Below are 115,343 nucleotides of genomic sequence, written 5' to 3'. Positions count from 1 at the left end.
AAAGCCTTTCGTGGTTTTTACGTTCACAGCCACGGCGCGGTGCCGTGGCATTGATACCCATGATAGGTGAGAATGTGAATATCGCAACAAAATGGTTGAGAAAACCGGCTCCGGCAGGGGTACCGCAGCAGGAACGCGGCGACGGGACTAGATTGGGTCGAGTGCCCACGTGGCCCTCGAGAGGACATCGCCCTTACCCCCTAGAGAAAGTGCTAGCACTATGGGATTTCTATTTTCACGCACCCCGGAGATGGTGAGCGAGGCCCAGGCGCTGCGCGGCGGTTCTACCCCCGTGCTGGAGCACCCTCAGTCCCACGCGGTTCTCGGCACTCCGATCACCGGACCGTGGAAGCCGGAGCAGCGGCGCCTCATCATTGGCATGGGATGCTTCTGGGGCGCGGAGAAACTGCTGTGGCAGCTCGACGGGGTGGACTCCACCTCCGTGGGCTATGCCGGAGGGTTCACTCCCAATCCGACCTACCGCGAGGTATGCACGGGCCGGACGGGCCACACCGAGGTGGTGGAGGTGGTCTACGATCCCGCGCGGATCAGCGCTCGGGAGATTATTAGCGCCACCCTTGAGGCCCACGATCCCACCCAGGGCTATCGCCAAGGCAATGATGTGGGCACCCAATATCGCTCCGCCTACTTTGTGGATTCCGCCGAGGATGAGCAGCTCGTGCGCGAGCTTCTCGCCGCCTATGGGCCGAAGCTGGCCGCGGCCGGGTTTGGTCCCGTCACCACCGAGGTGGCCCAGCTCAGCGATACCCCCGCGGGTGTCTACTATTTGGCCGAGGATTATCACCAGCAGTATCTGCACAAAAACCCCGAGGGCTATTGCCCCGTCCACTCCACGGGGGTGGCCTGCGGCTAGCGCGCCGGGTGGGTCGGAGCCAGCGGCAGGGGCAGCCCGCCGCGGCGACAGCTCAGTACCCCCACCAGCAGGATCGCCACACCGGCGATGGTCGCCCCGATGACCCATCCGGCGAGCACATCGGTGCTCCAATGGTGGGCGAGAAATACTCGGGAGATGCCCATGCACAGCGCATATCCCAGCGCGGCCAGCCAGACGAGGATGCGAACAACGCGCCCGCGCACCGCATGGCCGCCAAAGTAGGCGAGCACGAGAGCAAGAACGGTTGCGTTGAGCGTGTGCCCCGAGGGGAAAGAATATGAGGACTCGAAGGGCGGCACTGCGAAGGCGTAATCGGGCCGGGTGCGCCCCACCAGTGTCTTGATGATGGTGGTGGTGCTCGTCGACAGTGCCGCTGCTAGGGCGAGGGTGAGCACGGGAGTCCAGCTGCGCAGCACCGCAGTGAGCAGAAACGCGAGTGCTGTGGCCACGGGCAGGCTCAGGGCGGTCGTGCCGACATTGCTAAAAGCGGTGACCGCCGCGTCGAGCGTCGGGGAGCGGTGATCCAGCCCCCACTGAAGATATGTTGTGTCGATTGAGCTAAGCACCCATAAAGGCTACTACGGGCGCGTTCCGCCGAGAACGTGAGTGCGCAACAGCTCCAGTAGGTCGGCGGGGTCGGCGACATGCACGGCGTCGAGGCCGGCGGCGCGGGCGGCACGCACATCGTTGTTGTAGTTATCGCCGATCATCACCGCGCGTTCTGCCGGTGTCCCAAGCAGCGCCAGCGCCTCCCGATAGGCCTGCGGATCGGGTTTGGCGCAGCTGAGTTCCGCAGTGGGGATGAGGCTTATCGACGCCGACTCGAGGCCGGTGACAGCGAGCTTGCCCGCCTGCATGTCGCGGGCGCCATTCGTAAAAATGGCCACCGTTGCTCCAGTGTTCGCGGCGAGGGCCAAGGCTGCAGCCGCATCGGGGAAAGCGCGCCAGCCTTCACGATAGAAGGAGGCGAATACCTCGAAACGCCGGCGCGACTCCTCTTCACTGAGCGGGGTAGCAAAGAAGCGGGCCATGCGGTTGAGGCGCTGCTGGGCATGGGTGATCTCGCCTCGTTCGAAGCGGGAGAACTCCTCGTTTTCGATCTGGAACCACCGCTCGATGAGGGCGTGTTCTGAGCCTTCCATGGCGTAGTGCTGGATCAGGCGGGTGGCGGCGTGGCGGGCGGCAGAGTCGTGATCGACGAGCGTGCCGTCGAGGTCAAAGAGGATGGCGTCATAGCGGGGCATAGTGTCTCAGTATAGAAGCTGTGGGGTTTCCCACTTTCAGCGGAAAAAGGCTGCCAAATACTGGCAAAAACAAAAACAAACGGGCACAATGGGCAGCTGAAAGCGAAAAACCAAACATCGCAAGGGATGAAACAATGAAGGATATTGTTGGCAACAAGGTTGTGCTCATCGGCGCCGGTGACGTGGGAGTGGCCTATGCCTACGCTCTGGTGAACCAGGGCACGGTGGACCACCTGGCCATCATCGACATCGATGAGAAGAAGCTCGCCGGCAACGTCATGGACCTTAACCACGGCGTCGTCTGGGCCAGCTCCCGCACTCGTGTCAGCAAGGGCACCTACGCCGACTGCGAAGACGCCGCCATGGTGGTCATCTGCGCCGGCGCCGCCCAGAAGCCCGGCGAGACCCGGTTGCAGCTGGTGGACAAGAACATGAAGATCATGAAGTCCATCGTGGACGAAGTGATGGCCAACAACTTCGACGGCATCATGGTGGTCGCCTCCAACCCGGTGGACGTGCTTTCCTATGCCGCATGGAAGTACTCCGGCCTGCCGTGGCAGCGCGTGATCGGCTCCGGCACCGTGCTGGATTCCGCCCGCTTCCGCTACATGCTCGGTGAACTCTACGACTGCTCGCCCACCTCCATCCACGCCTACATTGTGGGCGAGCACGGCGACAGCGAGCTGCCGGTGCTCTCCTCCGCCACCATCGCTGGTGTGTCCATGCGAATGAAGCTGGCCAAGGAGCCAGGTCTGGAAGAGCGTCTGGAAAAGATTTTCGAAGACACCCGCGATGCCGCCTATCGCATCATCGACGCCAAGGGCTCCACCTCCTATGGCATCGGCATGGGACTGGCCCGCATCACCCGCGCGGTGCTGCAAAACCAGGATGTGGCCCTGCCTGTCTCCGCCCTGCTCCAAGGCGAGTACGGCCAAGAAGACATCTACATCGGCACCCCTGCGATCGTGAACCGCAACGGCATCAACCGTGTGGTCGAGCTCGAGCTCAACGAGCACGAGATGGAGCGCTTCACCAAGTCTGCTGATGCACTGCGCGAGGTACAGCAGAACTTCTTCTAAATAGAGAGCGCTTGCTCGCCTTATCACCACCGGCCTGTCTCGCACCTGAACTGGGTACACGGGGCACGGCCGGTGCTCTGCGTCTACGCCCCGTATCCTAAAACTGGCGACAAGATCCGCCACTCGGGCACTGGGCGATACTGATACAGGAGGCAGCGAGAAAATGTATGTGATCGCGCACCGCGGCGCATCCGCCGACTATCCGGAGCTCACCGCAACAGCCTTCACCGAGGCGTTTGTGCAGGGCGCGGACGGGGTGGAATGCGATATCCGTCTGGCCCGCTGCGGTGAGCTGGTATGTATCCACGATCCCATCGTGGATCGTGTCTCTGATGGCAGCGGCCGAGTATCCACCCAGACGGTAGAGCAGCTACGCCGGTACAACTTCGGCACTGCGGCGGCCCCCTCCGGGCCCTGTACCCTCAACGAACTGCTTGACATCATGGAGGATCACCCCGGAAAGCACCTCTTTATAGAGAGCAAACACCCCATGCGCTATGGCCGGATGCTGGAGGAAGAATTGGTGAAAACACTCCGCTACCGCCGCCTAGAAGCAGACCCCTATATCCACGTGATCTCCTTTTCCGGATCCGCGATCAACCGCATGCAGCAATTGGCACCGGAGCTTGACCGGATCTACCTGCGCAACGATCCCAACGCCTGGTATCACCGCATTCGCGAGCAGACGATTCACCCCGCCTCGGTTGGTCTCGCTATGCGGAAAGCCCGCGAACACATCAACAATGGCACCCTGCCGCCGGCGAGCTATGTGTGGACCGTGGACAACCCCGAGGAGATGGCCGTGTGCCGCGACAATGGCGTGCAGTGGTTGGCCACCAATGTGCCCGCTCTGGCTCGCGAGGTCGTAGACCGCGGGCCGCAGGCGTAACACCCACTGGGGAGCAGACAACTGGCGCACCGGGGCGAACGGGTATGTTTGTGCCATGGGCAAAAAGAAGAAGAATCGTGAGAATCTGCCTGAGGGCATGAGCCGCAAGCAGGCCAAACTCGCCGCACGTGCCGCTGAGCGCGCCGCGTTGATGGGCGAAACCCGCCCCTTCGAGGGACTCGCTGCCGAGCCGCAGCTGGTGGCACTGCAGGAGTTCATCCCCTCCGCATACGCCAAGGTGGACGTCGCTGGAACTGATCGCGAGGTCTACATCTGTACCGTGCTGCCGGGAGCCGTCGCTGCTTTGGTGCGCGACGAGGAAGCCGGCGGCGAGGCGTTTGTGGCGATGCAAACCCAGCACCGCACCAAGACCCAGGGCAAGGATTTGGCCTATGCCCTTAATTGGGTCATCAACGCCGCCCCCGGCGCTACCTTGGCGCCCGGCAACCAGGATGGTTCCCAGCCGGAGCTGAGCGCACTGCTGAGCGCAGATGCCGAGCTCGACGTGCAGGCCTTCGATACCTTCACCTGGTGGGTACCAGAGGGGCAGACCGGCGATGAACAGACCGCACGCATGCTGCAGATGGCCAATGACACCATCATTCCCTCCCAGGAAGTACACGCAGACGTACCCGGTGCTCTGTGGTGGGTGGATCCCGGCGAGAAGGCCCACATCCGTTGGGTGCGCCAGGATGATGAGGACAAGCTGCTCGCTGCCCTTGCCCGCATCGCGGCGGCCGGCAAACTGCACCTTGGCGAGGACACCAAGTTCGCTGGTGCTTTCCGCACGCACGGTCTCACCGTTCCGGTCTTCGATCTCGATCCCACGATCACTCCGGAGGAGTGCGTGCCGGCCGTGGAGGAGCTCAATTCCTTGATCTCGGCAGAGCTGAGCAATGATGCGCAGCTGAACGCCGAGGAGCGTAAGGCCCTCAACAACATCAAGTCGCGGCAGCTCACTATCCGCTAATTCGCGCGATATTCATGGCTGTACTGGCCAGCTGGGGATCACTCCCAGCTGGCCTTTTCTACTATTCGGGGCCCGGTGGTGAATGTGGCCAGGCTTGGCGGCGTATTTTCGCGCCCGCCGATTGTGTCGCCGCCGTGGATGTATTGGGTACCGGGTTTTCGGGGGCCTCGGCGGTTGCCGAGCCGACCACTCCGGTCTCGGGGTGGCGGGCAGCGTGCTCCTTTATGGGATGTTGCTTGGTGTCATCGTTGTCGCTGTGGTGCTCGGGGCAGCGCAGCGTGAGATTTAATATGTCGGTGGGGCCGCCATCATTCCACGAGGTGATGTGGTGGATATCGCAGCGACTCACCGGCTCCGAGCACCCTGGGTGAGAGCACACGAGCTCGGAGGCGAATAGCGCGAGGCGCTGGTAGATATTCGCCAACCTGGTGGTTCTTCGCAGATCCAGCACCTGGCCGGTGCGGGGATCGTGGACGCACACGAAGCCGTATTTGGCTTGGGCGAGCGAGAGTACGTCGCTGACAGTGAGCTCATTGCCGGTGTTGGTGGGAAAGAGCATCCCGGCGGCGGCGAGATCAGTGTCATCGAAGTCCTTGGCCGATACCGAGAACACCATGCTGGCCGCGCCGATGCCGCCGCAGTCGAGGGCGGCGTCGAGTGCATCCGCGTAGCGTTGCTGCACGGTGCGCGGGTCATCTTTGTCGACGGTGCGCTCGACGAAAGGCTCTAGCCATGCCCGCAGCTTGGCGGTGATGCGCTCGGGCAGATAACCGAAGACGCGGCTGCCGCCGTCGTTATCTGCCTCGGTGATGGTGAAAGCGCGGTTGCGTTCGGCGCGGGCTGGTTCGGGGCTGAGCTCGCTATTGGCGTGGGTAACCAGGTGCTTAACATAAGCCCTAGTGTCATCGCAGCTAGCGTTGTGGGCATAGTCCACGGCTTTCTGGCGCAGTGTTTCGCGTAGTAGCGCGCTGCCGGTGCGCAGCCCGAGCAGGGCTTTATCTATCGCGGTGCGGGTATCGCCGGAGATCCGGTAGTCGCACAGCTGCCTGCGGGTGCGGCCGCGCAGCATCTCCGCGGCGCCGCGGTTGATATCGTTCTGCTCCTCAGTCAGCGTCTCATCCGGCTCATCCTTGAGCTTTCCGTAGAGGCAGCGGGCCTGTCCGATGGTGGAGTTGGCGCGAGAATTAGACCAGCCGAGACGTTCCTTGAGAATACGGCGTGGCTTGGAGGTGCCCGCCACGTCCATGAGGTCTTCCGTGCTGGCGAGGTGTGCGATAAGCACATCGAGGTGCGCCTTGAGCGACATATGCTCCTCGAGTCGTGCCAGCTGTGGGAGAGTAGCCCCCAGAGAGGTGAACCCGCCGGTATCGACGTCGTAGAGCGCCACGAGCTGGGCGAGATCCTCGCCGATGCGGTCAACAATCTGCTGTACCTGGTCGCTAGCGATCATGGGGGCCTCCTTCCTGAATGAGCGTGTGCGGCACACACTAAAACAGGACAGACCATGCCCGCTGCGCGGGCTGTGCATAACTCGCGACCGATGAAGGGTTATGCACAGCAGAGCTAGCGAAGGGAGCTAAAGAGTTGCTCCGCCTGGGTTTCATCCCACAGCACAACCGAGCCGACATCCACATAGTCGATGCCGCCCACGGGGGCGACCTCGGTGTTGAAACCGCCGGCCATGTGCAGCGCCGCCCACAAAAGATCCCAGGTGTGGTCGCTCGAGTCCACTGTGAGCGAACCCGCTACCCCGTTGACCAGCGGGATAGACCGGAAGGGGTTGAGGAAGGTGGTGGGGGAGGCCACCTTCTTGGCGAGGGCACCGAGGAACTGCCGCTGGCGGGCCGCGCGGTCAATATCTCCCTGTGCAGTGGATCGGGTGCGCACAAAGCTCAACGCCTGGGCACCATCGAATTTCTGGCAGCCGGGTTCCATGTGGAAGTTGATCACGTCATCGTGGATGGGCTCATCCACGCAGAGCTCCACCCCGCCCACGGCGTCGACAGCGTGGGCGAAGCCGCCAAAGCCGACTTCGGCGTAGTGATCGATCTTCAGCCCCGTGCTCTGCTCGACGGTCTCGATGAGCAGCGGCGGACCACCGAAGGAAAAGGCAGCATTGATCTTGTTCATGCCATAGCCCGGAATCTCCACATAGCTATCGCGCGGGAGCGACAGCAGCGTGGGCTTGCCGAAGAGGGGCACGTGCAAGATCATGATCGTGTCGGTGCGGTTGCCTCCCACATCCCCGCCGGTCATCAGCTCGTGGTTCTGCTCTGGAGTGAGACCCTCGCGGGAATCGGAGCCCACCAGCAGCCAGTTCGAGCCGCTGGTATTACTGATCTGCTGGGCAGGCATGGCCTCGACCCGCTCGAATTTGGTGTCGGCCCACAACATGCCCACCACCGCGATGGTGACGATGATCGCCAGCGCCCAGCGGAACATGGAGAAACAGCCCATGCGGGGCCGGCGCATGCCCCGCCACGGGGCGCGGCGCCGGGGCGCAGCGGCAGGCTGCGGTTGCAGCGGCTGCTGCGGTGCAGGGCGCACCGGCTCCGGCACTGGGGCGTAGTACTGGCGGGGACGCTGCTGTACCGAGCGTGCCGCCTCGGGGTGCTCGCGATAGTAGGCCTGGCGCTGCTCCTCATAGCTGGGCTGGCGGTGCCGTCCCAAGGATTCTTCGCTGCGCCGGTGGCGCTGCGGCCGGTAGTCCGATGCCCGATGCTCGGGCTGGGGCCGGTTGATTGAGCGATCACGGCGCGGTTCGCGCCGCGGCTCTCGGCGAGGCTCCCGCCGAGGCTCACGCCGCGACTGCGGCTCGCGAGAAGACTGAGGATTGCGTCGAGAAACGGGCGAGTCCCCCGCACGGGGCGATTGAGGGCGCCGCCTGACGGGACGACCGTAGTGATCGCGCAGAATACGGCCGTCTTTGTCTCTCGCGAAATCGTCCATGTCTGGATACTCTAATGCCTAAGACAATCCAAGCCTCGATACATCAAGGAATTGGTAGCCCAAAAAAGCCACGGTGTCGATGAAAAAGTGGGCGAACACCAGTGGCCACACCCGCCGGAACTTCCAGTAGAAAGCGGCGAAGACCACGCCCATCACAATATTGCCCGCCCCAGCGCTGAGCCCCTGATACAGGTGATAGGAGCCGCGCAGCACCGCAGAGGCGCTAATGATGGCCACCGGCGCCCAGCGCAGCTGCGCCAGCCGGGTACTCAGCCACCACACCACCACGGTCTCCTCGGCGAAGGCGTTAGCGAAGCCCCATAGCAGCAGGATCAGTCCTGCCCACAGCCCTGAGTCATAGGCGGATACCACCACTTCTTTGGTCCAGCCGGCGTGCAAGGCCAGCACGTACAGCCCGAGCCCCGGAATACCAATCAGTGCGGCCAAGACGGCCCCGCTCAGTCCATCGCGCGGGCGCGGACGCTGCAGAAAGATACGGTCGCGAGCGAGCAGGTACACCACCAGTAAGCCCCAGCCGCAGAGCACGGCGGCCGATATCAGCTGCAGCCCCAGATCCAGCCACGGCACCGAGGACTGTGGGGCGTTGAGCGTGGTGCTTTGTTTATTGAGCGCCTCGGGCGCGAGCAACGCATCGGTCAGTCGCAGGGCGGAGCGTAGCCCCGAGGCACCGAAGGTGATGAGAAGAACCACCAGGATTTCCGCCAGAATCATGCCTCTTTTCCTTTCGGCGCGCCCGCAGCTTCGAGCTGTTCGGCCACCCCGAGCAGCTCGGCGGCACCGGCGTGGATGCAGCCCAGGTGGAGTCCCACTGGCGGGCGACCGGGCAGGGCCCAGGGCACAGAGATGGCGGCGCGGCCGGTGATATTGAAGAGACTGCCCCACGGGGTCCAGCGTGTCTGTTCGTCGAAATCGTCTTGGGGCTCTAGGGAGCTGAAGGTGCCGATCGGCGGGGGATCATAGGCCAAGGTGGGGGTGAGCAGCAGCTCGCAGGGCCAGGCGTAGCGCACATGTCGGTCGAGAGCAGCGAGGGTACGCAGTGCCTCTTCGAGCGCTCCTGGGGCGAGGCCGCGGCCGCGTTCGCGCATGTACTCCACGATCGGGGAGGCGGGGCCAGGAATGCGGCTCGACTTGTGCCACATCAGGGTTTGGAAGGCGGCGAAGGGCTCCGGGCCGTAGGCGGGGTCCACGGGGATGATCTCGTGCCCATGGGCGCGGAGCGTGGTGGTGGCGTCGGCAAGCGCAGACAGCATGATCGGATCGACCTCCCCGTCGCCGTGCAGCGGGGCGCGGAGCACAGCAATGCGCAGGCGGCGGGAGTGTGGGCGAAAGCCGTGGAGAGCAGCGGCGCGGCGCACACTGGTGGTGAGGAAGCCTTGGGCGGTGAGCCGGCCCTCGCCGGGAGTGTGCGGTGGTTTGAAGCCCACCAGCCCGCACGCCGCGGCGGGCACTCGGATGGAGCCGCCCCCATCGGAGGCGTGGGCGACCTCGACGATGCCGCGCGCCACCAGTGCTGCCGCGCCGCCGGAGGAACCACCGGGAGTGCGCCCAGGCCACAGCGGGTTGCGGATGGGGTCCTGGCCGACGGGCTCGGTATAGGCGGTCATCCCCATCTCCGAGGTAGCGCTCTTGCCGGCGATGGTGGCGCCCTGATTCAGCAGCCACTCATTGACATGATCATGGCTGCGCGGAATATGGCGGCGATGTATCGAACCATAACTCGTGGGCATGCCCGCCACATCGGAGAGATCTTTGACGAAGAGCACCATGCCGTCGAGGCGGCCATGCCCGGTAGGGGCCACGGGCTGGGTGGTGGCATCGTGCACCACCCCGTGCTCGGCGGGGGTGAGCGCCGCCAGCTCGCGGTGAATGCGGGCGAGCTGGGTGTCGATTGACGGGGCGGGATGCGGCATGAATGTTGATGGTAGACCGCTACTGGCGGCGGGGGAAAGGTAGCCCGTGTTTGTGTGCCAGCGAGCCGCTACACTCAAAGATCATGAGTACTACGGTGGCTTTTCTCGGTCCGCGCGGCACGTTCACGGAGATGGCGATGCAGGCATTCGCCGCGCGCGGCTGCTTTGACGCAGACGATGTGACGGGGCTGCCGGTGTCCTCGCCGGCGGAGGCTCTCGATGCGGTCGTCCAGGGCTGGGCTGACTATGCCTGCGTGGCCATCGAAAACTCGGTGGATGGGGCCGTGACTCCCACCTTCGATGCCCTGGCCGCCGCCGAGGGAGTACAGATTTATCACGAGTTCGCTCTCGATATCTCCTTCGCATTCATGCGGGGCGACGCCGCGCCTACGTCCGCCCCGCCGCGGTTGAGCACTCATCCTGTGGCGTGGCAGCAGGTGAAACTCTCGGCGCAGCGTCTGCTGGGCGAGGTTGAATTCATTCCCGCCTCCTCCAATGCCGCCGCGGCGGAAGCCGTGGCTCGCGGCGAGGCCGACTACGCAGCCGCCCCGGAAGCCGCCGCCGATCTGTGGGGCTTGCAGGTGATAGCCAGCGATGTGGCCGATGTGCCGGGCGCGCGCACCCAGTTCGTGGTGGTGGGCCCGGCAGGCGTACCGACTCCGCGGACGGGAAATGATCGCACCTCCGTGGTGTTCACCTTGCCAAATGTGCCCGGCAGCCTAGTGGGGGCGCTGACGGAGTTCTCGCTTCGCGGCGTGGACCTCACCCGCATCGAGTCCCGTCCCACCCGCACTGGGCTGGGCACCTACCGCTTCCACGCCGATCTGGTGGGGCATATCGACGACGCCATCGTGGCCGAAGCGCTGCGGGCGTTGCACATGCGCTGCGAGTCCTTGCACTATCTCGGCTCGTGGCCACATAATTCCGCCCCGCCGGAGCAACCCAGCAACACCCCTGAACGTGACGCCGCCACTGCGTGGGTGGCCCGAATGAAAGAAGGTCAGCGATGAGTGCCACCTCCCGCCAAGGTCGAATTATCTTGGCTCGCCACGGCGAGACCTACGCCAATAAAAACCGCGTGCTCGATACCTTCCCGCCGGGAGCCGAGCTCACCGAGCGGGGCCAGCAGCAGGCCTATGCGCTGGGTGACAAGCTCGTCGAGTTTAGTGGGGAGCACCTTGGGCAGATCTATTGCGGGCTGGCGATCCGAGCCCAGCAAACCGCGATGCGCGCCGCCGAACGCTTCCGCGAAGGCAGTGGCCGCGAGCTGGGCCGAGTGCTGATACGCGAAGGAGTCCACGAGATCAGTGCCGGCAACCTCGAGGGCAGCACGGATCCCGAGGATGCCGCGCTCTACCTCGACTATTTCTACCGTCGTCTCTGCGGCGAGCAGGCGGCGCTGCCAGGAGGGGAGTCGCTGCGCGCTATCCTTATCCGCTATCTGCCGGTGCTGGCTGAGATGCTCAATGAGCACGTGGATGCCGGCCGCGATGCGGTACTGGTCAATCACGGCGCTATCAGCCGCACGGTCGCCAGCCATGCTTGTGGGCTGGAGCCGGAGTTTGCACGGGATCACCGCCTCGAGAATTGCGGACTGATTGTGCTGGAACCACGCGGACAGCTCTTCGGCGGCTGGACCCTGACCCATTGGTCAGATACTCCGGTGGGGGAGCTCGGCGCGGCCTAAAACACCGAGCGCTGGCACCAAGGGGGGTTTAGCCCCAGCCGAGTTCGTGCAGCCGAGCGTCGTCAATGCCGAAATAGTGCGCGATTTCGTGTATCACGGTGATCCGCACCTGTTCGACGAGCTCACTTTCGCTCGCGCAATAATCCTTGAGGGATTCGCGGTAGATGGTGATGGTGTCCGGTAAAAAACCGCTGAATTCATTGGTGCGGTCGGGCAGGGCCACACCCTCGTAGAGCCCGAGGATGCCCGGGGATCGGGGATTGCGGTCCTCGATCTGGATCACCACGTTGGTGAGATGGCTCAAGAGCTTCTCGGGGACGAGGTCAAGGCCCTCGTCCACGAGTTCTTCGAAGCGTTCATCGCTGATGGCAACCATGGGGACGTCCTTAGCGGGGAAGGTCCTCGCGCAGCGGATTGCGCTCTGGCTGCGGCGGTGGGGCCGCTCCGTCGATGGTGAAGGGCCCAGTGGCGGTGCCCTTCAGGGTGGAGAAGCCGCCATCCTCGCGGGCCTTGATCAACGAGCAGTTCACGGATTTTGAACCGCCCTGCCATGCATCGGAGGAGAGGGTGGTCCAGAAAGGCTGCAGTGTGGACTGGTAGAGGTTCTCCTCGTTGCCCAAGAAATCCTCAGCGGCCTGGGTGCAGACCCGGTTGAGTTCTTCATTTTGCTGGTCCTCGGTGGGCACGGAGTCAGGGAAGAACTCAGTGAGATTCACAACTCGAGTGACTTCGAGAACGTGGTCGGTATCGCAGTTGACGGTGTGGGGCACATTGGCTGCGTCGATACTCACGCAGGTACCGGGCTCATAGACGCGGGCTTGGTCCTGATCGGCTACCTTGCCGGTGGTCTCTAGCGGCACGCCATTGGGGTCAGTGGATTGCAGACCGCACAGCATGGTGCGATCGCCAGCCTCCCAGGCGCTGGGTGGGGGAAGCACTGGCGCGATGGAATAACGGCCGCGCGGATCATAGGTGCCGTTGAGATAGCTGATGGTGGGCTGCTGGCAGAGCTCCTCACGTAGCTGCGCCTGCCGAATGAGATCTGGGGCGGGGGCGTCGGGACCGAACTCGGACGAGGGATAGGCAGCCAGGTCTTCGCGGGCGGTGACCTCGAAGCGGTGCGGGCTAGCGCAGTCGGTTTGTTCGAAGTCAGCGACCTCACCTGCGGCGGTAAAGGACCACGTCACGCAGGAGCCGGCGTCGGCGGTGGTAAACGGCGCCACTTCTTTGACCGTGGAGGTAGTGGGGGAGGCGTCCGGAGTTTCTTCGGGTGTTTGGGATTCTCTGACCATATCGAAGCTGCCAATCGCCACACCGCCGGCGAGGGCGGCGATTGCGCAGATCCGCAGCGCGGTGGCGCTGCGCCAGGTGGGTGTAGTCGTCGAATTCACGTCCCCCATGCTAGCGGCTTCCCTTTTCTGTGGCTGTAAGTGGCGTGCCCTAAAGCGCCGTGCACGAAAACAGCCGCCGCCTGACACGGTACTGTCGGGCCCCTAGGCGCACCGAAGAGCTAGCCACGTTGCACGTGTGTTTTCAGGCTAAAACGATCCGGGTGGTAGAGCGAGCGGCACCACTCCACGGGCTTATCGTTCGAACTGGAGACTCGCGTGACGGCGAGGAGCGCATCGAGGGGACGGAGGCCAAGCAGCTCGGCATCATCGGAGCTGGCGTTGATGGCGGTGGCCGTTTGCTCCGCATCGGTGATGGCCACCCCGTAGTCGCGATCCAAAATGGCGTAGACCGACTTATATACGTCGGTTTCCAGCAGAGTGGGGGCGTAGCGGGAGTTATACCAGCCATCGTCGATGGCATAAGGCTCGCCATTGCCCAGCCGCAGCCGCACTAGGTGGGTGTGGGGAGTGCTGGGATCCGTACCGAAGAACTTCGCCACCTCCGGCGGGGCGGGTGCCCAGGCAGAGGCTAGGATTTTAGAGCTGGCGGTGAGCTGCTGGGCTTCCATCTCGGAGGAGAAGGACGCCAAATGCAGGCGATTAATTAACGGATTAGGGGCCACGAACGTGCCTTTGCCCCGGGCGCGTTTGAGCTTGCCGCTAGCCACGAGGTCGCCGATAGCGCGGCGCACGGTGATGCGGGAAACACCGAACGTATCTTCAAGGATGCGCTCGCCAGGCAGCATATCTCCGGGCTTGAGCTGGTGGGTACAGATGTCCTCGAGAACCTCCCGCAGCTGGGCATGCTTGGGCTTGCCGGTGTCGGCGAGCGGGCGCGCGGGAAAAGACGGGGACGAGGACATACCTCCATAGTAGCGAACTGGTGATAACCGGAGCGGGGCAATGGATGTATCCTCTGCCACGCGCTGGGGTGGAGACAGTCCCATTTTTGAGGCGCTGCGCGGTAGGCTGATGAATGTGATTGATCTAAAGTTCTTGCGTGAAAACCCAGATATCGTTCGCCAGTCCCAGCTGAACCGCGGGGACGATCCTGCGCTTGTCGACGCCCTCCTCGCCGCCGATGAACGCCGTCGTTCCGCCATTGTCGACGCGGATGCTTTGCGCAGCGAGCAGAAAGCCTTCGCTAAGAAGATTGGCCAGGCCGCCCCCGAGGCCCGCCCAGCCCTGCTCGAGGGATCTAATGAGCTTAAGGCCAAGGTTAAGGCAGCCGATGCGGAGCAAAAGGCCGCCGAATCTGAGGTGCATGAACTACAGATGAAGCTCTCCAACGTGGTGGAGGGCGCCCCCGCCGGCGGCGAAGAGGACTTTGTCGAGGTGGACTATGTGGGGACCCCGCCCGAGCTGGATTTCGAGCCCAAGGATCACGCCGAGCTCGGCGAGAGTCTCGGACTGCTCGATATGGAGCGCGGCGTGAAGGTGTCGGGCGCCCGCTTCTATTACCTCACCGGCTACGGCGCCCTGCTGGAGCTCGGCCTGATGAACCTTGCTGCCAAGAAGGCGATGGAGCACGGCTTTAAGCTCATGGTTCCGCCGGTGCTGGTGCGCCCCGACGTGATGGCCGGCACCGGCTTCCTCGGCGAGCACTCCGATGAAATCTACTATCTCCCTGCCGATGACCTCTATCTCGTGGGCACCTCGGAGGTGGCATTGGCTGGCTACCACAAGGATGAGATCATCGATCTCAGCGATGGCCCCAAGAAATACGCGGGCTGGTCCAGCTGTTTCCGTCGTGAAGCCGGCTCCTATGGCAAGGACACTCGCGGCATTATCCGCGTACACCAGTTCAACAAGCTGGAGATGTTCGTCTACGCCAAGCCCGAGGACGCAGAGCAGGAGCACCAGAACTTGTTGAATATGGAGCGCGATATGCTCTCCGCCATCGAGGTGCCCTATCGCGTGATCGACATCGCTGGCGGCGATTTGGGTCAGTCCGCGGCCCGCAAGTTCGATACCGAGGCTTGGATTCCCACCCAGAACACCTATCGTGAGCTCACCTCCACCTCCAACTGCACCACCTTCCAAGCTCGTCGCCTGCAGACCCGCTACCGTGATGAGCAAGGCCGAGCTCAGGTGTGCGCCACCCTCAACGGCACCCTCGCCACCACCCGCTGGCTGGCGGCCCTCTTGGAGAATCACCAGCGTAAGGACGGTTCCGTGGTGGTGCCGGAGCAGCTGCGTCCCTACGTGGGCGTGGATGTTCTGGAACCCCAAAGCTAGCCCCGCCCGCCAACTCTTGGCTGCCCCCTAGGCCGATAAGGACCCCATAAGAGGACACCGTCAATGTGGAGAAAAAACAACCAGCGTTTCCGGAAGACCTCCGGATTCCTCGTGCCCACCTCCGAGCCGGTCATCAGCGCATCACGCCACGCTGAGCTGAAGGAGCCGGTGTATCGCATCGGCATCGCCGTGGCACGACTTGTGATGAAATTCCAAGGGGTCCGCGCCGTGGTGGAGGGCACCGAGCACATTCCTGCCGATGGCGCGGCGGTGATCGCGGTGAATCACACCGGCTACATGGACTTCATCTTTGCCGGCGTCCCCGCCTACCTGCGGGGCCGGCGGCTGGTGCGGTTTATGACCAAAAAGGAGATTTTCTCCGCCCCCTTCCCAGTGGGCTGGGTGATGCGAGCGATGAAGCACGTGCCCGTGGACCGCGAGGCCGGCCACGACGCCTTCGAGACCGCAGTACAACACTGCAGCGACGGTCACTTGGTGGGCATTTTCCCAGAGGGCACGATCTCTAGGTCCTTTGATCTCAAGGAATTCAAAACGGGTGCTGCCCGCATCGCGCAACGCTCCGAGGTGCCCCTCATTCCGCTGGTCGTGTGGGGTTCCCAGCGTTTCTGGACCAAGGATTTGCCCAAGAATCTCGGCCGCAATCACCTGCCGCTGTGGGTGCGCGTCGGCGAGGCGATCTCCACCGAGGGCAGCCCCGAGGAGGTCACCGCTCGGCTGCACGATCGCATGACCGAGATGCTGGCCGAGGTGCGCCGTGACTATGCCGAGGAGTTTGGCCCCTTCGCCGGCGACGAGCCGTGGCTGCCCGCGAGCATCGGAGGCTCTGCACCAACACAGGAGCGGGCGGACTTGTTGGATCAGGCGGAGAAAGAGCGTCGACAAGCGAAACAAGCTCGCAAGGCCAAGCAGGCACAGGCGAAAGCCGCTAAGAAAATGAAAGAGAAAAAACGATGACCTCGTCACCTTCGCCCACGGACGGCACTTTTGCGCGACCGCTGCTCATCGCCACCGATGTGGACGGCACCCTGATCGACGACGCCGAGCGCATCCCACCCCGCGTGGTGAGCGTGCTTCACCAGGCTGTGCATGAAGGAACGAAGGTGGTGCTCGCCACCGGCCGGCCGCCGCGCTGGATCTTCCCGATCCTCGAGCAGCTGGGAATCAATCCGCTGTGCGTGTGTGCCAACGGCGCCATCGTCTATGACTCTGCTCAAGACAGGATCATTCATAGCGCCACGCTGAAACCGCAGACCCAGCGCACGGTCGCCCGCATCGCCACCGAGGTGCTCGAACCGCTGGGCGGGGTACATTTTGCCGTCGAGCGCGCCGGGCGTTCCGCCTTCGACCCCACCCATGAGCTCTTTGCGGTGGCACCGGATTATTCCCACGCCTGGGAGTCGCAGGAGTACGGGGTAGAGGAACACAAGCAGCTCTTCGGCAGCTCTGCGGTGAAGCTACTGGTGCGCAGCGAGCACCTCACCTCCGAGAAAATCGCCGACCTGTTGCGGGACCGCATCCCCGCCGAGATGGCGCATGTGACTTTTTCCATGTCCGGAGGCTTGGTGGAAGTATGCGCCCCGCACGTGAACAAGGCGGTGGGCTTGGCGAAGGTGGCCAACTACTATGGCGTCGACGCCGCCGACGTGATGAGCTTTGGCGACATGCCTAATGACTGTGAGATGCTCCGCTGGTCTGGCCGCTCTTACGCCATGGGCAATGCCGCCCAAGCTGTGCGCGACGCCGCTGATGAGACCATTGGCGATAACAATGAAGGTGCGATCGCCGACGTGCTGGAGCCGCTCTTTTCCGATTCCTAACGCCACCCCACAGCCCCCACCCGCCAGTGCCGGCAGGTGGGGGCTGTGGGGTGTCTGGGGCGGCCAGCGTGCTGGCCGAGGCCAGCGGATCGTGCCTAACTGCGCGCCTAGCGGGCGATGATCTCTAGGCTGCCATCCGTAGGGTTGTAGCTGATGTAGCCGCCGACGAAGTCCACTCGGTAGCCGTTATCGGTGGCGTATTGATCGCTGGTCGGCAGGCCCAAGATTCCGGCATCGAGTCCGGTCGAGGCCCACGCATCCGCGATGTCGCCCCACAGTGCGTGCGTGCCGCCTTCGGGGGAAGAGATAATCACACCATCGGTGAAGGGCACATAGCGCAGCTCGCCCGCGGCGTCCGAGGGCGATGCGTAGTGCACGCCACCGAGCGGGCTGCCCAATACGGGACCGAAGCGGTTGTCGATCTCGTTGTATTTCTGCGACTCGACGCTGTCGCCGCTGGTGGTGATCTTCTTAGGCACAAACACCGGCAGATCGGCGATGCTCAGATCATCGATCATCGGAATGTTGCCCACCTCATCCAGCGCACCATTCTGAATGCCCTGACCGTTTTCGGAATTGAGCACGAGGGCCAAGATGGAGCCTACGATGTCGAGGATCTCGGAGACATCGACGCTGCGACCTTGGGCATGATCGATGATGGCGCCCAGGGCGCGGGAGAAGAGCGTGGCGGCCTCTTGATCGGCCTGGCCAGTGAGATCCACCTCGTTACCTGGGGTGGGCTCCTTCGCAGCGCCCTCCGCCGGTTCCGGAGTGGGCTCCTTCTCCGCAGGTGTCGTGGTCGAGGTAGCCGGGGTGGGCTCCTTTTCACTGGTGGTCTTCGTGGTGGTTTCTGTGGTGCTGGGGGCAGTGCTTGCGGAGGACGTCGAAGTCGTCGTTGCGACAGGGGTGGTGCTCGAGGTAGCCGGGGTGGGCTCCTTCTCGCTGGTGGTCTTCGCGGTGGTTTCCGTGGTGCTGGGCGCAGTGCTTTCCGTAGAAGTTTCCGCGGTACTCGGTGCTGGGCTGGTTACCGTGGTGCTGGTGTCGGCAGTGCTGCTTTCGCTGGAGGTTTCCTCTGTGGTCTCCGCAGCCGCGGTCGACGTGCTGCTCTCTGAGGTGGAGGTCTCGGTATCGCTGCTTGTGCCCACCGTGCCAGTATTAATGGCGTCGTAGGTCTTCTTGGCGATGGTGCGGATCTTCAGCATCTGCGAGTATCCGGCGTCCCCGGGGCAGGTGGTGTTGCCCACGTCGCGGTGCGCGAAAATATTCGGCAGCTTCACCGCGGTACCGGCAGCGTACTTGGTGTAGTGGCTGCCCTCGGAGTAGTGGATGCTCGAGCCGGTGGGATCAAGACCCTCAACAGCGGCGCGCCAGCCGATGGTTTTACCCATGGACTCGATGGTGGCGGCGGTGGGGTTTTGGGTGGAGTAGTCGCCGATCATGGAGATGCCCCAGGTGTTCTGGTTGAAGCCACCGGCGTGCGCACCCTGCACGGCCTTGTTGAGACCTCCAGCGCGGCCCTCGTAGATATTGCCGAACTTGTCAACCAGTGCGTTGTATCCGATGTCGCACCAGCCGAGGGTGGCTGCGTGGTAGTGATAAATGCCGCGGACCTGGGCAGCAGCCTGGGCGGCGGTGTAGTTATTGCTGCCTGCGGTGTGGTGCACGGTGATCCCAGAAACGTGGTCATCGTAGGTGGGGTTCATGCAGCGCTTGGACTCGTCCGCGCCCCAGCCTGCACGAGAGATCATGCTGGGCATGCCCTCGGAATCGGCGGCTAGGTCGATGCCAGCCTGCGGGTCGGTGGAGCTGTTGCCGTCGATAAACACCGCATCCAGGTTGGTGGGCCCACCGGAGACCAAGTCCACGTTGGTCACTGAGACCTGCACGGAGTGAGTGGGGGCGAGATAGATGAGCTCGGTGCCGTCCTTCTCGCCGCCGCTGGTCTCGTTCAGGGGCTCTGCCTCATACCAAGGGCCCCAGTTGCCCGCGCTGTCTTTGGCGCGGAAGTGGGCCACAAAGTCCTTGGTGCCATCCCAAGTGAGCGCGAACATGGAGAATTCCTCGTCGCGCGTGAATTGTTTGACGGTGCGCTCGCCCTCGTCTTCGCCTTGGCTGTCTACGGCGGGGTCATTGACCACCACGTTGTCGCCACTGTCGAAGGAGATGGAGGATTCGCTGACGCTAATCGGATCGGCCGCGACTGAGTCGGTGGGCCGAATGGTGTCGGAGTTCATGGCTACTACGGAGCCGAGGATCACGCTTGCCGCCGCCACGATGGCAGTGAGCGGCCGTCCCGTTCGGCCGAGGAACCGTCGTCGTTGCTGCACTATGGATTGCCCCCTGAGGGTTGTTACTGGAGAAACTTAAATTAATCCTTTTAAAGCCTAGTATAAAGCTGGGGAAATTGATACGAATGTGGCTAGCGTGCAGGATGAGGGGCTGATCTAAAAGCTGACATGTCCACATACGCTGGGTGTTGTGCTCTCTGGTTCTTCTCCCCGTCGCGGCCCCGCCATCACCCTTTGGTGGGGGCACTTGGTTAAGCTTCGGAGATATGACTGACTATGACCTCATCGTTGTGGGCTCAGGCCTCTTTGGGCTCACGGTTGCGGAGCGCGCTGCCTCGCAACTGGGTAAGCGGGTGCTGATCGTCGAAAAGCGTGGGCATCTCGGTGGCAACGCCTATTCCGAGAAGGAACCGGAGACGGGCATTGAGGTGCACCGCTATGGCGCGCACCTCTTCCATACCTCCAATAAGCGGGTCTGGGAGTACGTGAATCAGTTCACCTCCTTCACGGGCTACCAGCACCGTGTTTTTGCGATGCATGACGGCCAGGCCTATCAGTTCCCGATGGGACTGGGACTGATCGCGCAGTTCTTTGGCAAGTACTACAGCCCCGAGGAGGCCAAGGCTCTCATTGAGGAGCAGGCCGCCGAGGTGGACACCGATGATGCCCAGAATCTCGAGGAAAAGGCCATTTCGTTGGTCGGGCGACCCCTCTATGAGGCGTTTATTCGGGATTACACCGCCAAGCAATGGCAGACCGACCCGAAGGAGCTGCCGGCATCTAATATCACCCGCCTGCCGGTGCGCTACACCTTCGATAACCGCTACTTCAATGACACCTACGAGGGGCTGCCGGTGGATGGCTACGCCGCGTGGCTGGAGAAGATGGCCGAGCATGAGCTCATCGAGGTGCAGCTGAATACCGACTGGTTCGAGGTGCGCGAGCGCTATAGCGGTGTGCCCGTGGTCTACACCGGCCCCATGGATCGCTACTTCGACTACTCCGAGGGGCGTCTCGGCTGGCGCACCCTTGACTTCGAGCTCGAGGTGCTGCCAGTGGGTGACTTCCAGGGCACGTCGGTGATGAACTACAACGATGCGGACGTGCCCTATACCCGCATCCACGAGTTCCGCCACTTCCACCCAGAGCGCGATAGCTATCCGGGCGACAAGACCGTGATCATGAAAGAGTACTCCCGCTTCGCCGAAGGTGATGATGAGGTGTACTACCCGATCAACACCCCAGAGGATCGCGATATTCTCGGCCGCTACCGTGCCCTCGCTAAGGAAGAGGAGGAGCGCAATCAGGTGTTCTTCGGTGGCCGCCTTGGCACCTATCAGTACTTGGATATGCACATGGCTATCGCCTCTGCGCTGAGCATGTTCGATAACAAGCTGCGCGATATCCTCTAGTCTCCTTTCGGCTTATCGACGCCATCTCGCGCAGGCGTCACCCCCGTGTGCAGGGCTGAGTCCGGTTGAGCCGGCTCGGCCCTGTTTTCTTTATGCCTAAAGAAGTATTGCCGCTGCCCTAGTTGCCCCCACAAGGGTGGATTAATGTGGCTATGGCACAGATTTGAGCGGAGACAATCATCACAAGCCGAGGGGTTGTATGGGGGAAGGGGCGGGGTTGAGCTGGGATAATCCTGACGCTTAACTAACTCTTACGTAGGCGGAGCTAATGGTGGTCAGAGCGATCTTCTTAGGCAGCGTTAATCTAAGAAATGGTGTTACTTGCGCGCCGCGCCCTAAGGGGGAAGTGGAACCCGCAGAACACTGGCCCTATTCAGATTGTTAAGAGAAAAGGAGCTCGGAAGAGATCATGAGTATGTCATGGCTCGCTGCCCCGCCGGCGGCACCCCGCAAGAGTTCTGAAGAAATTCACCGCCTCTACCCGCGCCTGCGCCTCCAGGTGTTCATGGGTATCTTCATCGGCTACGCCGGTTTCTATTTGGTGCGCAACAATATCTCGGCGGTGGCGCCGCTGCTGGTGAAAGACAGTGAAATCGATGTGGTCGGCATCGGTGTAATCGCCAATGCTGTGCTGTTTGCCTATGGGCTGTCCAAGTTTTTCTCGGCCATGGTCTCTGACCGCTCCAATGCCCGCTACTTCATGCCGCTGGGCCTCGCGCTATCGGCGATCGTGAATCTCTTCATCGCCTTCGTGCCCTGGGTCTCCGCCTCGGTCACGGTGTTCGCCACCGTCATGTTCATCAACGGCTGGGTGCAGGGCATGGGCTGGCCACCCTGCGGTCGCGTCCTCGTGTACTGGTTCTCCACGAATGAGCGCGGCTTTAAAACCTCGCTGTGGAACACCGCCCACAATGTCGGCGGCGCGGCCCTGCCCGCCCTCATCGCCCTCGGCCTGTGGATGTTCCCCGATACCTGGGAGGTCGCTTTCTGGGTACCGGCCGTGGTCGCCCTCGTGGTGGCCGCCATCGGTTTCCTCTTGGTGCGCGACCGGCCCGAGGCTGAAGGCTTGCCGCCCATCGAGGAGTACCGCCACGACCCCGCCAAGGTGGATGCCGCCGAGGACGATGGCACCAGCACCTTGCAGCGAGTGTTGAAGCACGTACTCACCAACCGCACCATCGTGATGCTGGCCATCGCCAACGTCTTCGTTTACGCCCTGCGCTATGGCGTGCTCAACTGGATCACTGTGTTCTTGCACGATAAGCACCACGCAGAGATCGGCAGTGGCCTGGTGGGCTTCGCCACCTTCGAGCTCGCGGGCATTGTTGGCACTATCCTCTGCGGCGTGATCTCCGACAAGGTGTTCCGCGGCTATCGTTCTGGCGCCGGCATGCTCTTTAGTGCCGGTGTGGTGGTGTGCATTCTCTTCTACTGGCTGCTTCCAGTGGGCACCCCGATGTGGCTGCTCATTCTGCTCGTGGGCATGATCGGTGGCCTCATCTACGGCCCCGTAATGCTCATTGGGTTGCAGGCCATTGACCTCTCCCCGCACAATGTGGCCGGCACCGCTGCAGGCTTTACTGGCCTATTCGGCTACCTGTTGGGTGCGACGCTCGCCTCTACCGGCGTGGGCGTCGTGGTGAAGAACTACGGCTGGGATATGGCCTTCACTATCTTCATTGTCTTCGGCGTGATCACCGTGCTGCTGTTCGCACTGGTTGGTCGCGATGAGCGGAAACTCATGCAGGCCCACGCAGAAAAGGTGAAGAGCGCCTAGCTCTCGTCCATCTCCACCACGGTGGTTGGGCCAATCTTGACGCCCTGCGCTTCGAGGGCCTTGATCACTGCTACGATCGCCGCGTCCATGGATGTGACGGTCTCCATCTGCCGAGATCCGGACCAGAAGCGGATCTCCATGGTGGCCAAGCCTCCCACCACATCGCGGAGCACGGCCACCGGCTCTGGCTCATTGAGCACTGCGGGCTCAGCGTTGAGAGCCTCTATGGCGATCACTCGGGCCCGCTCATAGTCCTTGGGGTTGCGGATCTCCACGTTGAAGGAGGTCCGTACCCACTCGTTGTGCGTCTGCACCGTCATCATCGAGGTGTGCACCGTGCCATTGGGGATGAGCACTTGGCGGCCATTAAAGGTGCGCACCGTGGTGGTGGAGAGGTTAATGTCCGTCACGGTGCCTGAAATATCGTCGATGGCGATCTGATCGCCCACTACCGGCTTTTCCCGCATGAGAATCACCAGCCCAGCAAACATGTTGCCTAGTACGGTCTGGAAGGCAATACCGGCGGCGATGGACACCACGCCCAAGCCGCCAATAATATTGACCGGCTTAATCGAGGGGAAAGTGTAGGTAATGGCCACGCCAAAGGCGACAATGATGACCGCCCACGCTGCGATCTGTGCGAAGGCCCGCGCCGAGACTGGGGCGCGCCCTACGGTGACGAGCAGTGGCTTCGTCAGCTTGAGCACCACCCAGGCGAGCATGCAGCCAACGAGGAAAATCAGGGTGCCAATGCCCACCTTTTCCCACGTGAGCATGCGCACCGCTTCTTGAACTTGATCGGCGGTGACTCCGCTCTCCTCGGCGCTGGACTGCTGCGCCAGGATAATCGCCAGCATGTCTGTTTATATCTTTCTCTCGTTGGAAGAGGACTCTGGGCGTTGCGCTGCGCTCGCAGGGCATGTGTCGATGTCCATTCCGGCAGCCCGCAGGCGACGGAGCGCGGCCGCACCGCCGCCGGTGGCGGGAGTGAGTACGCCCGCGGTGGCAGGGGAGTCCTCGTCGAGTAGCGAGAGGGCAATCTCACTGATCATCAGCGCGGTGCTGTCATATCCAGGGTCGCGGTCGTGGTGGATCCGCACACTGTGGCCGCTGGCCAGCTCGGTGGTGGTCACCGTGAAGCGCCCTCTGGCGCGCTGCTGCTCGCTGGGGCCTTCACCCGGGGCGGGGAATAGGCGCTGTAGCACCCTCTGCCCCCATTCCCGTTGCGCGAGATAGCTGATCCCGCCCAGCGCCGCGGTGAAGGCGAGCGCTCGCGGTCGTGAGCCGAGATCGTGCACCTCGCTATATCGGAAAGACTCGCCATAGTCGAGGAGCCAAGCCGAACGCCGCACCAGGCGCACGTTATAGCCGGCCATAAAGAACGGCGCGAGGCTTTCCCCGCGTCCCAAACGGGGGCGTGACGACGCTTCCTCGCTGGGTGCCGGTCCGTAGAGCTCATTATTTAACGCATAGGGGTGGCGGGCCGCAGGGCGCCCAGTGCGCAGCGAGTTGAGCATGGAGGCGATGGTGCCGCCAGAGACCCCGCCGACGAGATCGGAGACCACCATCTGCACCGTTCCAAGCTGCCCGCCACAGTGCTCAGCGAGCAGCCAGCAGGCCAGATCGGAGGGCACAGAGTCAAAACCACAGGAGTGGATGATTTTCGCCCCGCGTGCTGCGGCTAAGCCGTCGAGCTCGCGGACACTATCTTGGACAAACTCGGCCTCACCGGATAAATCCACATAGTGTGTGCCGGCTTCGGCGCAGGCGCGCACCAGCGTCCGGCCATAGCGCGCATAGGGGCCGACGGTGGTGATTATCACCCGCGTGCTGCGGGCGAGTTCGGCCATAGCCGCTGTATCGCTGGCATCGGCAATGCGCACGGGCACCTGCGTGTCGCCATAGAGCTCAGTGAGTGTGTGCTCGGAGCGGCCGGCGAAGCACAGCCGGCGGTCACCGCCATGGTCCTGCAGATAGCGGGCTATTATTCGGCCCACAAAACTCGTGGCGCCGAAAAGCACAATGTCGTAGTCGCGGGAGGGGTTAGCGCTGCTCATAGTGTCCATAGACTAACAGCCTCCACCTCCTCTAAGGCGCTGGAGCATCTGGGCGCTGCTAAACTGTGCTGTCATGAGCCGACACCGGCGCCGCCATACCCGCCGCACCCCGCTGGCGCTGTCTACTGCAGCGTCCGCCCTGCTCGTTGCCGTCTTCGCCGTCGTGGGCGGCTGGATGCGCCGCTGGATGAGTGACGATGGCCTCATCGTCTTGCGCACGGTGCGTAATCTTCAGGCGGGCCACGGCCCAGTGTTCAACATTGGCGAGCGTGTGGAGGCCAATACCTCCACACTGTGGCAATACCTTATTTATGTGGGCGGAGTGCTCACCGATGCTCGCCTCGAGATGGTGGCCTTGGCGCTGGCGTTGCTGTTCACCACTGGTGCTGGAGTAATCGGAGTGCTGGCCTCGGCGCGCTACTATCGCGGGGCCACAGTGATCCTGCTGCCCGTGGGCATGCTGGTGTATTTCGCCCTGCCTCCTGCACGCGATTTCGCCACCTCTGGGCTGGAGTGGGGGCTATCTATTTTTTATCTCGCCGTGCTGTGGTGGGTGCTCCTGCGCTGGAGCTTCGATGATATCGCCGCCCCACTCGTCGGTTTTGTCGCCGGAATGAGCTGGCTGGTGCGCCCCGAACTGGCGCTCTACGGCGGGGTCGTGATCATCGTGCTGTTGGTGGGAGCGAAGAGTTGGCGCTCGCGCGGCTTCGTGCTCGCGGCGGCGCTGCCGGTGCCCTTGGCCTATGAGATCTTCCGCATGGGCTACTACGGGGTGCTGGTGCCGCAGACTGCGGTGGCGAAATCCGCCAGTGGGGCGGAATGGGCCTCGGGCCTGAACTATCTCCGCGACTTCAGCCACCCCTATGTGCTGCCGGTGGCCCTAGCGGTTATCTCGCTCATGGCCGGCACGGCTGCCTTGGGCAGTTCCGCCCAGCGCCGGCCGGTGCTCGTCACTGGGGTGTTCGTGGCCTGCGCCTTATTACATGTGCTTTATGTACTGCGGGTCGGCGGTGACTTCATGCATGGCCGCATGCTGCTGCTGCCGCTATTCGCCCTCCTGCTGCCCGCAGCAGTGCTGCCGTTGCGGCTGGAACGCAGCCCCATCGCCCTGGCGCTGGCCGTACAGGCGGTGTTGATCGCCGGCTGGTCTGGCACGGTCGCCTATCGCGGCCATCCATGGGAGATCCCAGAGACGGACTCGGATCTGAACATCGTGGATGAGCGCGGCTTCTACTATGAAACCACTGGCCGCGATCCAAAGACCCAACCGCTGCTTGTGGCCGAGAACTTCCTCACCTTCCCCAATATGCAGGGCTTCCCCGAGGCATTGCAGTTGGCTGAGAACGGGGAAGCGGCCGTCCTCGGTTTGGCCATTAACCCCGAGACCGATGAGCGGCACTGGGTGGCGTATCCCCGGACCATGGGGCAGGGGGATTTTGATCGTTTCCCGCCCACGATTAACTACATCAATCTCGGCATGACCAGCATGAATTCCCCGCTGTCCGTGCGCGTATTGGAGCCGGTGGGCCTAGCTACCCCCTTGGCGGCCCGATCCCCCCGCTTGGAGAGCGAGCGTATCGGCCACGACAAGTTACTCTCCCTGCCTTGGGTGCTGGCCGAGTCCTCCACAGATATCAACCGTCTGCCACCAGGAGTGGATCGCGAGGCCGTCGAGGCCGCTCGCCACGCCCTGTCCACCCCCGAATTTCAGGAGCTGGCCGCCAGTTACCGTGAGCCGATGAGCATGCACCGTTTCTTGGCCAATATCCGTTATGCGTTGAGCGGCAAGAGCATCTTCACGGTGGAGTTCGACCCCTATACCTATAGCGATGTGGCGTCGAGCGGGAAGCCTATCACCTGGAATTAGGATGGCTTGGGGCGTCGCTGTGGCGGCGAGATGGCGTCGATAAGCGCAGGAGAGGGGGTTGATGCCCCTCACATTTTTTCCCGCCACGAGTGTGTGGCGGCGTATAGGCGGGGCGACGACTATCGTTGATGCAGATAAAACGTGCCCGAAGAATCGGAAGGCCTAAGAACTTTTTATGAGTGCTGAAACTAAGTTTCTCGCAGTGGAACAGCTGCAGCGTGTGCTGCTGCCGAAGCGCGGCGAACCCCGTGATGTGCGGATGCTCTATCTGATCGAATCGGAGCAAAACCCTGCACGCGCTCGGTGGGATAGCCGCACCGCAGTGACGATTCCCGAGGGCTGTGAGGTCTCCTTCCAGACCTATTTCAATGCCTTCCCCGCCAGCTACTGGCGTCGCTGGTCCCAGCTGGACTCCGTGGTGCTGCGCCTCGAGATGGACGGCGACGCACGTATCGACGTCTACCGATCCAAGATTGATGGCGCCCGGATCGCCGTCGATGGCGGTCTCAGCGAGGGTGGCGTGATCGAGTTCGAATGCTCCCTCGCCCCCTTTGAGGACGGCGGCTGGCTATGGTTCGACGTCACCAGTGATAGCGAGGTGACCATCACCAAGGCCGGCTGGTACGCCCCCTGTGCCCCGCAACCGCAGGTGATGCCCGATGGCAGCACCGTTGGTCCCTTCGAGCCGCGCGTTACCGTGGGTATTCCCACCTTCAACCGCCCCGCCGATGCCGTGGCCGCCCTCGAGGCCTTGGCCTCTGATCCAGATGTGGATGCGGTGATTGATACCGTCATTATGCCCGATCAGGGTAATAAGCATCCCGCCGATGAGCCCGGTTATGCCGATGCCGTGGCCGCCTTTGGCGATCGTTTCTTCGAGTTCCGCCAAGGCAATCTCGGCGGCTCCGGCGGCTATTCCCGCATCATGTACGAGGCCCTCGGTGGGGCCGACGGCACGGGCGCGGCCGGCGAGAAGAAGTCGCCCTACATCCTCTACATGGATGATGACATCGCCATCGAACCCGACTCGGTGCTGCGCGCCCTGCAGGTGGCCCGCTACGCCACCTCCCCGATCCTCGTGGGCGGGCAGATGCTCAACCTCCAAGAACGCTCCCACCTGCACTCGATGGGCGAGGTGATTGACCGCTCCATCTTCATGTGGACCTCCGCTCCCTTTGTGCACTATGACCACGATTTCGCCAAGAACCCGCTGAGCGATCGCGGCGACTTCGGCGATAAGCCCGGCACACCCCACTCCCGCGACCTGCATCGCCGCATCGATGTGGATTACAACGGCTGGTGGATGTGCATGATTCCGCGCGTGGTGGCCGAGGATATTGGCCAGCCACTGCCGCTGTTTATTAAGTGGGACGACGCCGAGTTCGGCCTGCGCGCCGGAGCCCATGGCTATCCCACCGCCACCTGGCCGGGCGTGGCCATCTGGCATATGGCCTGGTCCGATAAGGACGATGCCATCGACTGGCAGGCCTATTTCCACCTGCGCAATCGCCTGATCGTGGCCGCTTTGAATCATGAGGGGGCGGTGGACGGCATCATCAAGTCCATGCGCAAGGCCACCCTCAAGCACCTCATGTGCTTGGAGTATTCCACCGTGGCGATCCAGAACGAGGCCATGAAGGACTTCTTGGCAGGCCCCGAGCGGCTCTTCGATATCCTCGAGTCCTCACTCCCGCGCATCCAGCAGATCCGCAAGGACTATCCCGATGCCGTGGTGCTACCCACCGCCGCAGAGCTGCCCAAGGCCACCGGCATTCCGGGCGTACCCACCCATGACATCGGCGGTCGTCTCGCACCGTTGAAGAAGGCCGTGTGGCTCGCCAAGGGCATTAAGCACTTACTGTCCAAGGAAAACGACACCCACCACGAGGTGCCGCAGGCCAATCTCTCGCCCCTTGAGGCCCGCTGGTTCTCGCTGTCCCGCGTGGATGGCGCCACCGTGACCACAGCCGATGGCAGGGGAGTGGTGTATCGCAAGCGCGATCGCGCCAAGGCGAAGGCGCTATGGGAGGAATCGCGCAGCCTGCAGAAGGAAGTGGCCGAGCGCTTCGAGGAGCTGCGTACTCTCTACCGGGCGCATCACGAGGTCCTGACCTCGCGCGAGGCCTGGGGGAAGATTTTTGATGAGTAAGGCTGAAGCCGACATCTTGGTGGCCATTCAACGGCGGCTTTTCGATGCCCCTTTGGTGCTTCCTTTCGCCCGCGGCATGTCTTTCTTCGGCGAGCATGCCGCCGGCTGGATGGGCTCTGGGCTGCTGCTTGCTGCCGTTGATCGGCCCCGCCGCGGCCAATGGCTCGGGCTGAGCGCCGCCGCGTTCGGTTCCCATGCCGCGAGCGTCATTATTAAGCGCATCGTCCGGCGGCGACGGCCGCATGATGAGCGAATCCTAATTGGCGTGGGTACTCCCTCGCGCTTAAGCTTCCCTTCGTCGCATTCGACCTCCACCACCGCCGCGCTGGCCTATGCTGCTCATGTCACGGGCTCGCCCGCGCCGCTGGTCGGGGTGCCGCTCATGATGGCCTCGCGACTCGTTCTGGGGGTGCATTATCCCACGGATGTGGCCGCTGGTGCCGCCCTGGGCTGGCTCAGTGCAGAGCTGGTGGACACGCTGCTAGAGGACAAGCTGAAGGAGATAGTATGACGAGCACTGAGGCCCACGATGCTGGTCCCGCGGACCAGGACACCGGCCTGATTGGCTCAGAACCGCACACCCGCGGCTTGGACGTGGGCTCCCAGCATCAGCCGCCCCGCAACCTGCTGGATGGCATGTTCAAGGCCTTGCGCCCGAAGCAGTGGGTGAAAAACGTGCTCGTGGTGGCCGCCCCCTTGGCTGCCGGTGTGGAGGCGTTCACCGTCACCACCTTCCGCGATATCGTGATCGCCTTCGCCGTGTTCTGCATGGCGGCCTCGTCGATCTATCTGGTCAATGACGCCCGCGATGTGGAAGCCGATCGCGAGCACCCCATTAAGCGTTTCCGGCCCATCGCCGCTGGAGTGCTGCCCGTGGGTGTCGCCTATGGCATGGCGCTCGTCCTCATTGGGGGCGCTGTGGGCGTATCGCTGCTGGCGACCTCGGGGACGAACCTCGCCGTGGTGGTGTCTGTGTACATCGTGCTGCAGCTTGGCTACTGCTTTGGGTGGAAGCACCAGCCGGTGATCGATATTGCCTTGGTGTCCTCCGGGTTCATGCTGCGCGCCATGGCGGGCGGTGTGGCCGCAAGCATCGCACTGTCCCAGTGGTTTCTGCTGGTGGCTGCCTTCGGTTCGCTTTTCATGGCCGGTGGCAAGCGTTATGCCGAGTATCTGCTGGCGCAGGAGACTGGAGCAAAGATCCGCAAGTCTCTGCAAGGCTATACCCCCACCTACCTGCGTTTCGTCTGGCAGATGGCGGCTACCGCCGTGATCATCTTCTACGCCCTCTGGGGCTTCCAGATGGCGCAAGCCGCCGATGGCGATGGGGCGGTGTGGTACCAGATCTCTATGGTGCCTTTCACCGTCGCGATCATGCGCTATGCCTCGGATATCGACCGCGGCGAGGGCGGCGCCCCCGATGAGGTGGCCTTGCGGGATCGGCCGCTGCAAACCCTGGCCGTGCTGTGGATACTGTGCATTGTTTTGGCTGTCTACTTAGCACCAGGAACCCTCTAATAGGTGGGGCACGAGACGAGCTCCTACACTTAGCATGAGCTAGGGAAATTATCAGGTAGACGCAGTATACTCCCGATAGCTGCGCCCTTGTGCTCGAGTGTCGCCGGACTAAGGCGGCACTTTTTTCTTGGGTGTTCCCCTTTTTCATGGTGTAGCGTTTAGCTGTGTAACAAATGAGTCACGGTGATCGATTCACACTGTGGACGCGCTACGCCTAGGCCCTGAGCAGGGGCAGGGACGTAGAGCGCCTGGCCGTCACGGGATGTGCTGGGTGTACGAATGACAGAGAGTTAAGAATTTTCTAGGAGAACCATGAATTATGCAGCCTCGCTGCGACGCAGTGGACGCACCATCGCCGCTGTGTTGTTGGCCCTCTGCACAGCGCTCGGCGTCATGGTGGCGACCAGCTCGAATGCCCAGGCCGGTAACCGCGACTGGCTGCGGCCGGACAGCACGGGACATTGCGTGTGGGATGGGAGTAAACACTGGATTCAACGGTGTGATGTCTACTCCGCCGCTATGGGCCGCAACGTTACGGTCCAGATTCAGCCTGCTGGCCGCGGCGGCAATGCGGGCCTGTACATGCTTGATGGCATGCGCGCTCAAGACTCCGCCAATGCGTGGACCTTTGAGACTGCCGCGCCGAGCTTGTTCCTCAATGACAACATCACCCTCGTGATGCCGGTGGGCGGCGCTGGTTCTTTCTACACCGACTGGCATGGCGATGCGACCGTTGATCCCACCAAATACGTGAACTACAAGTGGGACACTTTCCTTTCGAAGGAGCTGCCGGACTACTTGGCTGCTCATTTCGGTGTGGCGCACAACAACAACGCCGTGATCGGCCTGTCCATGGGCGGCACCGCTGCCATGAACTTGGCCGCCAATCACCCGAATCGTTTCCGTCAGGTCGCGTCCTTCTCTGGCTACCTCACCCAGACCCTGCCGGGCATGGAGATTCTCCTTGGCCTCGCCCTGCTTGATGTGGGCGGCTACAACATCATGAACATGTATTCCTCCATGGCGGATCCTCGCCGCGTGGCGGAAGACCCCTTCATGAATATGGATAGGCTGCGGGCCAATGGCACGAATGTCTATATCTCTGCTGCCTCCGGCATCCCGGATATCACCCGCAACTTGCCGCCGAACGTGATCGCTGCTGGCGGCCTGCTGGAGGCCAGCGCCCTTGTATCCACTCGCATGTGGGAAGCCAAGGCCCGCACTGCCGGCCTGAACTTCACCACGAACTTCCCGCTCATCGGTATCCACGATTGGGCACAGTGGAACTTCCAGTTGCACCAGTCCGAGGGCTGGATCTTGGATGGCATGCGCGCCCGCTAAGCCCGCATAGCCACTGCGACATCATCCGCCTCCCTGCACGAGTCACGCTCGGTAGGGAGGCGGTTTTTATATTCCCAGCGTGCGGTTTTACGCTGCTGGTGGCGTGTCGCTGAGCCTAAAGTCTAAAGTTATACTTAAACTTACATTCCAATGCGCACTCCGCGCGCGCCGGAGGAGGGGAACTTCCGGCTCCGCAGTGTGATGAATCCGAGCAGTTCGGCTATCCGTTGGCTCCTCGCAGTCACGTGTGTCGCATTGCATGCTCGCGCTTCCGCTCGCGGGCTATCCACTACTAGCACTAGGTTCCACCACGCCGCTTAAAGGAAAGCACATGTTCAACTCGACTTCTGCTCCTCGCACAGGTTCGTCGCGACGTTCCCTCAAGATTGCGCTCGCAGCTATCCCGACGTCGATCGCTCTTGCCGTCACCGTGCTGCCTCTGCCGCAAGCCCAGGCGCAGACGCCTGGCTCGAGCCTGAGCTCCTCTGGCTTCACCGACTCGCTGCGCCCAGAGGGCACCCCGTCGCGCACTCCGATGCGTACCGAATTTCCCGAGATCAACGGGCTGCCCGAGGGCGTGAGCGTAGCGAAGGTGGAATACCTCAGCGATCGCCACATTAAGATCTATATCAACTCCGCGGCAATGCCGGGCGAGCCGATTCCGGTGCAGGTGCTGTTGGCCCGCGACTGGTACGCCAATCCCGACGCCACCTTCCCCTCGCTCTGGGCGCTCGATGGCATGCGCGCCCGCGATGACGAGTCCGGCTGGACGATCGAAACCGATATCGAGCAGTTCTATGCCGACAAGAACATCAACGTAGTGATGCCGGTAGGTGGCGAGTCCTCCTTCTACTCCGATTGGCTCGAGCCGGACAAGGGCAAGCACTACATGTGGGAGACCTTCCTCACCCAGGAGATGGCTGCGGTGCTCAAGGAGGGCTTCCGCACCAATGATCAGCGTGCCGTTGTGGGCCTGTCGATGGGCGGCACCGGTGCCTTCAACCTGGCACAGCACCGCCCGGATCTCTTCCGCTTCGCCGGATCCTTCTCTGGCTACCTCGACACCACCACGACCGGCATGCCGGAGGCTATTACCGCCGCGATGACGGATGCCGGTGGCTATAACGCCGCCAAGATGTGGGGCCCCTTCTATAGCCAGGCGTGGATTGACCACGATCCCAAGCTGGGTATCGAGGCCATGAAGGACATGAAGGTCTACGTCTCCGCTGGGTCGGGGCGTGCCAGCAACCCCGCCGACCAGCAAAACTACGCCGGTCAGGGGCTTGAGGTGCTCTCGCGCTTGAGCTCCCAGACCTTCGTGAACAAGGCCAAGCAGGCCGATGTGGGCGTGATCGTCCGCTTCCGTGACTCTGGGGTGCACGCATGGCCCTACTGGCAGTTCGAGATGAAAAACGCCTGGCCGCACATCGCCGAGGCACTCGGCATGTCCGAGGAGGATCTCGGCATCGAGTGCATCACCCAGGGCGCCATTGGTGAGGTGACCAAGTCCGGCCGCTGGGGCGACTGCGTCACTAACGAATACCCGGTGGCCGGCGGCGTGGCCCAGGACTTCCGTGATGGCCGCGCCTACTGGTCCGAAAAGACCGGTGCTTGGGTGCTCAACGGCCGCATTAGCGCGCGCTATTCCGAGATCGGTGGCCCCAGCTCCTGGCTGGGCTTCCCGAAGACTCACGAGCGCGCCACCCCGGACAAGGTGGGCCGCTATAACCACTTCGAGAATGGCTCGATCTACTGGACCCCAGATACCGGGGCGGTGGCCGTGCCCGCCGATATTATGCGCGAGTGGGGCGAGGGCGGCTACGAGAGGGGGCGCCTCGGCTACCCGACCGCAGCGCCGGTGCCTGTGGGCGAGGGCCTGATGCAGCAATTCCAGGGCGGCGTTATTGCTCGCACCCCGGATAACCGCACCGTCACCGTGATCGGCGCGATCGCGCAGAAGCTCAAGGATTCCGGACTGGGCGATGCCGGAATCGGCACCCCGATCGCGGCCGAGCGCCTCATCCCCGGCGGCGCCCTGCAGGAGTTCGAGGGCGGCGTGATCTACTGGAGCCCCAAGACCGGTGCCAAGATCATCAAGAATGGCCCGATCCGCGACCACTGGAGCCAGCAGAAGTGGGAGACTGGCCCGCTCGGCTGGCCCACCAGCGATACCGAGGACATCCCGGCTGGTGGGCAGCGCCAGCAATTCGAGGGTGGCACCCTTGAGGCTGTCAACGGCACCATTGTGAAGAAATAAGCGATGAAGGAAGGGCGGACCCCCATGCTGAAGCGTGCGGTTCTATGCGTGGCGGCTCTCTGTGTGCTCTCCGGCTGTGGCTCCTCTACCTCGGAGGCACCCGAGGAGCCCAAGGTAGAGTCTCTGCACCGAGAGCAGTCCACACAGGACAAGGACAAGAAGTCGAGTGAGCCGAGCTCGCCCACCGAGGAGGCCCCGGCGGATCAGAGTGCTCGGGAGATCGAGTCGATCCCAGGCGCCGAGCCGGGAGACCCCAAGGAAGCCGAGTTCTTCGAGGAACTCAAGGGCGTCGATGTCAACGGGGTGGAGGACCAACTGGTGGCCACTGCCCAAGAGGTGTGCGAAGAGGGGCGCGATTCCGTGCTGCTCAATGCCGTCGCGGGACAGCTGGATCAGCAGGGTCGCAGCGAGCTCAACGTCGAGCAGCTGGCGGACCGCATTGCGGATGCCGCCGAGAAGGCGTACTGCTAGAGCTCATGAAGAAGCTCCTCACAATCCTTGCCGTCGTGGTCATGCTCGGCGTCATTCTGGTGGGCGTGGGCGATTGGCTCACGAGTAATCCACACAACTCCGGGCAGCAGGCATCGTCTGATGATGAGGCCGTGGATCCTGACGGTTGCCCCCGTGTGGAGTTCATCTCTGCCCCGGGCACATGGGAGTCGAGCGCGGATGATGACCCCGCGAATCCCACCGCCAATGACCGGTCCTTCATGCTTAGCATCTCGCGGCCTCTCTCCGAGGCCTATAGCGAGCAGGATGTGAAGGTCTGGACGCTGCCTTATACGGCCCAGTTCCGCAATATCAATGCGCTCACTGAGATGAGCTATGACGATTCCCGTACCGAGGGCATTGACCGGCTCAACGCCGAACTAGTGGCCACTCATCAGCAGTGCCCAAACACCGAGTTCATTCTCGCCGGATTTTCCCAGGGTGCCGTGATCGTGGGCGATATCGTCTCCGATATCGGCAATGGCCGCGGCGTGATCCCTGCCGACCGTATCAAGGGCGCGGCGCTCATCGCCGATGGTCGTCGCGAGCCGGGTGTGGGTGTGGTGCCCGGTACTCAGGTCGGCGGAGTGGGCGCGGAGATCGCCCTGCATCCGCTCAACGCTGTGGTGCAGCCTATTGTGCCGGGGGCTACCATGCGGGGCAGCCGCGCTGGGGGCTTCGGCGAGCTCAACGATCGAGTCATGGATGTCTGTGCCCCCGATGATCCGGTCTGCGACGCGCCACGCGATGTGCGGAATGCTCTCGAGCGGGCACGCGCCATGCTGGAGGTCAATGGGGTGCACGCATGGTATGCCCAGAACGAATATGTGGTGCCCGGAACCACCGCTGATAAGTGGACGGTGCAGTGGGCCAAGGATCTTATCGGCTAGTACAAGCGCGGTGGCTCGCGCAGCGGCGATAGGGACGGTACGACCGCCCCTGTGGCCGCTTTTTGAATTTTTGCGCCACAAAGTAATAGTCTGGTAGCCGTACTTGACAATAGTCACATAAGCACCACGCGGACACAGCGCGTGCATCATCGACAGGGGTAATGCCAATGGATCTCAACGCAGTGTTGGGCAAGTTTTTTGATAGTGAAGGCAATATCGTTCTGCCTCCCATGCTGAGCTTGGCGGGGTTGGCCGAGATGTCCTATCAAGCTGGGGCTGCCCAGGGTGATGGCGACCGCGTGTGCCTGAGCTATTGGGACTATAGCGCCAGCCGTGAAGGCGAGCTGGTCACCTACACGCGTTCCCAGATCAACACCCGCATCAAGGCCGTGGCCGCTCGTCTGCAGCAGGTGAGCAAGCGGGGCGATCGGGTGGCCATCATGGCCAATAACAGCCCTGAGTACATCTTTGGTTTCCTTGGGGCGCTCTACGCGGGCACCGTCCCTGTGCCGCTCTATGATCCCAATGAGCCGGGCCACTCCGAGCACCTTCAGGCTGTCTTCGCTGATTGCGAGCCGCGCATTGTGCTCACCAATAAGCGCACTGCAGCAGCCGTGCGTGGCTTCTTTGCCGAGCTGCCCGGCAGTGAGCGCCCGCGCGTGCTCACTGTGGACGCGCTGCCAGATTCCACGGCCGCGAAATACGTCAACCCCATGTCCGATCCGCAGGCCATGGCCGCCCGCGCGATGCTGCCGCTGGATATGCCGGCTTTTCTGCAGTACACCTCCGGCTCCACCCGCACTCCGGCGGGTGTGGTGCTGAGCAACCGCTCCATCATCACGAATGTGCTGCAAATCTTCCGCGCCGTGGACATTAAGTTCCCGCTGCGCCTGTCCACCTGGCTGCCTCTGCACCACGACATGGGCATCATTTTGGCTATCTTCGTGACCATTCTGGGCCTGCCCCAGGAGCTGATGTCTCCCCGCGATTTCGTGCAGCGCCCCTCCCGCTGGCTCAACCAGCTCAACCGCCGCGAGGGCGATCAGCACGTCTACACGGTAGCCCCCAACTTCGCCTTGGAGCTGGCTGCCCGCTACCCCGAAGGGGCAGAGGATCTGGACCTCTCCGCTGTTGAGGGCCTGATCTGTGGCTCCGAGCCGGTCACTGAGGCCGCCGTGGAGGCCTTCCTTGGCACCTTCGAGGCGCAGGGCTTCCGCCGTTCGGCGCTGCGCCCCTCCTATGGTTTGGCCGAGGCATCACTCATGGTCACCACACCGCAGAGCGGGAATCGCCCAGTGATCAGCCACTTCGATCGTCAAGCCCTGTCTGAGGGGCGCGCAGAGATCCGCGAGAAGTCGGAGACCACCGTGGCATTTGCCTCCAATGGCGAGGCCGTGCCCACTCAGCTCTGCACCATCGTGGACCCCGAGACCCGCACCGAGCTGCCTGATGGTCAGATCGGCGAGATCTGGGCGCACGGTGACAACATGGCCCAAGGCTATTTGGATCGCCCCGATGAGACTGTTGCCACCTTCCGCAATAAGCTGGCCGCGAAACTCGACGATTCCCGCGTGCCCACCGCTCCAGAGGACGGCTACTGGATGGCCACCGGCGACTTGGGCGTGATGTTCGAGGGCGAGCTTTATATCACCGGCCGACTCAAGGACCTCATCGTGATTGCGGGCCGTAACCACTACCCGCAGGACATTGAATACACGGTGGCGTCGGCAAGCGAGCATGTGCGACCCAACTGCGTGGCTGCCTTCGCCATCGAGGGAGATGACGTGGAGAAGCTCGTGATTCTCGCGGAGCGCGATCTCTCGGCCGGGGAAGAAGGCGATGAGCAGGCTATCCAGGATATCCGCGCTGCCGTGGTGCAGGGCCATGGCGTGCAGCCGCACGAGGTACGCATCCTGCCGCCGGAGGGCATCGCCCGTTCTTCGAGCGGAAAGATTGCGCGCAAGGTGAGCCAGCGCCAGTATCTAGCAACTATTTAGTAACATAACGGTAACGGCCGCATTCTGGCGGCTTCTCTCCGCGGGTATCGCGGCGAACGCTGTTACTGTGGCCCTCCACCGGGATTCAGTGTGTTCCACCGGATCATGGGTGTGAGGGCCGTTTTCTGTCGTAGTTAGGTGAGTTGTGAACGAGAACCAGGGTCAAGGTCCTACCTCCGTGAACGAGCTGTCGGCGTGGCTGACACGCTGGGTAGCCGAGAACACTGAGCTATCCGTGGACGACGTGGACGTGGATACGCCCATGCAATCGTTCGGGCTCTCCTCCCGCGATGTGGTGATTCTTTCCGGCGAGCTGGAGAATCTCACTGGGGTGCAGCTCGACGCCACGGTCGCGTATCAGCACCCCACCATTCGGGCGCTGGCGGAGTTCGTCTACGGCGGTGGGGCACACGCCCCGGCCCCAGGCTCCGCCCAGACCGCGTCGCACCCGCAGGGCGGCATGCTCACCCGCGGCATGCACGATATCGCCATTGTCGGTGTGGCTGCTCGTATGCCGGGCGCGCCCTCTGCGGCGGAGATGTGGGAGCGGGTAGTCGACGGCGAGGTAATGACCGGCGAACTGCCGCTGGGCCGCTGGTCCGAGTACGCCGCCGATGAGGTCACCCAGGCTCGCTTGAGCAAGGTGCCCACCACGGGCGGCTACCTCGATGACATTCAGAGCTTCGACGCCGAGTTTTTTGGCTTGTCTCCCGTGGAGGCCGCCAACATGGACCCTCAGCAGCGCCTCACCCTCGAACTCACGTGGGAGGCGCTGGAGCATGCCGGTATTCCCGCGAACACGCTGCGCGGCACCCGAACCGGCGTGTACATGGGTTCCTCCAATAATGACTACGGAATGCTGGTTTCCGCCGACCCCAATGAGATGCACCCCTATGCGCTCACCGGCACGGCCAGCTCCATCGTCCCGAACCGCGTCTCTTATGCCTTCGATTTTCACGGCCCCTCGGTGAGCGTGGACACTGCATGTTCCTCCTCGCTGGTCGCTGTGCACCAAGCGGTGCGCGATTTGCGCGCCGGGGAAGCCGATACTGCCATCGCTGGCGGTGTGAACGTGTTGGCTGCGCCCTTTGTCTCTATCGCCTTCGGCGAGCTGGGCGTGATCTCGGAAGAAGGGATCAAAGCCTTCTCCGATGACGCCAAGGGCATCGTTCGCTCCGATGGGGCGGGGGTGCTGGTGCTCAAGCGTGTCGACGACGCGCTCGCAGCAGGTGATTCCATTCTGGCCGTGATCAAGGGGTCGGCGGTGAACTCTGATGGCCGCTCGAATGGGCTGACCGCCCCGAACCCCGAGGCCCAGGTGGATGTGCTGCGTCGCGCCTATGCCGATGCCCAGGTGGATCCGGCCGCAGTGGATTATGTGGAGGCCCACGGCACCGGCACCATCCTCGGTGATCCCATCGAGGCTCAGGCCCTCGGCGCGGTATTAGGCGCGCAGCGCGGCAGCGCCGAACCGCTGCTGCTGGGCTCCGCCAAGACCAACTTTGGTCATACCGAGTCCGCGGCGGGTGCTGCGGGCATGATCAAAGTGGTGCTGAGCATGATGCACGATACGGTGCCACCACTGGCAGGCTTTAGCTCGCCGAACCGCTATATCAACTTTGAGGCCGATCATCTCGAAGCCGTAGAGGATCCGAGGGAATGGCCCGAGTACTCCGGCCGCAAACTGGCCGGCGTGTCTGGTTTTGGTTTCGGCGGCACCAACGCTCATGTGGTGGTCTCTGAGTTCCTCGCCTCGGATTATGAGCAGCCGCGCCCCGTCCAGGAGCCGCAGCTCGGCGGCGAGGGCGCTCTGGTGACCGTTTCCGGGCTGGTGCCCTCTCGCCGCAAGGCGGCCGCCGCGGCCTTGGTGGAGTGGATGGAGGACCATCCGGAAGCCACACCGGTGGAGATTTCTCGCGCCACCGCCAAGCGCAATCACGGCCGCTCCCGTGCCGCTGTGGTGGCTCAGGATCGCGAGGAATTGCAGAAGCGACTGAGCCTGGTCGCTGAAGGCAAGAAGTCGCACGGTATCGCCGTGGCGGACGCCCCCGCTCAGAACGGTCCGGTCTTCGTCTACTCCGGTTTTGGTTCGCAGCATCGTAAGATGGCCAAGGATCTTTTTACCTCCTCTTCGGTGTTTGCTGCGCGTATCCGCGAGCTGGATCAGATCATTCGTTTCGAATCCGGGTGGTCGCTCGAGGAGCACATCCTCAACGACGAGCTCACCTATGACACCGAGACCGCGCAGGTGGGCATCACCGCCATCCAGATCGCGCTCACCGACTACATGGCTGAGCTGGGGGTTAGCCCAGCGGCCGTGATGGGTATGTCCATGGGCGAGATCGCCGCAGCCTATGCTGCCGGTGGCCTCAGCGCCGCCGATGCCATGCTGATCGCCTGCCACCGCTCCCGTCTCATGGGCGAGGGCGAGCGTTCCCTGCCCGAGGACGAGCTCGGCGCCATGGCCTTGGTGGAGACCGCCTCCGATGATCTCCCCGAAGGGATCGAGCCGGCCGTCTATGCCGGCCCCGGCATGACCACCGTGGGTGGGCCGCGTGCGGCAGTGACCGCCTTCGTGGAGCAGCTGGAGTCCGAGGGTAAATTCGCCCGCCTGCTCAACGTCAAGGGCGCCGGACACACCAGTGCGCTGGACCCGATCTTGGGCGAGCTCTATGCAGAGATCGCCCCCATCGAGCCGCAGCCGATATCCATCCCGCTGTTCAGCTCGGTGGAGCGCGGCCGCGTCTACACCCCGGGCGAGGTAGTGCACGGTGCCGACTACTGGGTCACCTGCACCCGCCACTCGGTGTGGTTCCAGGACGCCACCGAGCAGGCTTTTGCGCATGGCTACGAGACCCTCGTGGAGATCTCTCCGAACCCAGTCGCGCTCATGCCGATGATGAATACTGCCTTCTCGGTCGCGAAACCGGACGCGCAGCTATTGTTCCTGCTCAAACGCAAGGTTCCGGCAGAGGATTCGCTGCGTGAGACCCTCGCCAAGCTCTATGTTCAGGGCCAGCCGGTGAATGCCGCAGTGCTCTTCGGCGATGGCCCTTGCGCGGAGCTTCCCACCATGCGCTGGAAGAAGCAGCGCTATTGGACGGCCGCCCGTCCGGCCGGTGGTTCTCCGCAGCTGCCCGGCTCCAAGGTGGTTCTTCCCGACGGGACGGTCGCTTTTTCCACCCAGGCGGATCTAGTTCCCAGCTCCCATGCGCTTATCGACGCCGCCGCCCAGGCCCTCCTGCCCGGTGCCGAGGTAGTGCTCGTCGAGGACCGCAACCCCTTAGCGCCCACCGGCGAGATCACCACTACGGCCTCCACCTCCCTTGGTGGCGTGGATGTGCGCGTCTATGCCATCTCCGGCAGGGAGAGCACGTTGGTGGCGGAGGGCTTCGCCGCAGCCCCGAGCATCGCTGGGGCAGCCACCGGCGGCCCCGCCCCAGCGGCAGCGGCTGGCGACGCGAGTGCGGCCACCCCAGCCCCCATGGTGGATGAGGCGGAATTCGGTGTGCAGGTCTGGGACCCCACCTCTGGGGAAACCGTGGAGGAGCGACTGCGCATGATCGTCTCGGAGTCGATGGGTTATGACCTTGAAGATCTGCCCGCCGAGCTGCCCCTGATCGATCTCGGCCTCGATTCCCTCATGGGTATGCGCATCAAGAATCGCATCGAGCACGATTTCCAGATCCCGCCGCTGCAGGTGCAGGCGCTGCGCGATGCCTCCGTGGCCGATGTGGTGCAGATCGTCACCGAGAAGGTGAACAGCCGCGACACCGCAGCAGAGTCTGCGGCGGCTACGGCAGCACCCGCGGCCGAGCCGGAGACCTCCCAGCCGGAGGCTGCCGCGCCAGAGGGCGACGTCGATAAGCGACCCGGCGAGGAGGGCAACGGCGTGGGCGTGGCCCCGCGTGATGCCTCGGAGCGTCTCGTCTTTGCTACCTGGGCCACCATCACGGGCCGGGCGGCGCGGGGTGTGACGAGCGCGCTGCCGGAGATCAGCGAGGAGCAGGCGGAACAGATGGCGGCTCGACTCACTGAGCGGTGCGGCGTGGACGTGTCTGCGGATGCGGTGCGCGCGGCCGAGAGCCTCGAAACGCTGGCCAACCTGGTGCGCGAGGGGCTCGAAACCGAGGTGGAGGGCACTATTCGGGTGCTGCGGGAACGCCCCGAGGGCTCCACATCCCCGACGCTGTTCATGTTCCACCCGGCCGGTGGTTCCTCGGTGGTGTACCAGCCGCTGATGCGGCGCCTGCCGGAGGAGGTTCCGGTCTATGGCGTGGAGCGGCTCGAGGGAAGTTTCGCGGAGCGCGCCGCGGCATACGTGGACGATATCGTTGCCCGGGCGGATGGCCACCCGATTGTGCTGGGCGGCTGGAGCTTCGGCGGGGCGCTGGCCATGGAGGTCGCCCGCCAGCTGCAGGGCACGGCGAATGAGCCCAAGCTGGTGGCGCTATTGGACACGGTGCAGCCCTCGGAGAAGGTGCCGGATACCCTGGAGGAGACCAAGGCGCGCTGGGGTCGCTATGCGGCCTTTGCCAAGAAAACCTATGGCATCGACTTCCCCATGCCCTATGACTTGCTGGAGTCCGCCGGCGAGGAGGCGCTGCTGGGAATGCTCACGGAATTCCTTGCCACCACCGATGCCAGCGAGCATGGTTTGAGCGCCGGGGTGCTGGAGCATCAGCGGGCCAGCTTTGTGGATAACCGCATCCTCGATCAGGTGGATTTCCACACCTGGGCGGAGGTGCAGTGCCCGGTGGTGCTCTTCCGCGCGGAACGGATGCACGATGGCGCAATCGAGTTAGAGCCACGATACGCGTCGATTGACGAAGACGGCGGCTGGTCGAGTATCGTGGATGAGTTAGAAATTGTGCACCTCAAGGGCGATCACCTCGCAGTGGTGGATGAGCCCGAGATTGCAAAGGTGGGCTCGTATCTGAGCCGCCGCATAGTTGAACTCGAGTAGCAAGAGGATAAACGATAGTGAATCCGATGACCACGGCTGAGAAGCTCGCTGATCTGCGCCAACGCTTGGAAAAAGCGCAGGATCCCGGCAGTGAGCGTTCTCGCCGTAAGCGCGACGAGGCAGGTTTGACCACGCCGCGCCAGCGCATCGCTCGGTTGCTGGATGCTGGCTCCTTCGTGGAGGTTGGCGCCTTGGGCCGCACCCCAGACGAGGCGGATGCTCCCTACTCGGACGGCGTGGTCACCGGCTATGGCCGCATTGATGGCCGCACCGTGGCGATCTACGCCCACGATAAGACCGTCTATGGCGGTTCGGTGGGCGTGACCTTCGGGCGCAAGGTGTGCGAGATCATGGACATGGCCATCAAGATTGGCTGCCCAGTGATTGGCATTCAGGATTCCGGCGGCGCCCGCATTCAGGATGCCGTGACCTCGCTGGCCATGTACTCCGAGATTGCCCGCCGCCAAATGCCGCTCTCGGGCCGTTCCCCGCAGATCTCCATCATGATGGGCAAGTGCGCCGGCGGCGCCGTCTATGCCCCCGTCACCACCGACTTCGTGGTGGCGGTGGAGGATCGTGCCGAAATGTATGTCACCGGCCCCGCAGTGATCAAGGAGGTCACCGGCGAGGAGATAACCTCCGCCGAGCTGGGTGGTGCCCGCGAGCAGGAGCTCAACGGCAATGTCTCCTATGTGGCGTCCTCGGAAGACGAGGCCTTCGCCTATGTGCAGGATCTCATGGCGCATCTACCCATGACCTGCTTCGATGAGGCGCCGGAGTTCTGGGCGCCCGCCGATGAGGATGTGGCCCAGGCCAGCGAGCTCGATCTGTTTATGCCGGATGATACGAACGCCGGCTACAACATGCAGGATTTGCTGCCGAAGCTGCTCGATAGCGATGATGTGCTGGAGATTCAGGAGAATTTCGCGCCCAATATCATCACCGCCTTCGGCCGTATCGATGGCAAGTCGGTGGGCATTGTGGCCAATAATCCGCTGCACTATGCGGGCTGTATTGATGCCGATGCCTCCGATAAGGCCACCCGCTTCATCCGCATTTGCGATGCCTACAATGTCCCGCTGCTCTTCGTGGTGGATACCCCCGGCTACCTGCCCGGGGTGCAGCAGGAGAAGGTGGGCTTGATCCACCGTGGCGCCAAGCTGCCTTTCGCATTGGTGGAGGCCAGCGTGCCCAAGGTCTCGCTGATCGTGCGCAAGGCCTATGGCGGCGCCTATGCGGCGATGGGGTCGAAGAACCTTTCCGGCGATATCAACCTTGCCTGGCCCACCGCCCAGATCGCGGTGATGGGTGCGGCCGCCGCGGCCGTGATGATTCAGGGCAAGAAGCTGGCGCAGATGCCGGAGGAGCAGCGCGCCTATATGAAGAAGCTGTTCATGGACTTCTACGACGAGAACATGACCAGCCCCTATGTGGCGGCTGAGCGTGGCTATGTGGATGCCATGATTGAACCTAATACCACCCGCGTGGCGCTGCGCCAGGCTTTCCGCCAGCTCGCTACAAAGCAGGTGGAGGATCTGCCCAAGAAGCACACCATTATTCCGATGTAGCAGGGCGCTTATCGACGCCCACTCGCACCCCATCTCCCGTGAAGTCAGGGAGGTGGGGTGCCTGCGTTACGGTGTCGCTGGGTGCTAGATGGCGGCGTTGCCTTTCTGCATGCGGGCTGCCACTAGGCGCCAGCCGAGCAGCAGCACCAGCGACATCAGCGAGGCGACGATGATGAAAGACCAGTGCGGTAGCGCGCCGTGGCGCAGCCCCCAGATCCCCAGCCCGGCGATGACGCTGCACAGCCACACGCTGATGCCGGCGGGGGCGATGCGCCATGGCTCCAGCGCGGCGAGATAGATGACGCCCCATGCCAGGAGGGCGCCGATGAGGAAGGGCCAGGCGGTATCAGCTACCCCGGCGGCACTGAGCGGCATCGTGTCGCTCTGGTGGGCGATACGGGCAAGGAGAGCAAAGAGAACGATGGCGAGGACATCGCCGAGAAAATATCGAGCCATAGGCTCTAATCTACTGACCCACCCGCAGGATCGGCATTTTGCTCGCGGGCCACGGGGTCCTGGTGTTCTTTCACCTCGGGACGCGGGTGGAGCCCACGGCTGGAGAAGCCGAAGAAGTAGATGATCCAACCAAGGATGGTGATGAGCCCGAGACTGATGAGTCGGTAAATAAACACCGCGGAGAAGGCCTGGGCGGCGGTCATACCGGTGGCCACGAGCGTGCCCATCATGGCCGCTTCCACCGGCCCGAGGCCGCCGGGGGTGACCTGCACGGTGCCGGCGATCTTGGCGGTCACGAAAGCGAGCGCGATGCCGGCAATGGTGGTTTTGTTTTCACCTCCATAGATATCGGGCAGCTGATAGGTGACCGCCCATACCGCCCCGACGAGGGTGACAATATCGAAGATCCAGTTGAGGAAGGACATGCTGGCCGCGTAGAGGAAGGTGCCGAAACCCATGTGGGCGGCCTTGAGCTGATCGATGTGATGGTTAATTGCTAGCGATGTCCGGGAGCTCAGCGGCCGGAGGAGACGCTTGAGCGTATCGGGGTTGGAGGAGGCCCAATAGGTGAGTGCGGACAGCGCCAGCAGCACCGCCAGCGTGAGCAGCAAAGACCCAAGCGACAGCGAGGCGCCGAGGAAGATAATGGCGATCACGCCGAGCGCCACCAGCCACAGCGTGGACAGGGTGGAGGAGAGCACCAAGAACCAGGTGCTGATGGCGGGGCCCGCGCCCCAGCTATTCATGATTTGATACTGCAGCACCGTGGCAAAAGCCGGCCCACCGGGAAAGGAGGTGGACCAGGCATTGGAGCCGAAGGTGAGGGCATTGGCTTGGAGCCGGGACGCTTGTACCTTCCCGGCCCGCATAAACACATACATCACTTCGGCCATGGCCACGAGGGCCAGAATGGAGCTGATAATGGCCAGGGCCATGCCGCGGCCGGCCATATCGTCGAGCTCCATGAAGCCTTCCGCGATAAAGGGCAGCTTATCGCGGAAGATAATGAGCACGATCCCGAGCACCACCAGCGGGAACAGCCAACGAACCCAAGGGTTGCGCAGGATCTGCAGCATTAGTCTCCCTTCGTCGCGGACCCGCGACCATGCTTGCCCTGTTGTTCTCTCTCGAGGCGGGCCATGAGGTCATGGAAGGGGATGAGTTGATTATTGTCCTCGGCGGGGGTGCCGCTACGCACTGTGAGATCCTCGGGATAGACCTCGACGCTGCTGGGCTCCTCCGCCTCAGCGTAGTCGCTCTGCTGCGCAGTGGTGGGTGCCACGGCGGCGAGCGGCTCAGTGCCGTGGCCGACGAATTCGGAGGCCCGCTTCACCCAGCGCGGCGCCCACCAGCAGTCCTCGCGCAGCAGGTGCATGACAGCGGGCACGAGGAACATGCGCACGATGGTGGCGTCGAGAAGCAATGCAGCGATCATGCCGAAGGCGATGTACTTCATCATCACAATGTCCGAGAAGCCGAAGGCGCCGCAGACCACGATCATGATGAGCGCCGCGGCCGTAATGATGGAGCCGGTGTGGGCGGTGCCATAGCGGATCGCCTGGTCGGTGGTGGCGCCGCGTTTGCGGGATTCCACCATGCGGGAGACCAAGAAGACCTCATAGTCGGTGGACAGGCCGTAGACGATGGCGGAGATGAGCACCAGGATCGGGCTCATCAGCGGGCCCGGGGTGAAGTTGAAGAAATCGGCGCCGAGGCCATCGACGAACATCCAAGTGAGCACACCCAAGGTGGTGCCGAGGGTGAGGATGGTCATGATCACGGCCTTGGCGGGCAGGATGACCGAACCGAAGACGATGCTCATGAGAATGAAGGTGGCGGCGATGATATACACCGCCATCCACGGCAGTCGATCAAAGAGCGCCTCGATGGATTCGATCTCGAGGGCCGGGGTGCCGCCGATGTAGAGATCCACGCCTTCGGGGGGATCAATATCGCGGAGTTGATCCACCACGGCTTTGTTCTGTGAACGGTTCTCAATACCGGCCGAGAGGACAGTAGTGCCGTTCTCGGTGGGGGAGGAGGGCGTAAAGCGCCCCGTGAGTCCCTCCACCTGGTTGGCCTGCTGGTAGATATTCACCAGCGCGGCATTATCGGCGCCGGTCACCACCAGTTTGATGGGTTCGGTGCGGTACTGCGGGAAGTTCTGGTCAAAGCTGGCCTGGGTCTGGCGCACATCGTTGGTTGGCGGCAGATAGGTTTCGTTGATGCCGCCGAAGCTTACCCCGCCCAAGGGGATAGTGAGGGCGATGAGCAGTGCGGTGATGCCGAAGGTCACCATCTTGGCGCGCTTCATGGACCAGCCGGCTATGCGCGCCCACACCGAGGTTTCGATGTCCTCTTTCTTCTTGGACACCGAGCGCACCCGCAACTTGTTGATGTTGGGGCCGAGCATGCCGAAGATCGAGGGCAGCACCGTGATGGAGAGCACCGCCGCCAGCCCCACAGCGGAGATAGCACCATAGGCGATGGACTTGAGGAAGGCCTGGGGAAAGACCAGCAGACCCGACAGAGCCACCGCCACCATGGCCGCGGAGAACACCACGGTCTGCCCAGCAGTGGCGGTGGTGATGGCCACCGCGGAGCGGACATCGCGGCCGGCATCCAATTCCTCGCGGAAGCGGGAGACCATGAACAGCCCATAGTCGATGGCTAGCCCCAACCCGAGCAGGGTCACCACGGACATGGCAAACACGTTCACCTGTGTAAATTCGGCAAGCACGCTGAGCACGCCCAGCGAGCCGAAGATGGAGAGAATACCCACGATCAGCGGCATGACCGCGGCGATGAGAGAACCGAAGACGATGAGCAGCAACAAGCCCACTAGGGGCAGTGCCACCAGCTCGGCGCGTTTGATATCGCCGGCCATGCCCTTATCGAGGGCATCGGCGATGGCCGTGGCGCCGGCCACCTCTACGCGGACATCGTCGTTGAGCATGTGCGCCGGCGGGGTGAAGTCCTCGCCCACGGCGCGGAAATCCTTTAGGGTTTGTTCCCCATCGCCCTGCAAACCGATGGCCGCGAAGGCCAGGCGCTTATCGGCCGTGGCCAGCTGGCCATTGCGGTTATCGAAGTAGCTGGTGATATGCGAAATCTGCCCGGAATGCTGCTCCTGCAGGCGGGCGAGGAAATCGCGGGCCTGCTCCACCGTGGCGGGATCGTCTAGGGGGCGATCGCGTGTGGATTCGAAGAGCAGGATCACATCGCCGTTATTGTCGCGGCCGAAGGTGTCCAGCTCGATCTGGGCAGCCTGGGTTGAGCTGGAGCCGGGATCATCCCAGCCCTCCTGGCTCATCCGGTCCTCCAGCTTGGTGCCGGCCAGCGCGTAGAGCGCAAGGATCACCAGCACGATCACCGCTGGGACGATGCGCCGGAAACGATAGGACAGCAGTCCCCACTTGTAGAACATGGTGTAGCTCCTCGTCTATCCCCGCGGCCTAGTGCGGCTTGGAATTCAGCAGCGCACGCAGCGGACGGAAGGGCAGCAGCCACGCGCCGTCCTCGGGCAGGTTGTCCAAGGTGATGCGCGGCAAGGGCTCGAGGAAGACGCCGTCAATGTCCTCGAGATCAACGAAACGCAGTGACTCCGAGGCGGTCGCCCACGAGCAGTGCTCGTGGAAGCCCAGCACGGTCACCGGCACCCCGGTGGCGGCGATCCGCTCGAGAGTGTCGTGGAAGTTGCGGCCATCGGCGCTCGCCACCACCAGGCCCTTGAGCACGCCCTCTGCTTCTCGACGCTCAATATGGCGGATCATATCGGGATCCACATCGGAATCCTCCGCCGTTTTGGGCTTCGCGAATACCGCGAAACCCATATTGCGCATCGCATCCACCCACGGACGCACGGCCTCGGCGGCGTCGGGGGAGACATTGGTGAAGACGGTGGCCTCAGGATCGATGGCCGGGTCGATGGCGGCGGCCTCGTTGATCAGCCAGCGGCCCACCGCGTCGAAGCGGGGGCGCTGGGCCCCGGAAGGACGGCCGCCGAGCAGGGCACCGAGCCCCATATCGAGGTTCGGGCCGTCCCACACCAGCAACATATTGGCCGGGCCGATGCGTCCCGAATCGTCATAGCGGTGGTGCAGTTCCACGAAATCACTCATGGGCTAGATCTCCTTTGGGGTAGCGTCGTCACGCTTACGCCACAGATATTCACGAATCACGTGGCTCTTATCGAGGCCCTTGCCCTCGAACTTAGTAATAACTTGCCGGTCAGTGAGCTGAGGGCATTCAGCCCATGGCCACCCCATGTACTCTAGTGCGGGCTCGACCTCGGTCAGCTCATCGATCCACTCGGCGTAGTCGGCGTGGTCGGTGGCTACGTGCAAGACTCCGCCCGGCTTGAGGCGGGAGGCGATGAGGTGCAGCGGCCCAGATTGGATGATGCGGCGCTTGTGGTGCCGCGCCTTGGGCCACGGATCTGGAAAGTAGATGCGCACCCCGTCGAGGGAGGCGGGCGCGATCATGCGGTTGAGTACCTCGATGCCGTCGCCGCGCACCATGCGGATGTTCTCGATGCCCTCGCGGACGACGCTGCCGAGCAGCTTCGCCAGCCCAGGCTTATACAGCTCCACGGCGATGATATTGGTGTCCGCCTCGAGCGGGGCCATCGCTGCGGTGGAGGTGCCGGTGCCGGAGCCGATCTCCACGATGGTGCGGGCCTCGCGGCCGAACCAGGCGGCGGGATCGATGCGTTCATCAGAGAGCACGGTGCCCAAGCGGGGCCAGTGCTCCTCCATGAGGGCCTGTTGATTATCGGTGAGAGTGCCGCGGCGGAAGCTCACTGAGCCGAGCCGCGGATAGTCCAAGCCATCGTTGAAATCAGACTGGAGAGGGCGCCCGCCCGGCAGGTCGCCGACAGCCCAGTCGCGGCCAGCATCGTGCTGCGGTGCGGGGGAAGACGGAGCCGCTGCGGAGGTGGTGTGACCACCTACAGCGAGAGAATCAGAATTATCACTAGTAGACACTTGAGACATTCTTCCAAGTGGATGGGTAAAAGTTCAATAATAGCTAGTGCCCGTACGGTCATGGTCTGGGGTAGTCGTGGAGAGTAAATACCCCCAAAGTGGGGCGAGGCGCCTCCGCATAAGGTGTGACTTATGCCCAAAACGTCACTAAGGAGGTGTTCGGTCCAGCGAATATTCGTACCTTTTCTCAAAAGCGATCCAAAACACGGGTTCAGCGTGCAGGCACTTCATTAATCTTGGTAGTGAAAGTCTGTCGAGTGATGCACATGTCTGGAGAAGCGATGACCGCTATCAAAGGCCTTGAAGGCCCTGCCCCCACCAAGAATGAAGAACTGCTCACCTGGATCGCCGAGGCTGTCGATCTCTTCCAGCCCGAACGAGTGGTGTTCGCCGATGGTTCTCAGGAGGAGTGGGATCGACTCGCCGCCGAGCTCGTGGAAGCGGGCACCCTGATCAAGCTGAACGAGGAGAAGCGCCCCAACAGCTACCTCGCTCGCTCGAACCCCGATGACGTTGCTCGCGTGGAATCCCGTACCTTCATCTGCTCGCACAGCGAGGAGGGCGCTGGCCCCACCAACAACTGGGCCGACCCGGTGAAGATGCGCGAGGAAATGCTGGAGCAGTACAAGGGCTCCATGAAGGGCCGCACCATGTACGTGGTGCCGTTCTGCATGGGTCCGATCGATGACCCCAGCCCGAAGCTGGGTGTGCAGCTGACTGACTCCGCCTATGTGGTCATGTCCATGCGCATCATGACCCGCATGGGTCAGGAAGCCCTGGACAAGATCGGCGAGAATGGCGATTTCGTCCACTGCTTCCACTCCGTGGGTGCGCCGTTGGAGGAGGGCCAGGAGGACGTGCCGTGGCCCTGCAACGACACCAAGTACATCACCCAGTTCCCGGAGACCAAGGAGATTTGGTCCTATGGCTCCGGCTATGGCGGCAACGCCATCTTGGCCAAGAAGTGCTACGCCCTGCGTATCGCCTCGGTGATGGCCCAGGAAGAGGGCTGGATGGCCGAGCACATGCTCATCCTCAAGCTCAACTCCCCGGAGGGCAAGTCCTACTACGTGGCTGCCGCCTTCCCCTCCGCCTGCGGTAAGACCAACCTGGCCATGATCGAGCCCACCCTGGAGGGCTGGAGCGCCGAGGTGGTCGGCGATGACATCGCGTGGCTGCACTTCGGTGAGGATGGCCGCCTCTACGCCGTGAACCCGGAGAATGGTTTCTTCGGCGTGGCTCCGGGCACCAACTACTCCTCCAACCCCAACGCCATGCGCACCATGGAGCCGGGCAACACCCTGTTCACCAACGTTGCGCTCACCGACGACGGCGATGTGTGGTGGGAAGGCTTGGAGAACAAGCCCGATCACGCCATCGACTGGCTGGGTAATGAGTGGACCCCGGATTCCGAGCAGCCCTCCTCCCACCCGAACTCCCGCTACTGCGTGCCGATCTCGCAGTGCCCGGTGGCTGCCAAGGAGTTCAACGACTGGCAGGGTGTACCGATCGACGCCATCCTCTTCGGTGGCCGTCGCCCCGACACCGTGCCGCTGGTCACCCAGGCACACAACTGGGATCACGCCACCATGATTGGTGCGCTCCTGTCCTCCGGTCAGACCGCCGCCTCCGCCGAGGCAAAGGTGGGCTCCCTGCGCCACGACCCGATGGCCATGCTGCCCTTCATCGGCTACAACGCCGGTGACTACCTGCAGCACTGGATCGACATGGGCGTCAAGGGCGGCGACAAGATGCCGTCCGTGTTCCTGGTCAACTGGTTCCGTCGCGGCGACGATGGCCGCTTCCTCTGGCCCGGCTTCGGCGAGAACTCTCGCGTGCTCAAGTGGATCATCGATCGCATCGAGGGCCGCGTGGGCGCCACCGAGACCGTGGTGGGCCACACCGCCAAGGTGGAGGACATCGACCTCACCGGCCTGGACACCCCGGTCGCCGATGTGGAAGAGGCACTGAGCGCCCCCGCCGAGCAGTGGGAGGGCGATCTGGCCGATAACGAGGCATGGCTGGAGAAGCTCGGCCCCAAGGTTCCGGCCGAGGTGCATGAGCAGTTCGCCGCTTTGAAGAAGCGTATTGCCGACGCCAAGTAGTCTCCTCGCCTGAGACAGACCTGTTCTGCCCGGTCCCGATCGAGCACCGCCGTTGCCCCTCGCGTACGAGGGGGAGGCGGGGCTGCGGGGCCGGGCAGTCGGCGTATCTGCGTCCGCCTGCCGCGAGGTGTATTCCTTCGCTAAACTATCCGAGAGAATATAACTTCGCCTGGATAAAACGGAATGGACGTGCAACGTATATGCCAAGCGCTCAGGGACGGGACACCCCACGACAGGGTCGGCAACTAGCGTCCTCCCGCGGAGCGCGCGGCACAGCTGGTGCACGCGACGCAGCTAGTGCACGTGGCGCAGGCGGCAGCGCCGGCGATACGACGGGCGAGTGGGAGCGGGCCCTCAAAGGCGCACCGCTCGGTCGGCATTCCAGCGCTCAGCGCTCCGACGGGCTGTTCCCGCCGCGAGTATGGGTGGTGGCTGCGGTATTCGCGGTGCTGACCCTGTGGCTCTTCCGCCGCTCCGGCTATCCGGATGATCTGGCCTCGTGGTGGATTGCAGCCTCGCTCGTGGCAGAAGGACAGGCCCACGCGATCTACGCGGTCGATACCACTGACTTTGCCTCATACACCGGCGATGCGTGGGCGCAGCAGGCGGAACTCATCCGCGATGTCTCGCCCTATCCGCACCCCTATGTGCATATTCCTTTAGTGGCCTATGCGCTCTCGCCGCTCACCCACATCATGTCCTTTTCCACCTTCGCCACCATCGGCTCGGCAATCAACGGAGTCTGCATTGCGGTGATCGTGGCGGCCAGCATCGGCCTTTTTACTCGTTCGGCGCCGTCGACCTCCGCCCTCTGGCTGGGCAGTGTGGCGCTGTGGCTGTGCACGGCAAGCCAGATGAGCATCACGCTCGGGCAGTCCTCTCCTTTTATTTATGCCATCATCGCGGTGGCGCTGGCGCTCTCGGAGCGTCGTCCCGTGATCGCGGGAGTGCTCATTGGCATTGCGGCGCTGATCAAGATCACCCCGGTCGCGTTGATTGTGGTGCTGGTGGGCTTCGGATCGCGGCGCCGCGCTGGGCTGGTGGGCCTGGCCGTGGTGTCTGCGGGCGCAGTACTGACCCTGCTGTTGGTGGACAATGCAGTGATCACGGCGTGGCGGGACACGATCGCGTGGATGAACTCCCACACCCTGGCGGTCCCCATCAACGCCTCCCTCGATTCGCTCTTTGCCGAGCGCACTACCTTAGAGGTGCAGGTGGAGGCCGTCCCCGGTACCCCAGCTGCGGCGACCGTGCTCAATGGTCTCTATGTGCTGCTCGTGGGCCTTGGCCTTGTGCTGCTTATGGGCACCCAGTCGCGCCATAAGTTTGAAATCTCGGCAGTGGCGATTCTGTTGGTGGCCACCTCGGTATCTGGTGTCGTGTGGTTGCACTATGGTCTGGTGGCGTTTGTACCGATTGCCGGAGTGCTCATCCTGCACCGCCGCTACTGGGTGCTCGGCGTCCTGCTGCTGGCCTATCAGCCCCTCGGCGGGCATTTCGTGGATATGGACACCACACCGGGGGCGCTGCAGTGGGCGCCGTTGGCGCTGATGGTGATTCCCACGGTGCTGCTGGTGGTGGGCGAGATCATGCGTAGCGAGGGGCTGTCCTTCCGCTCGGTGTGGCGCGGGATTCTCACCGAGATCAGCGGCCGCCCGGCACCCGCACCGGCCTTCGCTCCTGCACCTGCACCTGGGCCCGCACCGGCCTCCGAACCCGCACCTGCACCGACGGCCACCCTCGCGCCGGCGCCGCGCCCCACAGCTGCGGGCCCGAGTGCTACCGGGCTGCGCTATCGGCGTGCTGGCCGGCCTGCGGACTCGCCCCCGCGCCGCGCTCGGCGCTAAACTTCGCGTTTATGGTTTCTTCTGCAGCCCGCGCGCATCATGCCTCGTCTGAGCCGACACGGGGGATGTTCCCTGCCTCGGTGTGGCTGGTGGCTGCGGCCTTCGCTGCTCTGACGCTATATGCGCAGCTGCGCCTAGCCACGCCAGACGATGCTGCCAGCTGGTGGATCGCTGGTCGCTTGGTGGCCACCGGGCATGCAGATGCGCTCTATGCCATCGACCCCAATGATTATGGGCTCTTCACCGGCGCGGAGTGGACCCACGAGGCTGAGCTCATCGCCGAGCACACCCTGGTGCCACACCCCTATGTGCACCTGCCCGCGGTGGCCTATATTCTCGCCCCGCTGACCATGATCATGAGCTTCCCGGTGTTTATCGCCCTGGGAGCGGTGATCACCGGTGTGTCCCTCACCCTGCTGGCTGCCGCGGCGATCGCGATGTGGACCGATCGTGCCCCGCGCCCTGGGGTGCTGGTGGCCGTCACCACGCTGGTGTGGCTGAGCTCGGCGGCGCAGGCCAGTATCACGCTGGGCCAAACCTCGCCCTTTATCTACGCACTCATCACGCTGAGTGTGGCGCTGAGCCGACGCCGCCCCTGGCTGGCCGGGACGTGCATCGCGGTAGCCGCCTTCATCAAGATCACCCCGGTGGCGGTGGTGGTGGCTATGCTGCTTTTCGCTTCACGACGCCGCGCCGGGCTCATCGCCACCGGCCTGCTCGCTATTGCCGGCGTGGTGTCCTATCTTCTCGTCCCCAGCTCCGTGTTCAGCGCGTGGCGGGAGACGGTGGGGTGGATCGGCGCCCATACCCTGGCCCCGCACAATGTGGCTATCGATGCACTGCTCATCATGCCGGTGCGAACGGAGGCCATCGTGGGTGTTTTCGATGAGTCTTCCCCCTGGGCGCTGCCGATCAAGCTGCTCATTCTTGTTGTTCTCGCGGTGGGGGCGCTGGCGCTGATGGGCAGTGAGAGCACCAAGAAATTTGAGATCATTGCGGTGGTGATGATGCTGGGTGCCACCAGCCTCTCAAGTGTGTTGTGGGTGCACTATACCCTGATGGGGGCGGTGGGCATCATCGGCGTGGTGGCGCTCTATCGCTGGTGGTGGGCGGTGGCATTTCTGCTGCTGCTCCTGCCGCCCTTCGCCGCAGGCGATGGGGAGCTGTCGTGGGATCTCGCCCCGCTCGTGGTGCTGCTGGGCACATCGCTGGTGCTGTTCTGCGGCGCGGTGGCAAAGCATCGCCCCAGCGTGGCAGAGATCGGCCGCGGCCTGCGGCAGGAGTGCGTGGGCCGCTAGGGTCTAGTTTTTGCGGAGCACGACCACCAGATTCGAGACGGCGAATTCGCGGAAGAGCGGGACGCGCACGGCCCACCATGCCCACCACGGGTGATAGCGGGGGAAGGCCAGCACCATCTGCCCCGTGCTCTCTGCCCAGCGCAGGCCCTCGGCGCAGGAAACGTCGAATAGCGATGTGCCAAAGATGTTCTTGGGCTCGTGGCCGTGCTTTTTCTTATAGCGTTGGCGGGCAAACTCCCCGCCCACATAGTGCTGCCACAGCCCGGTTTCGTGGCCGCCGAAAGGGCCCAGCCAGATAGTGTAGGACAACACCACCAGCCCGCCGGGGGCGGTCACCCGCAGCATCTCATCGGCCATGGTCCAAGGCTCGGGCACATGCTCGGCCACATTGGAGGAATAGGTGATCTCGCAGCTGTTATCGAGGAAAGGCAGCTGCATGCCGGAGCCGCGCACATCGGTGGCGAGCTCCCCAGGCTCGCAGGAGATATAGCGGGCCCCGCGGGCGGCAAACTCGGAGGTGAAATAGCCGGGGCCACCGCCCACATCCAGCACCCGGGAGCCGTGGAGGGACACACCATAATCCGTGCAGAGGGCGTCGATAAGCTCGGCGGTGTCGCGGGCCAGGCCCGTATAAAAGACGTCGGGGTCAGCCTGTTCGAGAGGGAAGGAGCGCAGTAGTGACCACGTGCGCCCGAAGGTGGCTCGCGAGATGGTTTGCGGTGTGGGCTGCCCATTCAGGCGGTTGAGAGCCGAGCGGAATATGGTGCGCATGGGGCTCCATTATAGGCTTGGGTGTGATGAAGATTCTCCTGCTCTGCTGGCGCGACTCCACCCACCCTCAAGGCGGTGGTAGTGAACGCTACCTTGAGCGCGTCGCGGAGCACCTCGTGGAGCGTGGCCATGAGGTGATTTTCCGCACCGCGGCCAATGAGAACGCCCCTGCCACCACGAGCCGCGCGGGGGTGCGTTTTCGGCGGGCGGGTGGCAGGCTCACGGTCTATCCGCGGGCGTGGCTGGCCATGTTGGCCGGACGCGTGGGCATCGGGGAGCTGCGCGGGGTCGATGCGGTGGTGGATACCCAAAACGGCATTCCTTTCTTCGCTCGGCTTTTCCTGAATGCCCCGACCGTGGTGCTCACCCATCACTGCCACCGCGAGCAATGGCCGGTGGCTGGGCCCGGATTGGCGCAGCTGGGCTGGTTTTTGGAGTCCACAGTCGCGCCGCGGGTCTATCGCCACGCCCGCTGGGTCACCGTCTCCGAGGCCTCGGCGAGTGAGCTGCGCGAGCTGGGCGTGCGCGATATCAGCGTGATCCACAATGGTGTCGATCCCGTACCACATTTCGACGCCCTCCCCCCGGCCTCTGGCCCACGGCTGGTGACGCTGTCTCGCCTCGTGCCACACAAGCAGATCGAGCACGCCATCGAGGTAGCGGATGCCCTCGGAGTGGACTTGGACGTGATCGGCTCCGGCTGGTGGGAGGAGAACCTCCGCGAGATCGCGGGGGAGAATATCCATTTCCATGGGCATGTGTCCGAGGAGGCCAAACACGCCTTGCTGGAGCGAGCGGATATCCATCTGATGCCCTCCCGCAAGGAAGGCTGGGGCCTAGCGGTGGTGGAGGCCGCCCAGCACGGGGTGCCCACGATTGGCTATCGCAGCTCGCGGGGACTGTGCGATTCCGTGCTCGATGGTGAAACCGGCGTGCTGGTGGATACCCCCGAGCAGCTGCTGGCCGCAACGGCGGAGCTGATTGCGGATCCCGCGCGTCGCACCAGTCTCGGCGAGGCTGCCCGGCAGCGCGCCCATCAGTATTCCTGGGCTACGACGGGCGCTGCCTTTGCCGAACTCGTAGAGCGCGAAGCCCGATAAATAGCGGCACCAGCAGCCACCACACCAGCAGTCCTAGCCCATAGCCGTGCGGCCGAGGTTCCACCCCGGTAATCCGGTAGGTGTGTCCACCATCGACCACCAGCCCCACCTGGAGGCGCGCCAAGGCGGCATCATCACGACGCTCCCAGGCGTCCATGGCCTGCTGCCAGCGCGGGTTCGGCGGGTCCACGATCGTCCCGTCCACCACCAAACCTCCAGGCTGGACGGCCGCCACTGCCTTGGTGCGCGGATCCACCGCCACTCGCCCCTCATAGGTGGTGATCGCGGTGGCGGGACCCACCAGCAGCACATCCACCCCTTCGGCCTCGTCGTGCAGGCGCTGCCAAGAGGAGTCGGCGGGAACGGGACGCAGCTCAGCGAGCTGCTGCGGGGCCTGTGGCACGCTGAGCGCCAGCAGTACCAGCCCTACGCCCTGGAGCCATACCCAGCGGATACCGGCGGCCATAGCCGCGTAGGCCGGCAGGGCGAAAAGAACAAATTTATGCGTGTCGCGAAATAGCGCCCCGCCCGGAATTCCCTGCACATCGAGGCTGCAGGCGGTGGCCAGGATCCCCGCGACGCCGAGCAGCACCAGCCGGCGCGGCGCGGCGCGCAGACCGGTGAGCAGAAGGAGAAAAAGTAGCGCCCCCGCGATCACGCCGCCGGTGCGGGCCACCTCGGCGTTCCAGATTCCCCCCAAGCCCACAACGGTGGCGGCGATATTCAGCACCTCCGGGCCGAAATCGGCCTCGGGGCGGGTGGCGAAGGCAGCTCCCGCCGCGCTGCTGGGTGGGTTGAGCAGCGCGGGCACGAGCCAGGGCAAGGACACCGCGGCCGCGCCCGCAACCGAGCTGAATGCGGGGCGGGTGAGAATCGCCACCACCCCGGCCACCACCGCACCGGTGGGGGTGAGGCTGGCAAGCCACACGAGGCCGAGCTGCCGGAGCGGATGCTGGGCGCTGGCGGCGATCCCCGGCAAGAGCCAGGCGGCGATCACCAGCGACCACTGGCCTTGGGCCAGGCGCTCGATAATGAAGGGATTGCAGAGCGTGAGCCCCACCCCGAGCGGCCCATAGCCCCAGGCGGCCCAGGCGGCTATACCGGCCGAGCCGAGGATGAGGGCACGGGCGAACCAGGAGGCCGGCAGGATCTGGCCCAGCAGCGCCAAGAGCCCGTCTTGGGGCACATTGCGGGCGGGGAGATCACCCACCCCGAGTGCATCCGCGCTGAGGGCTGGGGTGTCGATAAGCACCATGTCGCGGGTGATGAGCACGCCACTACGCAGCAGCGTCAGGGCAAGCATGCCGAGGCAGAGCGCCACGATGGCCCACGACAGCGTCGTCCCGCGCAGTGCGGGGAGGAAGGCGCGGCTGCGCATATTAGCTCCGCGCACGCAGGTAGGTGACGGCGGCGGCGATGAGCAGCAGGAAGGACAGCGTGCGGCTGAGATACTGGGTTAAGCGCATGGCGTGGAAGGCGCTGAGTTTTCGCTCGGCTTCGGCCCACTGCTGGGATGTGGTGCTCTCATCCCAGTCGAAGCGGGCGCTGAAAACGGTACCCTCCACCGAGGAGGCGCCGGCGAAAAACTCGGCGGTGCGCTGTTCGGCGGTGGGGGTATCGGGTGCGGTGAACCAGAGGGGACGCTCTTTCAGGTCCACGATCATTCCGGTGAAAGGCTCCACCGTGATATCGCGTTCGACCGCGTAATAGCCGCCGATCACCCGCACGGGGCCGATCTCTTGGTGATAGGTGAAGACCTCCTCGCCGTGATAATCCACGGCATCCACGAAGTCCACCGGCACCGAGGCCTGCAGCACCGTATCAAAATAGGGATAGGAGGATTTCCCGGTCGTCGGCGGGAAACGATAGTTCAGGCCGACGCGCACAAAAGAAGAATGGGTGAGAGTGGAGCCGACGATCAGCCCTGGGGCGCCGCCCATATAGCGTGACGACGCCGTCTCCACCGGATAGCCGGTGCCGCGGCTGAGAGTAACCGAGTCCTCCTCGCGGTAGAGCACCTGCTCCTGGGAGCGCACCGTAGTGCGTGCCTCGGCCGTCACATTCTCTCGGTCCGCGGGTTCGCCTAGCACGATACTGCTTTCTTTGGACACCGTCTGGCCTCCTGCCAGTGACCCCACGGCGATGCTGGGCACGGTGGTGACATGCGTGGCGTAGTTGCGTGGCAGTGAGCCCTCGCTGAACTTCCACGTGGTGTAGATGATGAAGGACAAGGCCACAAAAAAGACGGCGGCACCGAGGAATACTCGGGCGATGAGCAGCGAGACGATGCTGCCGGTTCTGCTACCGCGGGCCACGTCGACTCTCCTTCTAGGCGGGCGTTCGTGGCGGTGGAGCCACCGCGCTGCGAACAGTGAAGTATCAATTGTGGGTATGAAACAATAAGTGTCGTGTCTCCTCAATCCTACGCAACGCCGCGCGGTTACAATCCAAGCCTCGAGGGTTTGCGCGCCGTTGCCGCCTGCGGAGTGCTGCTCACCCACACCTCTTTTCAGTCTGGCATGGATCCCAGCTCGCTGGTGGGTGGATTTTTAGGGCGTTTCGACTTCTTTGTTGCGCTCTTTTTTGCGCTCTCCGCCTATCTGCTGGCGCGCGGCGACTATCGCACCCGCCGCTCCTTTTATGCCAAGCGCTTCTTCCGCGTGGTGCCCGCCTATGTGGTGTGTGTGGCCACCGCGTTGATTATCCTGCCAGCCAATTTCAACGCCGACCCAGCGGCGGTGATCGCCACTTTCTTCTTCGCCCAGATCTATCTGCCCCACGGGCTGCTCCCAGGTATCACCCACTTGTGGTCAATGTGCGTGGAAGTGGCCTTCTATCTGGTATTTCCCTTTATCTCCCAGAAGCGGTGGATCATTCTTGGGTTGGCGCTGCTCAGTCTCGGCTGGGCCTTTATTCCCTTCCCCACCGGCGGCCCCAACTGGCAGATCTTCCCGCCCGCCTATACCTGCTGGTTCGCCGTGGGGCTGCTGGCGGCCCGCATTCAGCCCACGCCCACCGCAGAGAGATGGCTGCGTCGTCGCTGGATCTGGTGGATCTGCGCCGCCGCCATCCTTTTTGTGGCCGGCCAGGAGTTCTTCGGCCCGCTCGGTCTCGAGCACCCCTCCCCGCTGGAGTTTCTGCGCCGCGTGATTGCTGGCGCCGCCTTCGCCTCCGTGGTGCTGGTGCCCTATGTGCTCGCGCCGGGCTCGCGGCTGCTCGACTCGCGCCTATTCAGTCAGCTCGGCACCATTTCTTATTCCATCTTCCTCTGGCATGTGGTGGTGCTAGAAATGGTGTTTCCGCTTCTGGGCATGCGCCCGTTCACCGGCAATTTCCTGCTGATCACTGCGGTGACTCTGGGGCTGACCCTGCCGGTGGCGTATCTGTCTTACCACCTGGTAGAGCGACCAGCGCGAGGGCTGTGGCGATGGCTGCCTGCGTCAGCACGTGCCCGCCAGCCTCGACGCCGCGCTGTAGCCACAGACCAGTAACCAGCACGCTCAGCCCGGCGATGCGCAGCGTGGTCCACCGCTCCACAATCCATGCCACCACAATGCCGATAAGCCCCGGCAGGCCGAAGACCAGTGGGGCCAGCACGGCATAGCGCGGAGTCGGGCGAAATACCCCTGGGATCCGCGGCGTGGTGGGCAGATAGAGCGCCCAGGCCGCAGCGAGCAGAGAAATGATCACGCCGACCAGCAGATAGCTCCGCGGGAAACGCAGCGGGGCGAGGGCATCGGCCTCAAAAGCCTGCATACCGGCATTGATGGTGGTGGGCGGAGCATCGCCCATGCTCAAACCCGGGTTGAAGGAATAGGAGGTATCCACCAGCTGCTTTCGCGGCGCTGGGGGTGCTTGGGGGTTGGTGAGCATCAGCCACTCGGCGTTAGTGGAGAGGCGATGTTCCCCCGCGTCCAGCTCGACGGGGCCGCAGCCGTGGGGTGTGCCGTCGATAAGCGTATTCGTCCACGCCCCGCAGGAGGAGGTGCGTAACTCAAGGCGCGCCGGTTCGGGGAGCACTAAGGTGCGGGCGAGCACACCGGTGTACACCTGCCGCTGGCTGAATAGGTAGTGCTGGGCGCTGGGCGAGCCCTGCACCACGATCTCGCGGCGGATACCCATATCGGCCTCGGCGATCCCTTGTCCCGGGCCCGGGATAATGCGCACCGGCAACTCGTCTACCCGTAACTCGGCGGTCTCGCCTTCCCGCATAAATACGCGGGTGCCATTGACCAGAAGATCGCCGGAGCGGCCCCGAATCTGCAGCTTCAGGGTGCGCACATCATCATTCTCCGGATCGAGGCTCAACCAATCGCCGTAGAAGGCGGTGCCGGCGAAGCCATCGACCGCAGCGGTGGGGGAGTGATTCGTGCGCGGGCCGTAAATACTGCCGGCATCCGCAGCATTCGGGCCGGCGGTAACAGTACCGCCGGTTTCCCGCAGCCACAGCTTCGGCGCCTGGGAGGGGTAGTCGATCACCGGATTCTTAATATCGGGCGCTTCCTCGCGGCGGGCCAAAAGACCCGAATGCTGCCCGGTGCCATAGTTGCGCGCAATGGCTAGGGGAGTGTCGGTGATGATCTGCGCCTGCTCGGGTGCGCTGGTGAGCTGGCGTGGCTCATAGCCCAGCACCTCATTGATCAAGGCCAGCGACTCTCCACCGCCGAGCACTTGGTCGATGGGCTGATCCACCACTGAGGCGCCGCGCTCGGGATCGATCTCGATCACATCTATCTTGCCGAAGGAGTGCACCGTCAAGCCCTGTTCCTCGGCGGCGTCTACCAGCTCCGTGCCGGCGCGCTGGCCCACATCGTGGCGTACCGCAATCAGGCCCACGCCGAGTTGGGGCAGCGCCGCGAAGGAACCATCCTGGAGCGAGTCCATCACCCCATCGAGGCCGCGGATTGCTTCGGGATTGACTAGGGGGACCGCGTCGCGGGCAATCCACGGCACCTCCAGCAGCGGCTGCAGCGGCTCATCGCGGGTCCAGCCCCAATCCTGGCGGGCGAAACGCACCGGCGGATAGATCAGCGTGCGGGTATTCTCCCCGTGCGTGTTCAGCCACTCCGCGGTCTCGTAGACATAGGAGGGCACCTCCTGGAATGTGCCCCGAGGTGCCAGCCGCAGCGACCACGCTGGCGAGCTGGCCATCACCACCGCCAGCGCCGTGGCGATGTAGAGCAACTTATGCCACTGCACGCTGAGGCAGGCGATACCGATACACAGCGGCAGCCGCACCAAGGGGTCGAACTTGTGCACATTGCGCAGCAGCGCGCCGGGACCATCGAGGAAGCCCGTGACATAGTGCGAGCCGCAGAGAATAATCACGCCGATGAGCAGCAGAGTGATCCACATTCCTTGGCCGCGCATCCGCTTTAGCCCAGCAATACCGGCGGCCGCCACCGCGACGGTGGCCAACACCAGAATCGGGTTGAGTGCGAGGACATGTCCCGCGAGTCGTTCGCTATCGACGAAAGGGGTCCAGCTGGTGGCGCCGCGCAGCACCTGCACCCCGTTGAGGTTCCCGGTGGTGATGTGCGCGTTTTCGATGTAGTCGGTAAAAGGCGGGGAGAGTCGGCCCATGGTGGCCAGCGGCACCAGCCACCACATGCTCACCAAGATGGAGCCGATGAGGAAGTGGCCGAAGTCCACCCAGCGGTGGCGGAAGAGCAGCACGAAACCGCCGGGAATACATGCGGCGATGGTGGCGGTGGCATTGACCGCGCCGAGACACGCCACCGCGATGATGGCACGGCCGAGCGCCGGTTTGGCGCGGACGAGCGGCTCTACGATCCACGGCACGAGGGCCACAGGCCAGGCTTCAGAGGAGATCGCACCGAGTGTGGTGAGAATCCGCGGGGATAAAGCATAGGCGGCCGCGCCGAGAATAGGGCTCGGTAGCCGCAGTGTGCCGGCCAGGCGATAAAACCCAGAAAAGGAAAGACCCAGTATGAGGGTCCACCAGAGCCGCTGGGCTACCCAGTCGGGCAGTGGCTCGGTGAGGAGAAAGAAGAGGCCTTGGGGAAAGAGATAGCCATAGGCTTGGTTCTGCAGCTGGCCGAGTGGGAACACATCGGTCCACGGCCGCACCGCCCGGGCGAGAAAGCCGGCGGGATTGAGAGCCAGATCAAGTTTGGTGTCGGCGGCGGTGCGCCCCCAGGCAGATCCGAAGGAGCACAGCGCCGCGAATAACCATGCCAGCAGGTGGACGCGGGCATGGGGTGAGACCCGCAGGGTGGTGACCATGCGGGAGAAAGGGAGGCGAGAGGGTCCCAGCGAGGGCAGGCTAGCGGGTGCCGTATTCGACGCCGCCGAGGAGGGCGTCGTCGCTATTGACCGCGTGCGACTGAGGGACGGTGTCTTGCGAGGAGAAGATGGAGAGGCCAAGGATTGCAACCATCCCTAGAAGGAGGCCGACGACAGCAGAGGCAAACGCGGGGCCAATCGTGCGGCGAGTGACGCTATCTGATTCAAGAGCCATGGTTTAATCCTCATTGTCTTCCGGGGGAACCACGAACACGGGAATGTTGGTGTTGTGGACGATACTTTCTGTCGTCGAAGAACTGAAGAAAGATCGTATTCCGGTTTCGGCGCGAGTGCCAATTACGATCACATCGGGGCGGAGGTCCTCGGAGGCATCGATGATGGCCGACCAGATAGACGTAGCCGATTCCACGAGGTGTGCCTTCACGTAGAAGCCCAGCTCCTCGGCGCGTTGGACGCCCTCGCGGCAGGTGGCTAGCGCCTGCTGATAGGCGGGATCCTCGGTTTCATCATCGGTCGACTGCATATCCGAGAGCTTCATTCCCGACTGCCCGGCGGCGCGGGCAGCCTGGCGGTAGAGCGGTTCCCACGCGGTGATGATCTCCACGTGCTTCGGCGCCAGCAGCGCGGCGGCGTAGTCGAGTGCTCGTTGCGATTCCGGCGAACCGTCATAGGCAACCAGCATCGTCTGGGTGGATTCAAACACCGGTGACAGTGCCCCTTCCTTCGTTCTCGTATATCTCGCGCCCAGCGTCCTCGGTGGAGGAGCGGGCGCGGCGTCGTCTCGTTTGTGGATGTATGCCACAGCCACGCCACCGGCACCGCGCAGGTACTGGGGCGTGATCTATCTATGACAAAACCCCTTCCAGTGTAGGTGATGGAGAGCGGTTGTTCATACCCTAGAGAGCGAAAACCCATGCGCCACAACAGTCACAATAATCACTTTTCTGTCGCGCTGAAGGTGAACAATGCGCTGTTGAACTGGCTAGATGCATATTCTCAGGCAGGCTTAAGACGAGATAGGAAATCGCCAAGAATACGCGCGATTAGTAAGGTTGAGAAACGTGAATGTGCGCAAAATTTCTCTCCTCGTCGTCGTGGGGCTGCTCGCGGTGGCGTGTGTAGCGCTGCTGGCGAACTATCTGCTGGGCAAAGACAAGCTTCAGCGCAATAGCGAAATCAACGGCGTGGCCGTGGGCGGGCTCGGCGAGGCCGAAGCCCGCGAGTTGCTTGCCAGTCGCCTCGCAGGGGTGGAGGACAAGCCCATAACCGTGCGCGCTGGCGAGATGGACACCCACGTGGTGCCCGCCGAGATTGGCCTGTCCGCCGACTGGGAGCGCACCGTGGCCCAGGCCCCGCACACCTCCCTCAATCCCGTGCGCGAGATCGCTGCGCTGTTCCGCAGTCAGGAATCTGATGTGGTGAGCGCTGTGGATGAGGCCGCCTTCGCCGCCGGGGTGGATCGCGTGAGCGAGGAGCTCTCCCGGCCGCCGCGCGACGCCGCGGTCCGGATCGATAATGGCGAGGTGATCGTCGACGAGCCGCTCAATGGCCAGCATCCTTCCCGCGAGGGACTGGAGGCCTCCCTGCCGGAGCGGTGGCTCGACACCAAGGGAGTCGAAGTATCGGCAGTTTCTGAAGAGCCTGCCGTGCGTGATAGCTCCGCGGCCCAGAAGGATGCCGCCACGGCGCTGTCCGGACCGGTGGTCGTGCGCGGCCGCGAGGATGTGACCGGCCAGATTCCGCTGGAGCGCATGGGCGAGGTCATCACTTTCGTACCCGAGGGGGACCACCTCCGCAGCGAATACAATGAGGACGCCGCTCGTGCCATCCTCGGCGAGGCGCTCTCCGAGACCGAGGTGGAGATGAAAAACGCCAGCTTCACCCGCGGCGGTGGGGAAGTAATTCCGAGCGTCGACGGTGTGCACATCCAGTGGGACTCCGTGATGGACGGCCTCGAGCAGCGTATCCTCGGCGATGAACCCCGCGAGTTCGACGCCGCCTATGAGGATGAGCCGGCCACCTACACCACCGAGCAGGCCCAACAGGCGAACTTCTCTGAAACGGTCTCGACCTTCACCACCGGCGACTTTTCTGGGCCCTCTGGCACTAATATCGCGCTCACCGCCCAAATCGTCGATGGGGCTGTGGTGGTTCCTGGACAAACCTTCTCGCTCAATGGCTATACCGGACCGCGGGGTGCCGCCCAAGGCTTCGTGGAATCCGGCATTATTCTCAACGGCCGTGCCGATAAAGCCGTGGGCGGCGGAATTTCTCAATTTGCTACCACCCTCTACAATGCCGCCTACTTCGCCGGCATGGAGGATGTGGCGCATACCCCGCACTCCTATTACATCTCCCGCTACCCAGCCGGTCGTGAAGCCACCGTGTTTGAGGGATTGATCGACCTCCAGTTCAAGAACACCTCAAAGAATCCGGTCCTCATTTCCTCGTGGGTGCACGGCAACGAAATCACTGTGGAGTTCAAGGGAGTCAAGGAAGTGGAGGTGGAATCGGTCTCCGGCGGCCGCTGGGCCCCCACCCAGCCGCACCGCATTAGCCTCTCCGGCGATGACTGCTCGCCATCCTCCGGCGCTCCCGGCTTCACCACCTCTGATACCCGCATCATCCGCAACCTCTCTGGGGCAGAGATCGCGCGGGAAACCCAACAAACGGTCTACGATCCGCAGCCGATCGTGCGCTGCAGCTAGACCCGCGAACAGCACGGAGTAGTCCCGAACCTCACGCCCCATCACCGCAGCCAGCGGTGGTGGGGTTGTGGGTATCGGCGGAAGGCGCAGCCGCGTCGGGCGGCGAATACGGTGCTATGAGGCGTCCCCTGACGCCGTGAGATCAGCTCGGGGCATCGACTCTAGCACCCAGTGTTGCTTGGGATGGTGGCGGCATCCTCACCTGCCCGGTTCTCGCCGGCGCAGCTCTCGCCCCGAGCCCCTAGAGGGGTGCGCAGCAACGGAAGAGAACGCGGCAGCGCCCCGCACGGCCTTCCTCGTGAAGGTGTGCGGGGCGCTGCGGTTACTCACGGCCTCTTTCGGGCCGAGACGTGGCTGTTTCGCGGGCGGCTTTTAGTTCGTGCTCCACGCGCGATCGAAGACGGGCCAGGAGTCACGCAGATCCATCTGCCAGTAGCTCCACTGGTGGGTACCGGTATCGCGGATGTTGAATTTGGCGGGAATCTCGAGCTTGTCCATCTTGGCCTTGAGCAGGTGGGTGCACCAGTTGGTGGCACCCTCGATGCCGCCGCCCACGACCTGGACATTGGCTACGGTCAGGGGGTTGTTCTCAAAGCGGGGGTTGCTGATCATATCCGGCTTACCGGAGGTGCCGGCGGAATTGGAGATGTAGATCTCTCGGCCGCGCAGCGACTCTGCCTGGGCGACAGCGTCGTTGTATTCGCGCGTCTCCGAACCGACCGGGCCCCACATGTCATCCGGGCTGACATTGGCGCGGTTGAGCGTCACGCGCAGCATGGCGTCAGAGATCGGATCGTTGGTAGAGGCGCAGCCAGAGAAGGAACCAACAGCTTGGTACAGCTCCGGGTTGTGCTGGGCCAGCAGCAGCGAGCTGGTGGCGGACATCGACATGCCCGCAATACCGCGCTCACCAGAGGCGCCAAGTTCGGACTCCAGCGGGGTCGGAAGCTCCTGGGTGAGGAAGGTCTCCCACAGCTGGGTGCCGCCGAGCTTCGGCTGCTCGGGGTTGACCCAGTCGGTGTAGTAGGAGAAGCGGCCCTCCATGGGGATGACCACATTCACGTTCTTATCGGCATAGAACTGGGCCACGTCCGTCTGCATGACCCAGTTCGCACGGCCCTCGCCGCCATCGCCACCATTGAGCAGGTACAGGGTGGGGCGGGGAGTGGAGGTATCCTCCGGGGTGATGACCACGAGGGGCACATTGCGGTTCATCGCCGGGGAGAAGGCCCACATTTCCTTCATGTTGGGGGTGGAGTTCACCTTGTCCCGCCACGCCGGTGCTGTCTCCAACCCTGGGGTGGGGCCCTCGTGTACCTGTGCGGCCTCAGCGGCCGTCGCCACCGTGGCGGTGGGCACGGCCACGGTCGGTGCGATCAATCCAGCTGCTGCGATGGTGGCCGCCACGAGCGGCGCCACGAAACGAAACGTCATACAAACCCCATGTCAGTTCTTAATCAGATTTTAGGCAACGATAAGACTACGCTGTTCCCGCCGTATTGGAAAGAGTTATGAGTGTGGTTCCCCCATATCCGGACTGTCACACCAGTCACAGAATTGCCCCTAGGAACATGGCGCCGAGTGGTCTATTCTTCTGTACAGGCCGCTCGTCTGGCGCCCGATAGTGTTTTAGCGGTGACACGGCGAGCAGATAGTCACCGCCGCCTAGCCTGCTCCGCGAAAGAATATATATAGGACATAAGGACGTTTTATGAACGAAGAGATTCTCGTAGCTATTAACACCGCGCTCGGCCAGTTCCTCAACGCTGGCTCCTCCCAGCTCGCCGACATCGCTGTGGACCTTGATCTGTTCTAAGCGCTAAGAGTCGAGAACGCGCGGCGCACAAGGCGCGGCGGGGCCTCGACTATGCAGCCCACTACCCGCCACCGAAGCCGTCCCACTGCCCCCAAGCGGTGGGGTGTGGCCTTGGGTAGTGGGTAGCTTTGTCTCAAACGTCGACGGTGGCGGACTAAACCACGTATCCTTATGAACGTGTCTGATCATTATGATGTTGTAGTACTTGGCGCTGGCCCCGGAGGCTATGTCGCCGCCATTCGAGCAGCCCAGCTTGGCAAGAAGGTTGCGGTCGTTGAGAAGCAGTATTGGGGCGGTGTCTGCCTCAATGTTGGCTGTATTCCCTCCAAGGCCCTGCTGAAGAACGCAGAGCTGGCCCACACCTTTAACCACGAGGCGAAGACCTTCGGTATCGAAGGCGATGTCAGCTTCAGCTTTGAGGCTGCGCACAAGCGCTCCCGCAAGGTATCCGCGGGCATCGTCAAGGGTGTGCATTACCTGATGAAGAAGAACAAGATCACCGAAATTAATGGTCTTGGTTCCTTCACTGATGCCCACACCATTGAGATCACCGAGGGCGAGGACGAGGGTACGACTCTCACCTTCGACGACTGCATTATCGCCACCGGTTCTGTGGTGCGTTCCCTGCCTGGTGTGGAGCTGGGCGGAAATATCTGCTCCTACAAGGAACAGATCCTCGACAGCGAGCTCCCTGATTCCATGGTGATCGTGGGTGCAGGCGCTATCGGTATGGAGTTTGCTTATGTGCTCGCGAACTACGGCGTGGATGTCACCATCGTCGAGTTCATGGACAGCGTCCTGCCCAATGAGGATAAGGACGTATCCAAGGAGATGGCCAAGCAGTACAAGAAGCTTGGCGTGAAGATCCTCACCGGCTACAAGACCACCGAGGTGCGCGACAACGGCGACAGCGTCGAGGTGGATGTTGAGTCCAAGGACGGCAAGAAGAACGACACCCTCATCGTCGATCGTGTGATGGTGTCCATCGGCTTCGCTCCCCGCGTCGAGGGCTTCGGCCTGGAGAACACCGGTGTGGAGCTCACCGATCGTGGTGCTATCGCCATCGACGAGCGCATGCGCACCAATGTGGATCACATCTACGCCATTGGCGATGTCACCGCGAAGCTGCAGCTGGCTCACGTCGCTGAGGCCCAGGGTGTGGTGGCCGCCGAGACCATCGCTGATGCCGAGACCCAAGAGCTGGGCGATTACATGATGATGCCGCGCGCTACCTTCTGTAATCCCCAGGTTGCCTCCTTCGGCTACACCGAGGATGCCGCGAAGGAGAAGTTCTCCGACCGCGATATTAAGGTGGCTACCTTCCCGCTGTCCGCCAACGGCAAGGCCCAAGGTCTGGGCGAGCCCGCGGGCTTCGTCAAGGTGATTGCCGATGGCGAATACGGCGAGCTGCTGGGCGCACACATGGTGGGCGCGAATGTCTCCGAGCTGCTGCCGCAGCTCACCCTGGCGCAGCGCTTCGATCTCACCGCTGAAGAGATCGGCCGCAACGTGCACACCCACCCGACCCTCTCCGAGGCCATGAAGGAAGCCTGTGAGGGAACGATGGGGCACATGATTAACCTTTAAACCCCCCTGAAGCACAGCCCGCCAACCTCCGTGTCGGCGGGCTTCGTGCGTTCTAGCTCTGTGCGTTCAGCGCAGCGGGTGCCGAGCTCAAAAGCGCTGGAGCCCGCACGCGCCGCAGGCCCCGTCGGCTGGCGCCTTTAGTAGTAGTAGGGGAAAGAGGACCAGTCGGGGTCGCGTTTTTCGAGGAAGGAGTTCTTGCCTTCCACGGCCTCGTCGGTCATATACGCCAAGCGGGTTGCTTCGCCGGCGAAGACCTGCTGCCCCATGAGGCCATCATCGGTGAGGTTGAAGGCGAATTTCAGCATGCGCTGTGCGGTGGGGGATTTCCCATTGATCTCCACGGCCATCTGGATGGCCTCGTTTTCAATCTCGGCATGCTCGGCCACAAGGTTCACCGCACCCATCTGGAACATGTCCTCGGCGGTGTAGGTGCGGCCAAGGAAGAAGATCTCGCGGGCGCGTTTTTGGCCCACCATCTTCGCCAGATAGGCGGAGCCGTAGCCGGCGTCAAAGGAGCCAACGTCGGCGTCGGTCTGCTTGAAGCGGGCGTGCTGCTTGGAGGCGATCGTCATATCGCACACCACATGCAGGGAGTGCCCGCCGCCGGCAGCCCAGCCACCCACCACGGCGATTACCACCTTGGGCATGGTGCGGATGAGTCGCTGTACCTCGAGAATGTGCAGCCGTCCGCCCTCGGCTTTGGTGCGCATCTCATCGACGGTGTCCTCGGTGTCGCCGGAGGCATAGCGATAGCCGGAGCGTCCGCGAATGCGCTGGTCGCCGCCGGAACAGAAGGCCCAGCCGCCGTCTTTGTCGCTGGGGCCGTTGCCGCAGAGCAGCACGCAGCCCACATCGGGGGTGCGGCGGGCATGGTCGAGAGCGCGGTAGAGCTCATCGACGGTGTGGGGGCGAAAAGCGTTGCGCACCTCGGGGCGGTCGAAGGCGATGCGCACGATGCCGTGGGATCGGTCGGTGCCCACATGCCGGTGGTAGGTGATATCGGTGAGATCGTCGAAGCCCTCGACGGCTCGCCACAGTTCAGGGTTGAATGGTTGCTCGCTCATACCTCATTATCCTAGAAGCTATGTGTTCGCTCGATGAGGTTCTGGAGCGCACCCACGTGGTGGCGCTGCCGATGCGCGTGAAATTCCGGGGTGTGACCGTGCGCGAAGCCGCGCTGTTTGCGGGGCCGCAGGGCTGGGGCGAGTTCTCCGCGTTCACGGAATACGCGCCGCCGGAGGCCGCTCGCTGGCTACTCTCCGGGTTGGAGGCCGCCTATACAGGCTTATCGACGCCACCCTGCAGCCACATTCCCGTCAATGGCACCATCCCCGCCGTGGGGCCCGAGCAGCTGCCGGAGGTGCTGGACCGTTTCCGGGAGTGCTCGGTGCTCAAGGTCAAGGTGGCGGAGCCGAGCCAGAGCCTGGCTGAGGATATCGAGCGCATCGCCACCATTCGGCAGCTGCGCCCCGATGCCACGCTGCGGGTCGATGCCAACCGCGGCTGGTCGGTGAATGAAGCGATCGCCGCCGCACGGCATCTCGGGCCGCTGGAATATATGGAGCAGCCGGTGGCCACCGTGGGGGAGATGGAGGAGCTGCGCCGCTGGGTGGATGTGCCCATCGCCGCCGATGAGTCCATCCGCAAGGCGGAGGATCCATATGAGATTGCCCGCCGTCGGGCCGCAGATTATGCGGTGATTAAGGTGGCGCCGATGGGCGGGGTGGCCCAGGTGGAGCGGGTGGCCGAGTTCATGGCCCAGCACGGCATGGGGATCAGGATCGCCTCCGCCCTCGACACTGCGGTGGGGATGAATTCTGGGGTGGTGGCCGCCGCCACGGTGGCACCCGAGTACGCGGCGGGGCTGGCCACCAGCCAGCTGTTTATCGAGGATGTTGCCGCGCCGCGAGAGATCGTGGGCGGGATGATCTCCACCGCGCCGCTCAGCCCGGACCCCGCGCGATTGGAGGAGCTGGCCGCCCCGCCAGAGCGTCGGGATTGGTGGCTCAAGCGCATTGCGGCGTGCTGGTTAGAATTAGGGCTATGACATCTTGGGATACCGCGCGCGCCATCGTTGAAGAACTTGCTCTGAGCTGCACTGATGTGGTGGTGTGTCCGGGTTCTCGGAATGCTCCTTTATCCCTTGCGCTCGCGGCGGCGCAGGGGCTGCGGCTGCATGTGCGCCTCGATGAGCGGGATGCGGCGTTTGCCGCACTCGGGATGGCGCGGGTGACTGGCCGGGTGGTGCCGGTGGTGATGACCTCGGGCACGGCCGTGGCCAATTGTCTGCCGGCGATGATCGAGGCGCATCACGCCGATATTCCCTTGGCTATTATCTCCGCCGATCGCCCCTCCCGGCTCGTCGGTACCGGCGCCAGCCAAACCATTGTGCAGCACGGGCTGTTTTCCACCGTCACGCCCACGGTAGCTATTAGCGAGTCCACCCGCCCGGCCACAGCCCAGGCCATGCTGCGGCGCGCGCTCGCGGAGCGCCGGCAGGCCCATATCAACATCGCCTTCGATATGCCTCTGGTGCCGGAGGCCACCCCAGAGCCGGTGGTTGCGGGGACGAGGGCGGCGTCGATAAGCCCGAAGCCGCGCGATTGGGGCGTGGTGGACGTGGATCTGAGCGCGCAGGTGCTGGTGATCGCCGGTGATGGCGCGTGGGCGGTGGAGGGGCTGGAGGATGCGCCCACGATCGCCGAGCCCAGCGCCCCCGCCCCTTTCCATCCGGTGCATCCTTTGGCGGCGAATGTGCTGCTCAGCGGGGTGGAGATCGCCCGCCCCGAGCACGTCATTATTGTCGGCCATCCGACGCTACACCGGGATGTGCTGGCGCTGATGCGGCTGGGGGTGCGCACCACGGTGCTCACCCGCGGCGAGAGCTATACCGATCCGTGGGGTGGTGCCACCGAGGTGGCGAGCAGCGTGCGCGTCAGCGGCGAGATCAGCCAGGGCTGGCTGGAGCTTGTCGACGCCGCCTCGAGCCGCGCCGCCGAGGCCGTGCGCGATACCCTCGCCGAGGAGGATCTGGGATTTAGCGGGCTGCATGCCGCCGCCGCTGTGGCCGATACCCTCGCGGTGGGCGATGGGTTTTTCCTCGGTGCCTCCAATCCCGTGCGCGATGCCAGCATGGTGGGGCTGCCCTTTGATGGGGTGGATACCTATTCGCCCCGCGGCGCCGCCGGGATCGATGGCTCGACCGCCCAGGCTGTGGGCGTGGCCCTGGCGCGGCAGCACCGCGAGAAGGACGTCGTGCGGGCCCCGCGGACGGTGGCGCTGCTGGGGGATGTGACCTTCCTGCACGATATCGGCGGGCTGCTTATTCCCACTGACTCGCCGCGCCCGGAAAACCTCACCATCGTGGTGGCCAACGACAATGGCGGCGGGATTTTCGAAACCCTCGAGCAGGGCGCAGAAGCGCACCGCGAGGTCTTCGACACCGCCTTCGGCACCCCGCACGATGTGGACCTGCAGGCGCTATGCGCGGGCTATGGGGTGCAGCACCGCCGGGTGGAGAGCGTGCAGGAGCTTATCGACGCCCTCGCCGAGACTGCGGAGCGCGGCGCCGATGGTATCGAGGTGATCGAGGCCATGACGACCCGCGCCACCCGCCGCGACTTGCAGCGGCGCTTGCAGGACAAGGTGGAGTGGGAGTAATGATCGCCCGTCGCCTCCGGCAGCTCGTCATCGTGCTCTATGGGGCCGTGGTGTTGATGAGCATCGGCATGGTGGGTGCCGCCATCATGAACGATCACGCTATCTCTTCCAACCCCGGCCGGGCGCTGGCGCGGGTTACCAACGAGGATTGGTTGCGCACCACCGTGGAGTTTCAAGACGAGCACGGCATCTTTCACGTCCCGCCATCTGGGCTGCTGTATCCCTCGGATCTGGGAGTGGGGCAGCGGGTGTGGGTGAACTATTCCACCGCCAACCCCGACTTGGTGAAGGTAGAGGGGCGGAACTGGACCCTGGCGGTGATCCCAGCGCTGTCGGTATTCACCGTCGCGAGCGCTATCGGCGCGGGCCTGTGGTGGTTTATTGGGCATTCATCAAAAATTCGGGCACTCGATACCCTGAGCCAACCCGTACGGAAGACGAGCAAGGCACACTAACCGGCATGCGCATCGGAATAGTCGCGGAATCCTTCCTGCCCAATGTCAACGGAGTCACCAATTCCATTCTTCGCATCCTGGAGCATATCGAGGGCGAGCATGAAGCCATCGTAATCGCGCCGGGGGCGCGCGAGTTCCAGGAGGAGATCCCCTCCTATGCGGGCGCGCAGATCGTGCGGGTGCCTACCGTGCGCATGCCGCTGATCAACTCGCTGCCCATCGGCGTGCCGGTGCCGGCCGTCACCCACGCCCTGCGCTCCTTCGCCCCCGACGTCATCCACTTGGCCTCGCCCTTCGTCCTCGGCGGCTATGCCTCTTTCTCGGCGCGGCAGCTGGGCATTCCCGCCGTGGCCGTCTACCAAACCGATGTCGCCGGCTTCGCCACCACCTACCGACTCACACCCCTGGCCGTGGCCGCATGGGACTGGACGCGCATCATCCACAACCAGGCGGCCCGCACCCTCGCGCCCTCCTCGGCTGCCATCGCCGAGCTGGAGGAGCACGGGGTGCAGCGGATTCACCGCTGGGGCCGCGGCGTGGACGCCGAGCTCTTCCATCCCCGCCGTCGCGACCACGCCCTGCGCGCCCACTGGCTGCAGCAGCGGGCAGACACGCGCTATGTGGTGGGGTTTGTGGGGCGGCTCGCCGCCGAAAAGGGGGTGCAGCGCTTGCGTGCCCTTGCCCACCGCTCCGATGTGCAGCTGGTGATCGTCGGCGATGGGCCAGAGCGGGCCAGCTTGTCCGCGCAGCTTCCCGAGGCGATTTTCACCGGCGCGCTCTCCGGCACCGAACTCGCCCGCGCCTACGCCAGCATGGACGTCTTTGTGCACCCCGGCGAGTTCGAAACCTTCTGCCAGACCATCCAAGAAGCCCAAGCCAGCGGGGTGCCCACCATTGCCCCGCGCGCCGGCGGGCCCATCGATCTCGTCACCGATGGCTATAACGGCTATCTGCTCGACGTCGAGAGCTTTGAACAGCAACTCGAGCTGGCCACCGACCGCTGCCTCATGCACCTGCCCACCTTGCGAGAAGACGCCCGCCGCTCCGTGGAGCCGCGCACGTGGGCGGCGCTGGTCGACCAGCTCCTCGAGCACTACGAGCAGGCCGTGCACGCCCCAGCGCGCAAATAGCGGGGGCGCCGCTAGACCGGCGGTGCCACTGCCGCGGCCGCCCCGCCAGCGCAGAGAGCGGCTCGGGTAAGCTCTGCAGGCGTGGTTAAGGCAAATCTGGACAAGCAGCCCAAAGACGTCGCGCGCATGTTTGACGACGTCGGCAAAAACTACGACATCACCAATACCGTGCTCTCCTTCGGCCAGGACCGGCACTGGCGCACCCGCACCCGCGAGCGCCTCAACCTCCAGCCCGGAGAAAAAGTATTGGATCTCGCCGCGGGAACGGCGGTGTCCACCGTCGAGCTGAGCAAGTCCGGAGCCTGGGTGGTGGCCTGCGACTTCTCCCAGGGCATGCTCAAGGCGGGAAGCCATCGCGCCGTGCCGAAGGTCGTCGGCGACGGTATGCACCTGCCCTTCCGCGATAACACCTTCGACGCCGTGACCATCAGTTTCGGGCTGCGCAACATCCAGGATTTTCGCGCCGGGCTACAAGAAATGGCGCGCGTGACCAAACCGGGCGGCCGGCTCGCCGTGGCCGAGTTCTCCACCCCCACCGTGCCGGTGTTTGCCACCGTGTACAAGGAATATCTCATGCGGGCGCTGCCCGCGGTGGCGCGCGCGGTCTCCTCTAACCCCGAGGCCTATGAGTATCTGGCGGAATCCATCCGCGCCTGGCCCAACCAGGAAGAGCTTGCCGCCGCCATCAATCGCTCCGGATGGAGCGAATGCGGCTGGCGCAACCTCACTTTCGGCATCACCGCCCTGCACTCCGCTATCAAACCGAAGTAGCGGCGTCCGCTAACTCCAGAGCGGGGTATCGTCCACCCAGCCCAAGCAATGCTGGGCGCCGTGCCACACCCGCGCTACGAGGTCGCGGTCGGACTCGGTGATGAGATTGCCCATCAAACGAGCCGCCGCCGGCATGAGTACCCGGCCGCCGAGCCCGCGCATCGCCAGTGGGCCCGCCACCGGCAGAAACTGCGGATAGGTGAGCACGCGCGCGAGACGTCGTGCCAGCCGGAAACTCTCGCCATAGTGCTCGCGCAGCAGCCGCGGCCACTCCTCGCGGACAGTGCTGCTGTGCTGCATTAACTCCACCGCCAGCCGCGCTGATTCCATGCCATAGTCAATGCCCTCGCCATTGAGGGGATTGACGAGCGCGGCGGCGTCGCCAAGCAACATCCAGTTCTTGCCCGCCACGGAGCTGATCGCGCCACCCATGGGAAGCAGCGCCGAGGCGATCTCCCGTGGGGCGTCGAGCTGCCACTGCTGGCGCTGCTGCTCGGCATAAGAGGCCAGCAGCTTTTTGGTGTTGATCTGGGCCGGTCGACTAGCTGTGGATAGCGCCCCGCAGCCGATATTCACCTCATCGCCGCCGAGCGGGAAAATCCAGCCATAGCCAGGCTGTACCGTGCCCTGCTCATCGCAGAGTTCCACGTGCGAGTGCATCCACGGATCGTCGCCGCGAGGCGTGGTGCAATAGGCGCGTGCCGCAATGCCAAAAACCTGTTCGCGGTGCCACTGGCGGCCCAGCTGCCGGCCAAAGGAGGAGCGCACCCCATCTGCCACCAGCACCATGCGCGGAGTAATCACGCGGAGCTCGTCCTGATAGCGCACCTCGACACGCTCAATGCGGCCGCCGTAGATATGGGCGCGCTGCGCCTCGGCGTTTTCCCACGTGCTCACCCCATCCTGCTGCTGGGCATGCCGGAAGAGCAGGGTGTCGAAATCACGGCGCTTCATGGCCGAGCCGATACGCCCGAAGCCGCTGTCCGGCCACGGGGCCTGCACATCGCCGCCATAGCCGTGCAGGAACAAGCCCTGATTGCGGTAGTGGGCGGTGACCTCCTCGGCCAGCTGCAGCGCGTGCAGCTCCTTGATGGCGCGCGGGGTCAGGCCATCGCCGCAGGTTTTATCGCGGGGGAAGGAGGCGGCGTCGATAAGCAACACGGAGCGCCCCGCATGAGCGGCATGATAGGCGGCCGCGGAGCCAGTGGGGCCCGCGCCCACGATCAGAACGTCTACTGCAACATCAGGATGGGCCACGCACCTATTGTGGCATTGAAGTGGGCGTCGACTGTAGATAGCCCCCGAACGTAGACTACGGTTATCATCTGTAGATTAAAAGCGCCTGAGAAGTGTGGACGTCCTACTCTCAGAAACAGCCCCCCAGCAGCCAACGAAGGTCGAGGACAACCAAGTATGAGTAACGGTACAGCCGTGGGCTCGCAAGACAACGAGCAATGGGTGCAGGTCACCGCATCTCAAGGCTCGATTCCCCGTCTTGACTTGGGAGATCCAGAGCTGAGTGCCTGGGTGACAGAGAAGATGGAGGACGTCGAAGAGCTTTTGCGTAACGACGTCGCCAGCGGCGCCGACTTTGTTGCCGATAAGGTGGCGCATCTCTTCGAAGCAGGGGGTAAGCGATTCCGCCCCATGTTCGCCCTGCTCGCCTCGCAATATGGGCCCGAGCCCGGCAGTCTCAACGTGCAGCGCGCCGGCGCCATCGTGGAAATGACCCACCTGGCCACCCTCTATCACGACGATGTGATGGACGAAGCCGAGAAGCGGCGTGGAGTCGAATCCGCCAACCACCGCTGGAATAACTCGGTGGCGATCCTCGCCGGCGATATCCTTTTGGCCTACACCTCCCGCATGATGGGCCAGCTCGGCGTCGAGACCGTGCAGCACTTCGCCACCACCTTTGAGCAGCTTGTCACCGGACAGATGCGCGAAACAGTGGGCCCGCGCGGCGGTGATCCGGTGGAGCACTATCTCAACGTGATCCGCGAAAAGACCGGTGTGCTCATCGCCGCCGCGGGCTATCTCGGTGCCCTGCACTCAGGCGCGGACAAGCAGCACATCAAGGCTGTCGAGCGCTATGGCGAGGCCGTGGGCATGGTCTTCCAGATCGTCGATGACATCATCGATATCTTCTCCGATTCCAGCCAGTCCGGAAAGACCCCCGGCACCGATCTGCGCGAGGGAGTATTCACCCTGCCGGTGCTCTACGCCTTGCGTGAGGAGGGCGAGGTCGGCGATGAGCTCCGCGCCCGCGTCACCGGGCCGGTGGCCGATGAGGATGTTCCCGAGATCATTGCCCTGCTGGAGCGCTCCGGCGGTCGGGCTCGCGCCAAGCAGGACATTGAGCACTACCTCGCCGAGGCGGAAAACGCCCTGTCTGAACTGCCGCAGAATAAGGTCACCGAAGCGCTACGCACCCTAGCGCAGCTCACCGCCGGACGCGTGGGATAGCGGCCGCTAGGCGGCGGCGTGTGTGGCATAAACGCCCAGCGCAGGGCGGCGATTTGCTTAAACATATGGGGCGCATAGTAGAGTAAGTGACCGCACCAAGCGTGCACGCCAGGTTGCCCGAGCGGCCAAAGGGAGCGGACTGTAAATCCGCCGGCATTGCCTTCAATGGTTCGAATCCATTACCTGGCACTCTTTATTACCCGAGGTTCTCCCCGATGGGAGGCCTCGGGTTTTTCTTTGTGCGGCTGCGGGAGTGTGGGGCGGTGGGGCGGCGTCGATAAGCCGAGCGGGCGTTGCGCGCGGGGTGGATGCGCGCTCAAGGGGTGCTAATAATCCCCATAATGGGCCCAGAAAGAGGCGATGAGGTGCAGATTTGTGTTCTTTCATGGCTTCGGGTTAATCTTCTTAAGGCTTCAACGGAAGGCGCACTGCACAAGACAGTGTGATTCCTATAAGGGAAGCTAAGCCCCCTTAGCTCAGTCGGCAGAGCGTTTCCATGGTAAGGAAAAGGTCGACAGTTCGATTCTGTCAGGGGGCTCTGTTCATTTATATAGCCGCTCGCAGCGAGTGGTTGTATATGAATGGGGCGGTTTAGCTCAGTTGGTGAGAGCGCACGACTCATAATCGTGAGGTCCCGAGTTCGAGTCTCGGAACCGCTACTGCACACCGCATGATAAGGCCTAGCCGATATCTTCGGTTGGGTCTTATTTCGTGTGTGTAGCCGGTAGGTGCCTTTACTTCCTGCAGGGAAGTCATTACAGTTATCGGCAGTGTTGCGCACGAGCCGCCGCGAGCGGCGACTGCGACAGCGCGCCAAGGGGCGTGGCTCAATTGGCAGAGCAGCGGTCTCCAAAACCGCAGGTTGCAGGTTCAAGTCCTGTCGCCCCTGCAAATACTTTTTGGAAAGTCGTATCGAGGAGAAACGTGGCAGACGATCGCAAACCGAGCGCGCGGCCCACGGGCAAGCGACAGCTCACCGGCGTAAGCACGACCTCGAGCGAGTCTTATTCCTCCAAGCGGGCCGTAGCCACCAAGGATGAAGACGAGAAGCCCGGTGGCGGCCCCATGCGCTTCGTTCCCGAAGTGGTGGAGGAGATGAAGAAGGTCATTTGGCCGACCTCCAAGCAGATGGTGAACTACACCCTCATCGTCTTCGGCTTCCTCATCGTGATGACCCTCCTCGTATGGGGCATCGACATTTTGGCCTCCCGAGGAGTTGACCTAGTTCTCAACCCTTAACTAGGATGATTCCCATAGCTTTTACCCGCCTTAGCCACTAGCGCCAAGGCGGGACTTTTATTGCCTCAGTGCCCGCGCCGCACGGCTGCGCGGCTGTGCGGAGCCCGCAGGACGGGCGCGAACGCACCGCAGGCGGCAATGAGAGCACAAAGCCGCACATTCCGATACCCGATATCCGCGAAAGACAGAGCAAGGACACTATGAGCGAGAACACTGAGAACACCACCGGTGCCGCCGCAGAGGCAGAAGACACCTCCGTCGAGAACGTGGGCACCGCCGCTGAGGGTGCCGCCACCTCCTTCGAGACCGCCGCCCAGGCCGCGACTGCTGCCCAGGCCGCCGATGAGCGACTCGAGAACCAGGGCGAGGAGAGCGCAGAAGAGCGCGCCGCCGCCGAAAAGGAGGGCGTGGAGGACGCGCTCAATGCGGATGTTGCCGTGGCCGATCAGGCCGCTGCCGAAAGCGATGATTCTCTCGCCGAGTACAAGGCCCGCCTGCGTAAGTTCATTCGTGAGCTGAAGAAGAAGCCGGGCCAGTGGTACATCATTCAGTGCTACTCCGGCTACGAGAACAAGGTGAAGACCAACCTGGACATGCGTGCCCAGACCCTGGAGGTGGAAGACTTCATCTACGAGGTCGTCGTGCCCATCGAGGAGGTCGTGGAAATCCGCGACGGTCAGCGCAAGCGCGTGAAGCGCAAGCTGCTGCCGGGCTATGTGCTGGTGCGCATGGACATCGACGATCGCTCCTGGTCCGTGGTGCGTGAGACCCCAGGCGTGACCAGCTTCGTGGGCAACGAGGGGCACGCCACCCCGGTGAAGCACCGCGACGTGGCCAAGTTCCTGCTGCCGCAGGAGACCACCCCGGTGGAGGGCGAGCAGGGCGAGCAGCCGGCCGCCTCCAAGGATGGCGAGCAGGTTGTGGCACAGCCCAGCAAGAAGCAGGCCCCCGTGGAAGTGGACTACCAGGTCGGCGAGGCCGTCACCATTCTTACCGGCGCGCTGGCCACCGTGTCCGCCACCATCTCCGAGATCGATGCCGAAAACGGCAAGCTGCAGGCGCTGGTGTCCATCTTCGGTCGTGAGACCCCAGTGGAGCTCACCTTCGACCAGGTGGAAAAGGTCAACTAGACCGCCGTGGGGCGTGGCTCGGCTGTGCTACAGCGGGGCCATGGCCTCTATTTGGTCTGACCTGCGCGAAGGTGTAAACTTTTCCTTCGCGTGTCTGCGCAGGCCTTCGTGGTGTGCGCAGTGCAGGCGCGGCGGCGTTGGCCGTTGGCGCACACACGCAGAACATACTGTCAATAAATCCCCGGTGGCTGAGTAAAGCTCGGCATCCGGACGCATCGGCCACATACGGGCGGGTTGAAACTAGCCAGTACCCGCTGTCGGCGGTGCGGTACCACGGAAGAGGTAAAGAAACATGGCTAAGAAGAAGAAAAAGGTCTCTGGCCTTATCAAGCTGCAGATCGAGGCTGGCGCCGCTAACCCGGCTCCCCCGGTCGGCCCGGCCCTGGGTGCCCATGGTGTCAACATCATGGAGTTCTGCAAGGCCTACAACGCTGCTACCGAGGCTCAGCGCGGCAATATCGTGCCGGTGGAGATCACCGTCTACGAGGACCGCTCCTTCGACTTCGTGCTGAAGACCCCGCCGGCAGCCAAGCTGCTGCTGAAGGCCGCTGGCCTGAAGAAGGGCTCCGGCGTTCCCCACACTGAGAAGGTCGGCTCTGTGACCTGGGATCAGTGCAAGGAGATCGCCACCACCAAGAAGCCGGACCTCAACGCCAACGACATCGAGGCTGCAGCCAAGATCATCGCCGGTACCGCCCGCTCCATGGGCATCGAGGTTAAGTAATACCTCCCCGGCCACCCTCGCGGTGGCCCAACGCCTTCCCGCACAGGGGAAGGCGAGTGGTAGGGCCCGCTCACGGCCCATCAACACCACAACATTCCATCGCACGTTTCAAAAACTTTAAGGATTGTGAAACATGAGCAAGAAGCACTCCCGCCGTTACCAGGAGCTCCAGTCCAAGGTGGACAAGGGCCGGATCTACTCTCCGCTCGAGGCCGCTCAGCTGGCCAAGGACACCTCCTCTGACAAGTACGACGCATCCGTGGACGTTGCCGTCCGCCTCGGCGTTGACCCCCGCAAGGCTGATCAGCTCGTGCGCGGCACCGTCTCGCTGCCGAACGGCACCGGTAAGTCCGTGCGCGTGGTTGTCTTCGCTGCTGGCCCGAACGCCACCGCAGCTGAGGAAGCCGGCGCTGACGTCGTGGGCTCCGAGGATCTGATCGAGAAGATCCAGGGCGGCTGGACCGACTTCGACGCCGCTATCGCCACCCCGGACCAGATGGCCAAGGTTGGTCGTGTGGCCCGCGTCCTCGGCCCCCGTGGCCTGATGCCGAACCCCAAGACCGGCACCGTCACCACCGATGTGGCCAAGGCTGTCAAGGAGATCAAGGGCGGTAAGATCGCCTTCCGCGTGGACAAGGCTGCGAACCTGCACGCCCTGATCGGCAAGGCCTCCTTCACCCCAGAGCAGCTGGCTGAGAACTACGGCGCGCTCATCGACGAGCTGCTGCGCCTCAAGCCCGCCTCCTCCAAGGGCATCTACCTGAAGAAGGTCACCCTTTCCGCCACCCAGGGCCCCGGCATCCCCGTGGACACCTCCGTGGTGAAGAACTACGCCGCCAAGGCTTAAAGTCTCCTTCTTCGTTCCGTCCCGCCCGCGTGCGGTGCGGAGCGGAATAGTCTGAGACATCACACCCCTGCCACTTCCCGCCAGCGCGGGAGGGTGACAGGGGTGTTGTGCGTCTGCGCCGAGCTTCGTTGCGGGCGCGGCTTAGCGGGCACCGGGGCCGCGGTGCGGGCAGTGGAGGGCCACCCACTGCAGTGCGGGCATAGTCCTCGCGCCTCTTAGTCTTTGACTCCCGCAGCGCGCAGCACGCGCTGCCTATCGAGGGGCTCGTCGATGGCCCGCTCGGCGGCCCGGATGATCGCCTCGATTTCTTTGCGCACGACCACCCGTACTGCTGGGTCGCGGGATTCTTCGCCCACAATGTGCAGCATGTCCAGCAATTCCACCAACACGCCCGGTTCCTGTGCGCCATAGCGTCGCATTTCTGAGACCCACTCTGCGAGCAGCTCCGCCTGGGTGCGTTCCGCGGCCCAGAGGACACAGCGCCCCTCCTCGTCCTCGTGCACCACCGGCTGCGGCGGGTGTGTGACGAGTGTGCGCAGCACGCTGGTGGCTTGTCCGATCGTATGCCGGGCAGTGGTGGGATCGTTGACTCCAGGCGAGAGCGCCCGCACCCCGATATCGAGCAGTTGGCGCAAGCCCAGTGCGAAATCGTTTCCGGAGACCCGCTCGAGGGAGAGGAAGATCGGATCCGGCATGTCTAGTGCGTGGGTGGCGTGCTGGGTAGCGCACCACCACATCGCCACCGGCTGCCCGGCGATGATCCTATCGCCCGGTTGGACATCGATCACCACTGTCGCCTCGTGTTCTTTCGCCCAGTCGGCCGCCGATTGGTGATCGACGCGCTGCACATAGCCGAAGCTCTCCGCGCACAGCACCGCCGCATGGCTGGGCGGTTCGGGGCGCTCAAAATACACGGCCGGGGTGTCGGTGGGCGGGGCGGTATCTGCGTGGGCGAGGGTGCGCTCCGCAGATTGCCTGATGATGGTGTCTACCCGCACCATGTCCACCACCCGAGAGACGTACCAGATGAAGGTGCCTAAGGCGATGAGCACGCCAAGCACGGCGACGGTGACAGCCAGTTGTGGCGGGGATTCCGCGTCCTTGTCCAAAGAACGCAGCACCAGCACGGCGTAGACAAAGTTGCCCACATAGACCGCGATGATGCCGCGCACCGCCGGCGATTCGATATAGTCGCGCAGCAATTGATGCGAGAAGTTGCCCGAGGCGACTTGCAGCACGATCAGTGTCATGGAGATCGTGGTGGTCAGCACCGTCATGGTGGAGGAGGCCACGAAGCTCAGCATGTCGGCGGCACCGTCGGTGTCGCCCGGCCACAAATACTGGGCGAGCAGGTACTCACCGGGCACATCCACTTCGGTGAGCACGATGGCAAGGACGGCCGCCACGACGCCGGTGACCGCCGCACCGGACCAGAGTTTCGCGCTGAGGAGGGTTTTCAGCGCATAGAAGAAACGTTTCACCTGCTCCATGCTACGGTCTGCGCAGGATGCTTATCGACGCCACCTCCTAGCGCCCCACCCAGGCGACTAACGGCTGGGCGGGCAGGGCTGTGCCGCCGAAATATGCAACAATCGAGGGTTATGAGTATTTCTACACGTCAGCGTCCCGTCCGCGCGAGCCTAGCGATTGCCGCCTCTGCGGTGCTGCTCGGCGCCGCCGGCTGCTCCTCTAATGAGGACGATGCTGTGACCGCAGCGAGCACCGAGGCCTCGAGCTCCGTATCGTCTGCGGATAGCTCCGCAGAAACCAGCACTGAGGTTACGGAGAGCAACGATGAGTGCGCCGTGGACCCGAACGCAGATGCGGTGCACCGCGCGGTGGCCCAGATCAACCAAGAAGAAGGCAGTTGGTCTTTCAAGGGGGATTCCAACTGGAATGCCTGCACCGATCTCACCTATGCCCGCGTGGATGAGGCCGATAAGCCCCTAGAGAACGCCGAGTCCGTACTGCTGCTCTTCCACGCCGGCGAGTACGTGGGCCGCGATGAGGGCAGCCCGCACATGATTGAAGAACTCAAGGCCGATCCGGAAGGCTACAGCATCGACGTCACCTACCGCGATGGCGAGGGCGGTGATAACGTGCTGCTCTACTGGAATGAGCAGGACAATGCCGTGGGCTATCAACGCTCTGTCCACAATTAGGGACACACCTATAATCAAATGGGTTAAGAATTAAGGGGTGCCGCTGATGAGAAGGGCCGGCGCTGTCTTGGCGCAGCTCGCCCTGTGGAGCATGCTCGGGGCCTGTGGTCTCGTCATCCTCTTTCCCCACTGGGCGCCCGCGCGATGGCTGAGTACTCGCCTCGGCGGCGCCCAGCTGATCGCCTTTCCCTATCTCATGGCTGCAGGCGGGCTCGTGTGCGGCCTCGTTCTGCTGCTCCAGGCGCTGTTGCGGCGCCGCACCGCCTTCCGGATTCTCGAGGGGATAGCGGGCGCGATAGCGGTGGCGTTGGCGACCGTGTTGGCCGTGGTTCCAGTGCCTGCGCCTGCTCGTGGCAGCCTGCCTGCACCGTCGCCGGATGCGGCCCCTGAGTTGACTGTGGTCACCTTAAACAGCCAAAACACGCTGTCTGCTGCCGGCTTTCAGGCTCTCGTGGCTGCAGCGGACCCCGATATCGTTGTCCTGCCGGAAGCAGAGCGCTCCCGCGTGGACGCCGCGGTGCAGGGCAGCGAATTTGAGCAGGCCTTGATCGATCCCGCCCCTGGGCACTCTGCACGAGGGCCGGTGGCCACCCAGGTACTTGTGCATCCGCGCCTCGGCTCGGTCGCCCCAGCCGATATTCCTTCCTTTGACCTAGAGTCGAAGGCGGCGATTATCACCCCGCATACGGGGCAGAGCTTCCATGTAGCCGGCGTGCACCCCGTGCCACCAGTGCCGTTTCTCATGGAGCAGTGGCGGCAGCAGACGCAGGCCTTCATACGCTATGGGGAGAAACTTCTCGGCCCCGTGCTCCTCGCCGGTGATTTCAATGCCACCCTCCGCCACGGCCCGCTGACCCAGCGAGAGCGGCTCATAGCCGCAAGCGAAGTATGTGGACGGAATGCGGTGGGGACGTGGCCTGCCCAGGTTCCCTTTGGCTCCACATGGCAGAGCCACCCCCTACGCACCTCCATTGATCACATCTTCGTCTCTCCCGAGTTTCATGTTCGGGGCTGTTCCACCATGCCCGTGGGGAACGCAGATCATCTTGCGTTCATCGTCCGCTTATCGCGAAGCTAGGGCACGTATAGGGCTCTGTAGAGCTGATTCAGGCCGTCCAGCAGGTAAGTATGGGGTAAAGCACAGTGTGCGCAATACTGTGTAACATCCCACTCATCGGACCTCTATGTCTGGGGCCACCTTCATATGTGCTGGTGGGTGATAAAAAGGCCATACGCTGGACGCATGACAGGATGTCGGCATATGTAAGGCATATCCATGGTTGGGTTGGTCACCCATGTGGCGAACACTTCCGATAGTTACCAAACCGTGATCTGTTTGGCCTTTCCGGTCGGACATACGAACTGCAAAAATAGGGCCCCATCTGGGATTTGCCACATATGCAGTGCCCGATCGGGCATTCTGTCAGGGGTGCGGCCAAAAAGTGGACATTTCAACAAGAATAAATGTTGTAAACACTGCGGGCTTGCCGCAGCCTGAAAAAGGTATTAGATTTCCACTTCATCGCCATAGACATCCCATGTGTGAGCGGGGTGTATGTGTTATGGCTCAAAAAACAATCCCGGTGTCCACGGGCGGTACACCTATCGCTCGGATCGCTGCCGGATCGAATATTGAAAAGCAGGAGAACATTGAACGCTTTAAGAACAAGCTGGGCGGCCGTACTGGTTGCCATCACCTTGCTCGTGGGAGTAATTGCGGTGAGCCTACCGGCCTCCGCTCACGCCACTGAGGAGCAGGACTACCGCGGCTTCAGTGCTGAGGCCCCATTCAGCCACTACCGCGTCACCGAATGGACCGGACAGAATGTTGCCGAGACTGACGGCGAGGTGGCATTCTGCTTCAATCAGCGCCTGCAGCCCCCGACCTCTGCGGAGTCGAACTATCCGGTACGCATGACCTCGTCCTATGATCTGCTCAAGGCCTCCAACAAGCCCGGTTCCGGGACGAGTTCGGCCTTCGATAACAGCGACGAGTTCAACGATGCCATTCTGCGCACCATCTACAATGGCTACGGCTTCAACGCAGCCGGTATCAAGGAGCGCTTCGGCCTCGATGACGGCGACTTCTACCACGCCACCCAGCTCGCTGTATGGCGCTACACCGACAACATGTTCACTGCCGGTGGCACCAAGGAGCCCAGCGCTGACTCCTTCGTCGTCGATGACATCGCTCGCCAGAACTTCAATGTGGCTCGCGCCGCTGCCGCCCTTGTCGGCCAAGATCCTGAGGTACAGCTGGAGCAGCACCCGGACGACGCCGTTATCCGCGTTTATGTGACTGATCAGACCCCGCGCCGTGCGGGCACCGTCGATGCCGCAGCCTTCCAGAACCTGCTTACCGTGGAGATGACCCACGGCAAGGATGGCGAGCGCGTGGTCGTGGACGATAACAAGAAGGAGACCCAGAAGGAGGAGGAGCGCACCCCCTCCGCTATGCGCACCACCGTCTCTGTTGAGGGTGAAAAGGCCTCCGCAGACGCAGCCGTGGAACTCTCCGCCGCCGAGGTGGACGAGGCAGTGCACGTGGTCGACACCATTGACTACGAAGGCTTTGAGGAGGGCAAGGAGTACACCTTCACCGGTGAACTCATGGACCTAGGCGATGATCGTGTTGTTGCTAAAGCCACCAAGGTGGAGACCGTGAGCGAGGCGAAGGGCAGCGTCAAGGTTGATTTCGACAAGGTCACCCTGGAGCCCGGCCACTCCTACGTTGTCTTTGAGAAGGCGGTACGCACCGAAGCCGGCGAGGTTGTCGAAGGCGGACACGAGGTTGTGCACCACGACCGCGAGGATCGCGCACAAACTATCGTCGTCAAGTCTGCCCCCGTTGAGGTGCCTGAGCAGACCACCTCTGAAGAGCCGATGCCGTCCCAGGCTCCGGAAAATCCCACCCAAGCTCCGGTAAAGCCCTCCTGCCCGAAGAGCCCCGATTGTGCTAAGCCTGACGAGCCCAAGAAGGACGAGCCCAAGAAGGACGAGCCCAAGAAGGACGAGCCGGCTAAGGAGACTGAGCGCGAGGAGGAGAAGCCCGAGACCACCGAGTCTGAGACCTCCACCCCGGAGGAGACCACCTCTGTGAACTCCGAGACCTCCGAATCCACCACCCCGTCTTCCACGACTCGGTCGGTGGCCGCTCCCGGTACCTCTACTGCAGAGAAGCCGATCCGTACTCAGGGTTCCGCACCTCACACCACGGTGCCTCACACCACTGCGGCTCCCTCGAAGTCGGCAGCTAAGGAAGAAAAGCGCCAAGGCTTGGCTAATACCGGTGCCTCGGTGATCACCATGAGCATCATCGCTCTCGTGATGATCTTCCTCGGCGGCACGCTCGTCCTGGTCCGACTGCGTACTCGCGACTAGGAGGATGCGTCGACAAGCGTCACGTGATTAATAAAAGCATAAGGGGCACAGCCTTCCACTGCGGGGGCTGTGCCCTTTGGCGTTCCAAGAAGTAGCCACAAAACTGTGGCGTGGATCTCATGGTCACGGTACGATAGGGTCCCATACCGTACACTTTGCGTTTCTCCACTGGGAGGCCCTATGACAATCGCCGCGGATGCAGACATCGTCATCGTCGGCGCTACGCGCACCCCTACCGGCCGTATGCTTGGCGCACTATCGCAACTCAGCGCCCCCGAGCTGGCGTCAATCGCCATGCGCCATGCCCTCGAGAGCGCGACTATTCCCGCCGCCGCGGTCGATGCAGTGATTCTCGGGCATGTGCTCAGTGCGGGCGTGGGGCAAAACCCCGCCAAACAGGCGGCATTAGCTGCCGGCATCTCTCCGCGGGCACACACCGCGAGCGTGAATAAAGTATGTCTTTCCGGTTTGAGCGCGATTATCGACGCCATCCGCATGCTGCGGCTCGGGGATGCCGAGGTGGTGGTGGCTGGTGGGATGGAGTCCATGTCACAGGCCCCGCATCTACTCATGGGCAGCAGACGGGGCACCACCTTCGGCCCGCTGCGCACCCTCGATCACATGAGTCACGACGGGTTGAGCGCGGCCGATCTACATATCTCCATGGGAGAGCTCGCGGAATCGCACGCGCAGCGCTATCCCGCGAGCCGCGAGGAGCAAGACGAGATGGCGGCCCGCTCGCATCAGCGCGCCGCCCGCGCCACGGCCGAGGGGTGCTTCGATGCCGAGATCGTTCCCGTTCTCGCCTCCTCCCGCGAGGGGGAGGTCCTGCTCAGCGAGGATGAGGGAATCCGCCCCGAGTGCACGGCCGATACCCTCGCGCGGTTGCGTCCCGCCTTTGCCGCCGAGGGCACGCTCACGGCGGGCAACTCCTCACAGATTTCCGATGGCGCGGCGGCGGTAGTGCTTACCCAGCGGCGTATCGCCGAGCAGCAGGGCTGGACTGTCCTTGCGGTCGTGAAAGCACACGGGCAGGTCGCAGGGCCAGATAACTCCCTTCAGGAACAGCCGGCGCAGGCATTACTGACCGCGTTGTCAGCCCAAGGCTGGCGGGCGAGCGATCTCGACTGGGTGGAGATCAACGAGGCCTTCGCCGCGGTGGCCGTGCACTCGGCGCGAGTGCTGGGAATCGAGCCTGCGATACTCAATCCCGATGGTGGGGCGATTGCCCTCGGCCATCCGATCGGCGCCTCGGGGGCGCGGCTGGTGGTGCACGCCGCCCATGCCCTGCACGCTGGGCGGGGCCAGCGGGCGGGAGTGAGCCTGTGCGGCGGTGGCGGCCAAGGCGAGGCCCTGCTGCTCGAGCGCGCCACATAGGGGGCGATCGCTCATGGAAGATTCCGTGCTCTATAAGCGCCGCCCACACGCGATGAGCAGGGGAAACGGCCTCGCCCAGCAGTTGTGCGTATCGTGGCAGATACACCGCCGTGGCGCGTTTCCCGAAGGGCGTTGTCCCACGAGCGAGCCAACAAATTACCTATCACTCTGAACTCGAAGGAGAGCCATGACCGAGACTATTGTGTGCGAGACCCGAGGCCGTGTTGGCCTGATTACCCTCAATCGCCCCAAGGCGCTCAACGCCCTCAACGATGCCACCATGCGCGAGGTCGTTGCCGCGGCCCAAGCCTATGACGCGGATGATGCCATCGGCTGCATCGTGATCACCGGATCAGAGAAGGCCTTTGCGGCGGGGGCGGACATCAAGGAGATGGCCGAGCAATCCGCCACCGACATGTACCGCAGCAACTGGTTTGCCGAGTGGGACGGGCTTACCGCCGTGCGTACCCCCGTGATCGCCGCGGTGAGCGGCTATGCCCTTGGCGGCGGCTGTGAGCTGGCCATGATGTGCGACTTCATCATCGCCGCCGAGTCCGCCCGCTTCGGGCAGCCGGAGATCAAGCTGGGCGTGCTGCCCGGCATGGGCGGTTCCCAGCGGCTCACCCGCGCGGTGGGCAAGTCCAAGGCGATGGACATGTGCTTGACCGGGCGGATGATGGATGCGGAGGAAGCTGAGCGCGCCGGCTTGGTCTCCCGCGTGGTGCCCACGGAGTCTTTGCTGGAGGAAACGCTCGCAGTGGCCGAGGAGATCGCCGCGAAGTCTCTCGTTGCCGCCACGATGGCCAAAGAGGCGGTCAATGCCGCCTTCGAAACCACCCTGCAGCAAGGCGTACTCTTCGAGCGCCGCGTCTTCCACTCGGCGTTCGCCTCCCAAGATCAAAAGGAAGGCATGGACGCCTTTGTAAACAAGCGCGACGCCGAGTTCACTCACCGCTAAAACCCGCCGCGATGGCACAGCACGCGCCCACCCCGAGCATTCGGGTGGGCGCTTGGTGCGTGCGTCCAGGTAACTAAGCGGCGGGGCCGCTTTTAGCCCTTGAGGGAGGGGAAGTCGCTATCGGCCCACTCTGTGGCCACCGTGGAGGCCCCGGCATCGGCCTGGTGGATGTCCATTTCTCGGCGCCGTAGATCCACGCGCCGGATCTTGCCAGAAACGGTCTTGGGAAGATCGTGGAACTCGAGGCGGCGAATCCGCTTATAGGGGGCGAGTGCGGCGCGGCAATGCCGCAGAATGCTCTCGGCTGTCTCGGCGGTGGGTTCATAGCCGGCCGCGAGAATCACATAGGCCTTGGGTACCGCGAGACGAATCGGGTCGGGGGAGGGCACCACTGCCACCTCGGCCACGGCTGGGTGTTCGATCACTGCGGATTCGAGTTCGAAGGGGGAGAGGCGATAGTCCGAGGCTTTGAACACATCATCAGCGCGGCCAATATAGGTGATATAGCCGTCCAAGTCGCGCTCGGCGATATCGCCAGTGTGGTAGAAGCCCTCGCGGAAGGTCTCGGAATTTTTCGCGGGATCGCCATAATAGCCCGGGGTGAGCCCGACGGGGCGGGGGTCGAGGGAGATACAGATTTCTCCATGATCGCCCTGCTCATCGGTGGCGGGGTCCTTTAATACGATCTCGAAGCCGGGCATGGGCCGGCCCATAGAGCCAGCCTTCACGGGATTACCGGGGGAGTTGGCGATCTGCAGCGAGGACTCGGTTTGGCCGAATCCATCGCGGATGGTCACGCCCCACTTCTTTTCCACATGGCTGATCAACTCTGGGTTGAGCGGCTCGCCGGCGGCCACCACCTTCCGTGGCGGGGTAGCGAGGAGATCCAGATCGGCCTGGGCCAGCATGCGCCACACGGTCGGTGGGGCGCAGAAGCTGGTCACCTTCTCCTCGTCCATCTTCTGCATCAGCGCGGCGGCGTCGAAGCGCGCATAGTTATAGAGGAAAATGGTGGCCCCGGCGATGAAGGGGCCGAAGAAGTTCGACCACGCATGCTTCGCCCAGCCGGGGGCTGCCACATTGAGGTGCACATCCCCCGGTTCGAGTCCAATCCAGTACATGGTGCTCAAATGGCCCACCGGATAGGAGGTGTGGGTATGCTCCACCAGCTTCGCCTTGGAGGTAGTGCCGGAGGTGAAGTAGAGCAGCAGGGTATCGTCCGCGCCGGTGGCTTCGCTGAGCTCGAACTCCGTCGGCGCATGGAAGGACTCGGAATACTGCACGGTGGGGTGGGAATGTTGCGCCGGTGGTTCATCGCTGCCGCCGGGACCGGTTTGGATCACGGTGAACTCGCCGTGTACGTCGTTGAACTTCTCGGCATCCTCGGGGTTAGCTACCACCCAGGACACCTCGGCGCGGTCGCTGCGGTCCTGCAGATCCGCCGCCCCGAGCATCGCGGTGGCCGGGTTGAGCACGAAGCCGCCGCGAATGCAGGCGAGCATCGTCTCCCACAGCTCCACTTGGTTATTGAGCATGAGCATCACGCGGTCGCCGCGGCGCATGCCGATCTGTTGAAACCACGCGGCGAGCTGGGTGCTGCGCTGCGCCAGCTCAGCATAGGTGCGGCGGGTATCGGAGCCATCAACCTCGGTGATCACGAGTGCTTCTCGCGTCGCGGAGTCGGGGTGGGTGGCGAGATAGTCGAACCAGTCGCTGGCAAAGTTGAAGGTCTCGAAGCGGGGCCAGTGGAAACCGGCGCGCGCTGCGTCGTAGTCCTGCTGATGTGCCACGAGGAAGTCGCGGGCCGCGAGAAAAGCGCGGGTGTTGTCGTTGGGGATGGTCGCCTGAGCCATGGGTACTCCTTCGCTGGGCGGGTGTAGCGCGGGTCAATATGCATGAGCCGATGTGATGTGAGTCTCAAGCCTAAACGAAGATGCCGCAAAATGATACGGTTTCGCTAAAAAATGTACTGATGCGTGCGTGGGCTGCTGGGAAGGGAGTCGGCAGGGCAGTGGAGTTGGTACTCTCCGAGGCATGATGCCGCATCGTCTCGCCCTTGGCCCTCTGCCCACCGATCTCGCCGCGTCCCTCCGTTGCCTCACCGTGCCCGCGCGGGAGGGTGCCGGCGAGCGGGAGCGTATCCCGGTGGAGGCCCCTTTCACTGGCCAGACGATTGCGTGGGTCTATGCCGGCACCGAGGAGGATGTGCTGGAGGCCTTCGCTCGGGCGCGCGCCGCCCAGGCCGCCTGGCGCACGGTCTCCCCAGCGCAGCGCCGCGTTATTTTTGAGCGCTTTCATGACGCCGTTCTCCGCCACCGCGACCTGCTCTGCGATATCGTGCAGCTGGAGACGGGAAAGAACCGCGCCTCGGCCTTCGATGAGGTCATGGACGTGGCCACCAATGCGCGCTATTACGCCCGCCACGCGGAGAAATTCCTTGCCCCGCGGCGGCGTCGTGGCGCCATGCCTGTGCTCTCGCGCTCGCGGGAGTATCACCATCCCCATGGGGTAGTGGGGCAGATCAGTCCGTGGAACTATCCGCTCTCCTTGAGTATCTGCGATGCAATTCCTGCCCTCTTGGCCGGTAATGCCGTGGTGCTCAAACCGGATAGTGCCACCCCGTTTACTGCATTGATCGCTTACCAGCTGCTTTTCGACGCTGGTCTGCCCCGCGATCTCGCGCAGATCGTGACCGGCTCCGGCGCGGTGGTTGGTGGCGCGGTGGCGCAGCAGTGCGATTATTTGATGTTTACCGGCTCGAGCGCCACCGGCGCACTCTTAGGGGAGACGGCGGGGCGCCGCCTGATCGGCTACTCGGCGGAGCTAGGTGGGAAAAACCCGATGATCGTGTGTGCCGATGCTGACCTCGACGCCGCGGTGCGCTGCGCCATCGATGGCTGTTTCAGCAATTCTGGCCAGCTGTGCGTGTCGATCGAGCGCATCTATGTGGAAAAGCCAGTGTATGCGGCCTTCCGTGATGCCTTTGTGCAGCGGGTTCAGCAGCTCTCCCACGTGCACGGTTTCGCATGGGATGCGGATATGGGCTCGCTGGCCTCGGCCACCCAGCTGGAGACCGTGCACTCCTTTGTGGAGGACGCCTGCGCCCACGGGGCACAGGTGCTCACCGGCGGCCGGGCGCGCCCCGATCTGGGGCCCTATTTCTATGAGGCCACCGTGCTCTGCGATGTGCCGGAGCAGGCGCGGCTACACACCGAAGAAGTCTTTGGGCCGGTGGTGTATCTCCAGCCGGTGGAGGATATGCAGGAGGCGATCGCCGCGGCCAATGACACGCGCTATGGGCTCAATGCCAGCGTGTGTGCCGCTCCCGCTACCGCCTGGGAGCTGGCGCCGCAGCTGACTTCAGGGTCGGTGGCGATCAACGATGGCTACACGGCCGCGTGGGCGGCGATCGATAACCCCATGGGTGGCAGGAAGGATTCTGGGCTGGCGCACCGGCATGGCCGCGAGGGCATGATGAAATACACGGCCGCCCAAAACATCACCGAGCAGCGCTTTCTGTCCATTCGCGGCCCGCAGCGGCTCTCCCGTCGCGCCTATGCGCGGATCATGACGGCGGCGCTGCGCCTAGGCAAGGCGCTGCGGGTGTTGCCCTAGGCTGACTCAGCTCGCGTCGATACCGTGCAGGATGATCCCGCCCAAGACCTGGTAGGTGTCTTGAATGGGCAGGGTGTGGGCATATTCCCCCGCTTGGATGTGGGTCATGGTGGTGTCGATAAGCGCCGCTAAAAAGGAGGCGGGGACCTTGCGAAACTCCCCTGCCTGCATGCCGTCGGTGATGATGCGCTGGATTTGGGCGGTGGCCGCGCGGGTATTGGTCACGTAGACCTCGGTGGCCACCGGCAGCGTGCACATATCGTGCATGAATTCTTGAGACGCGGGCTGCAGGGCCTCGGACATGGCATTGAAATAGCGTTCTAGTGCTTGTCGACGGCTACCCGCATCCATGATCGCCGCAGTCGTGTGCTGGGCCACGTCCCGAAAGAAACTCACCAGAACTCGGCGGATGATCTCATCGCGCGTTCGGCCCACCGCATAGATGGTGGACTTCGAGCAACGCAGGGTGCGCACCGCTTGATCGATGGTGAAATCAGCGAAACCGTGGGCGAGAAAATCCTTGCGCAAGGTGGCAAAAAGCTCCTGCTGGCGTGGGGTCAGCGGGGCGGTGACGGGGGTGCTACTGGTCATGAAGTGAGGGGGCTTTCTAGCGCAAGATATCGGCAAAGGGCTGTACATTCCACGCAGCAACTGTACAATTCCTGAGTAAACCGTACTTTGTGGTCTAGGACACACACATGCTGTTGTGGCTTTGTCCTTGTTTCATCTTAGGAGCACCCCATGTCCCACTCGCACGCCGGACTCCCTACTGATCCCGCCCTGCTCGCGAAAGCGCACATCCCCGAGGCCGATATCCTCGCCGTGGCACACATGCTGGACGAGCAGGAGCGCACCCGCCTCACCGCCCTTCACGATGTTCTGCAAACACAGGTTCGCCCCGTGGTGGGCGAGTACTGGGACCGCGAAGAGTTCCCCTTCGATCTACTGCCCCTGCTCGCCGAGCATGGATTAGGCGAGCTCGAGTGTTCCGGCACCTCGCGACTGTTCAAGGGGCTCGCCTATGCCGAGGTTACCCGCGCCGATGTGTCCCTCTCCGCGCTGGTCGGTATTCATAATGAGCTGGTCGTGGATCTCATCAGCCAGCTCGGCTCCGACGAGCAGAAGAACGCGTGGCTGCCGGGGCTGCGGCGCTTCGACTCCCTCGGCTGTTTCGCCCTCACCGAACCGGAGCATGGTTCCGACGTGGCAGGGGGCCTTGCTTTAAGTGCCGAACGCACCGCATCCGGCTGGGTACTCAATGGCGCCAAGCGCTGGATCGGTGGCGGCACCTTCGCCGACTTTGCCATCCTCTTCGCCCGCGATGTTGCCGATAGGCAGGTCAAGGGCTTCATCGTGGAGTTGGACGCGCCCGGTATCACGCGAAGCAAAATCTCGCGCAAGATGGGCCTGCGCATCATGCAGAACGCGGACCTCGTCTTCGACCAGGTGGAGGTGCCGGACTCCGCGCTCATCCCTGGGGCGGCATCCTTCGCTGCCACCAATGAGATGCTGCGCAACTCCCGCGCTTGGGTGGGCTGGCAGGCCGCCGGAATTCAGCTCGCCATGTTTGATCGCGCCCGCCACATCGCGCTGACGCGGGAGCAGTTTGGCACCCCCATCGCCGCCTTCCAGCTGGTGCAAGAACAGCTCACACGAATCCTCGGCAATGCCACTGCCACCGTGTCCATGATGGCCTCCATCGCGCGGCTGCAAGAAGAGGGCGCCTTCGATATGGCCCACGCCGCGCTGGTCAAAGCCACCGGCACCCGCCTCGCCCGGGAATCGGCGCAGCTTGCCCGTGCTATCGGTGGCGGCAACGGCATCCTCACCGACTATGAGGTATCCAAACTGCTCAACGATGCCGAGATTCTCTACACCTACGAGGGCACCTATGAGATCAACTCGCTCATTGTTGGTCGCGCCGTCACGGGCATATCCGCCTTCGTCTAATAAGCCCCATACAGACTTAAGGAGCAGCCATGCAGATTGAATCAGGAACCGTCGCCATCATCACCGGAGCAGCCTCCGGGCTGGGGGCGGCGACCGCCCACCACCTGCAGCAGCGAGGCATGATTATCGCGGCTTGTGATCTCCCCGATGCTATCGATGCCTGTGAACAGCCGCTCGAAGGGGCGCACTACATTCCGGTGGATGTCAGCGACCCCGAGCAGGTGAGTGCTGCGGTGGACGCCGCCGCCCGCCTCGGCGAGATCCGAGTGGTGGTGACCTGTGCTGGGATCGCGCCCTCGATGCGCATCGTCGGCCGGGCAGGCGCCCACGATCCCGAACTCTTCGCGAAGGTGATCAACATTAACCTCTGCGGCACCTTCTCGGTGGTGGCAGCGGCCGCGGCCGCGATGGCTCAGCAGGAACCAGTGAACGAGGACGGCATTCGCGGCGTCATCCTCATGACCGCCTCGGTGGCGGCATTCGAGGGGCAGGTGGGCCAGGCAGCCTATGCGGCCTCCAAAGGCGGCGTCCATGCCCTTACCCTCACCGCCGCCCGCGACCTTGCCCGCAGCGGTATCAGGGTGAACGCCATCGCGCCAGGCGTGGTGGCTACCCCAATGATGGCCGCGATGCCAGATAGTGTGCGCGAAGAACTCGAAGCGCGCGTCCCCCTACTGGGGCGCATGGCACACCCGAGAGAATATGCCGCTCTCGTGGAGAGCATCGTGGAGAACGACTACCTCAATGGAGAAACAATTCGCCTCGACGGCTCTTTAAGGATGCCACCGCAGTAGTCAATAACTCATGCCTAGGCCTGGCGCCGCCGGAAGGGAATATACGTAACCGCGCGGACAGGAATGTGGGGAAAGAAACGGCGAGAAAAGACAATCGCCACCCCTTGTGCCTGGAGTACTGGGCGCTAAGAAACAGCGCCCCAGACCAGCGGTGGCGTCCGAGAGAATCACGAGATTCTCCCCGTGTAGGGCGCATAGTCCGCTCCGCAGCCCCACCCTCCTGTGGCCGGAGAGACAGGCGCGTGATTCGAAGATGCGCTCGCGGCTCGGGGTGTCCGAGCTCAAGCGAGGGCGCGGACCTGCGCGGATGCTGGAACTAATCGGTGTTCAGCATCTTCACCTGCTCCTGCTCGGGAGCGGGTTCCATCTTGCCGGCGGCGGTGGCCTTGCGGTAACCGGCGATCTCGCGGCGTAGCGGCCCGGCCAGCAGGTAGATACCGAGAATATTGGGGATGGCCACGAAGAAGAAGGCGGCGTCGGAGAAGCGGACGACGGTGTCCAGCGACACAGCTGCGCCCACCACGATCATGATGAGATAGCCGATCTTATAGGCCATCTCGGCCTTCTTGCTGTTATTAAACACATAGCCGGCGGCCTTCTGGCCGTAGTAGGCATAAGACAGCAGAGTGGAGAAAGCGAAAATCACAATGCACAGCGAGAGCACATAGGTAAAGCCCTGGTTCACGGTGGCAAAGGCACCGGTGGCCATCATCACGCCCTCATCGCTGGGGTTCTGGTACACACCAGTGGTGATGATCGCCAGGGAGGTGAGAGTACAGACCACAACGGAGTCGACGAAGGGTTCCCATGCGGCGGTCAGGCCCTCCTCGGTGGCGTTCTGGTTCTTGGTGGCGGAGTGCGCGAAGCCGGCAGTGCCGACACCGGCAACGTTCGAGAACAGAGCTCGCTGGATACCGATCACCATCACGCCGATCACACCGCCGGTCACACCCTCAGGGGTGAAGGCGCCGGAGATGATGAGGGAAAAGGCGCTTCCCAGCTGGCCAAAGTTCACTGCGAGCACGGTGAGAACACCCACCACGTAGAGCACGGCCATCAGCGGAACCATGCGGGAGGTCCAATTGGAGATGGACTGGATGCCACCGATGATGACCACGGCAGCGGGGATGGCGAGGATGACGCCAATCAGCCACGCATTGCCGCTGAAGAAGCTCTCCGAACCACCGGTAATTTCGATAACGTGCAGGGCCACCTGGTTTGCCTGGAAGATATTGCCGGCACCGAAGGCGGCAATGGCGAAGCCGATGGCGTAGGTCATGCCCAACACCTTGCCCAGCTTGGCCTTACCCACGGAGGCGAGGCCATCGCTGAGGTAATACATGGGGCCACCAGAGATGGTGCCATCGCTATTCACGCGACGGAACATCTGGGAGAGGGTGGCCTCGGCCATCTTGACGGCCATGCCGATCACACCGGCGAGCACGATCCAGAAGGAAGCACCGGGGCCGCCGGCACCAATGGCCACGGCCACACCGGCGATATTACCGAGTCCCACCGTTCCGGCGAGCTCGGTAGCAAAGGCTTGGAAGCTCGTCACCTCGCCCGGATCAGATTTCTTGGCCAGCCGGCCGCGAATAACGTGCATGGTTTGCGCCGCATCCCGGATGGGGCGGACGCGGAGGAAGAATGTGCAGAATAGCCCCGCGAGGAGTAGCCATACGACCACGAGCGGGAGCTGGGCGCCGCCCACGGGGATGGAGAAGAACACGACCTTCTCCATGATGTCCACGATTGGTCCGAACACGGACTGAATGACGCTGTCGACTGATTTCGCTTGCGACAAGGTGACGTAATCCATCACCATGAATCTCCTTTCACATGAGCACGCACGGCGCCGGAGCGACGCCGTGGTGCAGTCTTCTTTGCCTAGTTTGTGCCTCACTGCATAGGCACACGGCCCTGAGACGTGGAGCTCAGTTTATGTTATATATAACCGAAAGGCACAAGTTATGGGTCCTCATACGTCAGATATGAGGCGATAGAGGAGGCGTGTATGTCCGCAGTGGAGGGCCTTGGTGGCGAGGAGGAGCAGTCGTGGGGCACCTATAAGGCGTGGGTGGAGACACATATTCGGCTCTTGCTGTTGCAAGGAGATATGGAGGTGGGGCAGATCTATTCGGCGAATGCCATGGCTAAGGAGCTGCAGGTGTCCAACTCGCCGGTGCGAGAGGCCATGATGAGCTTGGCGGAGCGTGGCTTGCTGGAGCTGGTGCGTAATCGTGGTTTCCGCGTGGTGCGGCTCGGCAGTACGGATGTGTGGGAGATCTACCAGCTACGTCGGCTTTTGGAGGTAGAGGCCGTGCGCACGGTGGCGGCAGCGCGGCTCACATCAGAGCAGGTCGCGAACGTAGAGGAGTATGCGGCCCATGTCGATGAACTGTCGGCGGGGGCGAGTGCTGGAGGCATGTTCGACTATCTCGAAGCGGATCATCACTTTCACCTCTACCTGGTATCGCTGACGGGAAATCAGCGTTGGGTGGAATTGCTGGGGCGGCTGCGCGATCAGTGCTGGGTGAATGGGTTGCATATGCATGCGCCGCACTATGCCTCGACGGCGACCGCGCCGGCACGCCATATCGACATCGCGGATGCGGTCATCACCCGTGATGTGCGGCGGGCGGTGCAGGCGGTGGAGGCACATCTGGACTACCTGAGAATGGCGGCAGCGGACAATATCTAGCGCGCTATCGCAACGCCGCCGATTGTGGCGATCCCCGCCCGCGCGGACTATGGTCTAGCGCACTTCTAGGCGTCTAGTTATCGATAACTGGCCCATATTTCTGTGAGGGTGATAAATGCACCGCGCTTCCTGGGGTGCCATGGGGGCATAGTTCTCTCAGCTTTGCCCCATGTTGGGGCCGTCACCGATACTAGGTGTGGGCCTACTTAACTCGGATAGGCGGCGATACCCCAATAGGGAAATACCGCCTTGGAGGTCGCCACCATGGCCTGGCAGCGCTGCCCGCCGATGACTTCGGTGGGCTCCACCCCCGCCAGATCGGCCCACGAATCGCCCAGCGTGGTCGAGGTAGGCACCACCCCGTGGCGATGCACCCTGCTCTCCCATCCGGCGGGCATGGGCGTGGCCATGTCGAGCTCCACCCCAGCGACTACGGCCACGAGCGCCGCCCAGCTGCGAGCCAGCGAGTCCCGGTGATAGCCGCCACCGCCCAAGGCCACCCAGCGGCCCTGGGCATAGCGATCCGCCCACCGCCGCACCGAGCGCGCGGTCATCTCCATGGCGTTGACCGACAGCCCCATGTGAGTCAGCGGGTCGGCGCGATGCGGGTCGGCACCATGCTGGGAAATGATGATCTCTGGGGCGAAGCGCTGAAGCAGCGGCGGGATGATGCCGTGTACTGCGCGCAGCCATTCCCGATCCGTGATGTCTTTTTCCACGGCCACATTGACCGCGGTGCCTAGGGCCTGAGGTCCACCGATATCCCCGGCGAATCCGGTGCCGGGGAAAAGATACAGCCCCGATTCGTGGACTGAGATCGTGAGCACCCGTGGATCATCCCAAAACATCTGCTCCACCCCATCGCCGTGGTGGGCATCGACGTCCACATAGGCCACCCGCTGGGCGCCATGGCGCAGCAGCCACTCAATGGCCGCGGCGGCGTCGTTAAGCATGCAAAAACCAGAAATTCCCCGTCGCTGCGCGTGGTGGAGCCCGCCGGCAATATTGACCGCCCGCGTGCAGTGGCCCTCCCACACCAGCTGCGCGGCGGTGGTGGATGCGGCCACGATATCGAGCGCCACCTCGTGGATCCCGGCGGCGAGGGGATTGTCCTCGGTGCCCCAGCCATAGCTGGGATTGGGAGTGAGCTGGCCGAGAGCCGCCAGATAGTCGGGGTCGTGGATCCGGCGCGCCTGTTCGCGGTGCTGGGGCAGCGGAACGGCGGTATCACAGAGCGGCAGCACGCCAAGATAGTCCGCCAGCTCCACGGCCAGCCGTACCCGGTCTGGGCCCATGGGGTGCTGGCGCCCAAAGCTATAGTTGAATAGCGTTTCCGAGTGCAGCAACACAGGTCGGGACATGGCGCATCACATCGCTCGAATCAGGGGATCGCGGGAGCGGGACTGTGGCTGCACCACGGCGCGGGCCCCCACCACCTGGGCGCCGTGGGGGCTGGCGATCACTGGCGTGAGTTCGATCTCCGCGACGCTAGCCAGATCGTCCTTCAACTGGGCGAGCTGCACAATAATGCGCTGCAGCGCGCTGATGTCGGTGGCCTCTGTGCCGCGATAGCCGGTGAGCAGTGGGGCAGTGGCAAGGTGGGTGATCATGGCGCGGGCCTCCGTCTCGCTCAGGGGAGGGGTGCACCAGCGACGATCCTCATTCAACACCGCCGCGGCCGAGGTCAGCCCCAGCGAGATCATCGGGCCCAGCACGGGGTTTTCGATACCGCGCACATTCACCGCAGTGCCGGTGGACACCGTCGGCTGCACCACCGGGTGCAGGACCTGGACGGCCTCCTCGGCGGTGGCGGCCAGCCCCAGCTCCACGCCCAGCTGGCCGAGCGCATCCCAGGCGCGGCGCAAGGAGGCAAGATCGTTGATCGCGCGGTGAATGGTGTGTAGCTCCGGGCGGCCGCGCACCTGGGCGGCGGTGGCTTTCAGCACCACATTCCAGCCGAAGCCCTCAGCGGCGGAGTGGGCCTCATCCACTGTGCGGGCCGGCTCCCAGTGCACCAGCTCAATGCCATAGCAGGACAACAGCTCCGCACAGTCCTCATCGCTGAGTGCCCCGCCCTCCGGCGCGGCCGCGAGCGCGCGCTCGATCACGGCGGTGGCACGTCCGCGGTCGAACCCGGCGCTATCCGGCTGCTCATAACGCTGCTTCGCCTTGATCTCGGCGGTATCCACGATCACCCCGAGCGCCTCGAGGGCATCGGCATAGTTCCGAAAGAGCGGCACCCCAGAGCACCCAGTGTCCGCAGAGAGGTAGGCAAGACGCTCATCGAAGCCCACCACGGCGGCAAGGAGCGGAATAGCGGCATCGGCGGCGAGGGCGTGCAGCTGCGGCAGCACGGGGGCGATGATCGGCTCGCTGATCTCTACCGCGGCACACAGCACCGCATCGCAGCCGCCACGTAGGGCCTCCGCGGTGGCGGCGACCAGTCCCGCCACTGGTTCCCCGCGGACGGTGACCGCCTCGGCCACCAGCCCGAAACGGCTCGCGGCCTGGGCCATCTGCTCGCTCAAGCCCGCCGAGTTGGAGATCACCTTTACCTGGCGACCGCGCGGCGCCGGTTGGGAGGAGAGGATGCGCGCGATATCGAACATGGTGTCGCGCCGGGAGACCACCATCGCCCCAGTGCGGCGGATGACTTCATCGAAGGCGGCGGCAGGGGCGTGCACCTCTAGGCTGTGCCTCTCGGCATCGTGAACCTCGGCACTGGGCAGTGCCGAGCGCAACGCGCGGGAGGGGCTAAACACCACCACATGCTTATCCACGGCGAGGCGGCGGAGCAACCGGAAGAACTTGCGCGGGTTGCCGATGGCGTCGAGGCTCAGCAGCGCGATGGAGGTGGCCTCATCTGCGCTCCAATACTGGATCACGTCATTGCCGGTGACATCCGCGAAAGCGCCGGAGGCGAGAAAAGAACTAATACCGATGTTGAGCTCCACCGCGCGGGCGAGAGCTAGGGTGGCCACCCCGGCAGACTGGGTGAACAGTCCCACCGGCCCACGCTGCGGGAGGGGTGCCGGGGTGGCGTTGAGGCTCACCTCGGGGTCAGTATTGATCAGGCCGAGCGAAGCCGGGCCGAGGGCGCGTATGCCGCGGGCGCGGGCCGCACTCAGCACGTGGTGGGCGTCCTCGCTACTCAAGGAGGGATTCTCGCCTCGCGCCAACACCACGATGCCCGTCGCCTCTTTCGCCGCGGCGGTGGCCAAGAGTGCGTCAAAGCTCTCTTGCTCATAGTGGGCCACCACCAAGTCGATGGGGCCAGGAATGGCGGCGAGCAGATCGGGGGCTGCGGGGGCCGCCGGTGCCGAATCCTCCGCCGCCGGTGCGGGCGCGTGCCCCGGCCCCGTGCTCACATGCACCTGCCCCCGGAAATGTGAGGAGAAGATGCGGCTAATGAAGGCCTGCATTCTGTCGCTATCGCCCACCACCGCTACGGAGCGCGGGCGCAGCAGTCGCGAAATCGCGGCGGCCTCGGATTTCTGCTCGCGTTGCAGCATCACCTCGCGGGAGCGGTCGGTGGGATCGATGTGAAAATCGACGGTGATAAAACCGTCCTCCAGTTCAGGACGAACCTCATAGCCGGCGCGGCGAAAGACGTGCACCATCGCACGGTTCTGGGTGAGCATCTCCGCGAAGAAGCGCTCGACCTTATTATCGCGGCCCGCCTGTGCCAGATGTTCGAGCAAAATATTGGCCGCGCCTTTGCCTTGGGCATCGTCCTGGACCAAGAAGGACACATCGGCCACGCGCTGCGGTAGGAGCTTGTCCACCACCCCGTAGTGGGCGGTGGCGATAATCTGCTCGCGCATGGTGAGCACCAGCGTGACCGTATCGCGGTGATCCACCTGCACCCAAGAGTCCAAATCGCTCTCGCTGAGGGTGGGGTGGGCGCTAAAGAACCGCAAGTATTTCGAGGCATCGGAGACGCGCGTATAAAACTCCACCAGCAGCGGGCGGTCGCTGTCGCGTACTGCGCGGACGGTGGCCACGCTGCCGTCATAGAGGATCACATCCGCGTCCCAGGGGGCGGTGTTATCCGCGCCACGGGAGGGCTGTGCTGCGGGAGTGTGCTGGGGGCTCATAGTTTCACTCTAGCGAAGTAAAAGTATTCTGAGTCACACTTTGTCCGGGTGGCTGCTCAGCGGCGGTACTCCGCACTTATGTCGCTGAGGTGCGCCGGTGGCGGCGGGGATAGCGGGGCGCGGCCATCGCGCGGAGCGCGGGGTTGAGCGCATGGTGAAAGGCGAAGACCTCGGTGGGTGGCGCTAGCTCTAGCCGTTGCATGCAGGCGGCGAGCAGTTCGGCGGTGGCGCGCGCATCAGCGAGCGCGGTGTGTGCGGCGGCATTGTCAATGCCGGCCATCTCTAAGAGGGTGCGCAGGCTGCGAGAAGGGGAACTGGGATAAGCCGCGCGTCCGAGCACGCAGGTATCGAGGTAGTGGCAGCGAAGCGGCGCGAATTCCACCTCCACCGCCGCAAACTCGCGGCGCAAAAAGCGCAGATCAAAGGGTGCATTATGAGCGACGAGGACGCGCTGATCGAGCAGCTCGGCCAGCTCGGCGGCCACCTCGGCGAAGCGCGGGGCATTGCGTACATCGGCGGCGCTAATACCATGGATCGCCGTGGTGGGAATGGCGCAGCCCGGCTGCACGAGGCTTTCCCATTCCCGCAGGATCGTCCCTCGCGCATCGCTGATGACCACCCCGATTTCCACCACCCTGTCACGAACGCCCAGCCCGGTGGTCTCTAGATCGACCACAGCGAATTCCACATCCGCATAGGGCCTATGGGCCGGGGTGGCGGGCATGGCAGATCTCCTGAAGGCAGTTGGTAGCGGGTGGACATCTGTGAGTGTAGGCCCCGGGGTAGACGGCGGGCACTGCTGGGCGCACGGGTGTGCGAGGGCCGGTGGGGTGTGGGGCTGCAAGCGTCGATAAGCGAAGGAACGCTGAGCATATTTGACTTCTGCAGCGACAAGGGGATAGGTTAAGCAGTCGAAGTTTGAGCGGCTCGCCTCATCGGCGGGTCGCGACAAGTTTCACCGAAGACCGTCGGTCATCCGCCCAGCTTGGGCGGGTCGAAGGTGCTGAAGTGCTTCAGCCGGCCCACGCAGGAGACACTTGGAATCATGCCTTTCAGTAGTGAAAGGGATATGCCCTGTGCTCTTGCACGGGGCTTTCTGCATCTGTGGGAAGCCTCGGCGGAAACGACACAAGACATATTGAGGAAGGAGGCGAAGTAATGGCTAACCCGAAGAACGCATCGGATCTTGCGGAGCTCAAGGCTCGCTTTGAGAACGCAGACTCCATTTTCGTCAGTGAGTACCGCGGCCTGTCCGTGGCTCAGATGACTGAACTGCGTCGTTCGCTCGGCGAAGATGTCCAGTACTCCGTCGCCAAGAACACCCTGATGAAGCTGGCTCTCAAGGATGCCGGCGTCGAGGGCCTCGACGATGTTTTCACCGGACCCACCGCAGTCGCCTTCGTTAAGGGCGAGGCAGTTGACGCTGCCAAGGCGATGAAGAAGTTCGGCGAAGACAACAAGGCTTTCGTCATCAAGGGTGGCTTCATGGACGGTGACGCGCTCAATGCTGAGCAGGTCTCCGCTATCGCTGACCTGGACAACCGCGAGGTCACCCTCGCGAAGCTGGCCGGCGCCATGAAGGGCAGCTTGGCAAAGGCCGCTGGCCTGTTCAACGCTCCCGCTTCTCAGGTGGCTCGACTCGCTGTCGCGCTGCAGGAGAAGAAGGAAGACTAACCCTGAACTTTTGCAGCTTGTCGACGCCATCCCGGCGGCGACATACCGCGAAAGTACACACTCATTACACCTAGATTCACCTCGGCGGCCGCGCACTAGCGCCACCGCTGGGGAGGAACACTACCGAAAGGATTGCCATCATGGCTAAGCTCACCAAGGACGAGCTCATTGAAGCTTTCAAGGAAATGACCCTCATCGAGCTCTCCGAGTTCGTTAAGGAATTCGAAGAGGTCTTCGACGTCACCGCCGCTGCTCCGGTTGCCGCTGTTGCTGCTGCTCCGGGCGCTGAGGGTGCCGCTGCTGCTGAGGAGAAGGACGAGTTCGACGTCGTTCTCGAGGACGCTGGCTCCAAGAAGATCGGCGTTATTAAGGCTGTCCGCGAGATCGTCTCCGGCCTGGGTCTGAAGGAAGCCAAGGAGCTCGTTGAGTCCGCTCCGAAGGCTATCATCGAGGGCGCTAACAAGGACGACGCTGAGGCTGCCAAGACCAAGCTCGAGGATGCCGGCGCTAAGGTCTCCCTCAAGTAAGGTCATTTCCTTTTCTCCGCTGCCGCCGCGCGTGGCAGCGTGAGAAGGTACATGCCTAAAAACCTCCCCGCACTGTAGGTGCTGGGGAGGTTTTTGCTGTGCCCGAGGGCGTGCGGCTAGCGCTCTACGGCGTGCAGCGTGGCGGTGTCGCTGATGAGCGGGGCCGCCAGATTCTGCACCGGGGAGTTGATGATCTCCATGGTGTTCGGGGTGACCTTCAGATACACCTGATGGAACTGCTCATCGCCCAGATAGTCCCGCAGGAAGCGCGTCAGGGCGGGATCGCTGGCCGCGGCGCTGCGGGTGGCCTCGGGCACCTCAAAGGCGGCCATATAGTTGCGCGGCACAGCCTGCACCAGCCCCGCCGGGCGTGGCCCAAACTCACCCTCGATGGGCAAGGTGCGCATACTCAGCGCCGAGCCGAGACGGCCATCGATAGTGTGCAGCACGAGGGGATAGCGGCGCCCGTTGATCTGCAGGTCCACCTCGCGGGAGGGCGAGGCATAAGCAAACTCATCTACCTCCAGGCGGGCGGCGTCGCTGAGTGATCCCGCATAGGAGAAGGGCGAGGCAGGGGCGAGAGTCTCGTGGGAGCGATCATAGGAGGAGTTCTCCAGCAGCGTGCCCTGCAAGGGCGCGTCGGTGGGGGTGAACTCCCACTCGCTGGCGCGCAGCTGCTTATGCCAGTAGCCGGTGCGGCCTGCGTGGCGGCCCTCGACCCGCAATTCCCGCTGCGCCGAACCAGAGGCGGTGGAGTGGATAGAGATGCGGTCGGTGATCTCGCCGGGAATATGCGGCTGCTGGGCCCAGTCCTCGGCTGGCAGCCCAATCGGGGCGGTGCGAGGATCCAGCCGGTGGCGCAGCGCATCGGGCGCGGCGGGGCGAGCATCCTCGCCCCACGTGTAGCGGAACTGGGCCGGATCGGAGCCGTTGATATCAAAATCCGAAAGGCGAGTGTACATATCGCCGTACTTATTGGTGACAAAGATGACCGAGCCGCCAGCACTGATGCTGTGCACGCGGAAACGCGAGTTCAGTGGGGTGCCCACCTCATAGGAGTAGTCGCGGGCCAGCCACGGATCGAGGGTGTAGATCCGCGAGCCATCCTCGCTCAGCGCCACCACCTGGGTGACCTTCGCCAAAGAAATCGGCTGCTGCTTGCCATCGGGGGTGTCATACCAGCGGTCGGTGTGTGTGCCGATCACGCTCAGCGCCCAGCGGCCAGGCTCCGTGGTGGGAGAGCGATGCCCCTTACCTAGCCAGACCGGCCCACCCCAGGCCCGGATCCAGCCCCAGCGGCTGGGGCTGGATAAGAGATTAGACAGGGTGTACATCCAGCCCGCGTCATCGAGGGCGACCAGCGCATCTTCGTTGAGCGAGATGCCCACGATCTCCCCGCGCAGGCATTCGGGAGTGGGCAGCTGCCGCCAGACCGGATCTCCCACATGGCGCACGGCAAGCTCGCCGTGGCGCAGCGCCACCTCCACCTTGTCATTAAAGCCCTGGGTATTATCGCGCAGCACCACCTCCTCGGGAAGTCCCGCGGGATCGACCACCGGCAAGTCCTCATAGCCCACATCGCCGAAATCCGGCGGCACCAGCCCCAAGGGGAACTGCCCATAGCCCTGGGCCGGATTACCCAGATGCGGCACACAGGCGCGGGCGCCAGGGGAGTCGGGAAGAACCGGCTGCGGGCTGTCGCTCACGGCCTGGGCGGTGGCGGTGGGCACGAGCGCGAGCGTGGCGCAGAGGGTGAGCAGGCGGCGGCGCAGTGCTGAGGTCATGGGGAGAACTCCTTGGTTGCAGGCGGCGCGGATGGTGGGCGCAGGGGTGGCCGGGGTGCAGGGCTAGCCGATATTCTCCCGCTGCACATCGTGCAGCTCGGAGTCAGACGCCAAGCCCTCGCCGGTGTAGATGGCCTGGGTGCGCTCGGAGTTGCTCAGCACATACTCGCTGAAGGAGAGCACCAGACCGCCGTACACGTTGTGTTCTGGGGCATCCACGAAGGTGCCGTGGAAGGCATTGTTCACGGTGGCGCGCCACTTGGGGCCGCGGGCGTTGGTGTAGAGCAGCTCGGAGAGCGGGTGGGCCACCAGGGTCTCGTGCTCGGCGAAGAGCACCAGCGCGGGCTTGGTGGTGGGCTCGGAGGCTAGACCGAAATCCGCAGGGCCGGGGTTGACTGCGGTCACGCCACGGACGGTGAAGTTCTCATCGCCTGCGGCGTGCATCGCCGGTCCGAGGCTTTCGGCCACGCGCATCACAGAGCCGCCGCCGGCGGAGTGGCCGACGAGCACGGTGCGGGAGGTGTCAATCTTGCCCTGCAGCGGGCCCGGGCTGGTGGCGGCGTCGATCGCGGCGGTGGCGGCCAGCTCCACTTGGTAGCCGAACCAGTTGACCCAGGTGTATCCGATGGCCACCACATAGCCGTGGCTGGCGTAGAGCTCGGCTTGGCGAGAAACCATGCCCGGCTCGGCGCCGATGCCGGGGGAGAGCACGATCAACGGTGCGGGATCAGACTCGGCGATGTCTGCCGGGTAGACCAGCTGGGAGCCGATGGGGGATTCCGGTCCGGAGGGCCAGGTGCCATAGCAGGGCGCCTGCGAGTTCGCTCCGTTCTGGTAGCGCAGTATCGAGTTATAGAACACGTAGAAAGCGTCGGTGCACTGACGTGCCATCGTGGTGGCGGACACCTCGTGGGGGCCGCGCTGGCCATAGGTGCTGCGGATCGCGCCGGGGGCCTCGTCATAGGGGGCCGTGAGCCGCAGTCCGGTGAGGCCGGCATCGCGCAGCGGCTGCGGCACGAAGGGAGGCGCGATGTCCTGCGGCAGATCCGGCCAGTCCGCGGTGGAGGAGCTCACTTCTGGGGCCGGAGGAAGCAGCGGGGCGGCGACGGCGTGCTGGGGCAGCAGCAGGGCAGTGGCGGATAGAAATGTGACCGCGGCAGCACGGCGGCGAGAGGCAGAGGACATGAGGCCAAGCTTTCTAGGTCGATGAAAATAAGATGAACTCTATATCTGCGAATCCTAAGTGAGATAAGAAACACATAAAAGAGTTCTGACGGAACCGTAGGTAGTTTTCACCAAGAAGGGGGTATGGCGCGGTGCGCGGTGCGCGCCCCAGATACCGCAACACCGGCCGTCCTAGTATTCGGGGTGGCCGGTGTTGAGAGCAGTGCGGGGAGCAGCCTAAAACTCCTCATAGACCGCGGGGTCTTGGGCTTTACGACGCCCATCTGCTCGGCCCAGCGCCGTGATGGACTCTACCTCGGCCGCATCCAAGGTGATCTCTAGCGCGGCCAGGTTCTCCTGCTGCCGTTGGAGGGAGCTGGCCTTCGGAATGGCGAGTGCGTCGATGGCGCGATGCCAGGCGAGAACGATCTGCGCTGGGGTCGCGTCATGGGCGCGGGCGATCTCTGCCAGCACCGGTTCCCCGAGCACCTCGCCGCGGTTGAGCGGGCTCCAAGACTGGGTGATGATGCCGCGCTCGCGGTGATAGGCGCGGGCCTCGACCTGGGGGAAGTAGGGGTGCAATTCGATCTGGTTCACTGCGGGAAGCTCGCCGGTGGCGGCTTCTACCTGCTCTAGGTGCTCCGGCAGGAAATTGCACACGCCGATGTGGCGAATGAGTCCCTTATCCCGAGCGGCCATGAGACCGCGGTAGGCATCGATAAACAGCCCCTGCGAGGGATTGGGCCAGTGGATCAAATACAGATCAATAAAGTTCCGCCCCAAGCGGTAGAGGGACTCCTCCACGCAGGTAACGGCGTCGTTGTGATAGCGCCCCGGCAGCTTTGAGGTAATGAGCAGCTCCGAACGGGTGGCGCTGCCATCCGCCCGTAGCGCGGTACGCACCGCCCTGCCCACGGTGCCCTCATTCTCGTAGTTATAGGCGCTGTCCACGAGCCGGTACCCCGCGGAGATAGCGGAGCGAATGGACTCCACTCCCGCCGCGCCTTTGAGCTTATAGGTGCCGAAGCCCTGCACGGGCAGCTGTAGTCCAGAATGCGATCTCAAGGTATCCATGGCGCCAGCCTACCGACAGCTAGATGGGGCGGCGCTTGGAGCGGCGAGCCGAGATCACAGCAAAGACCACCAAAGCGAGCGTGATCCACAGGGCGTAGCGATTGATCTGATCCACCACCCCGATCACCTGCTCGCCATAGCGGATACCGATATAGGCAAAGATGCTGTTGCGCACCAGCACGCCGGCGGCGTTGACCGCCAGAATCATACGGAAGGACACCCCGCGGATGGTGGCCAAAAGATTCGCGATGAGGCGAATCGGCATGAAGGGGATATAGGAGATAAAGATCGCGCCCAGCAGCAGGGGAGGGCTCAGCCGCCCCAGACGGTCCAACCAGGTGCGCATCCGTGGCGACTGATCCACCACCATGGCGAGGTATTCGCGGCCCCACCAGCGGCCAATCATCCACCACAGGGGGATGGAGCGCAGCCCGCCCACCAGAGCGCACACCACGATCACCCACGCGGCGGTGCCACCGACGGTGGACTGGGCGCCGCCGATAATCGCGGAGGTATAGCCGCCCACGAGCAACGCATAAGGGAGCGGATTATTCAACAGCCACACCCGAAGCGGGATCATCGCCAGGCTCAGCAGCATATCCACGAAGAGATACACAAAGAGCCACTTATCGCGCGTGGTCGGCGACGCAATAAACGCCGGGGTGGGTGGGGTTGAGCTCTCGTCATCCGCAGCGCCGGGCTCGGTCGCGCCGAGTTCGGCGGCGCTGCTGGGCTGCTGGGCGGCGTGATCAGCGCGCGCCTGCTCCTCAGGGTGCTGAGGCTGGTGCTGAGGATGGGGATCAGACACGGCGCAGAAAACGTCCTTCCATACAACGAGGTCAGTGGCAACAGTGGGAGGAAAACGAGCGCCTCGGGGCAGCGGCGCTCAGATACTAGGGCAAGCCTACAAGATGGCTCGGACACCGCCTGGTTCAGACACCGGCGCCGCGCGCATGGCTGCGGCGCTCTCCTCGCCTCTGGGGTAGGAGGGAGGGGGTCGCGTGCCTGAGATAGCTGAGGTGGTGCGCTGCGCGTGCGCCTCGGTCCCAAAGCGTTCGCGGCGGCGGCTACACTCTTTAGGCATGCTGCCAAAGTCTCGCATCGCCGCCTCCCTTGTTCTCGGGTTGGCCGCCGCCCTCATCGCGGCGGGGCTCTTTTTGCCGCGCGCACTGCACACCGATTCCCGCATCGCCCTCGACACGGGCCCGGTGACGTGGACGCTTCGCGATGACACGGCGCAGTCACGGTTGCTCAGCTCGCCCGAGGGGCGGGTGCTGGATGCGCCGGTGACCAAGCAGGTGCATTTTGAGTTCGTGGATCCCGCCGATGCGGAGACCGTTACCGTCAAAGCAGGCTCGACGCTCATGCGCGAGTCCCGCCAAGCGGACCAGGACCGCCTGATCACCGCCGATATCACCAGCTATCGCATGAACCGGCTCATGGGGCTCGCGAGCTCCCCTGCCACCGTGGCGGATCAAATGGCCAGTCCCACCCGCAGCTTTGATATCGGCGGCCAGTGGCTCAAGTTCGAGCCCACTCCCGCCAATCACGGCCTGGAATTCTATGACTCCACCCTGCGCCGCTCTTTTCCGCTCGAGTTTGTGGAAAAGTCCGAGATCGCCGGCCGCGAGGTGAAGGTCTATCACCAGTACATCGAGCCGCAGAACGTGGCGCAGTCCTACCCTGGGATCTTTAATACCGCGCGGCTGCAGGATGGCTCGGCCGGCTATCTCTACCACGAGGTCGATCGCCGGATCTTCGTGGACGTCGATAGCGGCTTGGTGCTCAACATCGAGGAAAATATTAACGACTTCTATGCCGACACCAAGCGGGAAAAGCCCGAGTTGGTGCTGGTGGGAGAGTTCCGCATGAGCGAGGAGAACCAGCAGGCACTCGCCGCCGCCGCAGAGCACACGCGCGGTGGACAGGGTATTCGAATCGCGGGCTGGGTGCTGCTAGGATGCGGTGAAGCTCTGGCGCTACTAGCGCTCATCGGAGTATTTATCGGCGGACGCCGGGCGCGCCGGGAACGGGCGGGCCGTGAGGAGGTCAGCACCGGCGCGTGAGAATTCCACGCTGCCACCACGATCCACTCCGATGCTCATACAGGCCGCCTGCGGCGTGAATGCCAGTCTCAGCACCGCTGTCCCATTCGCCTCATCGCCCACGGCCTTTACAAGCGTGCAGCTGTGGTATAAGCTGATTCTTTGCGCTGGAATCCGTCGACCCCAGATTTTCACGAGACCTTGTTTAAATGGTTTGGAAAAACCGAATTGACAAGGTCGTTTAGTGCTATCGCGGCCGGTTAGGCGAGGTTCCTATAGCAGACCGAAATGCTCAAAGTTAGCGGCGGCTCGGGGCTAGGCCTTGGTGTGTGTCCCACTTTTAACACACTGAAGCACATCCCTGTAGTTGTCGCGTGAGGTGCTGGAAGGACGCATCTTGGCAGTCTCCCGCCAGACCAAGTCAGTGGCCGAAATCCCCGGAGCTCCGAAGCGATATTCATTCGCGAAAATTCAGGAGCCCATCGCGCTGCCGGGTCTACTCGACCTACAGCTCGAATCCTTTGCTTGGCTTATTGGCACGCCCGAGTGGCGCGCCCGTCAACAGGCCGAGGCACCCGAGGGTGCCCGTATTACCAGTGGTCTTGAGGACATCCTGGAAGAGTTGTCCCCGATTCAGGACTACTCCGGCAACATGTCTTTGTCGCTCTCGGAGCCACGCTTCGAGGACGTGAAGAACACCGTTGATGAGTCCAAGGATAAGGACATCAACTACTCCGCTCCGCTGTATGTGACAGCCGAGTTCATTAACAATGAAACGCAGGAGATCAAGTCCCAGACGGTCTTCATCGGCGACTTCCCGATGATGACCGACCGTGGCACGTTCATCGTCAACGGCACCGAGCGTGTCGTGGTGTCGCAGCTCGTGCGTTCTCCCGGTGTGTACTTCGATCGCACCATCGATAAATCCACCGAACGTCCGCTGCACTCGGTGAAGGTTATTCCTTCCCGTGGCGCATGGCTCGAGTTCGACGTGGATAAGCGCGATAGCGTCGGCGTGCGTATCGACCGTAAGCGTCGTCAGCCCGTCACCGTGCTGCTCAAGGCGCTTGGTTGGACCACCGAGCAGATCACGGAGCGCTTCGGTTTCTCCGAGCTGATTATGTCCACCTTGGAGAACGACACCGTCTCCAACACCGATGAGGCACTGCTGGAGATTTACCGCAAGCAGCGCCCGGGCGAGCAGCCGACCCGCGATCTCGCGCAGTCCCTGCTGGACAATAGCTTCTTCAAGCCCAAGCGTTATGACTTGGCCAAGGTGGGCCGCTACAAGGTCAACCGCAAGCTCGGTCTCACCGGTGCTGATGAGCGCACGATGACCCTCACCGAAGAGGACATCGCCACCACCATCGAGTACTTGGTGCGCCTGCACGCGGGAGAAACCTCCATGGTGTCCCCGGACGGTGTGGAGATCCCGATCGATACCGACGATATCGACCACTTCGGTAACCGTCGTCTGCGTACCGTTGGCGAGCTCATCCAGAACCAGGTCCGCGTGGGCCTGTCCCGCATGGAGCGCGTGGTCCGCGAGCGCATGACCACCCAGGACGCGGAGTCCATCACTCCGACCTCCCTGATCAACGTGCGCCCCGTGTCGGCTGCCATCCGCGAGTTCTTCGGCACCTCCCAGCTCTCGCAGTTCATGGACCAGAACAACTCTCTGTCTGGTCTGACCCACAAGCGTCGTCTCTCCGCGCTCGGCCCGGGTGGTCTGTCCCGTGAACGCGCCGGCATTGAGGTGCGCGACGTGCACCCGTCTCACTATGGCCGCATGTGCCCGATTGAGACCCCTGAGGGCCCGAACATCGGTCTGATCGGTTCGCTCTCTTGCTATGCCCGCGTGAACCACTTCGGCTTCATCGAAACCCCCTACCGCAAGGTGGAGGACGGCAAGCTCACCGACGAGATCGTCTATCTCACCGCCGATGAAGAGGATCGCGCCGCCGTGGCGCAGGCCTCTCTCCGCGTGGATGAGGATGGCACGATTCTCGACTCCCGCATCGAGGTGCGCGTGAAGGACGGCGACATTGAGGTCGTGGGTCCTGAGGGCGTGGACTACATGGATATCTCCCCGCGCCAGATGGTGTCGGTGGCGACCGCCATGATTCCCTTCCTCGAGCACGACGACGCCAACCGTGCCCTCATGGGTGCGAACATGCAGCGTCAGGCTGTGCCGCTGGTACGTTCCGAGTCCGCCTATGTGGGCACCGGTATGGAGCTGCGCGCCGCCTATGACGCCGGCGACCTGGTGATCAACAACAAGGCCGGCGTGGTCGAGAACGTCTGCGCCGACTTCATCACCGTGATGGCTGATGACGGCACCCGCGAGACCTACATGCTGCGCAAGTTCGAGCGCACCAACCAGGGCACCTGCTACAACCAGCGCCCCTTGGTGAACCTCGGGCAGCGTGTGGAAGAGGGGGAAGTTCTGGCTGATGGCCCTGGTACCCACGAGGGCGAAATGGCCCTGGGTCGCAACCTGCTGGTTGCGTTCATGCCGTGGGAAGGCCACAACTACGAGGACGCCATCATCCTCAACCAGCGCCTGGTGGAAGAGGACGTTTTGACCTCGATCCACATCGAGGAGCACGAGATCGATGCCCGCGACACCAAGCTCGGTGCCGAGGAGATCACTCGCGAGATCCCGAACGTCTCTGAGGATGTGCTCAAGGACCTCGACGAGCGCGGTATTGTGCGTATCGGCGCCGATGTCCGCGACGGCGACATCCTGGTGGGCAAGGTCACCCCGAAGGGTGAAACCGAGCTGACTCCGGAGGAGCGCCTGCTGCGCGCCATCTTCGGTGAGAAGGCCCGCGAGGTGCGCGACACCTCTATGAAGGTGCCGCACGGTGAAACCGGCAAGGTTATCGGCGTGCGTCGCTTCTCCCGTGAGGACGACGACGATCTCTCCCCGGGCGTGAACGAGATGATCCGCGTGTACGTGGCTCAGAAGCGCAAGATCCAGGACGGCGATAAGCTCGCCGGCCGCCACGGTAACAAGGGCGTGGTGGGCAAGATCCTGCCCGCCGAGGACATGCCCTTCATGGCTGATGGCACCCCAGTGGACATCATCCTGAACACTCACGGTGTGCCCCGTCGTATGAACATTGGTCAGGTGCTCGAGGTGCACTTGGGTTGGCTGGCCGCCGCTGGTTGGAAGATCGACCCCGAGGACGAGAAGAACGCCCAGCTGCTCAAGACTCTCCCCGAGGAGCTGTACGACGTTCCCGCCAACTCGCTCACCGCGACCCCAGTGTTCGACGGCGCCTCCAACGAGGAACTGGCTGGTCTGCTGGCCAACTCGCGTCCGAACCGCGATGGCGATGTGCTCATCGACGGCGACGGCAAAGCTCGACTCTTCGATGGTCGTTCCGGCGAGCCCTTCCAGCACCCGATCTCGGTCGGCTACATGTACATGCTGAAGCTGCACCACCTGGTGGATGAGAAGATCCACGCCCGCTCCACCGGCCCGTACTCCATGATCACCCAGCAGCCGCTGGGCGGTAAGGCACAGTTCGGTGGCCAGCGCTTCGGTGAGATGGAGGTGTGGGCTATGCAGGCCTATGGCGCCGCCTACACCCTGCAGGAGCTGCTCACCATCAAGTCCGATGACGTGGTGGGTCGTGTGAAGGTCTACGAGGCGATCGTCAAGGGCGATAACATCCCCGATCCTGGCATCCCCGAGTCCTTCAAGGTGCTGCTCAAGGAGCTGCAGTCGCTGTGCCTGAACGTGGAGGTTCTCTCCGCCGATGGCACTCCGATGGAGCTGGGCACTACCGACGATGATGAGTTCGATCAGGCCGGTGCCTCCCTGGGCATCAACCTTTCTCGCGACGAGCGCTCGGACGACATCGCCTAAAAATACGGTGCTTTCTTTCCCACCAGCTCCGGCGCGGCCGCAGGCCACGCCGAGAGCTCGGGGAATAAGCGCAAGAAACTGACACTTCAAGTTCTTTACAAAAACTACGACACCCCACCACCGCGTGGGGGAAAGGGAGTTTGCGTGCTCGACGTCAACTTCTTCGACGAGCTCCGTATTGGTCTGGCCACCGCCGACGATATCCGTCGTTGGTCCAAAGGCGAGGTCAAGAAGCCGGAGACCATTAACTACCGCACCCTCAAGCCGGAAAAGGACGGCCTCTTCTGTGAGCGCATCTTCGGTCCTACCCGCGACTGGGAGTGCGCCTGCGGCAAGTACAAGCGCGTCCGCTACAAGGGCATCATCTGTGAGCGCTGCGGCGTTGAGGTGACCAAGTCCAAGGTGCGCCGCGAGCGTATGGGCCACATTGAGCTGGCCGCGCCCGTGACCCACATCTGGTACTTCAAGGGCGTTCCCTCTCGCTTGGGCTACCTTCTGGACCTTGCTCCGAAGGACCTGGAGCGCATTATTTACTTCGCTGCCAACATCATCACCTCGGTGGACGATGAGGCCCGCCACGCCGACCTGACCACTCTGGAAGCTGAGATGCTACTGGAGAAGAAGGACGTGGAGGCCGATGCCGAGTCTGAAATCGCTGAGCGCGCTCAGAAGATGGAAGAGGACCTCGCGGAGCTGGAAGAGGCCGGTGCGAAAGCCGATGCCCGCCGCAAGGTGCAGAATGCCGCCGAGAAGGAAATGCAGCACATCCGCGAGAAGGCCGAGCGTGAGATCGATCGTCTCGACGAGATCTGGCAGACCTTCACCAAGCTGGCCCCGAAGCAGATGATCATCGACGAGACCATCTACGAAGAGCTCGTCGACCGCTACGAGGATTACTTCACCGGTGGTATGGGCGCCGAGGCCATTCAGACCCTCGTGCGTAACTTCGACCTCGACGCCGAGGCCGAGAGCCTCCGCGAGATCATCAATAACGGCAAGGGCCAGAAGAAGATGCGTGCCCTCAAGCGCCTGAAGGTGGTTGCCGCCTTCCAGCGCTCGGGTAACGATCCGGCCGGCATGGTGCTCGACTGCATCCCGGTGATCCCGCCGGAGC

The 115,343-nt window shown here is 63.4% G+C and carries 89 protein-coding genes, 4 tRNA genes and 1 pseudogene (1 of these 94 only partly in view); 57 read left to right on the top strand and 37 right to left on the bottom strand.

Annotated elements, in window-relative coordinates:
• The first annotated feature begins 220 nt into the window (after positions 1-220).
• Positions 221-874 carry a peptide-methionine (S)-S-oxide reductase MsrA gene (gene msrA, locus GBB18_RS03550; protein WP_151640782.1) on the top strand — a complete coding sequence of 218 codons (654 nt, stop codon included), beginning with the start codon at positions 221-223 and terminating at the stop codon, positions 872-874.
• Here the strand turns inward: msrA and GBB18_RS03545 are convergent.
• Both GBB18_RS03545 and GBB18_RS03540 read right to left on the bottom strand, forming a co-directional pair.
• Complete coding sequence (locus tag GBB18_RS03545; protein ID WP_151549382.1) at positions 871-1,461, bottom strand: phosphatase PAP2 family protein; 591 nt, start codon at positions 1,459-1,461, stop codon at positions 871-873. The two genes, msrA and GBB18_RS03545, sit on opposite strands and share 4 nt — an antisense overlap.
• Before the next feature lie 12 nt (positions 1,462-1,473).
• Positions 1,474-2,139, bottom strand: coding sequence for an HAD family hydrolase (locus GBB18_RS03540; RefSeq protein ID WP_151549383.1), 666 nt, complete (start codon positions 2,137-2,139; stop codon positions 1,474-1,476).
• A gap of 134 nt (positions 2,140-2,273) precedes the next feature.
• Between GBB18_RS03540 and GBB18_RS03535 the strand changes: the two genes are divergently transcribed.
• From GBB18_RS03535 to GBB18_RS03525, 3 genes are all read left to right on the top strand, one after another.
• Positions 2,274-3,218, top strand: coding sequence for an L-lactate dehydrogenase (locus GBB18_RS03535; RefSeq protein ID WP_151640781.1), 945 nt, complete (start codon positions 2,274-2,276; stop codon positions 3,216-3,218).
• Positions 3,219-3,381: 163 nt separating this feature from the next.
• Positions 3,382-4,107 (top strand): glycerophosphodiester phosphodiesterase family protein, encoded by a 726-nt coding sequence (locus GBB18_RS03530; RefSeq protein WP_151640780.1) that lies wholly within the window; start codon positions 3,382-3,384, stop codon positions 4,105-4,107.
• Positions 4,108-4,162: 55 nt separating this feature from the next.
• On the top strand, positions 4,163-5,077 hold the full coding sequence (locus tag GBB18_RS03525) for a DUF5926 family protein (protein WP_151640779.1): 915 nt from the start codon (positions 4,163-4,165) through the stop codon (positions 5,075-5,077).
• Positions 5,078-5,138: 61 nt separating this feature from the next.
• Here GBB18_RS03525 and GBB18_RS03520 read toward each other — a convergent pair whose 3' ends face one another.
• The 4 genes from GBB18_RS03520 to GBB18_RS03505 form a co-directional block, all read right to left on the bottom strand.
• Positions 5,139-6,527: an HNH endonuclease signature motif containing protein gene (locus GBB18_RS03520; RefSeq protein WP_192795910.1), complete on the bottom strand. Its 1,389-nt coding sequence runs from the start codon at positions 6,525-6,527 to the stop codon at positions 5,139-5,141.
• A 113-nt stretch (positions 6,528-6,640) separates the two neighbouring features.
• Positions 6,641-8,026, bottom strand: coding sequence for an LCP family protein (locus GBB18_RS03515; protein WP_151549387.1), 1,386 nt, complete (start codon positions 8,024-8,026; stop codon positions 6,641-6,643).
• Between the two features lie 18 nt (positions 8,027-8,044).
• Entirely contained in the window at positions 8,045-8,758 is a 714-nt protein-coding gene (locus GBB18_RS03510; protein ID WP_151549388.1) for a CPBP family intramembrane glutamic endopeptidase, read from the bottom strand.
• Positions 8,755-9,957: an amidase gene (locus tag GBB18_RS03505; protein ID WP_151640777.1), complete on the bottom strand. Its 1,203-nt coding sequence runs from the start codon at positions 9,955-9,957 to the stop codon at positions 8,755-8,757. The genes GBB18_RS03510 and GBB18_RS03505 overlap by 4 nt, the downstream gene beginning before the upstream one ends.
• 83 nt (positions 9,958-10,040) lie before the next feature.
• Here GBB18_RS03505 and pheA point away from each other — a divergent pair, with 83 nt between their 5' ends.
• Both pheA and GBB18_RS03495 read left to right on the top strand, forming a co-directional pair.
• Positions 10,041-10,967: a prephenate dehydratase gene (gene pheA / locus GBB18_RS03500; protein ID WP_151640776.1), complete on the top strand. Its 927-nt coding sequence runs from the start codon at positions 10,041-10,043 to the stop codon at positions 10,965-10,967.
• Positions 10,964-11,644 carry a histidine phosphatase family protein gene (locus GBB18_RS03495; protein ID WP_151640775.1) on the top strand — a complete coding sequence of 227 codons (681 nt, stop codon included), beginning with the start codon at positions 10,964-10,966 and terminating at the stop codon, positions 11,642-11,644. Before pheA ends, GBB18_RS03495 begins: the two co-directional genes overlap by 4 nt.
• Before the next feature lie 28 nt (positions 11,645-11,672).
• On the opposite strand, the gene GBB18_RS03490 is transcribed toward GBB18_RS03495, so the two are convergent.
• The 3 genes from GBB18_RS03490 to GBB18_RS03480 form a co-directional block, all read right to left on the bottom strand.
• Entirely contained in the window at positions 11,673-12,020 is a 348-nt protein-coding gene (locus GBB18_RS03490) for a metallopeptidase family protein (RefSeq protein WP_151640774.1), read from the bottom strand.
• 10 nt (positions 12,021-12,030) lie between these two features.
• Positions 12,031-13,044 carry a septum formation family protein gene (locus GBB18_RS03485; protein ID WP_151640773.1) on the bottom strand — a complete coding sequence of 338 codons (1,014 nt, stop codon included), beginning with the start codon at positions 13,042-13,044 and terminating at the stop codon, positions 12,031-12,033.
• Between the two features lie 110 nt (positions 13,045-13,154).
• Complete coding sequence (locus tag GBB18_RS03480) at positions 13,155-13,898, bottom strand: GntR family transcriptional regulator (RefSeq protein ID WP_151640772.1); 744 nt, start codon at positions 13,896-13,898, stop codon at positions 13,155-13,157.
• A 115-nt stretch (positions 13,899-14,013) separates the two neighbouring features.
• Between GBB18_RS03480 and serS the strand changes: the two genes are divergently transcribed.
• The 3 genes from serS to GBB18_RS03465 all read left to right on the top strand — a co-directional run bounded on the left by serS (position 14,014) and on the right by GBB18_RS03465 (position 17,111).
• Entirely contained in the window at positions 14,014-15,273 is a 1,260-nt protein-coding gene (serS, locus tag GBB18_RS03475; protein ID WP_151640771.1) for a serine--tRNA ligase, read from the top strand.
• A 63-nt stretch (positions 15,274-15,336) separates the two neighbouring features.
• Positions 15,337-16,248 carry a 1-acyl-sn-glycerol-3-phosphate acyltransferase gene (locus GBB18_RS03470; RefSeq protein ID WP_151640770.1) on the top strand — a complete coding sequence of 304 codons (912 nt, stop codon included), beginning with the start codon at positions 15,337-15,339 and terminating at the stop codon, positions 16,246-16,248.
• A complete protein-coding gene (locus GBB18_RS03465; RefSeq protein ID WP_151640769.1) occupies positions 16,245-17,111 on the top strand; it encodes an HAD family hydrolase in 867 nt (288 codons plus the stop codon). Before GBB18_RS03470 ends, GBB18_RS03465 begins: the two co-directional genes overlap by 4 nt.
• A 107-nt stretch (positions 17,112-17,218) precedes the next feature.
• On the opposite strand, the gene GBB18_RS03460 is transcribed toward GBB18_RS03465, so the two are convergent.
• On the bottom strand, positions 17,219-19,438 hold the full coding sequence (locus GBB18_RS03460) for an N-acetylmuramoyl-L-alanine amidase (RefSeq protein WP_151640768.1): 2,220 nt from the start codon (positions 19,436-19,438) through the stop codon (positions 17,219-17,221).
• 227 nt (positions 19,439-19,665) lie between these two features.
• Here GBB18_RS03460 and glf point away from each other — a divergent pair, with 227 nt between their 5' ends.
• Together glf and GBB18_RS03450 are read left to right on the top strand one after the other, a co-directional pair.
• On the top strand, positions 19,666-20,811 hold the full coding sequence (gene glf / locus GBB18_RS03455; protein ID WP_151640767.1) for a UDP-galactopyranose mutase: 1,146 nt from the start codon (positions 19,666-19,668) through the stop codon (positions 20,809-20,811).
• A gap of 409 nt (positions 20,812-21,220) precedes the next feature.
• Positions 21,221-22,588, top strand: coding sequence for an MFS transporter (locus GBB18_RS03450; protein WP_151640766.1), 1,368 nt, complete (start codon positions 21,221-21,223; stop codon positions 22,586-22,588).
• On the opposite strand, the gene GBB18_RS03445 is transcribed toward GBB18_RS03450, so the two are convergent.
• Positions 22,585-23,445: a mechanosensitive ion channel family protein gene (locus GBB18_RS03445; protein WP_151640765.1), complete on the bottom strand. Its 861-nt coding sequence runs from the start codon at positions 23,443-23,445 to the stop codon at positions 22,585-22,587. The two genes, GBB18_RS03450 and GBB18_RS03445, sit on opposite strands and share 4 nt — an antisense overlap.
• A gap of 6 nt (positions 23,446-23,451) precedes the next feature.
• The gene (locus GBB18_RS03440; RefSeq protein WP_151640764.1) at positions 23,452-24,645 is read right to left on the bottom strand and encodes a trans-acting enoyl reductase family protein; all 1,194 of its coding nucleotides are present in this window, start codon (positions 24,643-24,645) and stop codon (positions 23,452-23,454) included.
• A gap of 73 nt (positions 24,646-24,718) precedes the next feature.
• Here GBB18_RS03440 and zomB point away from each other — a divergent pair, with 73 nt between their 5' ends.
• The 11 genes from zomB (at position 24,719) to GBB18_RS03385 (ending at position 43,687) form a co-directional block, all read left to right on the top strand.
• Positions 24,719-26,512, top strand: coding sequence for a flagellar motor control protein ZomB (zomB, locus tag GBB18_RS03435; protein ID WP_192795909.1), 1,794 nt, complete (start codon positions 24,719-24,721; stop codon positions 26,510-26,512).
• A 175-nt stretch (positions 26,513-26,687) separates the two neighbouring features.
• Positions 26,688-28,661, top strand: a complete 1,974-nt coding sequence (locus GBB18_RS03430; protein ID WP_151640763.1) for a glycosyltransferase — start codon at positions 26,688-26,690, stop codon at positions 28,659-28,661.
• On the top strand, positions 28,654-29,172 hold the full coding sequence (locus tag GBB18_RS03425) for a phosphatase PAP2 family protein (RefSeq protein ID WP_151640762.1): 519 nt from the start codon (positions 28,654-28,656) through the stop codon (positions 29,170-29,172). The genes GBB18_RS03430 and GBB18_RS03425 overlap by 8 nt, the downstream gene beginning before the upstream one ends.
• Entirely contained in the window at positions 29,169-30,179 is a 1,011-nt protein-coding gene (locus tag GBB18_RS03420) for a decaprenyl-phosphate phosphoribosyltransferase (RefSeq protein ID WP_151640761.1), read from the top strand. Before GBB18_RS03425 ends, GBB18_RS03420 begins: the two co-directional genes overlap by 4 nt.
• A gap of 312 nt (positions 30,180-30,491) precedes the next feature.
• Positions 30,492-31,520: an alpha/beta hydrolase family protein gene (locus tag GBB18_RS03415; protein WP_151640760.1), complete on the top strand. Its 1,029-nt coding sequence runs from the start codon at positions 30,492-30,494 to the stop codon at positions 31,518-31,520.
• A gap of 331 nt (positions 31,521-31,851) precedes the next feature.
• Positions 31,852-33,777, top strand: coding sequence for an alpha/beta hydrolase-fold protein (locus tag GBB18_RS03410; protein ID WP_192795908.1), 1,926 nt, complete (start codon positions 31,852-31,854; stop codon positions 33,775-33,777).
• A gap of 24 nt (positions 33,778-33,801) precedes the next feature.
• The gene (locus GBB18_RS03405; RefSeq protein WP_192795907.1) at positions 33,802-34,248 is read left to right on the top strand and encodes a DUF732 domain-containing protein; all 447 of its coding nucleotides are present in this window, start codon (positions 33,802-33,804) and stop codon (positions 34,246-34,248) included.
• Positions 34,249-34,253: 5 nt separating this feature from the next.
• The gene (locus GBB18_RS03400) at positions 34,254-35,156 is read left to right on the top strand and encodes a cutinase family protein (RefSeq protein ID WP_151640758.1); all 903 of its coding nucleotides are present in this window, start codon (positions 34,254-34,256) and stop codon (positions 35,154-35,156) included.
• A 167-nt stretch (positions 35,157-35,323) separates the two neighbouring features.
• Complete coding sequence (locus GBB18_RS03395) at positions 35,324-37,153, top strand: FadD32-like long-chain-fatty-acid--AMP ligase (RefSeq protein WP_151640757.1); 1,830 nt, start codon at positions 35,324-35,326, stop codon at positions 37,151-37,153.
• A gap of 145 nt (positions 37,154-37,298) precedes the next feature.
• A complete protein-coding gene (locus tag GBB18_RS03390) occupies positions 37,299-42,119 on the top strand; it encodes a type I polyketide synthase (protein ID WP_151640756.1) in 4,821 nt (1,606 codons plus the stop codon).
• A gap of 26 nt (positions 42,120-42,145) precedes the next feature.
• Positions 42,146-43,687 (top strand): acyl-CoA carboxylase subunit beta, encoded by a 1,542-nt coding sequence (locus tag GBB18_RS03385; protein WP_151529030.1) that lies wholly within the window; start codon positions 42,146-42,148, stop codon positions 43,685-43,687.
• Positions 43,688-43,771: 84 nt separating this feature from the next.
• On the opposite strand, the gene GBB18_RS03380 is transcribed toward GBB18_RS03385, so the two are convergent.
• Genes GBB18_RS03380 through trmB form a run of 5 tightly spaced genes read right to left on the bottom strand, consistent with a single transcriptional unit; the run spans position 43,772 to position 49,137 of the window.
• The gene (locus tag GBB18_RS03380; RefSeq protein ID WP_151640755.1) at positions 43,772-44,143 is read right to left on the bottom strand and encodes a DUF3054 domain-containing protein; all 372 of its coding nucleotides are present in this window, start codon (positions 44,141-44,143) and stop codon (positions 43,772-43,774) included.
• Positions 44,144-44,148: 5 nt separating this feature from the next.
• A complete protein-coding gene (locus GBB18_RS03375) occupies positions 44,149-45,219 on the bottom strand; it encodes a YbhN family protein (protein WP_151549411.1) in 1,071 nt (356 codons plus the stop codon).
• Positions 45,219-47,570, bottom strand: a complete 2,352-nt coding sequence (locus GBB18_RS03370; protein ID WP_151549412.1) for an MMPL family transporter — start codon at positions 47,568-47,570, stop codon at positions 45,219-45,221. The genes GBB18_RS03375 and GBB18_RS03370 overlap by 1 nt, the downstream gene beginning before the upstream one ends.
• Before the next feature lie 28 nt (positions 47,571-47,598).
• On the bottom strand, positions 47,599-48,264 hold the full coding sequence (locus GBB18_RS03365; RefSeq protein WP_151549413.1) for an NYN domain-containing protein: 666 nt from the start codon (positions 48,262-48,264) through the stop codon (positions 47,599-47,601).
• A 3-nt stretch (positions 48,265-48,267) separates the two neighbouring features.
• Positions 48,268-49,137: a tRNA (guanosine(46)-N7)-methyltransferase TrmB gene (gene trmB / locus GBB18_RS03360; protein ID WP_370513256.1), complete on the bottom strand. Its 870-nt coding sequence runs from the start codon at positions 49,135-49,137 to the stop codon at positions 48,268-48,270.
• A 272-nt stretch (positions 49,138-49,409) separates the two neighbouring features.
• On the opposite strand from trmB, the gene GBB18_RS03355 reads away from it, so the two are divergent.
• The 3 genes from GBB18_RS03355 to GBB18_RS03345 all read left to right on the top strand — a co-directional run bounded on the left by GBB18_RS03355 (position 49,410) and on the right by GBB18_RS03345 (position 54,378).
• Positions 49,410-51,233, top strand: a complete 1,824-nt coding sequence (locus tag GBB18_RS03355) for a phosphoenolpyruvate carboxykinase (GTP) (RefSeq protein ID WP_192795915.1) — start codon at positions 49,410-49,412, stop codon at positions 51,231-51,233.
• Positions 51,234-51,661: 428 nt separating this feature from the next.
• The gene (locus tag GBB18_RS03350; RefSeq protein WP_192795906.1) at positions 51,662-53,080 is read left to right on the top strand and encodes a glycosyltransferase family 87 protein; all 1,419 of its coding nucleotides are present in this window, start codon (positions 51,662-51,664) and stop codon (positions 53,078-53,080) included.
• 11 nt (positions 53,081-53,091) lie between these two features.
• On the top strand, positions 53,092-54,378 hold the full coding sequence (locus GBB18_RS03345) for a glycosyltransferase family 87 protein (RefSeq protein WP_151640752.1): 1,287 nt from the start codon (positions 53,092-53,094) through the stop codon (positions 54,376-54,378).
• Positions 54,379-54,381: 3 nt separating this feature from the next.
• Here GBB18_RS03345 and GBB18_RS03340 read toward each other — a convergent pair whose 3' ends face one another.
• The gene (locus GBB18_RS03340) at positions 54,382-55,149 is read right to left on the bottom strand and encodes a methyltransferase domain-containing protein (RefSeq protein ID WP_151640751.1); all 768 of its coding nucleotides are present in this window, start codon (positions 55,147-55,149) and stop codon (positions 54,382-54,384) included.
• A 26-nt stretch (positions 55,150-55,175) separates the two neighbouring features.
• Between GBB18_RS03340 and GBB18_RS03335 the strand changes: the two genes are divergently transcribed.
• Positions 55,176-56,249 carry a glycosyltransferase family 4 protein gene (locus GBB18_RS03335; protein WP_151640750.1) on the top strand — a complete coding sequence of 358 codons (1,074 nt, stop codon included), beginning with the start codon at positions 55,176-55,178 and terminating at the stop codon, positions 56,247-56,249.
• Here the strand turns inward: GBB18_RS03335 and GBB18_RS03330 are convergent.
• Both GBB18_RS03330 and GBB18_RS03325 read right to left on the bottom strand, forming a co-directional pair.
• Positions 56,200-57,627 carry a hypothetical protein gene (locus GBB18_RS03330; protein WP_151640749.1) on the bottom strand — a complete coding sequence of 476 codons (1,428 nt, stop codon included), beginning with the start codon at positions 57,625-57,627 and terminating at the stop codon, positions 56,200-56,202. The two genes, GBB18_RS03335 and GBB18_RS03330, sit on opposite strands and share 50 nt — an antisense overlap.
• A gap of 1 nt (position 57,628) precedes the next feature.
• Positions 57,629-58,564 carry a porin PorA family protein gene (locus GBB18_RS03325; RefSeq protein ID WP_192795905.1) on the bottom strand — a complete coding sequence of 312 codons (936 nt, stop codon included), beginning with the start codon at positions 58,562-58,564 and terminating at the stop codon, positions 57,629-57,631.
• Between the two features lie 93 nt (positions 58,565-58,657).
• On the opposite strand from GBB18_RS03325, the gene GBB18_RS03320 reads away from it, so the two are divergent.
• Complete coding sequence (locus GBB18_RS03320) at positions 58,658-59,740, top strand: acyltransferase (RefSeq protein WP_151640748.1); 1,083 nt, start codon at positions 58,658-58,660, stop codon at positions 59,738-59,740.
• 1,024 nt (positions 59,741-60,764) lie between these two features.
• On the opposite strand, the pseudogene GBB18_RS10735 reads toward GBB18_RS03320, so the two are convergent.
• From GBB18_RS10735 to GBB18_RS03305, 3 genes and pseudogenes are all read right to left on the bottom strand, one after another.
• Positions 60,765-62,495 (bottom strand): annotated as a pseudogene (locus tag GBB18_RS10735) (alpha-(1->3)-arabinofuranosyltransferase family protein); the annotation flags it as partial.
• A gap of 40 nt (positions 62,496-62,535) precedes the next feature.
• Positions 62,536-62,730, bottom strand: coding sequence for a DUF2613 domain-containing protein (locus GBB18_RS03310; RefSeq protein WP_151529016.1), 195 nt, complete (start codon positions 62,728-62,730; stop codon positions 62,536-62,538).
• A 3-nt stretch (positions 62,731-62,733) separates the two neighbouring features.
• Positions 62,734-63,198 carry a universal stress protein gene (locus tag GBB18_RS03305; RefSeq protein ID WP_151549540.1) on the bottom strand — a complete coding sequence of 155 codons (465 nt, stop codon included), beginning with the start codon at positions 63,196-63,198 and terminating at the stop codon, positions 62,734-62,736.
• Positions 63,199-63,577: 379 nt separating this feature from the next.
• Between GBB18_RS03305 and GBB18_RS03300 the strand changes: the two genes are divergently transcribed.
• The gene (locus tag GBB18_RS03300; RefSeq protein WP_225990228.1) at positions 63,578-65,224 is read left to right on the top strand and encodes a VanW family protein; all 1,647 of its coding nucleotides are present in this window, start codon (positions 63,578-63,580) and stop codon (positions 65,222-65,224) included.
• A 372-nt stretch (positions 65,225-65,596) separates the two neighbouring features.
• Here GBB18_RS03300 and GBB18_RS03295 read toward each other — a convergent pair whose 3' ends face one another.
• Positions 65,597-66,658, bottom strand: coding sequence for an alpha/beta hydrolase family protein (locus GBB18_RS03295; protein WP_151640745.1), 1,062 nt, complete (start codon positions 66,656-66,658; stop codon positions 65,597-65,599).
• A 559-nt stretch (positions 66,659-67,217) separates the two neighbouring features.
• Between GBB18_RS03295 and lpdA the strand changes: the two genes are divergently transcribed.
• Positions 67,218-68,627 carry a dihydrolipoyl dehydrogenase gene (gene lpdA / locus GBB18_RS03290; RefSeq protein ID WP_192795904.1) on the top strand — a complete coding sequence of 470 codons (1,410 nt, stop codon included), beginning with the start codon at positions 67,218-67,220 and terminating at the stop codon, positions 68,625-68,627.
• A 137-nt stretch (positions 68,628-68,764) separates the two neighbouring features.
• Here the strand turns inward: lpdA and GBB18_RS03285 are convergent, their stop codons facing one another.
• Entirely contained in the window at positions 68,765-69,691 is a 927-nt protein-coding gene (locus GBB18_RS03285) for a 1,4-dihydroxy-2-naphthoyl-CoA synthase (protein ID WP_151640744.1), read from the bottom strand.
• Positions 69,692-69,711: 20 nt separating this feature from the next.
• On the opposite strand from GBB18_RS03285, the gene GBB18_RS03280 reads away from it, so the two are divergent.
• The 5 genes from GBB18_RS03280 (at position 69,712) to GBB18_RS10725 (ending at position 74,643) form a co-directional block, all read left to right on the top strand.
• Positions 69,712-70,674 carry an o-succinylbenzoate synthase gene (locus tag GBB18_RS03280; RefSeq protein ID WP_151640743.1) on the top strand — a complete coding sequence of 321 codons (963 nt, stop codon included), beginning with the start codon at positions 69,712-69,714 and terminating at the stop codon, positions 70,672-70,674.
• A complete protein-coding gene (gene menD, locus GBB18_RS03275; RefSeq protein ID WP_370513258.1) occupies positions 70,662-72,287 on the top strand; it encodes a 2-succinyl-5-enolpyruvyl-6-hydroxy-3-cyclohexene-1-carboxylic-acid synthase in 1,626 nt (541 codons plus the stop codon). The genes GBB18_RS03280 and menD overlap by 13 nt, the downstream gene beginning before the upstream one ends.
• Positions 72,287-72,742, top strand: coding sequence for a DUF3592 domain-containing protein (locus GBB18_RS03270; protein WP_151640741.1), 456 nt, complete (start codon positions 72,287-72,289; stop codon positions 72,740-72,742). Before menD ends, GBB18_RS03270 begins: the two co-directional genes overlap by 1 nt.
• Before the next feature lie 5 nt (positions 72,743-72,747).
• On the top strand, positions 72,748-73,872 hold the full coding sequence (locus GBB18_RS10730) for a glycosyltransferase family 1 protein (protein ID WP_225990227.1): 1,125 nt from the start codon (positions 72,748-72,750) through the stop codon (positions 73,870-73,872).
• Between the two features lie 81 nt (positions 73,873-73,953).
• Positions 73,954-74,643: a demethylmenaquinone methyltransferase gene (locus tag GBB18_RS10725; protein ID WP_225990226.1), complete on the top strand. Its 690-nt coding sequence runs from the start codon at positions 73,954-73,956 to the stop codon at positions 74,641-74,643.
• A gap of 9 nt (positions 74,644-74,652) precedes the next feature.
• Here the strand turns inward: GBB18_RS10725 and GBB18_RS03260 are convergent, their stop codons facing one another.
• Positions 74,653-75,900 (bottom strand): geranylgeranyl reductase family protein, encoded by a 1,248-nt coding sequence (locus GBB18_RS03260; protein ID WP_151640740.1) that lies wholly within the window; start codon positions 75,898-75,900, stop codon positions 74,653-74,655.
• 156 nt (positions 75,901-76,056) lie between these two features.
• Between GBB18_RS03260 and GBB18_RS03255 the strand changes: the two genes are divergently transcribed.
• The 9 genes from GBB18_RS03255 to rplA all read left to right on the top strand — a co-directional run bounded on the left by GBB18_RS03255 (position 76,057) and on the right by rplA (position 81,049).
• The gene (locus GBB18_RS03255; protein WP_151549433.1) at positions 76,057-77,109 is read left to right on the top strand and encodes a polyprenyl synthetase family protein; all 1,053 of its coding nucleotides are present in this window, start codon (positions 76,057-76,059) and stop codon (positions 77,107-77,109) included.
• Between the two features lie 107 nt (positions 77,110-77,216).
• Positions 77,217-77,298: transfer RNA gene (locus tag GBB18_RS03250), tRNA-Tyr, on the top strand.
• A gap of 276 nt (positions 77,299-77,574) precedes the next feature.
• Positions 77,575-77,647: transfer RNA gene (locus GBB18_RS03245), tRNA-Thr, on the top strand.
• 47 nt (positions 77,648-77,694) lie between these two features.
• Positions 77,695-77,768: transfer RNA gene (locus GBB18_RS03240), tRNA-Met, on the top strand.
• Between the two features lie 157 nt (positions 77,769-77,925).
• Positions 77,926-77,998 (top strand) — tRNA-Trp (locus GBB18_RS03235).
• Between the two features lie 35 nt (positions 77,999-78,033).
• Positions 78,034-78,348 carry a preprotein translocase subunit SecE gene (gene secE, locus GBB18_RS03230; RefSeq protein WP_151640739.1) on the top strand — a complete coding sequence of 105 codons (315 nt, stop codon included), beginning with the start codon at positions 78,034-78,036 and terminating at the stop codon, positions 78,346-78,348.
• A gap of 200 nt (positions 78,349-78,548) precedes the next feature.
• Positions 78,549-79,478: a transcription termination/antitermination protein NusG gene (gene nusG, locus GBB18_RS03225; protein ID WP_151549434.1), complete on the top strand. Its 930-nt coding sequence runs from the start codon at positions 78,549-78,551 to the stop codon at positions 79,476-79,478.
• Between the two features lie 292 nt (positions 79,479-79,770).
• Complete coding sequence (gene rplK / locus GBB18_RS03220) at positions 79,771-80,202, top strand: 50S ribosomal protein L11 (protein ID WP_151529002.1); 432 nt, start codon at positions 79,771-79,773, stop codon at positions 80,200-80,202.
• Positions 80,203-80,335: 133 nt separating this feature from the next.
• The gene (gene rplA / locus GBB18_RS03215; protein ID WP_151529001.1) at positions 80,336-81,049 is read left to right on the top strand and encodes a 50S ribosomal protein L1; all 714 of its coding nucleotides are present in this window, start codon (positions 80,336-80,338) and stop codon (positions 81,047-81,049) included.
• A gap of 215 nt (positions 81,050-81,264) precedes the next feature.
• Here the strand turns inward: rplA and GBB18_RS03210 are convergent, their stop codons facing one another.
• On the bottom strand, positions 81,265-82,530 hold the full coding sequence (locus GBB18_RS03210; protein WP_192795903.1) for a DUF2254 domain-containing protein: 1,266 nt from the start codon (positions 82,528-82,530) through the stop codon (positions 81,265-81,267).
• A gap of 120 nt (positions 82,531-82,650) precedes the next feature.
• On the opposite strand from GBB18_RS03210, the gene GBB18_RS03205 reads away from it, so the two are divergent.
• From GBB18_RS03205 to GBB18_RS03185, 5 genes are all read left to right on the top strand, one after another.
• Complete coding sequence (locus tag GBB18_RS03205; protein ID WP_151640737.1) at positions 82,651-83,211, top strand: hypothetical protein; 561 nt, start codon at positions 82,651-82,653, stop codon at positions 83,209-83,211.
• A 46-nt stretch (positions 83,212-83,257) separates the two neighbouring features.
• Positions 83,258-84,289 carry an endonuclease/exonuclease/phosphatase family protein gene (locus GBB18_RS03200; protein ID WP_151640736.1) on the top strand — a complete coding sequence of 344 codons (1,032 nt, stop codon included), beginning with the start codon at positions 83,258-83,260 and terminating at the stop codon, positions 84,287-84,289.
• Between the two features lie 572 nt (positions 84,290-84,861).
• A complete protein-coding gene (locus GBB18_RS03195) occupies positions 84,862-86,592 on the top strand; it encodes a thioester-forming surface-anchored protein (RefSeq protein WP_151640735.1) in 1,731 nt (576 codons plus the stop codon).
• 180 nt (positions 86,593-86,772) lie between these two features.
• Positions 86,773-87,969 (top strand): acetyl-CoA C-acyltransferase, encoded by a 1,197-nt coding sequence (locus tag GBB18_RS03190; protein ID WP_151640734.1) that lies wholly within the window; start codon positions 86,773-86,775, stop codon positions 87,967-87,969.
• A 187-nt stretch (positions 87,970-88,156) separates the two neighbouring features.
• Complete coding sequence (locus GBB18_RS03185; RefSeq protein WP_151640733.1) at positions 88,157-88,927, top strand: enoyl-CoA hydratase; 771 nt, start codon at positions 88,157-88,159, stop codon at positions 88,925-88,927.
• Between the two features lie 92 nt (positions 88,928-89,019).
• On the opposite strand, the gene GBB18_RS03180 is transcribed toward GBB18_RS03185, so the two are convergent.
• Positions 89,020-90,780, bottom strand: a complete 1,761-nt coding sequence (locus GBB18_RS03180) for an AMP-binding protein (RefSeq protein ID WP_151640732.1) — start codon at positions 90,778-90,780, stop codon at positions 89,020-89,022.
• A gap of 181 nt (positions 90,781-90,961) precedes the next feature.
• Between GBB18_RS03180 and GBB18_RS03175 the strand changes: the two genes are divergently transcribed.
• Positions 90,962-92,542: a succinic semialdehyde dehydrogenase gene (locus GBB18_RS03175; RefSeq protein WP_151640731.1), complete on the top strand. Its 1,581-nt coding sequence runs from the start codon at positions 90,962-90,964 to the stop codon at positions 92,540-92,542.
• A 6-nt stretch (positions 92,543-92,548) separates the two neighbouring features.
• Here GBB18_RS03175 and GBB18_RS03170 read toward each other — a convergent pair whose 3' ends face one another.
• Complete coding sequence (locus GBB18_RS03170; RefSeq protein ID WP_151640730.1) at positions 92,549-93,133, bottom strand: TetR/AcrR family transcriptional regulator; 585 nt, start codon at positions 93,131-93,133, stop codon at positions 92,549-92,551.
• A 150-nt stretch (positions 93,134-93,283) separates the two neighbouring features.
• On the opposite strand from GBB18_RS03170, the gene GBB18_RS03165 reads away from it, so the two are divergent.
• Both GBB18_RS03165 and GBB18_RS03160 read left to right on the top strand, forming a co-directional pair.
• Positions 93,284-94,492: an acyl-CoA dehydrogenase family protein gene (locus tag GBB18_RS03165; RefSeq protein ID WP_151640729.1), complete on the top strand. Its 1,209-nt coding sequence runs from the start codon at positions 93,284-93,286 to the stop codon at positions 94,490-94,492.
• 29 nt (positions 94,493-94,521) lie between these two features.
• Positions 94,522-95,286, top strand: a complete 765-nt coding sequence (locus GBB18_RS03160) for an SDR family oxidoreductase (RefSeq protein ID WP_151640728.1) — start codon at positions 94,522-94,524, stop codon at positions 95,284-95,286.
• A 316-nt stretch (positions 95,287-95,602) separates the two neighbouring features.
• Here the strand turns inward: GBB18_RS03160 and GBB18_RS03155 are convergent, their stop codons facing one another.
• The gene (locus GBB18_RS03155) at positions 95,603-97,111 is read right to left on the bottom strand and encodes a sodium:alanine symporter family protein (RefSeq protein WP_151549446.1); all 1,509 of its coding nucleotides are present in this window, start codon (positions 97,109-97,111) and stop codon (positions 95,603-95,605) included.
• A gap of 189 nt (positions 97,112-97,300) precedes the next feature.
• Here GBB18_RS03155 and GBB18_RS03150 point away from each other — a divergent pair, with 189 nt between their 5' ends.
• Positions 97,301-97,987 carry a GntR family transcriptional regulator gene (locus GBB18_RS03150; RefSeq protein ID WP_151640727.1) on the top strand — a complete coding sequence of 229 codons (687 nt, stop codon included), beginning with the start codon at positions 97,301-97,303 and terminating at the stop codon, positions 97,985-97,987.
• Between the two features lie 206 nt (positions 97,988-98,193).
• Here the strand turns inward: GBB18_RS03150 and GBB18_RS03145 are convergent, their stop codons facing one another.
• From GBB18_RS03145 to GBB18_RS03135, 3 genes are all read right to left on the bottom strand, one after another.
• Positions 98,194-99,348 (bottom strand): acetoin utilization protein AcuC, encoded by a 1,155-nt coding sequence (locus tag GBB18_RS03145; RefSeq protein ID WP_151640726.1) that lies wholly within the window; start codon positions 99,346-99,348, stop codon positions 98,194-98,196.
• Positions 99,349-99,354: 6 nt separating this feature from the next.
• The gene (locus GBB18_RS03140; RefSeq protein WP_151640725.1) at positions 99,355-102,084 is read right to left on the bottom strand and encodes a GNAT family N-acetyltransferase; all 2,730 of its coding nucleotides are present in this window, start codon (positions 102,082-102,084) and stop codon (positions 99,355-99,357) included.
• Between the two features lie 76 nt (positions 102,085-102,160).
• Positions 102,161-102,808, bottom strand: coding sequence for a PolC-type DNA polymerase III (locus tag GBB18_RS03135; RefSeq protein WP_151640724.1), 648 nt, complete (start codon positions 102,806-102,808; stop codon positions 102,161-102,163).
• A gap of 434 nt (positions 102,809-103,242) precedes the next feature.
• Between GBB18_RS03135 and rplJ the strand changes: the two genes are divergently transcribed.
• Together rplJ and rplL are read left to right on the top strand one after the other, a co-directional pair.
• Entirely contained in the window at positions 103,243-103,758 is a 516-nt protein-coding gene (gene rplJ, locus GBB18_RS03130; RefSeq protein WP_151528984.1) for a 50S ribosomal protein L10, read from the top strand.
• 140 nt (positions 103,759-103,898) lie between these two features.
• Complete coding sequence (rplL, locus tag GBB18_RS03125; RefSeq protein ID WP_151528983.1) at positions 103,899-104,285, top strand: 50S ribosomal protein L7/L12; 387 nt, start codon at positions 103,899-103,901, stop codon at positions 104,283-104,285.
• A 116-nt stretch (positions 104,286-104,401) separates the two neighbouring features.
• On the opposite strand, the gene GBB18_RS03120 is transcribed toward rplL, so the two are convergent.
• From GBB18_RS03120 to GBB18_RS03105, 4 genes are all read right to left on the bottom strand, one after another.
• Entirely contained in the window at positions 104,402-106,069 is a 1,668-nt protein-coding gene (locus tag GBB18_RS03120; RefSeq protein ID WP_151640723.1) for a hypothetical protein, read from the bottom strand.
• Between the two features lie 63 nt (positions 106,070-106,132).
• Complete coding sequence (locus GBB18_RS03115) at positions 106,133-107,254, bottom strand: alpha/beta hydrolase (protein WP_151640722.1); 1,122 nt, start codon at positions 107,252-107,254, stop codon at positions 106,133-106,135.
• Positions 107,255-107,470: 216 nt separating this feature from the next.
• A complete protein-coding gene (locus GBB18_RS03110) occupies positions 107,471-108,307 on the bottom strand; it encodes an aldo/keto reductase (RefSeq protein WP_151640721.1) in 837 nt (278 codons plus the stop codon).
• 19 nt (positions 108,308-108,326) lie between these two features.
• A complete protein-coding gene (locus tag GBB18_RS03105; RefSeq protein ID WP_151640720.1) occupies positions 108,327-109,115 on the bottom strand; it encodes a DedA family protein in 789 nt (262 codons plus the stop codon).
• Positions 109,116-109,389: 274 nt separating this feature from the next.
• Here GBB18_RS03105 and GBB18_RS03100 point away from each other — a divergent pair, with 274 nt between their 5' ends.
• From GBB18_RS03100 to GBB18_RS03090, 3 genes are all read left to right on the top strand, one after another.
• A complete protein-coding gene (locus GBB18_RS03100) occupies positions 109,390-110,373 on the top strand; it encodes a DUF3068 domain-containing protein (RefSeq protein ID WP_151640719.1) in 984 nt (327 codons plus the stop codon).
• 358 nt (positions 110,374-110,731) lie between these two features.
• Positions 110,732-114,229: a DNA-directed RNA polymerase subunit beta gene (locus GBB18_RS03095; protein ID WP_192795902.1), complete on the top strand. Its 3,498-nt coding sequence runs from the start codon at positions 110,732-110,734 to the stop codon at positions 114,227-114,229.
• Positions 114,230-114,373: 144 nt separating this feature from the next.
• A protein-coding gene (locus tag GBB18_RS03090; RefSeq protein WP_151549456.1) for a DNA-directed RNA polymerase subunit beta' crosses the window boundary here: on the top strand, positions 114,374-115,343 show its start. 3,047 nt of this gene lie beyond the right edge of the window; only the first 970 of its 4,017 coding nucleotides appear in the window; its start codon is at positions 114,374-114,376; the stop codon falls past the right edge of the window.

Source organism: Corynebacterium sp. 11A, assembly GCF_008930935.1.
Classification (GTDB): Bacteria; Actinomycetota; Actinomycetes; order Mycobacteriales; family Mycobacteriaceae; genus Corynebacterium; species Corynebacterium megadyptis.
The sequence above is the reverse complement of the archived record's forward strand: the minus strand, read 5'-3'. Positions and strand labels throughout refer to the sequence as shown.

Excerpts from the sequence above, each read along its gene's own strand:
- msrA (WP_151640782.1), top strand. The coding sequence starts at position 221 with ATGGGATTTCTATTTTCACGCACCCCGGAGATGGTGAGCGAGGCCCAG.
- GBB18_RS03540 (WP_151549383.1), bottom strand. The coding sequence starts at position 2,139 with ATGCCCCGCTATGACGCCATCCTCTTTGACCTCGACGGCACGCTCGTC.
- GBB18_RS03535 (WP_151640781.1), top strand. The coding sequence starts at position 2,274 with ATGAAGGATATTGTTGGCAACAAGGTTGTGCTCATCGGCGCCGGTGAC.
- GBB18_RS03530 (WP_151640780.1), top strand. The coding sequence starts at position 3,382 with ATGTATGTGATCGCGCACCGCGGCGCATCCGCCGACTATCCGGAGCTC.
- GBB18_RS03525 (WP_151640779.1), top strand. The coding sequence starts at position 4,163 with ATGGGCAAAAAGAAGAAGAATCGTGAGAATCTGCCTGAGGGCATGAGC.
- GBB18_RS03520 (WP_192795910.1), bottom strand. The coding sequence starts at position 6,527 with ATGATCGCTAGCGACCAGGTACAGCAGATTGTTGACCGCATCGGCGAG.
- GBB18_RS03515 (WP_151549387.1), bottom strand. The coding sequence starts at position 8,026 with ATGGACGATTTCGCGAGAGACAAAGACGGCCGTATTCTGCGCGATCAC.
- GBB18_RS03510 (WP_151549388.1), bottom strand. The coding sequence starts at position 8,758 with ATGATTCTGGCGGAAATCCTGGTGGTTCTTCTCATCACCTTCGGTGCC.
- GBB18_RS03505 (WP_151640777.1), bottom strand. The coding sequence starts at position 9,957 with ATGCCGCATCCCGCCCCGTCAATCGACACCCAGCTCGCCCGCATTCAC.
- pheA (WP_151640776.1), top strand. The coding sequence starts at position 10,041 with ATGAGTACTACGGTGGCTTTTCTCGGTCCGCGCGGCACGTTCACGGAG.
- GBB18_RS03495 (WP_151640775.1), top strand. The coding sequence starts at position 10,964 with ATGAGTGCCACCTCCCGCCAAGGTCGAATTATCTTGGCTCGCCACGGC.
- GBB18_RS03490 (WP_151640774.1), bottom strand. The coding sequence starts at position 12,020 with ATGGTTGCCATCAGCGATGAACGCTTCGAAGAACTCGTGGACGAGGGC.
- GBB18_RS03485 (WP_151640773.1), bottom strand. The coding sequence starts at position 13,044 with ATGGGGGACGTGAATTCGACGACTACACCCACCTGGCGCAGCGCCACC.
- GBB18_RS03480 (WP_151640772.1), bottom strand. The coding sequence starts at position 13,898 with ATGTCCTCGTCCCCGTCTTTTCCCGCGCGCCCGCTCGCCGACACCGGC.
- GBB18_RS03470 (WP_151640770.1), top strand. The coding sequence starts at position 15,337 with ATGTGGAGAAAAAACAACCAGCGTTTCCGGAAGACCTCCGGATTCCTC.
- GBB18_RS03465 (WP_151640769.1), top strand. The coding sequence starts at position 16,245 with ATGACCTCGTCACCTTCGCCCACGGACGGCACTTTTGCGCGACCGCTG.
- glf (WP_151640767.1), top strand. The coding sequence starts at position 19,666 with ATGACTGACTATGACCTCATCGTTGTGGGCTCAGGCCTCTTTGGGCTC.
- GBB18_RS03450 (WP_151640766.1), top strand. The coding sequence starts at position 21,221 with ATGAGTATGTCATGGCTCGCTGCCCCGCCGGCGGCACCCCGCAAGAGT.
- GBB18_RS03445 (WP_151640765.1), bottom strand. The coding sequence starts at position 23,445 with ATGCTGGCGATTATCCTGGCGCAGCAGTCCAGCGCCGAGGAGAGCGGA.
- GBB18_RS03440 (WP_151640764.1), bottom strand. The coding sequence starts at position 24,645 with ATGAGCAGCGCTAACCCCTCCCGCGACTACGACATTGTGCTTTTCGGC.
- zomB (WP_192795909.1), top strand. The coding sequence starts at position 24,719 with ATGAGCCGACACCGGCGCCGCCATACCCGCCGCACCCCGCTGGCGCTG.
- GBB18_RS03430 (WP_151640763.1), top strand. The coding sequence starts at position 26,688 with ATGAGTGCTGAAACTAAGTTTCTCGCAGTGGAACAGCTGCAGCGTGTG.
- GBB18_RS03425 (WP_151640762.1), top strand. The coding sequence starts at position 28,654 with ATGAGTAAGGCTGAAGCCGACATCTTGGTGGCCATTCAACGGCGGCTT.
- GBB18_RS03420 (WP_151640761.1), top strand. The coding sequence starts at position 29,169 with ATGACGAGCACTGAGGCCCACGATGCTGGTCCCGCGGACCAGGACACC.
- GBB18_RS03415 (WP_151640760.1), top strand. The coding sequence starts at position 30,492 with ATGAATTATGCAGCCTCGCTGCGACGCAGTGGACGCACCATCGCCGCT.
- GBB18_RS03410 (WP_192795908.1), top strand. The coding sequence starts at position 31,852 with ATGTTCAACTCGACTTCTGCTCCTCGCACAGGTTCGTCGCGACGTTCC.
- GBB18_RS03405 (WP_192795907.1), top strand. The coding sequence starts at position 33,802 with ATGCTGAAGCGTGCGGTTCTATGCGTGGCGGCTCTCTGTGTGCTCTCC.
- GBB18_RS03400 (WP_151640758.1), top strand. The coding sequence starts at position 34,254 with ATGAAGAAGCTCCTCACAATCCTTGCCGTCGTGGTCATGCTCGGCGTC.
- GBB18_RS03395 (WP_151640757.1), top strand. The coding sequence starts at position 35,324 with ATGGATCTCAACGCAGTGTTGGGCAAGTTTTTTGATAGTGAAGGCAAT.
- GBB18_RS03385 (WP_151529030.1), top strand. The coding sequence starts at position 42,146 with ATGACCACGGCTGAGAAGCTCGCTGATCTGCGCCAACGCTTGGAAAAA.
- GBB18_RS03380 (WP_151640755.1), bottom strand. The coding sequence starts at position 44,143 with ATGGCTCGATATTTTCTCGGCGATGTCCTCGCCATCGTTCTCTTTGCT.
- GBB18_RS03375 (WP_151549411.1), bottom strand. The coding sequence starts at position 45,219 with ATGCTGCAGATCCTGCGCAACCCTTGGGTTCGTTGGCTGTTCCCGCTG.
- GBB18_RS03370 (WP_151549412.1), bottom strand. The coding sequence starts at position 47,570 with ATGTTCTACAAGTGGGGACTGCTGTCCTATCGTTTCCGGCGCATCGTC.
- GBB18_RS03365 (WP_151549413.1), bottom strand. The coding sequence starts at position 48,264 with ATGAGTGATTTCGTGGAACTGCACCACCGCTATGACGATTCGGGACGC.
- trmB (WP_370513256.1), bottom strand. The coding sequence starts at position 49,137 with ATGTCTCAAGTGTCTACTAGTGATAATTCTGATTCTCTCGCTGTAGGT.
- GBB18_RS03355 (WP_192795915.1), top strand. The coding sequence starts at position 49,410 with ATGACCGCTATCAAAGGCCTTGAAGGCCCTGCCCCCACCAAGAATGAA.
- GBB18_RS03345 (WP_151640752.1), top strand. The coding sequence starts at position 53,092 with ATGGTTTCTTCTGCAGCCCGCGCGCATCATGCCTCGTCTGAGCCGACA.
- GBB18_RS03340 (WP_151640751.1), bottom strand. The coding sequence starts at position 55,149 with ATGCGCACCATATTCCGCTCGGCTCTCAACCGCCTGAATGGGCAGCCC.
- GBB18_RS03335 (WP_151640750.1), top strand. The coding sequence starts at position 55,176 with ATGAAGATTCTCCTGCTCTGCTGGCGCGACTCCACCCACCCTCAAGGC.
- GBB18_RS03330 (WP_151640749.1), bottom strand. The coding sequence starts at position 57,627 with ATGCGCAGCCGCGCCTTCCTCCCCGCACTGCGCGGGACGACGCTGTCG.
- GBB18_RS03310 (WP_151529016.1), bottom strand. The coding sequence starts at position 62,730 with ATGGCTCTTGAATCAGATAGCGTCACTCGCCGCACGATTGGCCCCGCG.
- GBB18_RS03305 (WP_151549540.1), bottom strand. The coding sequence starts at position 63,198 with ATGCTGGTTGCCTATGACGGTTCGCCGGAATCGCAACGAGCACTCGAC.
- GBB18_RS03295 (WP_151640745.1), bottom strand. The coding sequence starts at position 66,658 with ATGACGTTTCGTTTCGTGGCGCCGCTCGTGGCGGCCACCATCGCAGCA.
- GBB18_RS03285 (WP_151640744.1), bottom strand. The coding sequence starts at position 69,691 with ATGAGCGAGCAACCATTCAACCCTGAACTGTGGCGAGCCGTCGAGGGC.
- GBB18_RS03280 (WP_151640743.1), top strand. The coding sequence starts at position 69,712 with ATGTGTTCGCTCGATGAGGTTCTGGAGCGCACCCACGTGGTGGCGCTG.
- GBB18_RS03270 (WP_151640741.1), top strand. The coding sequence starts at position 72,287 with ATGATCGCCCGTCGCCTCCGGCAGCTCGTCATCGTGCTCTATGGGGCC.
- GBB18_RS10730 (WP_225990227.1), top strand. The coding sequence starts at position 72,748 with ATGCGCATCGGAATAGTCGCGGAATCCTTCCTGCCCAATGTCAACGGA.
- GBB18_RS03255 (WP_151549433.1), top strand. The coding sequence starts at position 76,057 with ATGAGTAACGGTACAGCCGTGGGCTCGCAAGACAACGAGCAATGGGTG.
- nusG (WP_151549434.1), top strand. The coding sequence starts at position 78,549 with ATGAGCGAGAACACTGAGAACACCACCGGTGCCGCCGCAGAGGCAGAA.
- rplK (WP_151529002.1), top strand. The coding sequence starts at position 79,771 with ATGGCTAAGAAGAAGAAAAAGGTCTCTGGCCTTATCAAGCTGCAGATC.
- rplA (WP_151529001.1), top strand. The coding sequence starts at position 80,336 with ATGAGCAAGAAGCACTCCCGCCGTTACCAGGAGCTCCAGTCCAAGGTG.
- GBB18_RS03205 (WP_151640737.1), top strand. The coding sequence starts at position 82,651 with ATGAGTATTTCTACACGTCAGCGTCCCGTCCGCGCGAGCCTAGCGATT.
- GBB18_RS03200 (WP_151640736.1), top strand. The coding sequence starts at position 83,258 with ATGAGAAGGGCCGGCGCTGTCTTGGCGCAGCTCGCCCTGTGGAGCATG.
- GBB18_RS03190 (WP_151640734.1), top strand. The coding sequence starts at position 86,773 with ATGACAATCGCCGCGGATGCAGACATCGTCATCGTCGGCGCTACGCGC.
- GBB18_RS03185 (WP_151640733.1), top strand. The coding sequence starts at position 88,157 with ATGACCGAGACTATTGTGTGCGAGACCCGAGGCCGTGTTGGCCTGATT.
- GBB18_RS03180 (WP_151640732.1), bottom strand. The coding sequence starts at position 90,780 with ATGGCTCAGGCGACCATCCCCAACGACAACACCCGCGCTTTTCTCGCG.
- GBB18_RS03175 (WP_151640731.1), top strand. The coding sequence starts at position 90,962 with ATGATGCCGCATCGTCTCGCCCTTGGCCCTCTGCCCACCGATCTCGCC.
- GBB18_RS03170 (WP_151640730.1), bottom strand. The coding sequence starts at position 93,133 with ATGACCAGTAGCACCCCCGTCACCGCCCCGCTGACCCCACGCCAGCAG.
- GBB18_RS03165 (WP_151640729.1), top strand. The coding sequence starts at position 93,284 with ATGTCCCACTCGCACGCCGGACTCCCTACTGATCCCGCCCTGCTCGCG.
- GBB18_RS03160 (WP_151640728.1), top strand. The coding sequence starts at position 94,522 with ATGCAGATTGAATCAGGAACCGTCGCCATCATCACCGGAGCAGCCTCC.
- GBB18_RS03155 (WP_151549446.1), bottom strand. The coding sequence starts at position 97,111 with ATGGTGATGGATTACGTCACCTTGTCGCAAGCGAAATCAGTCGACAGC.
- GBB18_RS03150 (WP_151640727.1), top strand. The coding sequence starts at position 97,301 with ATGTCCGCAGTGGAGGGCCTTGGTGGCGAGGAGGAGCAGTCGTGGGGC.
- GBB18_RS03145 (WP_151640726.1), bottom strand. The coding sequence starts at position 99,348 with ATGTCCCGACCTGTGTTGCTGCACTCGGAAACGCTATTCAACTATAGC.
- GBB18_RS03140 (WP_151640725.1), bottom strand. The coding sequence starts at position 102,084 with ATGAGCCCCCAGCACACTCCCGCAGCACAGCCCTCCCGTGGCGCGGAT.
- GBB18_RS03135 (WP_151640724.1), bottom strand. The coding sequence starts at position 102,808 with ATGCCCGCCACCCCGGCCCATAGGCCCTATGCGGATGTGGAATTCGCT.
- rplJ (WP_151528984.1), top strand. The coding sequence starts at position 103,243 with ATGGCTAACCCGAAGAACGCATCGGATCTTGCGGAGCTCAAGGCTCGC.
- rplL (WP_151528983.1), top strand. The coding sequence starts at position 103,899 with ATGGCTAAGCTCACCAAGGACGAGCTCATTGAAGCTTTCAAGGAAATG.
- GBB18_RS03120 (WP_151640723.1), bottom strand. The coding sequence starts at position 106,069 with ATGACCTCAGCACTGCGCCGCCGCCTGCTCACCCTCTGCGCCACGCTC.
- GBB18_RS03115 (WP_151640722.1), bottom strand. The coding sequence starts at position 107,254 with ATGTCCTCTGCCTCTCGCCGCCGTGCTGCCGCGGTCACATTTCTATCC.
- GBB18_RS03110 (WP_151640721.1), bottom strand. The coding sequence starts at position 108,307 with ATGGATACCTTGAGATCGCATTCTGGACTACAGCTGCCCGTGCAGGGC.
- GBB18_RS03100 (WP_151640719.1), top strand. The coding sequence starts at position 109,390 with ATGCTGCCAAAGTCTCGCATCGCCGCCTCCCTTGTTCTCGGGTTGGCC.